The organism is Kitasatospora sp. NPDC015121 (assembly GCF_055562955.1).
In genome coordinates this window covers 220,611-326,124 of sequence record NZ_JBVHEH010000009.1, presented here as the reverse complement: position 1 = coordinate 326,124, position 105,514 = coordinate 220,611, and the positions used below count along the sequence as shown (strand labels likewise).

The following is a 105,514-nucleotide window of genomic DNA, read 5'->3' as shown; positions in this document are numbered from 1 at the left end:
ACTCTTCGGCGAGGACCACCCGTCGGTCGTCGCGGCCCGCGGCTGGCAGCGCACCAACCGGGACCTGGAGCCGCAGCCGCTCTGACCCGGGGGCGGGGGGCGGGGGGGGGGGGGGGCGGCCCCCCCCCCCCCCCCCCCCCCCCCCCCCCCCCGGGGGGGGCCCCCCCCCCCCGGGGGGGGGGGGGCCCCCCCCCCCCCCCGGGGGGGGCCCCCCGGCCCCCGCGTCTCCGGCGGGCGCCTCAGGCCACGGTCACCGTCACCTGGGTGAAGCCCAACGAGCCCAGCAGGCCGGTCAGCATCGCCTTGGTGTTGTTCTCCGCGGTCGTCGTCAGCCCGCTGTCCTTCGCCGCCTTGTCGATCTTCTCGACGGCCAGCAGCTCCACCTTGTGCTGGTCCTCCGAGGTGCTCGACGAGAACAGGTCGCCGAGCCGGTCGAACAGGCCGCGCTCCTGCGAGTACATGTAGGAGCGCTTGACGTCGAGCGCCGCCCCGGCGAGCTGCGCGTGCGGCAGGGTGATGGACGCCGTGCGCCGGTCCTCGGAGACCTTCACCGCGTCCGCCCCGAGCTTCCCGAGGTCCACGTACGCCTCGACGCTGCCCGCGCCCACGTACAGGCTGCGGGTGCCCAGGATCGCCGACGGCAAGAACTTCGCCTCGTTCGCGAGGTCCACGATCACCTGGAAGTCACCGGTGGCCGCGTTGTAACGGCTCATGTCCCGCACCGACTTGAGGACCGCGGGCTGGCTGCGGTCGACGGTCTTCTCGGCGAACGGGTTCGGCAGGCCCGGCAGCCAGCCCAGATTCCCCATCGCCAGGAACAGCGCCACGATCACGGCCAGCGTGACCGGCAGCGACACGTACCAGGGCACCGCCCGGCGCGGCCGGGCCGCCCGCCCGTCCCGGGTCCGCTCGTCCGCCCGCCGTTCGTCCGCCGTCCGCTCGTCCGTCCGGCGCGGCGCGGGGACGTCCGCCGGCCGCTCGTCCTCGTCTCTCGGTCCCGACCCGTCCTCCGGCCGCTCCGGCCGGGCTTTGCGCGGGCCGTTCACCGGTGACCGTCGATCAGCTCGCCGTACGCCTGCAGCAGGTCCGGCAGCCGCAGCGTGGCCAGGTCCTCCCGGGAGGGCGTGCCGCGCTGGCCGGAGAGCCGCAGGTCCCGGTAGGCGCAGGACTTCTCGTACAGGGTGCGGACGAAGCGGCCGTTGCCGAGCCGGTCGATCCAGCCCTCGGCGACCACGTGCCCGCAGATCGAGGACAGCTCCTCGGTCGCGTCCACGTCCCAGTCGTCACCGTCGGCCCGCGCCAGCTGGAGGCCGATGTCGGCCAGCTCGGCGGGGCGGTAGGAAGGGAAGTCGACCCGGGTGGTGAATCGGGAGTTCAGACCCGGGTTCGTTGCCAGCAGTCGATTCATGCCGTCCGGGTACCCCGCGAGGATGACGACCAATCGGTCCCGGTTGTCCTCGGCCCGCTTCAGCAGCACCTGCAGCGCCTCGTCGCCGTACGCGTCGCCCTTGCTGTAGCCCGAGTTGGCCAGCGAGTACGCCTCGTCTATGAACAGCACGCCGTCCAGCGCCGAGTCGATCAGCTCGTTCGCCTTCACCGCCGTCTGCCCCAGGAACTCGCCCACCAGGTCCGCCCGCTGGGCCTCCACCAGGTGGTCGCCGGAGAGCAGCCCGAGCGCGTGGAAGACCCGGCCGAGGATCCGCGCCACCGTGGTCTTGCCGGTGCCGGACGGGCCGGAGAACACGAAGTGCCGCTTCGGCGGCTGCACCGGCAGGCCGCGGTCCGCCCGCAGCCGGGCCATCCGCAGCTGCGCCGACAGCGCCCGCACCTGCCGCTTGACCGGGTCCAGGCCGACCATCGCCTCCAGCTCGGCCAGCGCCAGGTCCAGCTCCAGCCGGGCGGCCGGCGCCGGGTTCGGACCCGCCGCCGGAATCGCCTGCGCGGCCGGCCAGTTACCCAGCCGGGGCGGCAACGGCGAAGCCCCGGAGGCCCGTTCGGCCAGCTGCGCCCGCCCGGGCCCGGCCGGCGCCTCGTCCTCCTCCGCGCAGGCCTCCGCGCTGACCCCGCCCGAGCCGCCCCGGAACTCCACCGGCCCGCCCGACTCCTCCAGCGGCCCCGGCCCGGCCGGCCCGCCCCACTCCTCCAGCGCCTCCAACGGCACGGCCGCGCCCCGGTACCCGCCGAACTCCCGGCCGTCCAGCAGCCCGTCCTCGGCCGCGATCGCCGCCAGCCGCTGCTCGGTGTCCATGAACGCCGGGTCCGCCCGGTGCACCGCCCGGTACAGCGGCAGCGCCGCCGCGCTGCGCCCGGCGCCCTCGTACGCCCGGGCCAGCCAGTAGCGCAGCTCCTTGCGCTGCGGCTGCTCGGAGCGACAGCGCGCCAGCGAGGCGGCCAGCGGGCGCTGGGCCTGCGCGCACATGTCGAGCCGGACCCGGGCCATGCCGGCGAACAGGCCCGCCTCGATGCCCAGCAGCGGGTCGTCCAGCAGCCGGTCGGTGTCCCGGACCAGCTGCTCCCAGTCCTTCAACAGGTAGGAGCGGCAGGCGTGCAGGAAACGCACCGCGGGCTCCCGCTCCGGCGGCGGACACAGCGTCAGGGCCTGCTCCAGCTCGGGCAGGTGGCGGCCGTCCAGCCAGTGCGAGGCGTGCGCCAGCGTCAGGTCCTGCGGGGTCTCCAGCACCGGCTGCACCCACCAGCCCAGCCAGTACCAGGAACTGAGCGGACGGCGGTGGCGCTCGCGCTGCTCGCCGAAGCGGTCCCGGTGCCGGTGCATCGCCAGCAGCGCGCCCGCGGTGTCGCTGCGCAGCGCGTGCAGGCCCAGCCAGGCGTCCGCCATGCCCGGGTCGGCGTAGACCGCGGCGCGGAACTCCTCCTCCGCGCGGGCGTACGAACCGGCCGTGTAGGCGTCCATGGCGCGCGACCAGGCGCGGTCGGCGTCCGGATCCGGACCCGCCGCGGCGGAACCGTTGCCGCCGGAACTCTCCACCGTCACTGACGCCCCCCGCCAGAACCTCGGGGCGCTCCTCTGCGCGCCTGCGTGGCATGGTACCGGCGCGGCGCTGATCCGTAAGGGTGCCGCGCGCGCGAATGGCGCGAGACGATCGCATCCCGGCGCGCGCGGGAGGAGGCAGGACGGCGCCTCCGGCTCACGGGGGAACAAACCGGAGACGCCGTGTCTGTGGTTGCGGATTCAACTGATTTCCGCGACAGGCAGAACTTAAATCCTGGAGATGTCGCAGGTCAAGAGGGGTGTGTGCGGTTCACTCAGGGTGCTCCGAAGGATTCGCCCGGTGACCCCGTCGATCCGGACGTCGGCATGCGGGCGGCTCGGGTCGGCCGCGAAGTGCGCCTGCTCCGCACACGCCCAACCCGCCCAGAACTCGGCCAGTTCCGGTCCGTCCCGCCGCTCCCCGCGGGCCCGCGCGGCCGCCTGCTCCAGCTCCATCCACAGCAGCGCCGCCAGGTGCGGCCGCACCGCCCGCCGGCCCGCGCCGACCCCCTCCAGCAGCACCACCGGCGCCACCGGCACCTCCCGCGCGCCGCCGAAGGCCCGCGCCGTCCAGTCGTACACCGGGTGCCGCCCCGCCGTGCCGCGCGCCAGCGGCTCCAGCACCCCCGCGCGCAGCCGCTCCGTCCAGCCGAACGGCTCCCGGTGCGTCGCCAGGTCGTCCAGGTGCACCACCGGCGCACCGCCGAGCGCGGCCGACAGCCGCCCCGCGAAGGTCGTCTTGCCGGAGCCCGCGTGCCCGTCCACCGCGACCAGCCGCACCGGCCCCAGCGAGGGCGGCAGCGCGAGCAGGGCGGCGGCCAGCGCGGGCGGCGCGGGCGGTTCGGGGACGACGGGATCCATCCGGCCAGGGTACGGGCCGGGACGTGCGGGGCGGCTCCCGGAGGGCACCGCGGACGGCGCCCCCGCCAGGACGTCGGACCGGCTGGGACGGTCCGGCCCTCCGCCGGCCGCGGTTCAGCGCGCGCTCAGGCCGCGCGGCGGTCGCGCTGCGCGGGCACGGACGCGCGCACCGCGCGGTGGGCCCCGGCGTGCGAGAACGGCTGGGTCCGCCAGTCCAGCGCGGTCGGCAGCACCACCAGGTTGTCCGCCCCCTCCGGCGCCGGGAACTCCCCGCACTCCGGCAGCTCGGCGGTCGGCGCGCCGGTGCCCCGGCAGACGGCCGGCTGGAAGGGGTTCCAGGCGGAGGTCAGCACCGCGTGCTGCGGCAGGCGCTCCTCGTCTCCGATCAGGGCGATCGGGCGGTCGCAGACCGGGCAGTGCACCCGCACGGTCTCCCAGGTGTCGGCCGCGCCCGAGTCCGCCCCGAAGGGCGCCTCGGACGCGCCGGGTTCGTCCTCGACGTCGGAACGCTGGTCGATGGAAGGCATGGTGATCCCCCTCGGATCGGGCCGGAATCCTCGTCGTCCGGGCCACCAGCAGCACTTCCCAGTGACGGGGTGTCATAACCCTGCACTGCGGCGCACGGTGATGCACCGGTTGTGTTCCTCGCCACATTCCCTTGGCATGTGCCCCCCGGATGCGCCCCCCGCGAGCTGTCTGCACAGCCCCCGCGCGATCGAGTAGGTTGACGCCTTGTGGAGGAACTAGACCAGCGCATCGTCCAGCTGCTGCTCCAGGACGGACGGATGAGCTACACCGACCTGGGCAAGGCCACCGGCCTGTCCACCTCGGCCGTGCACCAGCGGGTGCGCCGCCTCGAACAGCGCGGCGTCATCCGCGGCTACACCGCCATCGTCGACCCCGAGGCCGTCGACCTGGCGCTCACCGCGTTCATCTCGGTCAAGCCCTTCGACCCCAGCGCCCCCGACGACACCCCCGAACGCCTGGTCGCCCTCCCCGAGATCGAGGCCTGCCACAGCGTCGCCGGCGACGAGAACTACATCCTCAAGGTCCGCGTCCCCGGCCCCGGCGACCTGGAGGACCTGCTCGCCCGGATCCGCTCCGCCGCCGGCGTCTCCACCCGCACCACCGTCGTCCTCTCCACCCCGTACGAGGCCCGCCCGCCCAGGCTCTGACCGGCGCTCCGGGCCCGGTCGGGCCCCCGGTGTCCGCAGTGCGAGACTGGACGCCATGACCGAACGCACCGACCGGACCGTGCTGCTGCGCGGCGGCAACGTCTACAGCCCCGCCGACCCCTTCGCCACCGCCATGCTGGTCGAGGGCCGGCACGTCGCCTGGGTCGGCAGCGACGGAGCCGCCGAAGCGTACGCCGACGCCGCCGACGAGATCGTCGAACTGGCCGGCGCCCTGGTCACCCCCGCCTTCGTCGACGCCCACGTGCACGCCACCTCCACCGGCCTCGCCCTCACCGGCCTCGACCTCACCGGCAGCACCTCGCTCGCCGAAACCCTCGACCGGATCCGGGCGTTCGCCGCCGACCACACCGGCGGCGCCCTGCTCGGCCACGGCTGGGACGAGACCCGCTGGCCCGAGCACCGCGCCCCCACCCTCGCCGAACTCGACGCCGCCGCCGGGAGCGCCCCGCTCTACCTCTCCCGCACCGACGTCCACTCCGCCCTCGCCACCAGCGCGCTGCGCGCCCTCGTCCCCGGCCTCGACGCGCTCCCCGGCCACGACGCCGCCGGCCCGCTCACCCGAGACGCCCACCACGCCGTCCGGCAGGCCGCCCTCGCCCACCTCACCGCCGAACAGCGCCGCGCCGCCCAGCACGCCACCCTGCGCCGCGCCGCCGAACTCGGCATCGGCACCCTGCACGAGTGCGCCGGACCGCAGATCTCCTCCGCCGAGGACCTCGCCGCGCTGCTCGCCCTCGCCGCCGAGACCGACGGGCCCGAGGTCCACGGCTACTGGGGCGAACTCGGCCCCGAGGGCGTCGCCACCGCCAAGCGGCTCGGCGCGGTCGGCGCCGGCGGCGACCTCTTCGTCGACGGCGCCCTCGGCTCGCACACCGCCTGCCTGCACGACCCGTACCACGACGCCCCGCACACCGGCGTTGCCTACCTCACCGCCGCCGAGATCGCCGACCACGTCACCGCCTGCACCGAGGCCGGCCTGCAGGCCGGCTTCCACGCCATCGGCGACGCCGCGCTCACCGCCGTCGTCGAGGGCGTCCGGGCCGCCGCCGACAAGCTCGGCCTCGACCGGGTCAAGGCCGCCCGGCACCGGGTCGAGCACGCCGAGGCGCTGACCCCCGAGACGCTCGCCGCGTTCGCCGAACTCGGCCTCACCGCCTCCGTCCAGCCCGCCTTCGACGCCGCCTGGGGCGGCCCCGACGGCATGTACGCCGCCCGGCTCGGCACCGAGCGCGCCGCCGCCCTCAACCCCTTCGCCGCGCTGCTGCGCGCCGGCGTCCCGCTGGCCTTCGGCTCCGACGCGCCGGTCACCCCGCTCGACCCCTGGGGCACCGTCCGCGCCGCCGCCTTCCACCGCACCCCCGAGCACCGGATCTCGGTCCGCGCCGCCTTCACCGCCCACACCCGGGGCGGCCACCGCGCCCTCGGCCACGACACCGACGGCGTCCTCGTCCCCGGCGCCCTCGCCTCCTACGCGATCTGGGCCACCGGCGACCTGGTCGTCCAGGCCCCCGACAGCCGCGTCGCCGGCTGGTCCACCGACCCCCGCTCCGGCACCCCGGGCCTGCCCGACCTCACCCCCGGCACCCCCCTCCCCACCTGCCTGCGCACCGTCGTCCGCGGCCGCACCGTCCACCAGGCACCCTGAGCCGAGGCCCCGCACGGGGCGCTCCTCACCCGTTCGGCCCACCCCCGCTCGGGGCGGCGGCGGCTGGGCCGTTCGGATGACCCCGTGGCCACTACCGACGAGGGTGCGAGACCGGGCACGGGCACGGGCCGGGATCCGGGGCCGCTGCCGGGCACGGGCGGCGCGGGGCCGGTCCGGAGGAGGACGGAGGGCGGGCTCCCGGGCGGGCCGATCGCCAAGCGCCCCTGGGAGACGCCCCCGGTGCGGGCGTTCGCCGCCGTGGTGCTCGCCACGTCGGTGACCGTCCCGGTGTACGGTCCGCCGGAGCTGACCGCCGTCGCCGGCCTGGTCCTGGCCGCGGTCCTCGCCGTCCTCCTGAGCCGGGACGCGCTCTACGCCCGGCAGCGCCTGTCCGGGGTCCGGATCACCCCCGAGCGGTTCCCCGAGGCGCACGCGATGCTCGTCGAGGCCGCCCGGGCGTACGGGCTGCGCCGGGTGCCGGAGGGCTTCGTCGTGCTGAACGCCTTCGCCTCCGGCCACGGCTGGCGCCGCTTCGTGGTGTTCGACTCCGAACTGTTCGAGGTCGGCGGCCGCCTGCGCGACCCGGAGGGCTTCCGCTTCGTCCTCGGCCACGAGGTCGGGCACATCGCCGCCGGCGCCACCCTCTCCCGCGCCCAGGAGTACACCGCCGACGACCACGGCTACAGCCTCACCCCGGACGGCTCCCGCGGCATGACGGTGCTCGCCGCCGGCCGCTACCTCTACCCGCGGGTCGACTTCGACGCGACGGCCGACCGGGGCGCCACCGAACGCGGCTTCTTCGCCTTCGTCGCCGACGCCCTCTCCGCCCACCCGGTGCTGGTCAAGCGCTTCGCCGCCCTGCGCGACCGCTCCAGGCCGGGCCGCCTGTTCCGCTGACCCCGCCCGCCGCCGACCCGTCCGCCCGCTGACGGGCCGTCGGCCCGGCGGCCGCCGCAGGGGAGTGAGGTACCTTTCCTGGGACGTCGAACGAGGTGGGACACGCGTGCCCCTTCGCGCGCGGAGACGATCCCGAGGTAGAGAGGTGGTGCGCAGGTGGCACTGCCCGTTTCGCACGAGCAGGGCAGGCAGGACGGACGGCACGAGGGGGAGCGGGCCGCCGGGGCCGCCCCGCGGCCGTCCGCCCCCGCGCGCGGCGGCCGGAAGGGCTGGTGGGCCCGGACCGGCCTGGCCGCGCTCTCCGGCCTCGCCCTGGCCCTCGCCTTCCCGCCGTACGACGTGTGGCCGCTGTCGGTCCTCGCGGTGGCCGGTCTGGCCCTGCTGACCCGGGGCCGCCGGGCCCGGCACGGCGCCTGGCTGGGCTTCGCGTTCGGCGTGCCGTTCTTCGTGGTGCTGCTGTCCTGGCTGCGCCCGGTCGGCTGGGACGCCACCGTCGGCCTGTCGCTGATCGAGGCGCTGTTCCTGGCGCTGATGGGCGCGGGCCTGGCACTGACCTCGAAGCTGCCCGGCTGGCCGCTGTGGGGCGCGATGCTCTGGGTCACCCAGGAGTGGATGCGCGACCGGCTGCCGTTCGGCGGCTTCCCCTGGGGCCGGCTGGCGTTCGCCAACACCGCGAGCCCGTTCACGCCGCTGGCCGCGCTCGGCGGCGCCCCGCTGGTGACCTTCGCGGTCGCGGCCGCCGGTACCCTGCTGGCCTGGGCGGCGCTCGGCGCGGCCCGCGCCCGGCGCACCGACACCGAACTGCCGTGGCGCACCGCGGTGGGCGCGGTGGGCGCCGTCGCGCTGGTGCTGGTCGGCTACGCGGTGCCGGTGCCGACCTCGGCGGACGACACCGTGAAGGTCGCCCTCGTCCAGGGCAACGTGGACCGCCCCGGCATGGACTTCCTGGGCCGTCCGATGGAGGTGCTGGACAACCACGCCACGGCCACCGAGCGGCTCGCCGCCGACGTCGCGGCCGGCCGGGTCGCCAAGCCCGACGTGGTGATCTGGCCGGAGAACGCCTCCGACCTCGACCCGTTCGCCGACCCGGCGGCGCGCGCCCGGATCGACGAGGCGGTCAAGGCGATCGGCGTGCCGACCCTGGTCGGCGCCCTGGTCGACGGCCCCGACGCGCAGCACGTGCAGAACGAGGGCATCGTCTGGGACCCGGCCACCGGACCCGGCGCCTCCTACACCAAGCAGCACCCGGTGCCGTTCGGCGAGTACGTGCCGTTCCGGGAGGAGCTGTCCAAGGTGATCAGCCGCCTGCAGCGGGTCGCCCGGGACTTCTACCCCGGCGACCACAACGGCGTCATGCAGCTCGGCCCGGCCCGGATCGGCGACGTGATCTGCTTCGAGGTGGCGTACGACGGCATCGTCCGCGACACCGTCAACCAGGGCGGCCGGATCCTGGTCGTGCAGACCAACAACGCCACGTACAACAACACCGGCCAGACCGAGCAGCAACTCGCGATGTCCCGGCTGCGGGCCGTCGAGCACGGGCGGGCGGTGCTGATCGCGGCGACCAGCGGCGTCTCCGCGGTGATCGCCCCCGACGGCACGGTGCAGCAGCGCACCGGCGAGATGGAGCAGGCCGTGCTCAGCGCGCTGGTGCCGCTGCGCGACGGGAAGACCCTCGCGGACCGGGTCGGCGCCGGGCCCGAATGGGTGCTGGCCCTCGGCGGCGTGCTGGCCTGCGCGTTCGTGGTGGCCGGCGGGGTGCGCCGGCGGAGGGCCGGGCGGAGGGCCCCGGGCGCGGACGCGGACGGGGCCGCGCACACGGTCTGAGCAGCGGCGGGGCGAGACGGCCCCGGGCGCGCCGAGGAACACGGCGGGCCCCGGGGCCGTTGTGCTGGTTGGTGCCGTGGACGCGGCCGGGGAGGCCGGCCGCCGCGGAGAGCACCGCGATGGAGTGGATCCGTACCGTGTCCCAGCAAGCAACCCCGGCCCGCCCGGCCCGCCGAGGCCGGCTCGCCCGAACCGTGCCGCTGCTGATCGTGGCCTGGCTGGTGCTGGAGATCTGGCTGCTCACGCTGGTGGCCGGCTGGATCGGCTGGTTCCCGACCCTGCTGCTACTGGTCGGCGGCGTCTTCCTGGGCGGCACGCTGATCAAGCGTGCCGGGGCGCGGGCGTTCAAGGCCGCCGTCGAGCTGTCCAGGGACCCGCAGTCCGCGCAGCCGCAGACCGGCACCTCGATGACGGTGCTGGCCGGCGTGCTGCTGATGGTCCCGGGCTTCCTGTCCGACCTGCTGGCCGCGACCCTCCTGCTGCCGCCGACCCGCGCCCTGTGGCGCGTCGTCGGCCGCCGGATCACCGGCTCGGCGCTGCGCTCGACCTCCCCGGTCGGCGCGGACCGGTTCGCCGACGCGATGCGGCTGCAGGAGCAGCTGCGGATCCACCGCCCGGACGGCAAGGTCGTCCAGGGCGAGGTCGTCGACCCGCCGGCCGGCCCGCGCGGCGGCCCCGCCGACCCGTCCGGCCCGGGCGCCGACCACCGCCCGCCGATCGCGCCCTGACGCCCCCTCGGCGGGCGGGCACGCCGAAGGGCCCCGGTGGGAACCGGGGCCCTTCGGCGTCGATGCGGCGGTCGCGGCTCGGTGTCAGGCCGACTTGCGCGAGTCGCGGGGGTGGATCGCCAGGTTCATCCCGCCGGAGCGCAGGACGGCCAGCCGCTCGGCCAGCACCTCCTCCAGCTCCTCACGGGTGCGGCGCTCCATCAGCATGTCCCAGTGGGTGCGGGTGGGCTTGGTCTTCTTCTCCTCCGGCTCCTCGCCGTCGAGGAGGGCGGCCTCCTGGCCGCAGAAACGGCACTCCCACACCACGGGGATCTCCGCCTCGACCGAGAACGGGACCTCGAAGCGGTGTCCGTTCTGACATGCGTACTCGACGGTCTGGCGCGGTGCCAGGTCAATGCCGCGGTCGGTCTCGTAGCTGGTCGCCCCGAGTCGCGTGCCGCGGAGAGCTCGCTCGCTCATGAATCGTGCCTCCCGGGCTTCTTGCCCACAGGACTAGTGGTCGCTGTCTTCGTCGATGGGTCCAACGCCCGACCTTTGACGAAGATTCCCGATCGGGACATACGTCGCCTGTCGTGCCGCCCCTGTTTGTACCCATGGTCGCCCGTTTTGTCACATCTGAGCGGTGTTATCACCCGGCGTGTCACATTTTGTGCACTTATGGTCCGCCGAAGTTCACCGGCCCGACCGGCGCCACCGGACCGGGACCGCCACCGGAATTCCTACCAGACCGGACGGGAGGGGGCCGGCGCGGCCTCCGGTGCCGCTCCCTTGGTCAGGTCCGCCGGAACGGCCTCGGGAACGGTTTCGGGCGGCAGGGGCGGGACGGGCGGGACGGGCGGCGCGTCGCCGATCCGGGTCGCCCCGGCGGGCTCGGCCGGAGCCGGGGCCGCGGGCGCCGCCGCGCGCGGCCCGCGGTGCGGCAGCAGCGCGGCCACCGCGTCCCGCAACTGCTCCGGGGCGTCCTCGTCCAGCGGGTCGACGGTCACCGGGACCTGGAGCCGGACCGGCCCGGCGGTGCCGATCCGGGCGTAGCCGCGGCCGGGCGGGGTGTGCGCGGCGGGCGCGATGTCCAGCGGGCCGCCCAGCGCCGCCGGGCCGGATTCGGCGTTCACCGGACCGAGCACCACCCGGGCCCGGGTGCAGGCGCGGACGGTCGGGGAGATCCGGCCCAGCGCGTCCAGCGCGTCCGCGAACACCACCGTCACGCGCGCCGCCCGGCCGTGCCGCAGCGGCACCTCCAGCAGCTCCTGCGGGTCGGTGCGGCCCTCGGCGTGCGCCAGCTCGGACAGCTCGGTGACCCGGTCCAGCAGGATCCACAGCGGCCGGGTCACGTCGGCGGGCGCCGCCAGCCCGTGGTGCCGGGCCGCGTTCAGCGCGACCAGCCGGCGCTCGGTCTCCTGCGCGCACCACTCCAGCGCGGCCAGCGCCCCGTGCAGGCTGGTCTCCACCGTGTGCACGCCCGGCCGGTTCACCAGGCAGGCGTGCTCGCCGGTGCTCGCCCCGTCCACCACCACCAGGTCGCCGTGCGGCAGCGCCTGCAGCGCGATCGAGCGCAGCAGCGTCGAGGTGCCGTGGCCCGGCGCGCCCAGCGCCAGCAGGTGCGGCTCGGCCGAGCGCGGCCCGACCCGCCAGACGACCGGCGGCTGCTGCTCGGTGACGCCGCCCTGCTCGACCGGGATGGTGCGCCGGCTGCCCGCGCCGTCGGTGAAGCCCAGCACGATCTCGCCCGGCGCCGTCACGAAGCGCTGCGCCGCGATGTCGGCCGGCAGCGGCGTCAGCGCCGTCACCCGCAGCCGGTTCGACTCCTCGTCCCAGTCGAAGCGGTACTCCCGGGAGCGCCCCGCCTTGCCCTGCACCACCTGCTCGATCCGGGCCCGGGCGGCCGGCTCGGTGTCGGTGAAGTACGCCGGGTAGCCGATCTCCAGCACCGCCAGCCGCCCGTCCGGGTCGAACTCCCAGTCGCCGAACGCCGCCTTCCAGTCGCCCTCGGGCCGGTACAGCGCGCCCGGGTCGTCGAAGCCGCCGAAGTACGGGGTGAGCGCCGCGTACAGCGCGGGCAGCTTGGTGTCGGCCGGGTCCGGCGCGGGCTCGGCCGCGGCCCCGGGCCGGCGGCCGACCCAGGCGGCCGAGGCGAGCAGCGCGACGATCGCCAGCAGCGGGCCGTGCGGCAGCAGGAGGACGCCGAGCACCACGGCCGCGCCGACCAGCAGCGTCGGGCCGCGCCGCTCCTTCGGGGTGGCCGCCCAGCGGGCCTTCGCCCAGTCGGCGTGGCGGCGCAGGCCGCGGCCGATCAGGGTCAGCGGCGCGAACACGTCGGCGGCGTGGTCGCCGACGCTGCGGGCCATCTCGCGGCCGCGGGAGAAGTGGCGGGTGAGGGACATGCGGGCTCCGGGGGCAGGGGACGGCGGTGGTGGGGACGGCGGTGGTGGGGGTGGCAGAAGGCCCGGGGCGGTGGGATCTCCGCGCCCGGGCCGTAAGGAGCAGGGACCGCTCAGAACTTCAGGCCGCCGATCAGGCTGGCCAGGCTCGCACCGCCCGCCTGGATGCTCGGGGCGATCGAGGAACCCGCGACGTAGAAACCGAACAGCGCGCACACCAGGGCATGCGAGATCTTCAACCCGTCCCGGCGGAAGAACAGGAAGGCGATCACGCCGAACAGGACGATGCCGGAGATGGAGAGAATCACGGGATTGCTCCTCACGAGGGGCGGGACGGTGTAACAGAAAGTGCCTCAATGGTGACAAAAAGTAATAGATGATGGGGGACGGCAAACGGGTGGATCTCACCCGGCGCCCGGATCGGCGGTATACGTCCCGCGGTTCGGGCCCGTACGGGGCCAGTGGATCGCACCGGCGCACCCAGGCGTCCCCGCGCCGGGCGCGGCCGCGCCCCGTCCACCCGGAATTCGCCCGTACGGCGGTACCGCGCCGCGGCCGGACGGCGTCCGCTAGCGTTCGCGGTGGCACGACCAGACGCGCGGCGGCCCCGACGGCCGGACGCGTGACGGTCCGTACGGCGCGTACGGCCGCTGACCCGGAAGGCGGAACACCCCCGATGACCGACCCCACCGCGCAGGCCGGCCCCACCGCCGACACCGGTCCCGACGAGGAGGTGATCGAACTCGCCGGACGGCTCTTCGACGCCGCCCGCACCGGCGACGCCGCGCTGCTCGCCGCCTACCTCGACGCCGGCACCCCCGTCGAACTCACCAACGACCGCGGCGACACCCTGCTGATGCTCGCTGCCTACCACGGCCACGCCGCCGCCGTCACCGCCCTGCTGGAGCGCGGCGCCCGGGCCGACCGGGCCAACGACCGGGGCCAGACCCCGCTGGCCGGCGCCGTCTTCAAGGGCGCCACCGAGGTCGTCGACGCCCTGCTCGCGCACGGCGCCGACCCGAACGCCGGCGTCCCCTCCGCGCTCGACGCGGCCCGGATGTTCGGCAAGGACGACCTGGTCGCCCGCCTCACCCGCGGCTGACCCGGCACCGGCCCGGGCCCGCCACCGCGCACCGGGGGCGGGCCCGTACCCTTGGCCGTCATGGAGATCCGCACCACCGGCTTCGGCCACCCCGACGCCCAGCAGCTCGCCGCCGACGTCCAGCAGGAGTACGTCCGCCGGTACGGCGACGGCGACCAGACCGTCATCCACGCCGACCACTTCGACCCGCCCGCCGGGCTGTTCGTGATCGGCTACCGGGCGGACGGCCGACCGGTGGCCTGCGGCGGATGGCGCGCCAAGGAGCGCGACGCGGACGGGCTGCGCGACGGCGACGCCGAACTCAAGCGGATGTACGTCGTCCCCGAGGCCCGCGGTCGGGGCCACGCCCGTGCCGTGCTGCGCCACCTGGAGGCCGCCGCCGTCGCAGCCGGCCGGACCAGGCTGGTGCTGGAGACCGGCACCCTGCAGCCCGAGGCGATCGCGCTCTACCGCTCCGAGGGCTACGCCGAGATCGCCAAGTTCGGCTACTACAAGGACCACGAGCAGAGCGTCTGCATGGGCAAGGAGCTGGTCGTCGCGGCCCTGGCGCCGGGCGCCGGCCCGCGGGAGCTGTAACTTTCTCGCCCGCCGGGGAAGCCGGGCGGCCGCGGACCCGGAACGCCGGGCCGGCGGCCGCTCCGTTGTTTCGGGACTGCGCCGCAGGTCGGAGCGCCGGGCGTCGAACGACTGTCGAACGTCCGTCGAAAATTTCGGAACCCGGGTGGCGGCCGGGGGAGTTCGGGCCCTCCGGGCCGTCGTTGCCGGGCCCGCGCGGCCCGCCGTACGGTCCGTGCACCCCACCCACCCCCCGGAAGGACGAACCATGGCTGCACAGTCGCACGCAGCACGCCGGCCCGGGCGCGCCCTCGCCGCGCTCGCCCTCGCCGCCACCGGCGGACTGCTGGCCGCCGCCACCCTCGGCAGCGGGCCGGCCGGCGCCGCCGGCACCACCCTGCGCGACCTCGCCGAGGCCAAGGGCAGCTACTTCGGCACCGCGCTGACCCAGTCCAACCTGAACAGCTCCACCATCACCGCCATCGCCGGCACCCAGTTCGACGTGGTCACCCCCGGCAACGAGATGAAGTGGGACACCACCGAACCCTCCGCCGGCACCTTCAACTTCGGCCCCGGCGACCAGATCGTCTCCTTCGCCAAGGCCCACAGCATGCGGGTGCGCGGCCACACCCTGGTCTGGCACAGCCAACTGCCCAACTGGGTCAGCAGCCTGCCCACCAACCAGGTGCAGGCCGCGATGGAGAAGCACATCACCACCGAGGCCACCCACTACAAGGGCCAGGTCTACTCCTGGGACGTCGTCAACGAGCCCTTCAACGAGGACGGCACGCTGCGCAGCGACGCCTTCACCAACGCGATGGGCCCCGGCTACATCGCCGACGCGCTGCGCACCGCGCACGCCGCCGACCCGAACGCCAAGCTCTACCTGAACGACTACAACATCGAGGGCCTGGGCGCGAAGAGCGACGCCATGTACCAGCTGGTGTCCTCGCTCAAGCAGCAGGGCGTGCCGATCGACGGCGTCGGCTTCGAGAGCCACTTCATCGTCGGCCAGGTGCCCGGCTCCCTGAAGGCCAACATGCAGCGCTTCACCGCGCTCGGCGTGGACGTCGCCATCACCGAGCTGGACGACCGGATGCCCGTCCCGGCCAGCGCCGCCAACCTCGCCCAGCAGGCCACCGACTACGCCTACGTGGTCAACACCTGCCTCGCGGTGGCCGGTTGCGTGGGCGTCTCGCAGTGGGGCGTCGGCGACCCGGACTCGTGGATCCCGGACTTCTTCTCCGGCTACGGCGCGGCCACCATGTACGACGCCAACTACCAGCCGAAGGCCGCGTACAACGCGACGGTGACGGCGCTCGGCGGGAGTACCTCCTCCTCGCCGTCCCCGTCCGCCTCCGCGTCGGTCTCGCCCTCGCCGTCCGCGTCCCCGTCCACCTCGCCGTCGGTGCCGCCGACCGGGACCGGGTGCAAGGTCAGCACCCAGGTCAGCGCCTGGAACACCGGGCTGACCGAGAACGTGACCGTCACCAACACCGGCGGCGGCGCCGTGAACGGCTGGAAGCTGACCTTCACGCTGCCCGGCGGGCAGACCGTCACCAACGCCTGGAACGCGACCGTCAGCCCCGCCACCGGCCAGGTCGGGGCGAGCAACCTGTCGTACAACGCGGCGATCCCGGCCGGGGGCTCCACCAGCTTCGGCTTCCAGGCCAACCACACCGGCAACGCGGCCGCCGCGACCGGATTCGCCCTCAACGGGGTGGCCTGCTCGGCGGGTTGATCCCGCTCCGGCACCCGGGCGGGCGGCCCGGGTGCCGACCGGACCAGGGCCGGACGGGAAGCTGACCGCGCGCGAGACGCGCGAGACCGGGGGCGGTCCGCTTCCCGTCCGGTTCCGGACCGGCCGCCTCGCGGGTGGCGGCCGGCAGCGCGGTGGGGGCGGTGCGGCGCCTCCACCGCGCGCCCCCGTGCTCCGGGATTCCGGGATTCCGGGGCTTCCTGTGTTCCGGGTGCTCCGGGCGCTCCGGGCGCTCCGGGTGCTCCGGGTGCTCCGGGTGCTTTGGGTGCTCGCCGGGGCGACACGCCCGGGCGGAAAACGCCTGGCGGTGGGCGGTGCGGTGCGGCAGGGTGGCGGGCGATGAGTGACGACAGTGGTGGTGGCGTGCTGGAGCCGGGAGCCGGGGAGTCGGCCTCCGGAGAGTTGGCGCCCGGCGAGGTGGAGCGGATCGCGGGGCGGCTGGCGCGGGTCGGCGGGATCGTCGGGGTCTGCCTCGGCGGGAGCCGGGCGCGCGGGGCGCACGGGCCCGGTTCCGACTACGACCTCGGCCTGTACTACCGGCCCGGGGAGCTCGACACCGCCGCACTGCGCGCGCTGGCCGCCGAACTGTGCGGCAAGCCCGTCGAGGTCTCCGAACCCGGCGGCTGGGGCCCCTGGGTGGACGGCGGCGCCTGGCTGGACATCGGACCGGCCCGGGTGGACTGGCTGTACCGGGACGTGCGGCGGGTGCGCCACTACGCCGCCGAGGCCCGCCACGGCCGCTACGTGAGCGGCCAGCAGGCCGGGCACCCGTACGGCGTGCCCTCCTACGCCTACCCCGGCGAGCTGGCGCTCGCCCGGGTACTGGCCGACCCCGAAGGGGAGTTGGCCGCGCTGAAGGGCGAAGTGGAGCGGTTCCCGGCCGAGTTGGCGCGCACCCTGGAGGCGGACGCCGGCTGGGAGGTCCCGTTCGCGCTGGCCAACGCCCGCAAGGGCGCCGAGCGCGGCGACGCCGGGTACGTCGCCGGCTGCCTGTTCCGGGCTGTCGGACTGCTGACGCACGTCCTGCACGCGCGGGCCGGACAGTGGCTGGTCAACGAGAAGGGCGCGATCGCCTCGACCGGCCGACTGCCCACCGCGCCGCCGGACTTCGCGCACCGGGCGCAGCGGCTCTTCGCGCCCGCCGGCACCGATCCGGCGAGCCTGGCGGCCGTCCTGGACGCCGCGGACGGGCTGGCCGCCGAAGCACTGGCCGCCGAGGCACCGCCGGCCGAAGCACCGGGCGGAGGACGCTGAGATGGGCATCGAGATCGAGCTGTACGCCGAACGGCCGAACCGCCGCTCCCGGCCGCTGCGCGGCTCCTACGCGAACGGCGGGGCGCTCGCTCTGGTGCTGTCCCGACTTCCCTACGGACAGGGCCGGTTGGGCCGGATCGACCCCTACCGGGACACCGCGCTGAACGAGCAGGACGCGGGCGCGGCGCTCGCCGAGCTCGCCGCCCTGGCGGCGCTGGCCGAGACGCCGGAGCAGCGGGAGGCGGTCGACGACCTGGGCCGCATGCTCGCCGACTGCGCCGCCACGCCCGGCAGTTGGGTGCTGTTCGTCGGTGACTGAGTGGTACGGGCGGGAACGGAGAGGAGTGCTTCGGCATGGCGAGCGTTGAACTGACCACGCCCCGGCTGCTGTTGCGGCAGTGGCGGGACGAGGACCTGGACCGGTGGGCGGAACTCAACGCCGACCCCGAGGTGCGGCGCCACCTCGGGCCGGTGCTCGACCGGGCACGGGCCGCCGCCGCGCTGGAGCACTTCCGGGCCGATCTGGCGCAGCGCGGCTGGGGCTGGTGGGCGGTCGAACTCCGCGCCGAGCGGCGCTTCCTGGGCTTCGCCGGGCTCGACCCGGTCGACGAGGGGATGCCCTTCGACGGCGTCGAGGCCGGCTGGCGGCTGCACCGGGACGCCTGGGGCCACGGCTACGCCACCGAGGCCGGGCGGGCCGTACTCCGTTACGGCTTCGAGGAGTTGGGGCTGTCGGAGATCCTGGCGCTGATCGCCGCGGACAACGCGCCCTCGCGGGCGGTCGCCGAGCGGCTCGGCATGGCGCACGACCCGGCGGCGGACTTCCTGGACCCGGACCTCCCGCCGGGGCCCGGGCAGCGTGCGGTGGTGTACCGGCTGCGGGCGTGAGCGGCCGTCGGGTCCCCGGCGCCGTGGACCGGTCGGGCCGGTTCCGCCGGGCCGGTTCCGCCGGGCCGGTTCGGCCGGGTCAGTTCGGCCGGGCCGGTTCGGTCAGTTCGGCTGGGGGAGCAGGCGGCGGTGGGTGCGGCGGAGCAGGGTGGTGAAGCGGTCCGGGTCGGTGAGGCTGAGCAGGTGGCCGCCCTGGGTGTGGAAGAGCCGGGCGGGGGTGCCGGCGGCGCGGACGGCGGCCAGGAACCGGCGCTCGTCGGCCCGGAACGGCAGGTCGGAGCGGCCGTTCAGGAACAGGGTGGGCGTGCTCAGCCGGGCGGCCAGCGCGAGGAAGTCGTGGCGGCGCAGCTCGGCGACGCCCGCGGTCAGCGCGGGCAGGTGGAAGCCCCCGGCGAGGGCCGCCTCGGCCGACTCCGGCGGCAGCATCCGGCGCAGCGCCCGGTCCTGCAGACGGGCCGAACGCTCGTGTCCGAGGCGGTCGTTGAGCCGCCCGGCAGCCGCGTACAGGGCGATCCGGCGGCCGGTGGTGCGGGCCGTGCAGGCGTGCAGGAGCAGGCCGCCGGCGCCCTCGGGGTGGCGGGCGGCGTGGGCCAGCGCGACGTAGCCGCCGAGTGACATCCCGGCCAGCAGCGGGCGCCGCCCGGTCGACTCGTACGCCTCCCGGACGGCCGCGTCGACGGCGGCGACGGCCGCGTCCAGGGTGAACGGGCGGTCGGCGAGGGCGCCGTGGCAGGGCAGGTCGGGGGTGCTGACCCGGAAGTCGGGGGCGAGGCGGTGGACGTGCGGGCGCCACATCGTGGCGGACAGCCGGATGCCGTGCACCAGGACCAGCGGGGGAGCGCTGTCCGGCCCGAACACCGTGAGCCCGGGGGCGGGTTGGCGCGGGGTCACGCGGACTCCTCGGTGCGGGCCGGGCCGGCCGCCGCCGACATGTGCTCCTGGACCAGGCCCAACACGTCGGCGGCCCGGCCGAGTCGATCGGGTGGGGTGGCGCCGAACACCTCGGCGAGCAGGCCCTGGCGGGCGGCCCGGACCCGGGCCAGCACCCGGCGGCCCTCCTCGGTGATCGCGACCACGCCGGAACGGCCGTCGGCCGGGTCGGCGCGCCGGACGACCAGCGCGTCGGCGCGCAGCCGGCGCAACTGCAACGAGACCGTCGAGACGTCGACGCGCAGGCACTCGGCGATGTCGGAGACCCGCATCGGGCCCGCCGCCGCGAAGTGCTCCAGCAGCCGCAGCGCACTGGCCGGCATGTCGCACCCGGCCAGCCGGGCCACCTCGGCGCGCACGTGCCTGCTCTCGCTCCACCGGACCAGCGCGGACAGCGCCGCCTCCAGCCGCACCAACTCCGGGGCGGCGGTGGACGCTGGGGTCGGGGTCACGGTCACCCGCCCAGCGTACCCGGCCGCGCTCCCCCTTCCCTCCGTGGCGGCAACTCGCATCCCCACATGGCCAGTTGCCCCTCCGTAGCCCGAGATGCTTTGATGCATCAAACCATTTCGGGCCGCGGAGGGGAACCATGGCCACAGCAGTGATCACGGGCGGGACGGACGGCATCGGCCGCGCACTCGCCACCACCTACCTGCACCGCGGATACCACGTCCTGGTGGTCGGGACGAACCCGGCCAAGGGCGAGGCCTTCCGCGCCGAAGCCGACCGGGCCGGTGCCGGCGAACGCGCCCACCACCTGACCGCCGACCTCGGCCTGGTCGCCGAGAACCGCCGCCTGATCGACCACGTCGCCACCCACCACCCGGTGGTGGACGTCCTCGTCCTCGGCGCCCGCTACCACCGCTCCACCCGGGCCGAGACCGCCGACGGCCTGGAGAGCAACTTCGCCCTCTACTACCTCAGCCGCCACCTGCTCTCGCACGGCCTGCTCCCCCAACTCCGGCGCGCGCCGAACCCCGTGGTCCTCAACTTCGGCGGCGCCGGCCGGACCGGCCCGGTCCGCTGGGACGACCTCCAACTACGCCGCGACTACCCCGGCACCGGCGCCCTGGGCCACGGCGGGGCCCTCTGCGACCTGCTCGCCACCCACCTCGCCCGCCTGCACCCCGACGTCCCCCAGGTGATCAACCACCCCGGCGTCACTGCCACCAGCTTCGCCGGCGAGTACGACCCCGCCACCGCCGCCCACGTGCGGCACCTGCGCACCCACGGCCGCCCCGCCACCGAAGCCGCCGCCCAGATCCTCCCCTACCTCGACGCCCCCGCCCCCGGCCTCACCGCCGTCCTGGAAGGCCGCCGCGTCCGCACCGACACCCCCGCCTTCGACCCCGCCGCGGCCCTCCGCCTGCACACCGCCACCGAGCACCTGCTCGCCACCCTGTAGCGGCCCCGCAGCCGCTCGCGTCCAGCCCGGCCGACCGGCCCCGTACGCGACGGTGCCCCGCCACCGTGAAGTGGCGGGGCACCGTCCGTCAGCGGTCGGGCGAGGCCGGCGACCGGCCGGTCACCGCTCGCCGAACCTCAGCGTGGCGCCGTACCGTCCGGCGTCCTCGTGGACGAGCGGAGTCACCGCCCTCGGCACGCCGAGCCATTCCCGTTCCTCCGGCAGGCCCCGCGGCAGGAGGGGGGCCACCGCCCGGAACATCGCCCGGACGGCCTGGTCGCGGTAGTCCGCGAAGGATTCCGTCGCGGACAGCCAGAGCGCACCGGACGGGAGCTCCACGACGCTGTGCAGGCCGGGCGAGGCCGCGAAGGACCCCGGCCCACCGTGCTCGCCCGCCAACTGGGTCGGCACGATGGTCACCCAGTCGTACCCGCGCAGGATCCGACGGGCCTCCTCGTAGGTCTCGGCCGCCCCGCGGGGGCCCAGCGCGTTCTCCAACTCGGTGCACAGGAGGTCTCCGCCGTAGCCGACGGCCCCGAACACCGGGTCGGCGACTTCGCGCTCAAGCGCCGACACCGGTACGCCACCGTCCTCATCAACGCCGAGACCGGCGAACGGATCGACGTCCTGCCCGACCGCACCACCAAGACGCTTGTCGCGTGGCTGCGCGAGCCGTCCCGGCGCCCAGTACGTGTGCCGGGACGGCTCCGGCTCCTACGGCGAGACGATCCGGCAGGCACTTCCGGAAGCGGTGCAGGTAAGCAACTGATAGCACCTGTGTCGAACCCATGCGACAAGGTTCTGGGCGAGGTCCGCTCCCACGCCGCCTACTGGGCCACCGCGGTGTATCCGGCTCGGCCCGCGGGTGTGCACGAGCAGAGTGTCCGCGAGCGCTGGCAGCAGATCCACGACCTGCTCGACGGGGGCGTCGACCTGCTGGAGTGCGCCCGCCGCCTCGACCTCGCCCTGAACACCGTCAAGCGCCACGCACGCCGCAAAGAGCCCCTAGCCGAGCGCCGGGCACCGCGCTACCGGCCCACCCTGGTCGACCCCTACCGCGACCACCTGCGCCGACGCCGGGCCGATGACCCGGCGGTCCCCGTCACCCACCTCCTGCGCGAAATCAAGGAACTGGGCTATACCGGCAGCGCGAACCTCCTGGTCCGCTACATCAACCAGAGCCGAGCGGAGGGCGAACGGCCCGTCACCACTCCGAAGCACTTCGCCACCTGTTCCTGACCCGCCCCGACCACCTGCGCGAGAAAACGCCGCGCTCCTGGCCGAGCTCACCAAGGCCTGCCCCGAGATGGTCGACCTCGCTCGCCCGGTCGACGAGTTCGCCCAGTTGCTCGCCCCGGCCGCGGGCAACGGCGCCAAGCTCACCGACTGGCTCGCGGCCGTCCGCGCTGCCGCTCTGCCCCACCTGCGCTCCTTCGTGAACGGCCTCGAGCTCGACCGCGCTGCTGTAAACGCTGGCCTGACCCTGCCGTTCCACAACGGCCGCCCCGAAGGCGTCAGCACCCGCACTAAACGGATCATGAGGCAGATACACGGACGCGCAGGTTTCCCCCTCCTCGCCAGCGGCTCCTCCTTTCATGATCATCACGCAATGCTGCCACCGATTACGGGCCAGAGCCGTTCAACGGACAGACCTGCCCGTGGCCGCCTTCGGCCACGCCGTCGCCTTCGGCACGAAGGAACGCTGCGCGTCCCCCGACACCTCGATCCTCTTCGCGCCGAAGGACTTCACCCCCTTCACCGCCGCCGCACCCGCCACCCCCGGCTTCGCTGAGGACGCCGTAGCCGCGAACGCCGGAGCCACCGCCAACGACACCACCATGGCCGTGGCACACAACGCCCCCAAACCCCGCACCTTCGGTGGTCCGGAGGACCACCACGATCTGGTCCTCCGGGGGAGCATCGATTCGGAACCGGGCATGCGAAAGCCACTCTTCCCAGCTCAGCCGCAACACGAGGCGGCAGCAGCGCCCGGCGCACCGGGCCGGCTCGGCAGTGGCTATGGCAGTGCACGACCCGCCTGGTCACTGGGAATCCGGACGCGAACCAGTGGACTTTGCGGAGCCGTTACCAACGGCGACCGGGCGGAACGCGACATCCGGTGGCATAACCGCCCAGGTCGACGCGCGAGGCCCCCGGCCGCCGGAGGGCGGGCGGGGGCCGTCGGGGCGTGGTGGGTCAGAGGAGGGTGGACCAGTAGAACCAGAAGCGGTTCAGGATGAGGAGGAGGATCACCAGGTAGGCGGCGGTCGGGACGAGCCACTGGTGGGGGAGGGCGGCGAGGCGGCGGAGGGGGGCGGGGGCGGGGAGGGTGCCGGTGCGGAGGTTGTGGACGGTGGTGGACCAGAAGGCGGTGAGGACGACGGCCCAGACGACCATGCAGTAGGGGCAGAGGGCGCCGATCTCGTACAGGGCCTGGTCGATCAGCCAGGCGACGAAGCCCAGGCCGAGGAGGGTGCCCGCCTGGAGGGAGAGCCAGAACCAGCGGCGGTGGGCGGCGCCGGCCAGCAGGCCGGCGCCGATGGCGGAGAGGGCGCCGAAGGCGGCCAGGCCGATCAGCGGGTTGGGGAAGCCGAAGGCCTCGGCCTGGGCGGTGCGCATGATCGAGCCGCAGCTGATGATCGGGTTGATGTTGCAGCTGGGCTGGTAGGCCGGGTTCTCGAGGAGCTTGAGCTTGTCGAGGGTGAGGACGGCGGAAGCGGCCAGGCCGATCAGGCCGGTCAGCAGGAGCGTCCAGGCGTGGCCGCGGGAGGCGGGGACCGGGGTGCGGGCATCGGTGGTCATCGGGTCACCCGCCGGTGGTCTGCCGGACCAGGGCGGTGAACTGCTCGCCGGTGACCGGCTTGCCGTCCTGGCCGATGACGGCGAGGGTCCGGCCGTCCAGCTTGACGGTCGGGGTGCCGGAGACGCCGCTCTTGTTGAACGCGGTGGAGACCTTCGCCGCCCAGCCCTTGTACGTGCCGTCGGTGACGGCCTTGGTGAACGCCTCGGTCTTCAGGCCGGGGACCTGGCCGGCCAGGTCGAGCAGGTGGTTGACGTCGCCGAAGCCGTCCTCGGTCTCGGCGGGCTGGTTGGCGTACAGCACGTCGTGGAACGCCTTGAACTTGTCGACGCCCTCGTTCAGCGCCGCGCCCGCCGCGGCCAGCGCCGCCTTCGAGCCCTTGCCGCCCAGGTTGTTGTCCAGGAACGTGGCCAGGTGGTACTCGATCTTGTACTCGCCCTGGTCGGCGAGCTGCTGGACGCTCTGGCCGGCCGAGGTCTCGAAGGCCTGGCAGACCGGGCAGCGGAAGTCCTCGTACACGGCCAGCGTGTGCGGGGCGTTGGCCTTGCCGTACACGACGACGGTGTCGTCGGCGGCGGAGGTGTGGGCGGGCGCGACGGCGGCGGCGGTCGCGGAGCCGTCGTCCTTCGAGGCGCCGGAGATCGCCAGGGCGGTGCCGCCCGCGACCACGGCCACGGCGGCGGCCACCGACACGGCGACGGTCAGGCCGCGCCGGCGCCTGGCGGACCGGGCCTCGGCCTGCCGGGCCTGCTGGAGGCGCTCGCGGGCGGTGGTGTGCTGCTTCGGGTGCTGGTTCTTCGGGGTGCTGGTCATGGGATCCGTCGTCTCCTCGGCCCCCGGCCGCCCGGCCGCCCGACGGGACGGGGCGTGGCACGGTACGGCGGGGCACGGGTCAAAGGGGTGGGCGAGCCTAGGCAGGGGCGCCCGGACGGAACGGCGTCCGGCGTTGCGGGAGCGGTCCGTCAGCGGGCGAGAGCCGGCTGCGGGGGGCCGCGACGCGGAGCGGGGGAGAGCAGCAGGACCTGCGGACGGCGCCGGGCCGGCTCGGTGCCCGAAGCGGGCAGCAGCGCGGCCGGGCAGCCCGGGCGGGCGGCCAGCAGCAGGGCGCGCCAGGGCGCGGGCAGCAGGCGGGCCAGCGCGTCCAGCGCCTCGGCGACGCCGCTGAGCGTGGCGTCCGCCAGCCGCAGCCAGGCCGCGGCGGCCAGCGCCAGCGCCAGGTGCACGGCCAGGACCAGCACGCGCAGCAGGCCCGCCGAGCCGTGCGTCCACTGGGCGAACAGCTCGGAGGCGCCGACCGAGTCGCCGCCGCAGACCAGCAGGTCCACGCCCCGGGCCGGGCGCGCACAGGCGTCCTGGCCGAGGTTGAACGCGGTGTTCAGCAGCAGCTCCACCGGCACCAGCACGGAGGACAGCAGCAGGAAACGGCGGCGCGCCCCGTCGAGGACCACCGCCAGCAGGAAGACCGCGACGCTCGCCGCCGCGACCAGGGTGAGCGGCAGGGCGCGCCCGGTGATCGCCACCTGGCCGAACGCGGCCAGCGGCACGGCGAGCGCGGTGAACACCGCGCCCCGCAGGGCCTTGGTCGCGTGAATGCCGGTCATGGTGAAGGAGTATGGCACGCCGAACGTCCCCGGCACGAGGGCCGGACGGCCCCCGCCACGACCGCCCCGGCGGTGAATAAGCCCTGCATAAAGGGGGTGCGGGGTGGGTGGGACACGGGCGGGGCGGGGGCCGGACGGGGGTGGCGGGGGCACGGGAGGGGGCGCCCGGGGTGGGGAGGGTCACGCGGCCCGGGTGGCGCTCACCACAGTTCCGGCGCGTGTGCCCGGACCCGCGCCACGACCCCGGACAGCACTTCGCCGGCCGGCCGCGGACCGAGCCGCCGACCGTCCCGCAACCGCAGCGCGAGGGTGCCGTCGGCCGCCTCGCGCGGACCCAGCACCACCTGGTACGGCACCAGGCGCGCCGCCCGCACCCGGGCCCCGAGCGAACCGCGCTCCGGCCAGGACACCTCCGCCCGCAGCTCCAGCTCCAGGCAGCGCCCCGCCAGCGCGCGCGCCGCGTCCGCCTGCCCCGCGCCGAGCGGCAGCACCGCCAGCTGCACCGGCGCCAGCCAGGCCGGGAACGCGCCGCCGTGCCGCTCCACCAGGTGCGCCACCGCCCGCTCCACACTGCCCACCACCGACCGGTGCACCATCACCGGCCGGTGCCGCGCCCCGTCCGCCCCGACGTAGTGCAGGTCGAACCGCTCCGGCTGGTGGAAGTCGACCTGCACGGTGGAGAGGGTCGACTCCCGCCCCGCCGGGTCCAGCACCTGCACGTCGATCTTCGGCCCGTAGAACGCCGCCTCGCCGACCCCCTCCTCGTACGGCACGCCCAGCTCCGCCAGCACCCGCACCAGGATCGCGGTCGCCCGCTCCCACAGCTCCGGCCGCGCCGCGTACGTGCCGCCCGGACCCGGCAGCGACAGCCGGTAGCGGGACGGCACCACCCCCATCGCCCGGTGCGCCGCCGCGATCAGCTCCAGCGCGCCGCGCACCTCCGCCGCCGTCTGCTCCAGGGTGCAGAACACGTGCGCGTCGTTCAGCCGGATCGCCCGCACCCGGCTCAGCCCGCCCAGCACGCCCGACCGCTCGGAACGGTACATTTCGCCCAACTCGGCCATCCGAAAAGGCAGTTCGCGGTAACTGCGGGAACGCGAACGGAACAGCAGCGCGTGGTGCGGACACAGGCTCGGCCGCAGCACCAACTGCTCGTCCGCGCCCATCTCCAGCGGCGGGAACATGTCCTGCCGGTAGTGCGCCCAGTGCCCCGAGCGCTCGTACAGCTCGCGCCTGCCCAGCACCGGCGAGTGCACGTGCCGGTAGCCCGCCCGCCGTTCCAGGGCGCGGACGAAGTCCTCCAGGCTCTGCCGCACCGCCGCGCCGTCCGGCAGCCAGTACGGCAGACCGGCGCCGATCAGCGGATCGGTGCCGAACAGGCCCAGCTCGCGGCCCAGCCTGCGGTGGTCGACGCGGTCGACGCGGTCGATGGGGGCCATGGAGTCGATGGGGTCGGACACGGTGGTCTCCTCGGGGATCGGGACGATCGGGGGAGGGGACGAGCGCCGTCGGGGGCGGATGCGCACGCGAAAGCCCCGGAGCACTCGGCCCCGGGGCTCGCACACGCACAGCGGTCAGCGCGCCGGGACACTCTCCGGCGTCGTCGTCGACTTCGCGGCACGCTGCATGCCCGCCACGGTAGCCGCCCCGGCGGCGGGCGGCACCCCGATATCGGTCGGGACCGCGAGGCCGGGCGCGGCCGGGCCATCGGACGGGACCGCGTAGCGGCGGGCCAGCGCGGCGACCGCGTCGGCGACGGCGCGGCGCAGCTCCGGCGGGGCCAGCACCTCGGCGTGCGGGCCCAGCCGGAGCAGGTCGCCGACCGCCACCTCCGTCGACTCGACGGCGAGCTCGACCGTGGTCCAACCGTCCGGGTCGGGCTCCCCCGCGCCGCGGGCCGCGCGGGCCCCGGCCGGGCCGAACTGGACCGGCAGCAGGGCCAGCGCCCGCGGGGAGAGCCGGACGGTGGCCGTGCCCTGGTGCAGCAGGCCGGTCAACTCCCGCGTGGCGTCCGCCCAGTGGGCGGCCAGGTCGAAGCCGGGCGGGCGCTCGAAGCGCTCGTCCGTGAGATCGGCGGCCAGGATCCGGGAGATCCGGTAGGTGCGGACGGCGGACGGGCCCGGCGGGCCCTGGGCGGTAGGCGGGGCCGGTGGATCCGGAGGGCGCGGGACGGCTTCGGGGAGGGCGATCAGGTACCAGATGCCGCTCTTCGACACCAGGCCCAGCGGCCGCAGTTCACGGTGCACGTCGCCGCGCCAACGCCGGTAGTGCACGCGCAGCACCCGCTGCTCCCAGACCGCCTCGGCGACCCGGCCCAGCCACGGAACGGGGTCGGCCTCGCGGAACCAGGACGCCGGGTCCAGGTGGAAGCGGTCCTGCAGGCGGCGGGTGCGGTCGGCGAGTTCGGCGGGCAGCGCGGCCTGCACCTTCAACTGGGCGGTGGCCAGTACCGCGCCCAGCCCCAACTCCTCGGCCGCGCCCGGCGCTCCGGCCAGGAACAGCGCACCCGCCTCGGCCCCGGTCAGGCCGGTCAGCCGCGTCCGGTAGCCGTCCACCAGCCGGTACCCGCCGGTCCGGCCGCGCTCGGCGAGCACCGGCACCCCGGCCGCGCCCAGCGCCTCCACGTCGCGGTGGACGGTGCGGACCGAGACCTCCAACTGCCCGGCGAGTTCGGCGGCCGTGCACCGCCCCCGGTTCTGGAGCAGCAGGAGCAGGGCGAGGAGACGGTCGGCGCGCCCCCCGCCATTGTCGCGCGAACCCGCCGGAATAGTTGACAGGAGGTGTCGGGTATCGCCGCCAGGCTGGTCGAGCGGCGCACGCGTGAACCCGCGGGCGCCCACCGCCCCACCACCGCACCCGCATCGTGCGCGGATCCGCCGCGCACCGGACGAAAGGACAGCGCCATGACCGCGCAGCAGACCGCCACCGGAAGCGCCGACGGCACCACCAGCATCAGCACCAGCGGCAGCATCGGTTTCGCCGACTGGGAGGAGCACGAGACCGGCACGAGCGAGGCGGGCCCGCGGATTGCCCGCGCCACGGTCGCCAACACCTTCACCGGCGGCATCGAGGCCGCGCGCACCGCCTGCGGCTACAGCATCGCCTACACCGCCGGGAACGTCGGCGCGTTCACCGGGATGGAACTGGTCACCGGCAGCCTCGACGGCCGGGAGGGGACGTTCGTCCTGGAGGAGCGCGGCACCTTCGCCGAGGACGGCACCATCCGCTGCGCCTTCACGGTCGTCCCCGGCAGCGGGACGGGGAGCCTGGCCGGCCTGACCGGAGCCGGCGAGTACACCTGCCGGACCGGCGAGGCGTCGTTCCCGTACTCCTTCACCTACCGGCTGCCCGAATAGCCCTGCCGGGAAGGGGCGTTGCGGGTTCCCGGCGATGCCCGGTGGTGCCCGGCGGTTTCCGGTCGTCTGCTAACGGGTTCTCCGCTCGGGGGCGGGCCGTGCTGGTTAGGGTGGTGGGCGTCCGGACGGCGCAGATCAGCACGGCAGGAGACCGCCTTGGCCACGGCAGCCACCAGTGTTCCCCCCGAACTCGACGCGGAGGCGCTGGCCCGCTGGCGGGCCGGCGGTGGGAAGTTGCTCGAACTGTTCCAGGCTGCGCGGGAGTTGGGTCCGGTCGCCGGGTTCCGGCTGGGGGAGCGGCGGATCGTGCTGGTCACCGGCGCCGAGCAGGTGCAGCACGTGCTGGCGAAGAACCCCGACACGTACGTGAAGCACGGGCACCGGGCCAAGGTGCTGCTCGGGGACGGCCTGCTGTGCGCCTCCGGGGAGCCCTGGCGGCGCCAACGGAAGGTGCTGCACCCGCAGTTCACCGGTCGCGGGATCCGGGCGTACGAGCCGCAGATCCGGGCGGCGGTCGCCGGGACCGCCGAGCGGTGGCGGGCGGCGGCCGCGGCCGGGGAGGTCCGGGAGATCGACGCCGACCTGCGGCACTTCTCGCTGGAGGTGATCTGGCGCTCGCTCACCGCCCACCCCCTCGACCCGGAGACCCACCAGCGGCTGATCTCCGCCGGGGACAGCCTCGCCGCGATCCCCGCGTTCGCCCCCGCGACCGGCGAGGCCGGCGCCGACTTCCGGACGGCGAACGAGCGGGCCGACATCGCGGCCGCACACGCCATCGCGCTCGCGGGCCAGGCGGAGGAACCGCACCTGCTGGCGGTGCTGCTCAAGGCGGCGGCCGAACTCCCGGACTACACCGAGCGGTTGGTGCGCGACGAGCTGCTGACACTGGTGGTCGCCGGGTACGAGACCACCGCGACCACGCTCAGCTGGCTGTTCCTGCTGCTCGACGCGCACCCCGAACAGCGGGACTGGGCCCTGGCCGCCGGCCCGGCCGGCTCCGCCGAACGGGCCGGCGCGATCCGGGCGCTGGTCGACGAGACGCTGCGGCTGTACCCCGTCGCCTGGCTGATGCCCCGGCACGCCGCCGCGGCGGACACCCTGGACGGCCTGGCCGTCGAGGCCGGGACGACGGTGCTGCTCTGCCCCTACCTGACCCACCGGGACGCGGAACTCTGGCCCGACCCGGAGGAGTTCCGGCCGCAGCGCTTCCTGGACACCGAGCGGCGCCCGGCGCCCGGCGCGTACTTCCCGTTCGGGCTCGGCCCGCGCGCCTGCCTGGGCGCGCAGTTCGCCGTGCGCGAGATGGTGCTGCTGCTGGAGGAACTGCTGCCCGCCTACCGGGCCGAGATCCGCGAGGCGCCCGAGGAGACCGGCTACGCCATCACCGTGCACCCCGCGGGCCCGGTCCGGGCGGTGCTGCACGCGCAGGGGGAGTAGGGGAGGGCCGGGGCATCAGGGCGCCGGGGCGGGAAATGGTTTGTCAGGCCGGCTGACGGACTGTCAGGCTCGGAACCCGTGAGCACAGAAGTGAACCGGGCGCCCACCCGTCCCGTCGCGCTGGTGACCGGAGTCGGCCGGACGGCCGGCATCGGCGCCGCCATCGCCGAACGCCTCGCCGCCTCCGGCTGGGACGTCGCCCACAGCCACTGGACGCCGTACGACGCCCGGATGTCCTGGGGCGCCGAGGAGGGCGCGGTGGCGGCCGTCGGCGCCGCGATCGGCGCGCACGGGGCGCGGCACCTCGCGGTGCCGGCCGACCTGGCCGATCCCGAGGCGCCCGCCCGGCTGTTCGACCGGGTGGAGGCCGGGCTCGGTCCGGTCGGCGCGTTGGTGCTCAGCCATGCCGAGTCCGTCGACTCGGGCCTGCTGGACACCACGGTGGAGAGCTTCGACCGGCACTTCGCGGTCAACGCCCGGGCGAGCTGGCTGCTGGTCCGCGAGTTCGGGCTGCGCTTCACCGGCGCGTTCGGCACCGGCCGGATCGTCGCGCTGACCAGCGACCACACCGCCGGGAACCTCCCGTACGGGGCCAGCAAGGGCGCGCTGGACCGGATCGTCCGCGCCGCCGCCCGCGAGCTCGCCCACCTCGGGGTGACCGCCAACGCGGTCGACCCCGGCCCGACCGACACCGGCTGGATGAGCGAGCAGCACAAGGCGGAGACGATCGAGCGCACCCCGTTGGCCCGGCTCGGCACCCCGCGGGACGCCGCGCACCTGGTCGAGTTCCTCTGCTCGCCGCAGGGCCAGTGGGTCAACGGCCAACTGCTGCAGAGCAGCGGCGGGTTGAAGTAGGAAGTAGCGCGGGAGCGGCGGCGTGGCGTCGGGCCGGCGGGGCGGTCAGGCGGGCTGTTCGGTGCGGGCGCGCAGGTCGCGGGTGCGTACGGCCATCTCGTCGAGATCCAGTTCGCCGGTGCGGTCGACCAGGTAGCCCAGGGTGCTGCCGTCCGCCCAGGAGCAGGCCGCGACCCGCTCGTCCGCCGTGCCGAGCATCGCGCAGGCGAGCGTGCCGCCCAGCGGGCCCGGGTCGAAGGTCCGCATGTCCCTGACCGGGGTGCCGTCGGAGAGCGAGCCGCCCTGCGGCGAGTAGCCGCCGAGCATCTCGGTCGCGGCCCGGGCGGCGTCCGGCACCGTGCCCTCCAGGGCCACCGCCAGCAGCTCGCTCTCCCGCAGGCCGGTCGCGCCCGGCTCCCCGTACCCCCGCACGTCGACGGCGTGCCGGCCGTGGCGCCTGGCGTTCTTCCGCTCATAGGCGAGCCGGAGGTCGGTCAGCTCCTGGTCCTCGGCGACCCGGGGCAGCCCGGCGGTGTTGGTCGGCAGCACCACCCGGTACTGCCGCACGCCGGAGTCGACCGACGTGACCGCCAGGTATCCGGTCAGCACCGCCGTCAGGCAGAGCGCCGCGACGACGACCTGCTTGCGGCCGATCCGCCGGTGCCAGGGCGGCACCGGCTGCGGCTCGTCGCCCGCCGCCCAGATCGACCGCAGGCTGTCGATCGACTCCGACCGGTGCCGCGGTTCCGGCACGGTGGTCCGTCCGGCGTCCGGCGCGGCGCCCGGCACGGCGTCCTGTCTGGTGTCCTGTCCGGTGTCCGGCACGGCTCCCCCACGGCTGACGAGTAGCGGAAGCCAATCTTCCGCTTGGTCCGGGCGGGCACATTACCGCAGGCCGAAGGGCGGACGGGCACCAGCCCCGGGGCGGCCGTCGGTCCGCGCGGACCCCGGCGGCGCCGACCGTCAGCGGGCGACCGCGAGTTCGCCGCTGAGGCGGTCGTGCAGGGCGGCGCTCGGGACGTTCAGGCCGGTGACCTCGACCCGCTTGCCGCGCTGGGCGTACCTGGCCCGGACGGTGTCCAGGGCGGCCACCGAGGAGGCGTCCCAGACGTGGGCGGCGGACAGGTCGACGACGACCAGGTCCGGGTCGCCGGCGTAGTCGAAGCGGGCGGCCAGCTCATTGGCGGAGGCGAAGAACAGCTCGCCGGTGACCGCGTACACCACCCGGCCGCCGTCCGGGTCGGGGGTGACCGTGACGCCCGAGTGGTGGGCGACCCGCTTGGCGAAGACGGCCATCGCCAGCAGCGAGCCGACCACGACACCGATCGCCAGGTTGTGGGTGGCCACCACCACGGCCACCGTCACCGCCGTGACGGCCAACTCGCCGGCCGGGAGCCGACGCAGGGTGGAGGGGCGGACGGAGTGCCAGTCGAAGGTCGCGAACGACACCATCACCATCACCGCGACCAGCGCCGCCATCGGGATCCGCGACACGGCCGACCCGAAGACCAGGCAGAGCAGCAGCAGGAACGTTCCGGCCAGGAAGGTCGACACCCGGGTACGGGCACCCGACACCTTCACGTTGATCATCGTCTGGCCGATCATCGCGCAGCCGCCCATCCCGCCGAACAGTCCGGTCACGATGTTCGCCACGCCCTGCCCGACCGCCTCCCGCCGCTTGTCGGAACGGGTGTCGGTGATCTCGTCCACCAGCTTCGCCGTCATCAGCGACTCCATCAGCCCCACCAGCGCCATCGCCAGCGCGTACGGGGCCACGGTGGTCAGGGTCTCCAGCGTGAACGGCACGTCCGGCAGCCCCGGGACCGGCAGCGAGGACGGCAGCGCGCCCTTGTCGCCGACCGTCGGCACCGCGATGCCCGCGCCGACCGTCACCAGCGTCAGCACCACGATCGACACCAGCGGCGCCGGCACCGTCCGGGTCAGCCTCGGGAACCCCACCAGCAGTGCCAACCCGCCCACCAGCAGCGGGTACACCGCCCACGGGACGTGCGACAGCTCCGGCAGCTGGGCCAGGAAGACCAGGATCGCCAGCGAATTGACGAACCCGACCATCACCGAGCGCGGCACGAACCGCATCAGCCGCGCCACGCCCAGCGCACCCAGCGCGATCTGGAACACCCCCGCCAGGATCACCGCCGCCACCAGGTGGCCGAGACCGTGCTCCCGGTTCAGCGGCCCGATCACCAGCGCCACCGCGCCGGTCGCCGCCGAGATCATCGCCCGCCGGCCGCCCACCACCGAGATGGCCACGGCCATCGTCACCGACGCGAACAGGCCGATCTTCGGATCGACCCCGGCGATCACCGAGAACGAGATCGCCTCGGGGATCAGCGCCAGCGCGACCACCAGGCCGGCCAGCACCTCGGTGCGCCACGCCTTCGGATCGGAACACCAGGCGGGCAGCCGGACGGCACGGAACGCGGTGGAGGAGGACAAAGAGGCGCAACCCGTCATGGAGTGGGGCGGAGCGGAGAGGGGAGAATGGAGGGAGGCGGCGAACTCTACCCTAACGTGAGAGTAGGGTTCGCCCGGCGAGCGGAGGAAGGCACAGCGTGGACGAGGACCGGGGCAGCCGCGACGGGGTCGGGGGCGGCGACGGCGCGGGCGGGACCGGCGCGGGGCTGATGCAGATCGGCGAGGTCGCCGCCCGCACCGAGCTCTCGCTGCGCACCATCCGGCACTACGAGGAGGCCGGCCTGGTCATCCCCTCCGCCCGCTCCCAAGGCGGCTTCCGCCTCTACACCGAGCGCGACGTGGCCCGGCTGATGGTGATCCGCCGGATGAAACCGCTCGGGTTCACCCTCGACCAGATGCGCGAACTCCTCGACGCCACCGACCGCCTGGACGCCGACGGCCCCTACGACCCGACCGCCGGCGGCCGCCCCGCGCTGCTCGCCCTCGTCCGCGGCTACGAACGCGCCGCCGCCGAACAGGTCGACCGCCTGCGCGTCCAACTCGCCCGCGCCGAGGACTTCGCGCGGACCCTGCGCGGCCGCTTGGCGGACGAGACGGATGAGACGCACGGGACGGACGGGGCGGACGGGGCGGACGGGGACTGAGCGGGCGGGGAGGGCGGGGTCAGGAGTGGGTGCTGCGCCACTCGGCGACGGCCGACTCGACGTCCACCGGGGCCAGGCCCAGCGGCGGGCCCTCGATCGGGCGGCGCAGGGCGGCCTCGATCCGGGCGTTGGCCTCGGCGAGGCGGCTGCGCAGCAGGGGCTCGGTCGGGGCCAGGCGGGCGGTGTCGAGCGCGTCCCGCAGTTCGGCACGCAGGGCCAGCGACGGCGGCAGGTAGGAGAGGCCCTCGCGTTCCATCTTCCGCCGGATCCACCACATCTCGTGGTACGGCCGGCCCTCGTCGGCCAGCGGCTCGCCCGTGCCGGGCAGGTCGTCGAACGCGCCGCGCTCGGTGGCCTCGCGGATCTGCCGGTCGACCCAGCTCTCGAAGGTCACACCAGGGGGCTTGCGTTCCGTCATGCGAGGGTCCTCCCGTGCAGCAGCAGAAGGGGCGTCCCTCCCGATCCTACGGGAGCCACCGCTCCCGGGGAGGCCGGGGACGGGGAGCGCGGAAGGGCGGGGGCGCATCCGCGGAGGGAGCGGGGCGCGCCCCGGCCCGCGCGCCCGGACCAGCGGTGCCGCTGCCGGATTCCGTTGCGGGGACGCGGTGTTGGGGCGCAGGGTCGGGGCGCAGGAGCAGGACGCGGTGTCGGGGTGCGGGGTCAGGGCGCGGCGGAGGTGCCGGCGGGCGGATCCGCGGTGAGGGCGGCGACGGCACCGGCGCCGTCGCGTTCGACCGAGTCGGCGAGGGCGGCCGCGGCGAGGGCGGTCGGGCGCTCGTCCCGGGCGCGCAGGACGGCGGCGGGCCGGGCGTCCCGACCGGCGGCGGCGACCAGGGCCCAGCGCGGGCGGCCGGGCAGGGCGCGCAGCAGTCGGCGGACGCCGAGGTGCAGGCCGAGCAGCAGGAGGTACGGGAGGACGAACAGGACGCCCTCCCCGCTGCCGGCGAAGTTCGGCGAGCCGCCCGGCCGGAAGGCCCTGGCGACGGCGCGGTGGCGCTCCAGTCGGACCACCGCGATCCGCACCGGGACGCCGTCCGGCCCGGTGACCTCGGCGGAGCGGCCGGCCTCGCCCCTGCGGCCGTCCGCCCAGGACGCCCGCTCGGCCCGCACGGCCTCGTTCCCGGCCCGGACGCGGGCGGCCTCGTCCCGCTCCCGGGCGCGCCGTTGCAGCGCCTCGCTCCACTCCCGTTCCCGCCGCAGCCGCTCCGCGCGGGCGGCGGGTTCCTCTCCGGTCCCCAGCACGGCGCCAGGGTAGCGGGGGAGGGGGTCAAGCGGCCGTGGCGGCCGGGCGGGTGAGGGCGGCGGCGCCGATCAGGCCGGCGTCGGTGCCCAGGTGGGCGGGGTGCAGGGTGAGGTGCCGGGTGAAGGGGAGGGTCGCGTAGTCGGCGAGGTGGCGGGCGAGCGGTTCGAAGAGGACCGACCCGGCCTGGGCGACTCCGCCGCCGATGACGGCGGCGTCGAGTTCGACCAGGGTCGCGGTGGCGGCGATGCCGGCGGCGAGGGCGCGGGCGGCCCGGTCGAAGGCAGCCAGCGCGAGCGGGTCGCCGGCGTGGGCGGCGCGGGCGACGGCCCCGGCGGTGGGGTCGCCGTCGGGGCCGGGGCGCCAGCCCAGTTCGGTGGCGGTGCGGGCGATCGCGGTGCCGGAGGCGAGCCCTTCGAGGCAGCCGCGCGAGCCGCAGGGGCAGCGGCGGCCGGTGAAGTCGACGGTGATGTGGCCGAGGTGCCCGGCGTTGCCGGTGGTCCCGGTGTGCAGGACGCCGTCGAGGACGATCCCGGCGCCGATGCCGGTGGAGACCACCAGGCACAGGGCGTTGCGGTACGGGCGGGCCGCGCCGCGCCAGTGCTCGGCGGCGGTCATCGCGATGGCGTCGCCGCCGAGGGTGATCGGCAGCCGGGCGGCGGCCGGGTGGCGGGCGGTCTCCGCGCGCAGCGGGAACGCGCGCCAGCCGGGGATGTTGACCGGGCTGACGGTGCCGTGCGCGGTGTCCACGGGCCCGGCGCTGCCGATGCCGAGCGCGCGGACGCGGTGCCAGTCGGGGTGGCGGGAGAGGTCGTCGAGGACGCGGTCGACGGCGGCCATGAGGGCGTCGCGGTCGCCGGTGGCGGGGGTGGGGACCCGTAGCCGGTGGCGCAGGGTGCCGTGCTCGTCGACCAGCCCGCCCGCGATCTTGGTGCCGCCGATGTCGAGGGCCGCGATCAGCGCCCCGGGGGTACCGGCGCCGTCCGGCGTGGGCCCGGGGGGCCCGGTGGTGACGGCGGTACCGGCCATGTCGTAACTCATCGTGACGTCTCCGCAGGTGTGGCAGGGGAGCGCCGTGGTGCTGGGCAGGGCGCTGCCGGGTTGCTCCGGCTGATTCTGGCCCGCTCTGACAACGTTGTCCAGTCGTCCCCGGTCGCGGTCCGGTAACAAACACGATCGACTGAATGGTTAAGCAAAGTTTTAGTAAATAGAGCCTTCGCTGGCAACAAAACTCGTGAATATCAATGTTGACCGGTCTATGGACATGGCCAGGATGTGACGTCTACGTTAAGCAGCCAAGCGGCCGGGAAGGTCGGTCACGCCCGGTCGGCAGCCGCTTCTCCCGGCTCACCCGGACGATCAGTGCGAAGGATGGACGAGATGCGCAGAGGATGGCCGGCCGTCGCGGTCGCTTCCCTGGTGGTGCTCACTGCCTGTAGTGGCGGTGGGGGTGGCGGGGTGACCGCCGCGCCGTCGGTGAACGCGGACCCGGCGAAGGTCTCGGGGTCGATCACGGTGCTGACCAACCGGACCGACCAGCTCGGCGACGGGACGCTGGACGCGTACGCGGCCGAGTTCAACAAGGTCTACCCGAACGTCAGGGTGAAGTTCGAGGGGATGAAGGACTACGAGGGCGAAGTCAAGATCCGCATGAACACCGAGAACTACGGTGACGTGCTGCCGATCCCCTCCGACCTGTCGATCGCGCGGCTGCCCGACTTCTTCTCCTCGCTGGGCAGTGCGGAGGAGCTGTCGAAGACCTACCAGTGGACCGACTACGGCACGGTGGCCGGCCGGGTCTACGGCATCGCCGACTTCGGGACCGTCACCGGCTTCGTCTACAACAAGAGGGTCTGGGCGGACGCGGGGGTGACGGCCTGGCCGAGGACCCCGGAGGAGTTCCTGGCGGACCTGGAGGCCATCAAGGCCAAGGGCGCGGCGACGCCGTACTACACCAACTACCACGACGGCTGGCCGCTGCGGCAGTGGACCGACGCGGTCGGCTCGCCGTCGTGCGACGAGGGCGCCAAGGACGCGCTGGCCACCACCGCGCAGCCGTGGACGGCGGGCGGCGACCTGTACACCGTCGACGGCCTGCTGTACTCGATCGTCGAGCGGAAGCTGTCCGAGGACGACCCGGCCACCACCAACTGGGACCAGTCGAAGGTGCTGCTGGGCACGGGGAGGATCGGCACGATGTACCTGGGCTCGTGGTCGGTGTCGCAGATGCGCGACGCGGCGTCCAAGGCCGGGGCGAACCCGGACGACATCGGCTACCTGCCCTTCCCGTCCAGCTCCGGCAAGCTCTGCACCGTCCTGCAGCCGGACTACAAGTACGGGATCAACAAGCACTCCAAGAACCAGGAGGCCGCCCGCGCCTGGATCGACTGGTACGTGACCAGGTCCGGTGCGGCGCAGGCCGAGCAGGGCATCTCCTCGGTCAGGGGCACCGAACTGCCCGCCGTGCTCAAGCCGTTCACCGACAACGGGGTGAAGCTGATCGGGCAGAGCCAGGAGAAGTCCGCCACCGTCAAGAAGATCGACAAGGGCGCGGAGATCAACCTGGACGCCCCCGACTACCGGCAGAAGCTCGTCGACATCGCCCGGGGCGCCGCCCCCGGCGACCGGGACGGCTACTTCGCCGAGCTGAACAAGAAGTGGTCCGCCTCCCAGAAGACCGTCACCGGCTGACCGGGACGAAGCCGACCGTACGGCACGGCCGTTGACCCACCGTCCTGCCGACTGCCGTGCCCTGCCGCCCTGCCCCTGCCATGCACGGGATGGCAGGGCACGGGCCGGACCGGACCGGGCCGTTCGCCGGGTGCCAGGACCTACGAAGGAACGAAGATGACTGCACTGCAGAAGGGACGGGGAGCGGCGGAGCTCCCCGCCCGGGCCGCGGCGGGCGGCGCGAGCGCCGTCCCGGCCGGCGAGCGCCGTCGGCCCCGGCGCAAGGCGATGCGCCGGCACCGGTGGTTCACGCCGTGGCTGTACCTGGTGGTGCCGCTGGCGCTGCTGGCCACGTTCACCTACCTGCCGATCGGGGAGATGATCGGCTACAGCTTCACCGACTGGGACGGGATCAGCCCCGAGCGCGCCAACGTCGGCTTCGACAACTACACCGACCTGTTCACCCGGCCCGAGCTGTTCAAGGTGTTCCTGGTCTCCGGCGTGTACCTGGTCGCCGCGGTGCTGCAGATCGCGCTGGCGCTGTACTTCGCCACCGTGCTGAGCTTCGACACCCGCTTCCGGAACCTGTTCAAGGGCATCCTGTTCTTCCCGTACCTGATCAACGGCGTGGCGATCGGGTTCGTGTTCCTGTTCTTCTTCCAGCCGCACGGCACCCTCGACTCACTGCTGTCGATGGTCGGCGTGCACGGCAGGCACCAGTGGCTGGGCGACCCGGACCTCGTCAACAAGTCGCTGGCGGGCGTGTCGGTGTGGCGCTACACCGGGCTGAACCTGGTGCTGTTCCTGGGCGCGATCCAGTCGATCCCGCCGCACCTGTACGAGGCCGCCGCACTGGACGGCGCCAACCGCTGGCAGCAGTTCCGGCACATCATCGCGCCCGGCATCAAGCCGGTGATCAGCCTCAGCGCGATCCTGGCGGTCTCCGGCTCGCTGGCGGTGTTCGAGATCCCGTACATCATGACCGGCGGCGCGAACGGCTCGCAGACCTTCGTGATCCAGAGCGTCAACCTGGCCTTCAAGTTCGACAAGTTCGGCCTCGCCTCGGCCAGCGCCGTCGTCCTGCTCGCCCTGATCCTGCTCGTCACCTGGATCCAGCGCCGCCTGGTGCCGGAGGAGAGGGTGGAACTGTCGTGACCACCAACGCCGTCGCGGACAAGCCCCGACGCTTCCACGCCCGCAGTGCCGCCGCGTCCGGTGCCACGTACCTGTCGCTGGTGCTGGCCAGCGCCGTGGTGCTGGTGCCGCTGCTGGTGATCCTGTTCACCTCGCTGAAGACCCGGAAGGAGGCGCTGACCACCGGCCCGCTCGACCTGCCTTCCGACTGGTTCAACCTGGAGAACTTCCGGATCGCCTTCACCCAGGGCGACATGCTGCCGGCCTTCCTCAACACCGCCGTCATCCTGCTGGTCTCGGTGACCGGCACGGTGGTGATCGGCTCGATGACCGCGTACGCCATCGACCGCTTCGAGTTCCGGCTCAAGAGACTGGTGATGGCCGCGTTCCTGCTGGCCAGCCTGGTGCCGTCGGTGACCACCCAGGTCGCCACCTTCCAGATCGTCAACGAACTCGGCGCGTTCAACACCCGCTGGGCGCCGATCCTGCTCTACCTCGGCACCGACATCATCTCGATCTACGTCTTCCTGCAGTTCATCCGCTCCATCCCGGTCTCGCTCGACGAGGCCGCCCGACTGGACGGCGCCAACTCCTTCACCATCTACTGGCGGATCATCCTGCCGATGCTCAAGCCGGCCATCGCCACCGTGGTGATCGTCAAGGGCGTCACCGTCTACAACGACTTCTTCATCCCCTTCCTCTACATGCCCTCCAGCGACCTGGGCACCATCTCCACCTCGCTGTTCCGCTTCCAGGGCCCCTTCGGCGTCAACTGGGAGATCATCTCGGCCGGCGCGATCCTGGTCATCCTCCCCACCCTGATCGTCTTCCTCGCCCTGCAGCGGCTCATCTACGCCGGCTTCGCCGCCGGATCCAGCAAGTGAACCGCCCCGCCCCCGCCCCCTCCCGGTCCCGGTCCCGGTTCCGGTTCCGGTCCCGGCCGGAGGCGGCGCGATGAGCGGACGCGTCACCATCCGGGAGGTCGCCGCGCTCGCCGGGGTCTCCGCCGGGGCCGTCTCGCTCGCGCTGAACGACCGGCCCGGGGTCTCCGGCGCCACCCGGGAGCGGATCCGGGCCGCCGCCGAACAGCTCGGCTGGGTCCCCAGCCAGGCCGCCCGCAGCCTGGCCCGGCTCGACCCCGGCAGCGACACCGTCGGACTGGTCATCACCCGACCGGCCCGCCAACTCGGCCTGGAACCCTTCTACATGGAGTTCATCTCCGGCATCGAGAGCGTGCTGGAGGAACGCTCCGCGACCCTGCTGCTGCGGCTGGTCCGCGACCGCGAGCAGGAGATCGCGGTGCACCGCACCTGGTGGCGCACCCGACGGGTCAGCGGCTCCGTCCTGGTCGACCTCACCGAGGCCGACCCGCGGATCCCGGCACTCGCCGCTCTCGGCATGCCGACCGTCGCCGCCGGCCACCCCGGCCTGGCCGGCGGCGGGTCGGCGGCCGTCTGGACCGACGACTCGGCCGCCGTCGAGGACGCCGTCCGCTACCTCGCGATGCTCGGCCACCGCCGGATCGCCCGGGTCGGCGGCGACCCCGACCTCGGCCACACCGCGATCCGCACCCGCGCCCTGGCCGCCGCCGCCGCACAGCTCGGCCTCGAACCGCCCCGCAGCCTCCCCACCGACTTCTCCGGCCAGGCCGGCGCCCGGGCCACCCGGATGCTGCTGGCCTCCGCCCACCGCCCCACCGCGATCATCTACGACAACGACATCATGGCCGTCGCGGGCATCTCGGTCGCCGCCGAGTTCGGCCTGCACGTGCCCGCCGACCTGTCGCTGATCGCCTGGGACGACTCGCAGCTGTGCCGACTCACCCACCCCGCGCTGTCCGCGATGAGCCACGACGTGCACGGGTACGGGGCCCTGGTCGCCCGCACCCTGTTCGACGTCATCGAGCACCGCGGCACCCCCGCCGGGCCGGCCCCCACCCCCGTCCTGGTGCCGCGCGGCAGCAGCGCCCCGCCCGCCGCCGCCCGCTGACCGCCGCTGACCGCCGGCCGCCGTCGCCGGGCGGTTCCTCCCGTCGACTCCCGGGCCGTCCCCGACTCCTTCCGAGGGCAAGGAAGCCGGCGGACGGGCCGAGCCACCCTCCCGCACCTCCCGGAGCGCACCCGATGACCGCCGACCTGCTCGCCACCACCGTCCGCCGCTACGCCTGGGGCTCGACCACCGCGCTCGCCCGGCTCACCGGCCGCCCGCCCGGCGACGAACCCGAGGCCGAACTCTGGATGGGCGCCCACCCCGGCGCGCCCTCCCGGATCGACCGGGGCGGCGGCCCCGAACCGCTCGACGCCGTCATCGCCCGCGACCCCGCCACCGAACTCGGCCCCCGCACCGCCGACCGGTTCGGAGCTCAACTGCCCTTCCTGCTCAAGGTGTTGGCCGCCGACAAGGCGCTGTCCGTCCAGGTCCACCCGACCCGCGCGCAGGCCGAAGCCGGATACGCCGCCGAGGACGCCGCCGCCGTCCCGCTCGACGCCCCGCACCGGATCTACCGCGACCGCAACCACAAGCCCGAACTGATCTGCGCACTCGACGAGTTCGACGCCCTGTGCGGCTTCCGCGACCCGCGCGCCAGCGCCGAGCTCTGGCAGCGCCTCGACCTGCCCGTCCTCGCCCCCTGGATCGACACCCTGCGCACCGCCCCCGCCGCAACCGCCCTGCGCACCGTCCTCACCGGCGCGCTCGCCACGGACCGGGCCAGGGGCGAACGGGCCGCCGCCGAACTACCGGCCGCACTCCGTAAATCGGCCGAGCGGGACGGGCCGGACGCGGCGAGCTGGGCCGCGTACCTGGCCGCCGCCCGCGACTACCCCGGCGACCCCGGGATCCTGGCCGCGATGCTGCTCAACCACGTCCGGCTGCGCCCCGGACAGGCCCTCTACCTGGACGCCGGCGTCCCGCACGCCTACCTGCGCGGACTCGGCGTCGAGATCATGGCCAACTCCGACAACGTGCTGCGCTGCGGGCTCACCCCCAAGCACGTCGACACCGCCGCACTCGCCGAGGTGGTCGACTTCCGCCCCACCGCCCCGCACCGCGCCCCCGCCGTCCCGGTCGGCCCCGGTGAACTCGAATTCCTCACCCCCGCCGAGGAGTTCGCCCTCTCCCGGATCGAACTCGGCGCCCCCGCGCTGCTCGACGACGACGGCCCGCAGCTCCTGCTCTGCGTCCGCGGCACCGCCCGGCTGCACGACGGACCGACCCTCGGCCCCGGCGGATCCGCGTACGTCCCCGCCGCGAGCGGGCCGCTGCGGCTGACCGGCGACGCGACGCTGTTCCGGGCGAAGGTGCCCCGGCAGCGCTGAGCCCTCCCCGCCCCCGAGCGCCCGCGTGTCCGCGTGTCCGCGTGTCCGCATGATCGTGGAACGCGGGGGAACGACTCCGGACGGACGCACGCGCGCCAGGACCCCCTCTGTCCGCCCGCCGCCCGGTGACCGTCGACCCCGGCGGCGGGCCCCGCACCAGGAGCCCCGCCATGAACCCCACCGCCGTCCTGTTCCAGGGCGACAGCATCACCGACGCCGCCCGCGACCGCGCCCACCCCGACGACCTCGGCCACGGCTACGCCGCGATGGTCGCCGCCGCCCTCCCCGGCACCCCCACCGTCCGCAACCGGGGCGTCGGCGGCGACCGGATCACCGACCTGCGCGCCCGCTGGGACGAGGACACCCTCGCCCACCGCCCGGCCCTGCTCTCCGTGCTGATCGGCATCAACGACACCTGGCGCCGCTACGACAGCGACCTGCCCAGCCCCGCCACCACCTGGGAGGACGAGTACCGCACCCTGCTGCGCCGCGTCCACGCGCACTGCGCGCCCCGACTCGTCCTGATCGAACCCTTCCTCGTCCCCGTCACCCCCGAACAGTGGACCTGGCGCGAGGACCTCGACCCGCGCATCCACGCCGTCCGCCGCCTCGCCGCCGAACACGACGCCCTGCTGCTCGCCGCCGACGGCCTGCTCAACCAGGCCGCCCGCACCGCCGGCGACCCCGCCCTGATCGCCGCCGACGGCGTCCACCCCACCGAACGCGGCCACCGCCTGCTCGCCGACGCCTGGCTGCGGCTGGCCGCCGACGCGGTCTGAACCCGGCCCCCACCCCGCATCGGCCCTCGTCCGGCCCTCGTGCGGCCCGCGTCCGGCCCTCGTCCCGCCCGCGTCGGCCCGGGCTCGGCCGGAAGCGGACGGGCGGCGGGACGGGGCTGCCGGGCGCAGGGGTACGCGCACTATCCTCCCTGACATGACCAGCAGCCCTGCCAGCAGCACCCGCGGCGCCCGCCCCACCATGAAGGACGTCGCGGCCGCCGCCGGGGTCGGGCTGAAGACGGTCTCCCGGGTCGTCAACGGGGAGAGCGGCGTCACGCCCGAGATGGCCGCTCGGGTGCGGGCCGCGATCGAAGCCCTCGGCTTCCGGCGCAACGACAGCGCGCGGCTGCTGCGCACCGGCCGGACCGCGAGCGTCGCCCTGCTGCTGGAGGACATCAGCGACCCGTTCTCCTCCGCGCTCTCCCGCGCCGTCGAACAGGTCGCCGCCGACGAGGGCTGCCTGCTGTTCACCGGTTCCAGCGCCGAGGACCCGGACCGCGAACGGGAACTGGCCCTGGCGTTCTGCGCCCGCCGGGTGGACGGGCTGATCGTCGTCCCGGCCGGGGACGACCACCGCTACCTGCTGCCCGAGATCGAGTCCGGCACGCCCGTCGTCTTCCTGGACCGCCCCGGCGCCGGCATCGACGCCGACGCCGTGCTCAGCGACAACGCGGGCGGCGCGCAGGCCGGCACCGCCCACCTGATCGCCCACGGCCACCGCCGGATCGGCTTCGTCGGCGACCTCCCGTCCATCCACACCGCCGCCGAACGCGCCCGCGGCTACCGTGCGGCGATGGCCGCGGCCGGACTGCCCGTCGACGAACGCTGGGTCGACTGCGGCCCCACCGACCGGACCCGGGTCGCCGCCGCCGTCCACCGCCTCACCACCGGCCCCGACGCCGTCACCGCCCTGTTCACCGCCAACAACCGCGTCACCCTGGCCGCCCTCCACCACCTCCCCGCCGAACGCCGCCCCGCCCTCGTCGGCTTCGACGACCTCGAACTCGCCGACCTGCTCACCCCCGCCCTCACCGTCGTCGCCCAGGACCCCGTCGCCCTCGGCTCCCTCGCCGCCCGCCGCCTCTTCGACCGCCTGGCCGGCGACACCACCACCCCCGCCCGCCTGGAGATCCCCACCCTGCTCGTCCCGCGCGGCTCCGGCGAGACCCCACCACGCGACTGACCACCCCGCCGCGGGCCGAACGACCACCGGGACCACCCGGCGCCGAGGACAGGACCCGGTGGCCCCCCGGCGGACGGCCGCGGCTAGATTGCACGGCATGTCCGTCCACCTCGGCCCCGGCGCCTCGGGGGCCATCCGACGCTTCGCCGGCTGGGTCGCCCGCGGCTCGGTGGGCCACCCGATGCTGGAAGGCATCGACTACTGGGAGGAACTCCGCGACTCCCCCTCCCAGGCGGAGATCTGCTTCGCGATCTTCGCCAACGTCCTCGAACTGGATGAGGACGGCGAGCCCGTCAACGAGAAGTACGCCGAACGCCGGGCCGCGACCTGGCTCCACAAGTACTGCACGGGCGAACTGCCGCCGGGCGAACCGGACCTGGAAGCCTGGGAGTGCGAACTCCACTGAGCCCGCCGACGGTCCCGGGCGGCACGCGGACGTGGTCGCGGCCCTGGCCGTGACCCTGGTCGTGACCGCTGCCGTGGGCACGGGCACGGGCACGGGCGCGCCGGGCGGCCGCCGGGGGTCAGGCGTCGCGGCCGGCCCTCGCCGTCGGACGGCCCCGCCGCAGGATCCGGCCCGCGAGCACCGCCCCGAGCAGGAAGGCGCCCGCCGCGACCAGCGCCGAGGCGTGCAGCCCGCGCACCGGGCCCAGGACACCCGTCAGGGTGCCGAAGAGTGCCACGCCGAGCGAACTGCCCACCTGGCGCGAGACGTTGAATACCGCCGAAGCCGTTCCCGCCACCGCCGGCGGGGCCGCCTCCAGCACCGCCACGGTGGCCGCCACCACCGTCACCGGCGTCGCCAGACCGGTGGCCGCCAGCGCGAACAGCAGCACCGGGTAGGGCGTCTCCGGCCCCGCCGTCAGCCAGCCCAGGAAGCCCACCGCCCCCAGCAGCAGCCCTCCCGCCATCGGCGGGTACGGGCCGTACCGGGCCGCCAGCCGGCTCGACAGCGGTGCCGCGAGCAAGCCCATCCCCACCGAGGGCAGCAGCGCCAGGCCGGTGCCCAACGCGCCGTACCCGCGCACCAGTTGGAAGTGCAGCGTCAGTACGTACAGCAGCCCGTAGTAGCCCAGGCTGAGCAGCAGGCCGACGGCGTCCACGGTGGCGAGCCGCCCGTCCCGCAGCAGCGCGGGTGGCAGCAGCGGCGCCCGCCGAGCCAGCTGCTCCCGCTGCTCCCGTTGGCCCCGCTGCTCCGAGCGTCGCTCCAGGCGCCACTCCACCCGGACGAACCCGGCCAGCGCCACCGCGCCCGTACCGAAAGCGCCCAGCACCCACGGCGAGCCCCAGCCCCGCGCCCCCGCCTCGTTCACTCCGCCGACCAGACCCACCAGGCCGACCACACCCAGTAGTTGGCCCAGCGGATCGCCCCGCCGCCCCGAGCGGCCCGCCCGCTCCGGCTTCGACGGCTGGAGGTGGCGGAGGGCCAGCGCCGCCGCCAGCGCCGCGACCGGCAGGTTCACCCAGAACACCCACCGCCAGCCCAACCCCGCCACCAGCAGCCCACCCACCGCCGGCCCCGCCCCGAACGCCACCGCCGACACCAACCCCCACACCCCCACCGCCCGGGCTCGCAGCGCCCCGTCCGGGTACGCCGCCCGCAGCAGCGCGAACGAAGTGGGCACCAGCAGCGCCGCCCCCGCCCCCTGCCCGAACCGGGCCCCGACCAGCACCGCCCCCGACGGAGCCGCCGCGCAGCCCGCCGAAGCCGCCGCGAACAGCCCCAGCCCCGCGAGGTACAGCCGCCGGTGCCCGAACCGGTCACCCAGCCCGCCGCCCAGCAGCAACAACCCCGCGAACACCGTGCTGTAGCCGTCCACCACCCACTGCAGCCCCGCCGCCCCCATCCCGAGCGAGGCCCGCACACCCGGCAGCGCCACGTTGACCACCGTCACGTCGAGCATCACCAGGAAGTAGCCCAGGCTCAACGCGACCAGCGGCGGCAGGACGAGCCGCGCCACCGGCGGCCGGACGGGAGCGGCGGAGGTGAGCACGGATACGGGTGCGGGCGCGGGTCCGGATGCGGGTGCGGGCGCGGGTGCGGGCGCGGGTGCGGGTGCGGGTGGCTGCGGTACGGGAGTCATGACGGCAGTCTCGGGGCGGAACACTTCGCTGCCGGGCGAACTGTGCCCGTCCAGGGGCGCAACCCCCCTCCGGCCAGGACACTTCGTCAGCCGACGAACCTTGCCCGCCCTATGCTGACCCCGTGCCAACCTCCCACGACCCCACCCCCGCCGGCCCCGCCTCCCCCCGCTTCGCCCCGCCCCTCCGTCCGCTCCCGGACCCGGCGGCCGGTCAGCCGGACGTCGCCCGGGCCGCCGCGCTGCTCGCGGACCCGTCCCGGGCCCGGATGCTGAAGGCGCTCAGTGACGGCCGCGCCCTGACCGGCGCGGTCCTCGCGACCGAGGCGGGCGTCGGCGCGCCCACCGCCAGTGCCCACCTGGCCCGGCTGCTGGACGCCGGGCTGGTCAACGTCCGCAGGAGCGGCCGCAACCGCTTCTACCGGCTGTCCGGCCCCGAGGTCGGCCACGCGCTGGAGGCGCTCGCCCTGATCGCGCCCCCGCTGCCGGTCACCTCGCTGCGCGAGAGCGGCACCAACAACGCGCTGCGCCGGTCCCGCACCTGCTACGACCACCTGGCGGGCCGGCTCGGCGTCGCCCTGATGGGCACCCTGCTCGACCGCGGCATGCTCACCGGCCACGACGGCACCCACCGTCCCGCCGTCGCCGTCCGCGACCGGTCCTCCGGCTACGGCCACGACCACCACTACCGGCTCACCCCGTCCGGCCGGGCCGCCCTGGAGCAGCTCGGCATCGACCTCGGCGCCCTCCCGCCGCGCCGCCCGCTGGTCCGTTACTGCGTCGACTGGAGCGAGCAGCAGCACCACCTGGCCGGGGCCGTCGGGGCCGCCCTCACCGCCCGTCTGATCGCCCTGCGCTGGCTCCGGCACGGTGCCAGCCCCCGCGTGGTCCACCTGACCCCGTCCGGTACCACCGGCCTCGCCGACTGGATCGGTCTCCACCCGCCGGAGTGAGCACCCGTGGCGGACCCGGGCGCGGGGCGTCACTCCTTCAGGGCTAGTTCCAGCCAGTAGCGCCGCTCCTGGTCGATCCGGCCCTCGGGCTGGGCGAGCAGCCAGGCCACCGTCTCGGGGCCGACCGGGAGTTCGCGGTGGAAGCCGAGGCGGAGGTCGGGGAGGCGGGCGTCGTGCAGCCACTCGTCGAGGGTGCGGGTGAGGTGCCGGTCGGCGGTGGGGGTGCGGGTCGCGGTCCAGGTGCGCAGCCAGGGGGTCACGGTGCCGGTGGCGACGGCGACGGTGGCGAGGACCTCCGAGGCGTTGGCGGAGGTGTCGGCGAGGGTGGCGGGCCACCAGGCGTCGAGGACCTCGCGGACGAGGTCGGCGCGGTGCCAGTCCGTCCAGTCGGCGGCGACCAGGCGGGCGGCGATCAGCGGGCCGTCGATCGCGAGGGTGCGGGTGGTCAACTGGCGGAGCAGGCGCGGGGCGAGGCGCCGGTAGAGGGTGGGGAAGTCCGTCCAGTGGGTGGGGGACTTCGCGGCCGCGGAGTGCAGCAGCCGGTCCGGGACCAGGTCGGGCGGGCCGGACAGGGCGGCCAGCTGTTCGGGGGTGTAGCAGTGGCCGCAGCCGTCGACCGCCGGCCCGGGGCGGGCGGTGCGGCCGAGGGCGTCCAGGGCGTGGTGCAGGCGCTGCTGTGCGGTGGTCGCGGTCGTCATGCCGTCGGATCCCCGTTCGGGGTACTCCAACCGGGGCGCCCGGCGGAGGGTGCGACGTTACCAGGGCCCGAACTGCCGCCCGGCGGCGGGGGCGGACGGGGCGAACGGGGCTGCGGACGGGGCAGTGGACGGGACTGCGGACGGGGTGGGCGGGGCCGCTTAAGGCGCGGGTGGTCGCGGCGGCCGCCGGTGTGCCGTGGCGCGGCGGTGACCTGACAGGATGGGTCGGCAGGACGCGGGCGAGGAGGGTGGACGGGGTGAGCGGCAGGATGCAGCGCCGGGTGACGATCCGGGACGTGGCGGCGCGGGCCGGGGTGTCGGCCGGAGCGGTGTCGCTCGCCCTCAACGACCGGCCGGGGGTCTCCGAGGCGACCCGGCAGCGCATCGTCGAGGCGGCCCGCGAGCTCGGTTGGTCGCCGAACCTCGCCGCCCGTTCGCTGGCCCGGAGCGACCGGGTGCACACCGTCGGCATGGCGCTGACCCGGGGCGGCGCGGGCCTCGACCAGGTGCAGATGGCGCTGATCGGCGGCATCGAGCAGGTCCTCGCCGAACGCCCGTGCGCGCTGCTGCTGCACACCGTCCCCGACCGGGACGCGGAGACCGCGCTGTACCGGCAGTGGTGGCAGTCCGGGCGGGTGAACGGCTCGGTGCTGGTCGGCGTGGTCGCCGACGACCCCCGGCTGGAGGCCGTCCACCGGCTCGGCATGCCGGCCGTCGCGGTCAGCCAGCCGGCGCTGTCCGGCCCGTTCCCCGCCGTGTGGACGGACGACGCGGCGGCGATCGCCGAGGCCGTCCGCTACCTGGCCCTGCTCGGCCACCGCCGGATCGCGCACGTCACCGGCCCCGAGGCGCTCGGCCGCACCCTGCTGCGCGGGGACGCGTTCGCCGCCACGGCGGCCGAACTGCCCGCCGTCACCGCCCGCAGCCTCCCCACCGACCTGTCCGCGCACGCCGGCGCCCGGGCCACCCGCACCCTGCTGACCGCCGCCGAACGGCCGACCGCGATCGTCTACGACAACGACCTGATGGCCGTCGCCGCGATCGCCGTCGCCGAGGAACTCGGCCTGCGCGTCCCGCAGGACGTCTCGCTGGTCGCCTGGGACGACTCCGACCTGTGCCGGATCACCCGGCCGCAGCTCTCCGCCCTCAGCCACGACCCGTTCGCGGTCGGCGAGGAGGTCGCCCGCTGCCTGCTGGAACTCATCGACGAGGGCCGCGCCGCCTCCCGCCCCGCCGGCACCCCGGTGCTGGTGCCGCGTGGCAGCACCGGCCCGGCTCCCGGCCGCTGAAACCCTTTTCCCTTCAGCGAACTGTCGGTGCGTCAGCGGTGCGTCGGCGGGCGGTGGCCGGTGCCGCCAGGGCGCGCCGGCCGGCCGGGGCGGTCAGGGTCTCGGTGGGGTGGACCGGCCGCCGCTCACCGGGCAGCGGCGCGTGCCGGGCCGCGTGCGCCAGGTACGGGACGGTGGCGGCGGACGCCGAGTAGACGGTGCCCTGGTGGCAGACGGCGCCGAACAGCCCGTCCTCGGCCTCGTCGACGGCCGTCGGGTCCGCCCCGTACAGCGCCGCCAGCAGGTCCGGCAGGTCCTCCGCCGAGCCGTACGCGTGCTCCAGGGACGCCCAGTCGACCCGGTCCAGCTCGTCGGGTGACCTCATGCGGTGCGGCTCCTCGGACGGGTGCGAACGGATACGGGCGGGACTCTACCGGTGGCCGGGCGGCTCGGACGGGGCGGGCCTGGCGGGCCGGGTGGTACGGGCGGGGCGGAAAAGGGGGCGGGACGCTCGGCGGGCGGTCAACTTCCTTGGCCGGTAGGCGGGGTGGCGCGGGCCGGGCTGGGTTATCGTCGACGGCGGGGCGACCGGGCAGTGCCGGTCGGACGCCGGGCCGGGCGGCTCGGAGCGGAGGAGGACCCGATGAAGCGCGGCACCGGACTCGGCCCGGCCGTGGCGGCGACCGTCCTGGCCGTACTCGCCACCGCCTGCTCGGCGGGTTCGACCGGTTCGACCGGTACGGGCGGCGCGGCCGGCTCGACCGGCGCGAGCAGCGCGACCGGTACGCGCACCGCGGAGACGCCCGCGCCGACCACGCGGGCGCTGCGGGTGATGCCGCTCGGGGACTCGATCACGGCCGGGTACGGGAGCAGCGACGGCGCCGGCTACCGCGGGCAGTTCGCCGAACTGGCGGCCGTGTTGCAGCGCTACACCATCGACCTGGTGGGCTCCCGGCACGACGGCGCGGTACCCGACCCGGACAACGAGGGCCACAACGGGTACATGGTCCACGAGATCGCGGCCGGGATCGACGGGTGGCTGTCCAGCGCGAAGCCGGACGTCGTGCTGCTGCACATCGGCATCAACGACCTGAACCGGGGCACCGACCGCGAGCACGCCGCGGACCGGACGTCGGCGCTGATCGACCGGATCCTGGAGGACCGGCCCGGCGTGACCGTCCTGGTGATGGGCCTGATCCCGACGACGCCGACCGTGCTCACCGAAGTCGCCCACTACAACACCACGTTGAGCCTGGCGATCGAGGCGAAGCAGGCGGGCTACGCCAAGGTCCGCTACATCGCCGCGCCCGCGCTGACGCCGGAGGAGCTGCCGGACCAACTGCACCCGAGCGACCAGGGCTACCGGTTGATCGCGCGGGCCTTCGACCGGGCCCTGTTCCGTGCCATCGAGGATGGCCTGGTCAGACCGATCCCGGACTGAGGACGGGCTGCCGGAGCGCGGGCGGGGCGCGGGCCGTCAGGGCGCGGGCGGGGCGGCCGTGGAGCCGCGGGGGGTGAGCTGCGGGGCGAGGTCCTCGTAGCCGGTGGCGGGGCGGCCCGTGATCAGGTCGAGCAGGGTGCGGGCGGCGTGGGCGCCGTAGGCGTGGATGTCGCGGGTGAGGGCGGTGAGCGGGGGGCGGACGACCTGCGCCAGCGGGGAGTCGTCCCAGGCGACCAGGGAGAGGTCGCGGGGCACGGAGAGGCCGAGCTCCTGGGCGACCGAGAGGCCCGCGACGGCGGTGATGTCGTTGTCGTAGAGGATCGCGGTCGGGCGGGAGGGGGAGAGCAGCAGGCGGCGGGTGGCGCGGGCGCCCTGTTCGCCGGTGTAGTCGGTGTGGACGGTGGGCGGGGCCTCCAGGCCGAGGTCGGCGCAGGCGGCGGTGAAGGCCTCGTCGCGGATCGCGGTGTGGACCAGGCCGGTGAGGCCGGCGACCCGGCCGACCCGGCGGTGGCCGAGGGCGGCGAGGTACTCGAGGGTCTCGCGGACGGCGGCCGCGTCGTCGGACCAGACCGGGGTGAGGGCGCCGGAGCCGGAGGGGTGGCCGATCACGACGGTGGGCAGGCCCATCTCCTCCAGGGCGGGCACCCGGGCGTCGTCGCGGCGCAGGTCGACCAGGATCGCGCCGTCGATGTGCCGCTCGCCCCACCAGCGGCGGTACGCCTCCAGGCCGCGTTCGTGGTCGGAGACGACCTGCAGGGCGAGCGAGTAGGAGGCGTCGGAGAGGACCTTCTCGATGCCGCCGATCAGCTCCATGAAGAACGGTTCGGTGCCGAGCATCCGGGCCGGCCGGCAGAGCGCCAGCCCGACGGCGGCGGCCTTCGCGCCGCTCAGCGCGCGGGCGGCGCTGTTGCGGACGAAGCCCAGCTCCTCGGCGACGGCGGTGATCTTCGCGCGGGTGGCGTCCGAGACGCCCGGTTGACCGTTCAAGGCGTTGGAGACGGAGACCTTGGACACGCCCACGATCTTGGCGATGTCGGCGATGGTCGGCCGCTTCGCCGGCGGGCTCTGCTGCTGGGACACCTGCTCCACGGAACCTTTCCGGACTGCTCGTCGACCGCCCGCCGACCCTTCGGCGGCCGGACGCGGACCTGCTGCGCCCTCTCAAGCTACTACGCGCGCCCCCGTCCGCTGTAGCCCGGAGCCCCGGTCGGCGGCCGGTTTGCAACAAACGGTTAACCAGGCGTTGACAACGATGTCGGGCCGCTCGTACGGTCTTCACGCCTTAATCGGTTAATCGACCGGTCGACGGCCGGGCGGGCAGCTGGACGCCCGCCCCGCGCCGGGGGCTCCCGTCCATCCCCTCCCACCCCCACATGCACCCGCATGGGACGAAAGGGATTCGCGTGCACCAGAGAACTCGGCACCGGCACACCCCCACCTCCGCCGGGCACACCCGCGCCCCCGCCCGCCGCGCCCGCGCCTCCGCCCGGCGGCTCGCGCCGACGGCGGTGCTGCTCGCCGCCTCCGTCGCGGCGGCCGGCCTGACGCTGGGCCGGGCCGACACCGCCCGGGCCGCCGGGGCGGACTCGTTCGCCACCCGCTGCGGCGTGCACTTCTGCCTGGACGGCAAGGAGTACTACTTCGCCGGCGCCAACACGTACGACCTGTTCACCTACGGCGGCAGCTACGGCGACACCGAGACGCAGTTCATGGACAAGGCGCGGATCGACGCGCAGTTCGCCGGCCTGCGGGCCGACAAGGTCGACGTGGTGCGGCTGTGGATGTTCAACCACGAGAACTGGCACGGCTTCGAGAAGACGAAGGGCGTCTACGACGAGCAGGAGTTCGCCCAGTTCGACTACATCATCCAGTCCGCCAAGGCGCACGGCATCCGGCTGGTCCCGGTGTTCGAGAACTACTGGGAGGCGTACGGCGGCATCGACACCCGCCTGCAGTGGGAGGGCCTCTCCGGCGGCCAGCCCGGCCGGGCCGCGTTCTTCGACCGGACCCGCTGCCCGGGCTGCTTCACCTCGTACAAGAACTACGTCTCGTACGCGTTGAACCGGGTCAACCACTACAGCGGCGTCGCCTACAAGGACGATCCGACCATCTTCGCCTGGGACTTGATGAACGAGCCCCGCTACGAGGCGCAGTCCGCCGCCGAGAGCGTGAACGGCACGACGCTGCGGGCCTGGGTGGACGAGATGGGCGCGTTCGTGAAGTCCATCGACTCCAAGCACCTGTTGGGCGTCGGCCTGGAGGGCCACGGCACGAACTACGGCTTCGGCGGGGACGAGGGCAACCCCTTCGTCCACGTGCAGCAGTCGCCGTACGTCGACTACACCTCCGCGCACCCGTACCCGACCGAGTCCTGGGCGAACCTGGGCGTCGAGCAGACCAAGGCGCTGATCCGCTCCTGGATCTCCGACTCGCACGGCAAGGTCGGAAAGCCGTTCTTCATGGGCGAGTTCAACGTCCACGACGTCGACCGCTCGGCCTGGTGGGGGCAGATCTACCCGGACTTCGAGGCGGCTGGCGGCGACGGCAGCGCGTTCTGGTGGTACCAGGACCGCAGCGTGGACGGCAAGTTCGGGGTGCAGGCGGGTGCGCCCGAACTGTCGGTGTTCCGCGCCCACTCGGACCGGATGCGCGCCAAGTCTGGCCTTCCCGGCGGCACGTCGAGCCCGACGCCGAGCGGGAGCACGTCCGCTTCTCCGTCCCCGAGCGCCAGCGCCAGCGCCAGTGCCAGCGCCTCGCCGCCGGCCGGGAGTTGTGCGGTGCACTACGGGCTGTCGGACTGGGGGAGCACCTTCAACGGTGACGTGACGGTCAGGAACCTGGGCGGCGCGCCGGTGAACGGCTGGCGGCTGGTGTTCTCGTTCCCGGGCGGGCAGCAGGTCACCACCATGTGGAACGCGGTGCCCGTGCAGAGCGGGAAGCAGGTCACCGCGAGCAACCCGGCCTCGTACAACACCGTGATCGCGGCCGGCGGGAGCGTCAACTTCGGCTTCAGCGGCAGCTCGACGGCCGGCACCAACGGCGTGCCGACCGCCTTCACGCTCAACGGCCAGGCGTGCAGCACCTACTGAGCCGACGCGCGGGCCGGGCGGCAGCCCCGTCCGACCCCGCCCGGCCTGTAGTGAACCGGTAAAGCCATCGCCCCGTCCGACCCGTGCGCGGTCGGACGGGGCGATGGCGCGTTCCGGCGCTTTCCGGCAGCTCACCGAGGAGTTGGCGCGATCGGCCGAGAACTGAAAGGCATCAAGGGATTCACATAACCGGTTTATGGACAGGGCCGTGTCGGCGGGTTACGGTTCTGCTCGCGCCGCACACCCGACCCACCGGTCCGGCCGATCGACCAAGGAGCCGCACGCATGAAGGACACCACCCCGCTCGACCAGGGCTGGAGCCTGCACCACGAGGGGGACCGGCTGCCCGCCACCGTCCCGGGCTGCGTCCACACCGACCTGCTGGACGCCGGGCTGATCCCCGACCCGTACCTGGACGCGAACGAGCGAGAGGTGGCCTGGGTCGGCCGCCGCGACTGGACGTACACCCTGGAACTGCCCGCCCACGGCAGCCGGCACGAGCGCACCGACCTGGTCTTCGACGGCCTCGACACCGCCGCCGCCGTCACCCTCGGCGGCACCCTCCTCGGCACCACCCGCAACATGCACCGCCGCTACCGCTTCGACGCCACCGGCCTGGCCGGCGAGCTGAAGGTCGAGTTCACCAGCGCCTACACCGAGGCCGAGCGGGTCCGCGCGCTGGTCGGCGACCGGCCCAACGTCTACCCCGAGCCGTTCCAGTACATCCGCAAGATGGCCAGCAGCTTCGGCTGGGACTGGGGCCCGACCCTGCCCGGCGCCGGCATCTGGAAGCCCGCCCGGCTGGAGCACTGGTCCACCGCCCGGATCGCCGAGGTCCGCCCGCTGGTCACCGTCGACGGCACCACCGGCCGCGTCGAGGTGCACATCACCGTCGAGCGCACCGCGAGCGGCGCCGGCCGCCCGCTCACCCTCCGCGCCTCGGCGGCCGGCGCCCGGGCCGAGGCCGTCCTGGACGGCGACAGCGCCGTCCTCGTCCTGGAGGCCGCCGACGTCGCCCGCTGGTGGCCGCGCGGCTACGGCGAACAGCCCCGCTACGACCTCGTCCTCACCCTCACCGACGGCGGCGGCGAGACGGACGGTGGCCCGGACGGCGGCGGCCCGGCCGGCGGCGGCCCGGCCGGCGGGGAGCCGCTCGACACCTGGCAGCGCCGGATCGGCTTCCGCACCGTCGAACTGCACCGCACCCCCGACGCCACCGGCACCCCCTTCACCCTCGCCGTCAACGGCGAGCCGCTGTTCGTCCGCGGCGCCAACTGGATCCCCGACGACACCCTGGTCACCCGGGTCACCCCCGCCCGCTACCGCCACCGCCTCCGGCAGGCCGCCGACGCCAACATCGACCTGATCCGGGTCTGGGGCGGCGGCATCTACGAGCAGGAGGCCTTCTACGAGGCCTGCGACGAACTCGGGCTGCTGGTCTGGCAGGACTTCCCGTTCGCCTGCTCGGCCTACCCCGAGGAGCAGCCGCTGCGCGGCGAGATCGAGGCCGAGGCTCGCGACAACGTGGTCCGCCTGATGCCGCACCCCTCGCTGGTGCTGTGGAACGGCAACAACGAGAACCTCTGGGGCTTCCGCGACTGGGGCTGGGAGGAGGAGCTCAAGGGCGACGCGGCCGGCGCCGACTCCTGGGGCGAGGGCTACTACCTCGGCGTGCTGCCCCGGATCGTCGCCGAACTCGACCCCACCCGCCCGTACGCGGCCGGCAGTCCCTGGTCCGGCAGCTGGGACCACCACCCCAACGACACCGACCACGGCACCCACCACTCCTGGGAGGTCTGGAACCGACAGGACTACGCCGAGTACCGGGCCAGCGTGCCGCGCTTCGTCGCCGAGTTCGGCTGGCAGGCCCCGCCCGCGTACGCCACCCTGCGCCGCGCCCTGCCGCACGAGGAACTCGCCGCCGACTCGCCCGGCATGCTCCACCACCAGAAGGCCGAGGACGGCAACGGCAAACTGAACCGCGGCGTCGCCCGGCACTTCGAACTCCCCACCGGAGCGGCGGGCTTCGACCGCTGGCACTACCTCACCCAGCTGGTCCAGGCCCGCGCGGTCGCCACCGGCATCGAGCACTGGCGCGCCCACTGGCCGCACTGCGCCGGCACCGTCGTCTGGCAGCTCAACGACTGCTGGCCGGTCTCCTCCTGGGCCGCGGTCGACGGCGACGGCCGGCTCAAGCCGCTGCACCACGAACTGCGCCGCCTGTACGCCGACCGGCTGCTCACCCTGCAGCCCGCCGACCGCGACGGCGCCCCCCGGATCGCCCTGGTCAACCAGTCCGCCGAGCCCTGGACCACCGCGCTGCGCCTGCGCCGCCTGGACGCCGACGGCAACGTGCTCGCCGAGACCACCGCCGAACTCACCGCCGCCGCCCGGGCCGTGCACCGGCTGCCCGTCCCGGAGGGCCTGCTGCCCGCCGCGGGCTCCGGCAAGGAGTACCTGGTCGCGGACGCCGACGGCCTGCGCGCCGTGCACTTCCCCGTCCCGGACCGGGCGTTCGCCTACCCGGCGCCGGAGTTCGAACTCGCCGTGGAGGAAGTGGAGGAAGTGGAGGAGGTGGAGGAGGCGGGAGAGGAGACGGAGGGCGGCGCGGTCGACGTGGTCGTCACCGCCCGCACCCTGGTCCGCGACCTGCTGCTGCAGGCCGACCGGATCGACCCGGCCGCGACCGCCGACCGCGGCCTGACCACCCTGCTGCCCGGCGAACGCGCCGTCATCCGGATCCGCGGCCTGGCCGCCACCCCGGACGCCGCCCGGGTCCGGGCGGCCGTCTTCTGCGTCGAACCGTCCTGAACCACCAGGACCGGCCGGTGGGGCGGGCTCCGGTGCCACGGGCCGGAGCTCACCCCACCGGGCCGTCCAGCAGGGCGAGTTGGGCGTCGGTGAGGCGCAGCGCCCCGGCGTCGAGGTTCTCGGCGAGGTGCGCCGGGTCGCGGGTGCCGGGGATGGCCAGGACGTGCGGGCCCCGGTGCAGCGTCCAGGCGAGGCGGACCTGGGCGGGGGTGGCGCCGTGCGCGGCGGCGACGGCGCGGACCCGGGCGTCGCGTTCGGCGGCGGGGGCGGCCTCCCGGGCGAGGCCGGAGATGGCGAAGAACGGCACGAAGGCGATGTCGAGGTCCCGGCACAGTTCCAGCAGGCCGTTCTCGTCGGCGAGCCGGCGGTCGAGGCCGTACGAGTTCTGCACGCACACCACGGGTGCGATCGCCCGGGCCTGGTGGACGTGCTCGGGGCGGGCGTTGGACAGCCCCAGCTCCCGGATCAGCCCGGCCTGCCGGAGTTCGGCGAGCACGCCGAAGTGCTCGCCGACGGACTCCACGTCGGGCCCGTTGCGGCGCAGGTTGACCAGGTCGAGGTGGTCGGTGCCGAGCTGGCGCAGGTTCTCCTCGACCTGGGCGCGCAGCTGGTCGGGCCGGGCCATGGTGTACCACGCGCCGTCGGGGGTGCGGCCGGGGCCGACCTTGGTGGCGACGGTGATCCGGTCGGCGCCCGGCCAGCCGGCCAGCGCCCGGCCGATCAGTCCGTTCGCGGAGCGCAGCGGCGAGAAGTAGAACGCGGCGGTGTCGACGTGGTCGACGCCGTGCTCGAACGCGGTGTGCAGCAGCCGGACGGCGGCGGCCCGGTCGATCGGCGGGCCGTCGGAGTTGCCGTGCATGCCGTTGCCGGTCAGGCGCAGCGCGCCGTAGCCGAGCCGGTTGACGGTCAGGTCGCCGAGGCGCCGGGTGCCTGCGGCCGAGGCGTGCGCGGTCATGGTTCCTCCCCCTGGGGCCGGGCGGTCGTGCGCCGCCGGGTGACGGAGTATCGGCCGGTCGGGGGCGGTGGCGCCAGGGGTGCGGGCGTTGAGCGATCTCACACCGCGGCCGGGAACGGACGGGTGGGCGCGGCGCGTTGGATCGGGTGCACGGGGCGCGGCGGCGAGGGGGCCGGGAACCGCGCGGGGGCGGCGGCCGTTGGCTGCGGGGAGGCGCTCGGCGGGGTGAGTGGGAGCGGCTAGGCTGACCCGGCTGGTTCCTTTGCCTAAATTTTCCTGTGTGCCGTACGACGTGTCGACGGCCTTGTCCTGCCCAGACGGAGGTACTCCGCCTTGCACGTCGACCAATGGTTCAACGACGTCCCACCGGCCCTGGTGTACACACTGATCGGCCTGATCATCGGACTGGAGAGCCTGGGCATTCCGCTGCCCGGCGAGATCGCCCTGGTCACCGCCTCGCTGCTGGCGGCCAACGGCACGGTCAGCCCGTGGGGCGTGGCGATCTGCGCGATCGCGGGCGCGATCATCGGTGACTCGATCGGCTACGCGATCGGGCACAAGGGCGGCAGGCCGCTGTTCGAGAAGCTCGGCCGCAAGTTCCCCAAGCACTTCGGACCCGAGCACCTGGCCAGCGCCGAGGCCCAGTTCCAGCGCTGGGGCATGTGGGCGGTGTTCTTCGGCCGCTTCATCGCCCTGCTGCGGATCTTCGCGGGCCCGCTGGCCGGCACCCTGCGGATGCCGTACTGGAAGTTCCTGACCGCCAACGTGCTCGGCGGCGTGGTCTGGGCCGGCGGTACCACGCTGCTGGTCTACCAGGTCGGCAAGGTCGCCGAGAAGTACCTGCAGGGCGCCTCGTACATCGGCCTCGGCGCGGCCGTGCTGTTCGGCGCCGGATCGGCGCTGCTGCTCAAGCGGAAGGCGAAGAAGTCCCGCGCCGAGCACCCCGAGCAGTCCGGCGGCAAGAGCGGCGAGCCGCTCGCCGAGACCTTCGCCGAGAGCACCGACTGACCCCGGGACCCCCGGTCCGAGGCCGCCGCACCCCCGCCGGGTGCGGCGGCCTCGGCGCGTTCCGGCGCCGGCGCGTTGCGGTGTCGACGTGTTGCGGCGCCGGCGCGTTCCGGACCGGTCCGGAACGGGTAGGGGTCGGCGGATTCGGAGTGATCACGGAATCCGGAGTGGTCACGGAAGTGGGGAGAACGACTGTGCAGGAGAACGACCCGCAGGTGTGGACCGACGTGGACGAGTACGCCGAGGCGCTGCTGATCGGGCCGGACGCGGCGCTGGACGCGGCGGGCGCGGCCGCCGAGGAGGCCGGGCTGCCGCCGATCGCGGTGGCCGCCAACCAGGGCAAGCTGCTGCACCTGCTGGCCCGGATCCAGGGCGCCCGGCGGATCCTGGAGATCGGCACGCTGGCCGGCTACAGCGCGATCTGGCTGGCCCGCGCGCTGCCCGCCGACGGCACCCTGACCACGCTGGAGATCGACCCGGCGCACGCCGCCGTCGCCACCGCCAACCTGGAGCGGGCCGGTCTCGCCGACCGCGCCGAGGTCCGGCTCGGCCCGGCGAGCGACACCCTGGCCGAGCTGGTCGCGCAGGGCGTCGAACCGTACGACTTCTTCTTCGTCGACGCCGACAAGGCCAACATCCCGCACTACGTCGAGTCCGCGCTGGCCCTCGCCCGGCCCGGATCGGTGATCGTGGTCGACAACGTGGTGCGCGAGGGCCGGCTCGCCGACGCCGACAGCACGGACCCGGCGGTGCTCGGCGTGCGGCGGATGCACGAGCTGATCGCGGGCGAGAAGCGGCTGGACGCCACCACCGTGCAGACCGTCGGCAGCCGGGGCCACGACGGCTTCACCCTGATCAGGGTCGTGGAGGGGTAAACCCCCGGAGTCCCGCGGGCCGGTGCCGGGGTGGAAGACTGGGTGCCATGCGCATCGGACTCCTCGGCACCGGCCCCTGGGCGGGCTTCGTGCACGCCCCCGCCCTGGCCGCCCACCCCGACGTCACCTTCGCCGGCCTCTGGGGCCGCCGCCCCGAGGCCGCCGCCGAACTCGCGGCCGTGCACGGCGTCCCCGTCCACCCGACGGTCGACGCCCTGCTCGCCGACGTCGACGCGGTCGCCATCGCCCTCCCGCCGGACGTGCAGGCCGAGTACGCGGCCCGGGCCGCCCAGGCCGGCAAGCACCTGCTGCTGGACAAGCCGATCGCCGCGACCGTCGACGCCGCCCGCGCCGTCGAGGACGCGGCCGCCGCCTCCGGCGTCGCCTCCACCGTCTTCTTCACCACCCGGTTCGGCCCCACCCAGCAGGCCTGGATCGCCGAACAGGCCGCGCGGGAGGGCTGGTTCACCGCCCACTGCCACTGGATCGGCTCGGTCTTCACCACCGACAGCCCGTTCGCCGCGTCCCCCTGGCGCCAGCAGAAGGGCGCGCTCTGGGACGTCGGCCCGCACGCCCTCTCCGTGCTGCTGCCCGTCCTCGGCGAGGTCGAGCGGGTCACCGCCGCGCCCGGCCCCGCCGACACCGTCCACCTGGTGCTGCGCCACCGCGGCGGCGCCTCCAGCACCGTCACACTCAGCCTGACCGCCCCGCCCGCCGCCTCCGCCGGCGGCGCCGCCCTCGAACTGCGCGGCGCGGCGGGCGTCACCACCCTGCCCGAGCGCGACACCGAGGCCGTCGTCGCCTTCGGCCTGATGGTCGACGCCCTGCTGGAGTCGGTCCGCACCGGCGTGCCGCACGCCTGCGACGTCCGCTTCGGCCGGCAGGTGGTCGAGGTGCTGGCCGCCGCCGAGGAGCAGCTGCTGCGCGGCGGAAAGTAGCCCCACCACCGCGGGCTCCGGGCCCGGCCGGGTGGTTCAGGGCCCGGCCGCCGGGCGGCGGTCGGCCGGGCGGCGCGGCGGGATCGGGGTCGCCGGGAAGTCGCGCGGACCCGTCCACAGCGCCGGGACGGCGTCCGCGCGGCGGGCCAGCTCGTAGGCGACCGTCTCGTAGTTGACCCGCCAGCCGCGGAAGTGCGGCCAGGCCTCGGCGACCGTCCGCTCCAGGCCCATCCCGGCCGAGGTGACCAGCTCCGCCGCCGCGTCGAACTCCTCGTAGCTCAGCCGGATCGGCCCGTCCGGGTCCGGATCCGGGTCGAACGGGATCCGCAGCGCCGTCGCGATGTCGCGCAGCGCGGTGAACGCGGCGCGCAGCATCAGCCGGGCCTCCGGCGGGGCCGAGCGCGGGTTCAGCGCGAGCTGCATCGCGGCGGCGTCCATCACCGCGATCAGGCCCACCACCCAGCTGCGGTACGGCTGCGGGGAGCGGAACGAGATCAGCACCGGGTAGTTGGAGTGCCCCTCGCCGAGGTCCGCCGCCAGCCGCTCCCAGGCCCGGTACAGATCCGGCAGCTCGCTCTCGGTGCGCACCAGCGCCTGCCGGGCCAGCAGTTCCGGCCCCCAGGCCGGCTCGCCCGCCCGGGACTGCAGCAGCGTCACCTCCAGCTCCCGCCGGTTGTACGCCCCGTACAGCGTCGGCAGGTAGGCGATCAGCAGCGCGATGATCAGCGGGCCGTTGGCCGCCGCCAGGAAGTCGATCACCGACAGGTGCAGCCGGTCGCCGCTGGCGAAACCCAGCGTGAACAGGCTCGACCCGGCCTCCCGGAACGCCACCCGCCAGCCCAGGTCGGACGTCCCGCGCAGCAGCAGGGTGTACGCGAACAGCGTCGACAGCAGCCAGCAGCCCAGCATGCCGAGCAGGATCAGCGGCGCCAGCCAGGTCTGCGCCCGGTCGATCGCCCGGTAGCCGCCGAACGGCGCCGCGACCGTCCGCACCACCCGGCGCAGCACCGACCACAGCCGGATCACCAGCGCCGAGTACAGGCCGCGCGGCACCACCAGGGTCCGCAGGATGCTCGCGGCCGTGGCCAGCAGCAGGGCGGCCCCGGCCAGCGTGCAGATCATTCTCATGCGGTCATTCTGACGTCCGGGCCGCCGGGCCCCAGCCCGCCGGTCGGGTCCCGGTCGCTCCCGGCTCCTCACCGGGCGGCCCGGCTTGTAGGCTCGCAGGTGACAGCTCCGAACGTCGAAGGGGGACCGGTGCGCGCCCGTCGGTTGATAACTGTGCTCTCCGGAGTCGTCGCCCTGAGCGGCCCGACGCTGGCGTACGCCCGTGGCGGCGGCGGCAGCCACGGGTTCGGCGGCGGCGGCTCCCACGGCGGCGGCTCCCACCACTCGGGCGGCGGCGGCTTCGTCTTCTTCGGCGGTGGAGGTGGCGGTGGCGGCGGCGGTCTGATCCCGCTGCTGGTGGTGCTGGCCGTCCTGCTGCTGGTCCTGTGGGTCGTGTACCGCCGGCGGAAGGCCAAGCGGGCGGCCGGTCTGAACACGGTGTCGGACCGCACCGCGCACCGCGCGGACGAGCAGGCGCGCGAGCGCGCCGCCCAGGTCGGGGCCCGGGTCGACGCGATCGCCGACACGGACGCCACCTTCGACCGCGCCGCGCTCGAACAGCGGGCCGGCTGGCTCTACACCACCGCGCAGCAGGCCTGGACCCGGCAGGACCACGACACGCTGCGGCGGATCCTCTCCCCGGTGCTCTACGGCAAGTGGGCCGACGAGCTGCGCGACTACGCCTCGCGCGGCGAGGTCAACGTGGTGGAGATCGTCTCCGGCCCGGCGGTCGAACTGGTCGGCGTGGCGAACCGCGCGGGCGAGGTGAACGACACCGTCACCTTCCGGATCACCGCCACGCTCAACGACTACGTCCGCCGCGACCACGCCCCGGACGTGGCGCGCAAGGACGGCTCGACCCGCCCGGTCGAGTACTGGACGCTGCGCAAGGACCAGGCCGGGGAGTGGATCGTCTCCTCGGTGGAGCAGGCGGCGGAGGGTGCGCACCACCTGACCGACGCCCTGGAGACCGACACCTGGGACCAGAAGGAGATCGCCCGCGAGGCCGTGCTGGAGGTGGCCGGGAAGACCGCGGTCCAGGGCGCGGGCGACATCCTGGCGCTCACCAACGTCTCCTGGAGCGAGGACGCCGACGCCGCCGCCGGCGACCTGAGCGTGCTCGACGGCCGGTTCGACCGGGCGGTCCTGGAGGTCGCCGTCGAACGCTTCGTCGAAGAGTGGATCATGAACGACGGCAGCCTCGACTTCACGTCCGTGCGCACCCCCGACCGGACCGTCCTGCGCCAGGCCGTCGTCAAGTCCGTCACGGTGCGCTCGCTGCTCGCCCGCGACCCGATCGCCTTCCGGGTCGCGACCGACGTGGAGGGCGTCTACTACGAGGTCGACCGGCACACCGAACAGGTGCTGCGCGGCGACGCCCACCGGCGCCGGCCGGTCACCCTGGTGTTCGACCTCCGGCTGGACGACGCGTCGACCGGCACCTGGACCGTGATCGCCACCGACGTGCAGCAGGCGGCGCCCGCCCCGGGGCGGACCTCCTGAGACCCGGGGCGGGACGCCTCGGACCCGGGGCGGGCCTCCTGGAGCCCGGCAAGCGGCTCAGTCGATGTGCAGCGTCGTGACGGTGCCGTAGTTCCTGGTGAGGGCCTCGTTCTTGCCGAAGGAGTGGCGGTAGAGCGAGCCGTCGCCGGGCTCGTACTCGAAGTAGCCGGCGTTGTTGCCGCTGCTGAAGCTCGTCACCGACGACTGGTCGATCCAGATGTCGCCGGCGTTCGCGAAGCAGCGCCGGAAGCCGGTGCCGTTGTCGTTGGTGACGCCGAGGGTGAAGTAGTCGCCGACGAACAGGCATTCGGCGAAGTTGACCTCGTTGGTGGCGTGGGCGGGCACGGCGCCGGCGGTCAGGGCCAGCGCGGCGGCTCCCGCGGCCACCGCGATCCGTCGTTTCAGCATGACGCAGACTCCCTGGGGCGTGGGGTGGGACGCGCATCGAACGGTACGGATGCTAACAAGACGTGCTCGCGCGGGCACGGGGAGTGACGGGGGCCGGGGCGGGTCCTAGTCCGCCGGGCGGGTGCGCAGGCGGCCGCGGGCGGCCAGCCGGTCGAGGCGGTGCTGTTCGGCGGCGGCCCAGCGGCCGGCCCGTTCGGGGGTGAGCGAGGTGCCGTGGCCGACGTGCAGCCGGGTCGGGGCGAGGGCCAGCATCGCGCGCAGGCTGGCCAGGTTGGCCCGGCGGTCGTCGTGGAACGGCGGGTTGGCGGGGCGGCCGGGCAGCAGGCCCAGGAAGGAGTTGGCGATCAGGTCGCCCGCGACCAGCTCGCCGTCGCCGGTCAGCACCGACACCGCGCCCGCCGTGTGCCCGGGCGTCGGCACGATCCGCGCGTCCACGCCGAACTCGGCCAGCTCGGTCGCCCCCGTCACCAGCACGTCCGGCGTGAACGGGTCGACCGGCACGTGCAGGGCCCGGGTGCGCGCCATCAGCCGCCCCATCGGCCCGGTCGGCAGGTACGGCTGCCGCACCCGGCCGGTGCGGTACGGCAGCAGGTCGGCGGCGTGCGCGGCGATCGGCGCGCCGGTCAGGCGGCGCAGCTCGGCGGCGGCGCCGAAGTGGTCGAGGTGCCCGTGGGTGACCACGATCAGCGCCAGCTCGGCCGGGTCGACGCCGTGCGCGGCCAGCAGCCCGGCGACCCGCGGGGCGCTGCCGGGCGTCCCGGTGTCCACCAGGACGGGGCGGCGGCCCTTCAGCAGGTAGGTGTTGACGGCGCGCCGGCCCAGCACGGGCATCCGGACGACTGCGGTACGGGACATGCGTGCACTCCTGAGCGGTGTGGTGGATTCCGGTTATCGGACGAAGCGGGGCGCGGGGACGCGCGGCGGACGGACGTGACGGACGTGACGGACGTGACGGGCGTGACGGGTCAGCGGGCGGACGGGTGCGGGCGGAAGCGGCGGCGGTACTCGGCCGGCGTACTGCCGGTGCGGCGGCGGAACGCCCGGTGCAGGGTCTCCACCGTGCCCAGGCCGCAGGCGGCCGCCACCTCCGGCAGCGGGCGGGAGCCGTCCTCCAGCAGCCGGCGGGCCGCCTCCACCCGCAGCTCTTCCAGGAACCCGGCCGGGGTGCGCCCCGTGCAGGTCCGGAACACCCGGCCGAAGTGGCGCACGCTCAGGTGCATCCGCTCGGCCATCGCCTCCAGCGGGATCGGCCGGTGCAGGTTCTCCGCGAGCCAGCGGCACAACTCGTCGACCCGGTCGTCCTCGGTGCCCTCCTGCATGGCCAGCGGGACGCTGAACTGCCGCTGCCCGCCCGGCCGTTTGACGTACATCACCATCGCCCGGGCGGTCTCCAGCGCGGCCCGCGGGCCCAGGTCCTCGGCGACCAGGGCGAGCGCCAGGTCCAGCGCGGCGGTCACTCCCGCGCAGGTCCAGACCCGGCCCGCGCGGATGAAGATCGGATCCGGGTCGACCGCGACCTCCGGGTGCTCGGCCGCCAGCTGACCGGCCGTCAGCCAGTGCGTGGTGGCCGGCAGGCCGGCCAGCAGCCCCGCCGCCGCCAGCACGTGCACCCCCGCGCAGACCCCGCCCAGCCGCCGCGCGGACGGCGCCGCCCCCGCCAGCCAGCCCACCAGCTCCGGCGGGACGACGGCGCGCACCCGCCCGTCCCCGTCCCCCTCGCCGTCCGCCATCGCCCCCGCGACCAGCAGCGTGTCGACGCCCGGACCGACCTCGTCCAGCGCCAGGTCCGCGACCAGCCGCACCCCCGCCGCCGTCACCAGCGGCCCGGCCTCGGGCGCCGCGACCAGCACCCGGTAGCCGGGCGCGCCCGGGCCGGCCAGCCGGGACGCGACCGAGAACACCTCGGCCGGGCCGGTGACCTCCAGCAGCTCGACCCCGGGGAAGGCGGCGATGACGACGGTGCGGGTACGCGGTTCGGACACGGCAGTGATCCTCCCGGCGGCGCCCCCGCGACCACAAGGACGGGTCTCTGACGGATCGGGACACCCCCGCGTGCCACCATCGACACCGACCGCCGCCGACCGACCGCCGCCCGCCCGCCGACCGTCTCGCCGTCCCCCGCCGTCCGCCGAACAGAGGACCGAACCCGCCCGTGCCGTCCGCGCCCGAGATCCGCATCGACACCCCCGGCTCCTTCGCCCGGGCCGTCTTCCACGAACGCCACCCCGTCCTGATCGACCGCCTCCTGGACGCCCTCCCGTACGGCCCGGCGCAGCGCGCGGCCCTGCGGCGGCTGCTCGCCGACAGCACCGGCGGCGCCCTGCTGGAGCCGCCCGGCCCCGACGCCCCCGACGCGGCGCGGTGGCGGGAGTGGGGCGCGCCCTGGTGGGGGCGCAGCTGGGACGAGGCGCCGTTCCTGTGGGCGGAGAGCCACTTCTACCGCCGACTCCTGGACGCCACCGGCTACTTCCGCGACGGCGACGCCTGGCAGGGCGTCGACCCGTTCGCCCCGTTCAAGGCCGCCGAACTCGCCGGACCGGCCGTCGACGGCGAACTCGCCGCCCTCGACACCCACCCGCCCACGCGGGACGCGCTGCTCGCCGCCGCGCTCTGGGGCAACCGCGCCGACCTGAGCTTCCAACTCACCGCCGAGGAGGCCGACGGCGCCCCGGGCCTGGTCGCCGACGACGGCCCCGCCCTGTGGGACCACCTCGACCGCGCCCCGGGCGGCCGGGTCGCCGTCATCGCCGACAACGCCGGCCGCGAACTCCTGCCCGACCTCGTCCTGATCGATCACCTGCTCGGCACCGGCCTCGCCGGACACGCCGCGCTGTACGTCAAACCCCAGCCGTACTTCGTCTCCGACGCCACCACCGCCGACACCCTCGCCGCCCTCACCCGCCTGCGCACCGCCCCCGGCCCCGCCGCCGCGGCCACCGGCGAGCGCCTGTGGCGGGCGCTCGGCGACGGCACCCTGACCGTGCGCACCCACCCGTTCTTCTGCGCCCCGCTGCCCTACCGGGAGATGCCCGCCGACCTGTGCCGGGAACTCGCCGGTGCCACCCTGACCGTCCTCAAGGGCGACCTCAACTACCGCCGCCTGGTCGGCGACCGCCACTGGCCCGCCACCACCCCGTTCGCCCCGCTCACCGCGCACTTCCCCACTCCCGTGGCTGCCCTGCGCACCCTCAAGTCGGACGTGGTCACCGGCCTCGCCCCGGCCGCCCTCGCCCGCCTCGACGCCACCGGAACACCCTGGCGGACCAGCGGCCGGCACGCCCTCGTCCAACTGGCCGTCCCGCCGGACGCGGCGCCGTAGCCCGGCGGCCCGGTGAGCGGGGTGCTCCAACGCCGCGCCGGGCGACAGCCGGATGCGGATGCGAGGAACGCGGTCGTGGGGGGGGGGGGGGGGGGGCGCGGGGGGGGGGCCGGGGGGGGGGCCCGGGCCACGACGGTTCCGTCCGAGGGGTCAGACGCCGGTGCGGCCGTCCAGGAGTTCGCGCAGGATGTCGAGGTGGCCGTTGTGGCGGGCGGTCTCCTCGACCAGGTGCAGCAGGATCCACCGCAGGTCGACGTGGCGGCCGTCGCGGATGGGCCGCTGCGCCGTGTCGTCCAGGCCGTGGGCGGCGACCAGTTCGCGGTAACGGGCGCTCTGCTCCTCGTACTCGGCGAGGAGTCGCGGCAGCGGCACGTCGACCGCCGTGCGCATCTCCGGGTCCGGGTCGTCGTCGGTGGCGTCCACCAGCGGGCCCTCCGGCTCCCCGCCGAGGAAGACCACCTGCAGCCAGTGGTGCTCCACCCAGCGCAGGTGGCTGATCAGCCCGCAGGCCGTCATCAGCGGGGAGCCGGGCAGCGGCGAGCGGCGGGCGTCCTCGGCGGACAGACCCTCGCACTTGGCGACCGCGGTGGCCCGGGCGTAGTCGAGGAAGGTGGTCAGTTGGGTGCGCTCGTCCCAGGAGGGCGGCGTGTCGGTTCGCTCAGTCATCGGGCGCCAGTCTGCCGGAGGGCCGACCGGGCGTCGACCGGATTACCGCCCCGCGCGGCGCAGCAGCGCGGCCGTCTCGGCGCGGCGGGCCCAGGCGACCACCGCCAGCGGCACCATGAACAGGAACGGGGTGCCCGCGTTCTCACCGTGCATCGCGGTCAGCTGGACGGCGAACGCGCACAGCAGGAACGCGATCAGCGCCGTCGCGGCGGGACCGGCTAGCCGGGGCAGCAACAGGCCGACCGCACCGGCGAGTTCGACCGCACCGGTCAGGTACATGAACCAGTCGCCCGCGCCGATCGCGTCGAAGACCACGGTCGCGTCGGGCAGCGCGAGCAGCTTGGGCAGCGCGCTGGCCAGCGCGAAGAACAGCGCCATCACCACCCGCAGCGTCCAGACCGTCCGGAGGAGGGCCTTGCCGGACTTCGCGGTGGTGGCGGCGGGAGTGGTGGGGGTGGTGGCGGTGGTCATTTCGGTGGTCTCCCTGGGGGTCGTGGTCGCTCTCACCGGGTTCGACGGGGGCCGCCGCGCGAACTCATCGGTCCGCGCCGGAAAACTTCCGCGGGCCGCCCGGACGGGCCGGCCGCACGCCTTCGCAGCGGGTTCCGACCCGGGCCGGCCGGAGAGGTGGAAAAATGCCCGGGGAGATCCGGCCGGACGAGTGGGAAGAGCGGATTCGCCGGGATACCGGACGAGTTGACGACGGAGGAGGGGGAGCGGCGATGGCACTTCCGGAGGGCATGACGGTACGGCCCGCGGGACCGGCGGACGCGGCGGCGGTCTGTGCGCTGCTGAACCAGGTGGACGAGATCGAGATCGGCCGGGCCGAGACCGAACTCGACGAGGTGAGCGAGGAGTTGGCCCGTCCCGGGGTGGACCTCGACCGGGACTCCTGGCTGCTGCACGACGCGGACGGGCGACTGGTCGGCTACGGGCTGGTCCGGGACCGCTCCGGCGGCGAGCGGATCGACCTCGACCAGTACCTGCTGCCCGGCCAACTCGCCGGCGGCCTGCACCTGTTCGACCTGATGGAGGCCCGCGCCGCCGAACTCGCCCGCCACAACGGCGCCGAGCAGGCCGTGCTGCACCTGCTGCTCAACACCGAACCCACCACCGACACCGACGCGATACGCGCCCGGGGCTGGCGGCTGGCCCGCCGCCACCACGTGCTGACCCGCCCGGTCGACCCGACGACCGACCCGCTGCCCGAGCCGCCCGCGGGCGTCCGACTGCGCGACTGCACCGAGGAGCCCGACCGGCGGATCGCGCACGGGCTGCTGCAGCGGACCTTCGCCGACCACTACGACTTCAAGCCCCGCGGGTACGAGCAGTGGCTCGCCGACATCAACGCCGACGCGGTCGACTGGTCCCGGGTCTGGGTCGCCGAACTCGACGGCCAGGGCGACGTCGCCGTACTACGCACCAGCGCCCGGCTCCCCAGCCAGGCCTGGGCGTTCAACATCGGCGTGCTCCCCGCGGCCCGCGGCCGCGGCCTCGGCGGCTACCTGCTGCGGCACTTCTTCGCGGTCTACGCCGCCGACGGCGTCCCCACCGTCGGCCTCGGCGTCGACACCGGCAACCCGACCGGCGCGCCCGAGCTGTACCGCAAGCACGGCATGACGGTCGACTTCGCCGTCGACACCTGGCAGCTGACGCTGCCCACCACCGCCTGACCCCGCTCCGACGAGTCTGCGCAGGTCGGACGGTCTGCGCAGATCGTGGAGTTCCGACAGCTCTTGTCGGGGCCTCCCCCCGCTGCTCCTCGGCCGGCTCCGCCCGGCCCTGCGGGCGCTGCTCGGCCGCGACCACGCGCGGGTGCTGCCCGGGTCGGGGATCGCCCTCGGGTGGCCGGGATCCGAGGAGCCCCGGGAGTTCCGGAGCGTGCTGGTGGGGGCCCGGCCGAGGTCGCCCTCGGCTTCGCGTTCTTCGGCGCCCGGCACCGGGCCCGGCGGAGTACCGGCTGCTGCCGGGGGAGGGGTTCGGCGAGGTCCGGTCGGGCGCGGCGCGGGTCGCTCGGCGAGGGCGTCAGCGCGCTGACCGTTCGGGACGGCGAGGCGCTGCCGCCCCCGCTTCCCCGCCCCCGGGTCCGCCGTCGGGGGTCAGGCGTACACCCGGGCCTGTAGGCGGTAGAGCTCCGCGTACGTGCCGCCCGCCGCGAGCAGGTCCCGGTGGGTGCCCGCTTGAGCGACGCGGCCGTGCTCCAGGACGAGGATCAGGTCGGCCATCCGCACGGTGGAGAAGCGGTGCGAGACCAGCACGCTGACCGCGCCGGTGCGGGCGCGGGAGTCGGCGACCAGGCGGGCGAACCGTTCGAACAGGGCCTGTTCGGCGGCGGCGTCCAGGGCCGAGGCCGGCTCGTCCAGGACCAGCAGCAGCGGGTCGCGGCGCAGCAGGGCGCGGGCCAGGCCGAGCTTCTGCCACTGGCCGCCGGAGAGGTCGACGCCGTCGCCGTAGCCGCGTCCGATCAGGCCGTCCAGGCCACCGGGGACGGCGGCGGCCACCGGGGCGGCTTCGGCGGCGGTCAGGGCGGCGGTCAGGGCGGCGTCGTCGTCGAGCCGTTCGAGGTCGCCGATGCCGGTGTTGTCGCGCAGGCGCAGTTCGAGGCGGGCGAAGTCCTGGAACAGGGTGGCGACCCGGTGCTGCCAGTCCGCGGGGTCGGTGGCGGCCAGGTCGACGCCGTCGACCAGGATCCGTCCGCTGGTGGGCCGGTAGAGGCCGCAGAGCAGCTTGATCAGGGTGCTCTTGCCGGCGCCGTTCTCGCCGACCACGGCGAGCGCGGTGCCGGCCGGGATGTCGAGCGTGACCTCGTCGAGGACGCGCCGGTCGCTGCCCGGGTACTGGAAGCCGACGCCTTCGAGCCGGATCCCGCGGGCCAGCACGAGCGGAGCCGACGCGCCGTCAGACTGCTTGTTCGGTACGGGAGTCGACGGCTCCAGGGTGTTCAGCCGGTGCGCGGTGCGGCCGGCGTCCTGCAGGACGGTGAGCAGCTGGATCGCGGTGCCCACCTGGAGCGAGAGCTGCGCGGCGAGGGTGATCACCAGGATGACGTCGCCGAGCGGCGAGACGCCGTGCTGAGTCTGCCGGACCACCTGCCAGATCGCGGCCGCGTAGCCGAGCGCGAAGCAGAGCTGGCCGCCCGCGCGCAGGGCGGCGGCGCGGGCCTGCGCGCGGCCGAGCAGCCGACCGGCGGCGCGCCACTCGTGGTGGTGGCGGGCCAGCAGGAACGGCGCGGCGCCGGAGAGCCGGGCCTCCTTGGCGGTGGCGTGGCCGGTGGCGACGTCCAGCAGGTGGCGGCCGAGGCGCTGGTGCGGGGCGCCGGCCTCCTTCGCGGCGTCCAGCAGGCGCTGGGCCCGGTTGCCCGCCAGGACGGGGACGGTACCGAGCAGCGGGAGCAGCAGCAGCCACGGGTCGAGGAGGCCGAGCAGGGCTGCCGTCAGGCCCAACTGGATTGCCAGACCGCCGAGTTGAAGGGCCGCTTCGAGGGCGGCCCTGGTCCGCGGCAGGTCGTCGCGGACGAGCGCGAGGGTGTCGGCGAACCGGGGGGTGTCCAGTTCCTCCAGGCCGGGCGCGCCGTGGGCGAGCGCGACCAGCCGGTTCTGCAGCTCGACCTCGCCGAGGTCGCCGAGCTCGAAGTAGGCGAGGTGCGCGAAGTGGCCCATCAGCAGTTCGAGCACCAGCAGCACGGCGGCGGCCAGCCCGAGCAGCACCGCGTCCCCGGCGTGCCCGGCCAGGGTCTCGGTGGTCAGCCCCTTGAGGCACAGCGCGATCAGCGGCGTGGCGAGGCAGCCGGCCGCCACCATCGCGGCGGCCCGCAGCAGCCGGCGCGGGTCGCACCGCCAGGCGAGGACCAGCAGGTGGCGCAGGGCCGGGACGAGGTCGGTCACCGCAGGGCTCCCTCGGCGGACGGGACGTGGCCGGAGTCGGCTTCGGTGTCGGGTGGGACTTGGGCGTCGGCGTCGGCGTCGGCGTCGGCGGTGAAGCGTTCGGCCTGGGCGCGGAACAGGCGGGCGTACTCGCCGTCCAGGGCGAGCAGTTCACGGTGGGTGCCGGACTCGGCGACCCGGCCGTCGGCGAGGACGACGATGTGGTCGGCGCGCCGGATGCTGGAGAAGCGGTGCGCAATGATGACGCTGGTGACGCCCCGGGTGATGTCGAGGAAGCGGTCGAAGAACGCGGCCTCGGCGCGGACGTCGAGCTGCGCGGTGGGCTCGTCCAGGACGAGCAGCGAGGCGCCGTCGGCGAGCGCCAGCATGGCCCGGGCCAGGGCGACCCGCTGCCACTGGCCGCCGGACAGGTCGCTGCCGCCCCGGTAGTGCGAGCTGAGCACGGTGTCCAGGCCGTCCGGCAGCGCGTCGAGCACGTCCAGCACGCCGGCCCGGTCGGCGGCGGCCCGCAGGGCCTTGCGGTCGGCCAGCAGGGCGGGGCGGCCGAGCGCGATGTTCTCGGCGGCGCTGAGTTCGTAGCGGGCGAAGTCCTGGAAGATGACGGCGATCTCGCGGTGCCAGTCGGTCACCGGACGGTCGGCCAGGTCGGCGCCGTCGACGGTGATCCGGCCGGCGGTGGGTTCGCGCAGCCGGGCGAGCAGCCGCACCACGGTGGTCTTGCCCGCGCCGTTGAGGCCGACCACGGCGGTGGAGCGGCCGGGCGGCAGCTCCAGGTCGAGGTGGTGCAGCACGTCGGGGCCGTCGGGGCGGTAGCGGAAGGAGACGTCCTCCAACCGGATCGTCCCCGCGGTCGGCTTCCCGGCGGTCGGCTTCCCGGCGGTTGGCGTCTCGACGGACGGCGGTGCGGTGGCGGGTGCGGCGGTCGGGCGCCGTTCGAGGGTGCGCAGGGCGTCCTCGGCGGTGAGGCCGTACAGGGTCTGCATGTCGCTCTCGGGGAAGAACACGCCGAACCGCATCGGCACCAGCACGGCCTGCAGGGCGGCGGAGAGCTGGAGCAGCGTCAGGGTGTGCGCGGCACCGCCGCGGGCGAGCAGGGCGAGGGCCGCGCCGCCGCCGAGCAGGCCGACCGCGGCCAGGCCGAGGAAGGGGCGGAACAGCAGGCGCCGGCGGGTGGCCCAGAGCGGTTCGAGGTAGCGGCGGGCCTCCGTGCCGTGCCGTTCGCGCAGCCAGGGGACCAGGCCGAGCATCCGGGCCTCCTTGGCGATGCCGGTGCCGGTGGCGGCCTTGCGCAGGTACGCCAGGCGTCGGCGGCGACCGGTCATGGCGGCGCGGGCCGCGCCGAAGCGGCTCAGCGCGCCGCGCTGCCCGGCCCGGATGACCAGGGCGGCGGCGGTCACCAGCAGGGCCGGGAGCCAGCCCAGGGCGACACCCACCACGGCTGCCGCGCCCAGCAGTTGGGCGTAGCGGGCGAGCAGCGCCAGGGTGCCGGCAGCGGCCTCGCCCGGGGTGGGCGAGAGCCGGTCGAAGCCGCCCCGGGCCTCCGCGAACAGGTCGAGGACGTCCTGCTCCTCCAGCTCGGCGGCGTCCAGGCGTTGCAGCGCGCAGGCCATCAGGTCGGCGATCCGGGTGCCGTCGACCCGGCGGGCCACCGCCTCGCCGACCAGGGCCTGGAACGGGGCGAGCGCCTGCTGCAGGACGAACGCGGCGGCGGCGACCAGCAGCGCGGCGGTGGGCGCCGCACCGCCGGTGCGGGCGGCGGGCAGCGCGGCGATCAGCCGGCTGGTGGCGGCGATGAAGCCGATCGGCAGCAGGCCGACCGCCAGGTGCAGCGCGGCCGCCCCGACGAGCAGGGGCAGGGGCAGCAGGCGCAGCAGCCGGACGGCGGCCAGCCGGTGCCGGACTCGGCGCAGCAGCCTTTCCCGCCAGGGGAGTTCGGGTGGGGGAGCGGAAGAGGGCACGGGCGGGTGCCTCCGGGTTTCGGTGGGCCGCGTCGGGCGGCGCGGGCAGGCCCGGCGGGCCGCGGGACGGGCGGCACGGGGGAGCGGAAGGGTGCCGGCGGTCGGGACGTCGATGTCACCGGGAGGCACGAGCCCCAGAGTCTGCTGCAGTCCGTCAAGTCCAGTCAAGAATTCACCTGATGGACATTCAGTGTTGGTTGCGGGGAAGGTCAAGCGCGGGACAAAAGCCCGCGTCTGGTCTAGACATTTGATCGACTTCGGGGCTAGCGTCCTGTCCCGATCGAGACCGGCAGGACATTGCCCGGCCTCGTCCTCCATGCGCTCGACGGGGGTTGGCGCGTGTTCCCGGGCTGCGGCAGGCCCGCTGCCGGGAGAGACGTTCCGACGTGCCGCCGCGCCCATCAGGCCGGCCGGGCCGGAACACGTCCCCCGGTCGCACGCCCCGTTTCCGCCCGGCCGTCGCCCGCTTCCCCGCCGACGGCCCTCGTCCGCGCGCCGCCCCAACCCGGCGCGTACCGGAGAGGAACCCGCTGCTGTGGAGAACCCCGACACCCGTACGGTGACCTACCGGGCGGCCAGGACCGGCACCGCACCCATGACCTGGGGGCAGCGCGCGATCTGGAAGTCGATCCGCTGGCTGGACGACGCCGCCCACTACTTCAACATCCGCCGGACCGCCGAACTGCCCCCGGGCACCGACCTGCCGGGGGTCGACGCCGCCCTCACCGCCCTGCTGGAACGGCACGAGGCGCTGCGCACCACCTTCCACGAGGGCGCCGACGGCTGGCGCCAGCACCTCGACGCCGCCGGCACCCTGCACTACCCCGTGGTCGACGCCGCCCCCGGCACCGCCGCGGACACCGCCGACGCCCTCGCCGCCGAACTCGTCGCCCGGACGTTCCGGCACACCGAGGAGATCCCGTTCCGCTGCGCCCTGGTGCTCGACGACGGCCGCCCCGCCCGCCTGGTGCTGGTCTTCTCCCACCTCGGCGTCGACTTCTGGGCGGTACGCGAACTGGAGCGCGACCTGCGGGAGTTGCTGGCCGGAACGGCCGGACCCGCCCCCGACTGGCAGCCGTTCGACCAGGCCCGCCACGAGCAGGAGGGCGAGGGCGCCCGGCGCGGCGCCGCCGCCGTCGAACACTGGCGGCGCACCCTGGAGCGGATCCCGCCCGCCCTGTTCCCCCCGGTCGACGACCAGGGACGCCCCGAGCGCTTCGTCCGCCTCGGCATGGACTCCCCGGCCGCCGCGATCGCCGCCACCGCGATCGCCGAACGCTGCCAGGTCTCCACCGGCACCGTGCTGCTCGCCGCCACCGCCGCCGTGCTCGGCGCCTGGACCGGCCACCCCACCGTCCCGCTCCAGCTGATCGCCGTGAACCGGCACGACGACCGCGCCCGCCGACTGGTCGCCGCGATGGCCGAGAACGCCCTGTTCTCCCTCGACGTCGGCACCGGCACCTTCGACCAGGCCGTCAAGCGCGCGTTCCTGGCGGGCATGAACGCCTACCGGCACGCCCACTACGACCCGATCGCCGTCGACGAGGTACTCGACGCGGCCAGGGAACGCAACGGCGGCGTGCTGCAGCTCGGACACTTCTTCAACGACAAGCGGATGCACGACCGCTGGGAGGACCTGCCGGACGTCCCCGCCACGCCCGAGGCACTGGCGCCGCTCACCGAGAAGACCCGGACCTTCCACGTCGGCTCCTGGGACCGGCAGGACGCGCTGTTCTTCGTCCACACCACCTACGCCCCCGACACCGCCCTGCTCTACCTGATGGCCGACACCGAACTGATCCCCCGCCCGGACGTCGAACGGGTGCTGCGGGCCTTCGAGACCCTGCTGGTGGCCGGCGCCGCCGAGCCCGTCGAGCTCGCCGCCCTCACCTTCGACCGCTGAACCCGCCGAGCCCGGCCCCGCGCCGCCGAGCCCCGTACCGCCCCGCGCCGCCGAGCCCCGTACCGCCGAGCCCCGTACCGCTGAGGAGAACCACCGCCATGACCACCGCCGCCCCCGTCTGGGACGACGAAGTCGCCGCCGCCGTCACCCGGTTGACCGCCGCCGCCGAGGACGAGTACTACAACCCCTACCAGACCTTCGACTGGCCCGAGCGCATCCCCGAGGGCGCGTTGTGGCTGAGCGAGGACCTGATCAGCGTCCACGGCACCGCCGCCGCCGCCGAGTTGAGCCGCGAGCAGTACCTGGCGCTGTCCAAGTGGGAGAGCATCAACTTCTACAGCCTCAACGTGCACGGCATCCGCGAGCTGATGCAGGAGGTCGTCCGGCGGATCCACGCCCCCGGCTACGAGATCCCCACCCCGTTCTTCCACCACTTCCTCGGCGAGGAGAACGAACACATGTGGTTCTTCGCCGAGTTCTGCCTGCGCTACGGCGGACGGCTGTTCCCCGACCGGTCGATGGCCTTCCCCGCCGAGAAGCACTCCGCGCGGCTCGACAACTTCGTGGTGTTCAGCCGGATCCTGATCTTCGAGCAGATCGTCGACCACTTCAACAGCAAGATGGCCGCCGACCCCGCGCTGCCCGAGACCATCCGCGCCATCAACCGCGTCCACCACCAGGACGAGTCCCGGCACATCGCCTTCGGCGCCCAACTGGTGCGGGCCCTCTGGCAGCGCCTGGTCGAGGCCGGCGACGAGCGGGAGACCGCGCACGGCCGGCAGTACGTCGAGAAGTACGTCCAGTCCTCGATCCAGCAGCTGTACAGCGTCGACGCCTACCGCGAGGCCGGCATCCCCGACCCGCTGGCCTTCCGCGCCCGGGTCGTCGCCGACCCCGCCCGGCAGGCCGTGCACGCCGCCATCACCGCCCGCACCACCGCGTTCTACCGCCGCATCGGCGTGCTCGGCACCTCCGCCTGACCACCCGACCACGCCCCGAACCGCGCCACCACCAAGGGACCCGCATGAGCGAGCACACCGTATCCCTCCCCCCGCTGCGCGAACCCGGGCCCGGCCTGGTCGTCCTCGACCCGGCCCGCGCCGCGCTGCTGACCGAACTCGACGCCCTGTTCACCGGCCTCGCCGACCGGCTGCACGCCCCCGCCGTGATCGGGCCGCCGCTGCTGCCCGCCGAAGGGCTCGCCAAGCTCGACTACTTCCGCAACTTCCCGCACCTCGGCGTCGCCGCCGCCCGCTACCAGGGCGACAGCCTGGACGCCCTCGCCACCGGCCAGGACCCCGCCGAGCAGCCCGTCCACCCCACCGGCTACCTGCTGCCCTCCGCCACCTGCTACGGCCTGCTGCTCTCGCTGGCCGGCGCCGAGGTCGGCGACGGCCAGCGCGTCACCGCCATCGGCCGCTGCTTCCGCAACGAGGACCACTACGACGGGCTGCGCCGCCTGTGGGGCTTCCACATGCGCGAGGTCCTCTACCTGGGCACCGCCGACGGCGTGCGCGAACACCTCTCCCGCTCCAAGGAGTTCATCCTCGAACTGGCCGCCGCCCTCGGCGTCGCGCTCGACTATCAGCCGGCCAACGACCCGTTCTACGACCGCACCGGCTCGCGCGCCAAACTGATGGCCCTCGACCCGGTCAAGTACGAGTTCCTCGCCGTCGACGGCACCGCCATCGCCTCCGTCAACCGGCACCGCAACTTCTTCGGCGACCGCCTCGGCATCACCTCCGCCGGCCAGGCCGCGCACAGCGGCTGCACCGCGTTCGGCGCCGAACGCTGGGTGCACGCCGCGATCCTCACCCACGGCAGCGCCGACGCCGCGCTCGCCCGCGTCCGCGAGGTGCGCGATGCCCGCCGCTGACGCCGTGGCCGGGGGCGTGGTTGCTGACGCCGCCGCGCTCGGGGCCCGCGGGGCCGCCGCGCTCGGCGTCGAGTTCCCGCTCGTCCAGGCCGGGATGGGCGGCATCGCCGGGCCCGAACTGGCCGCCGCCGTCAGCGAGGCCGGCGCCCTGGGCACCGTCGCCCTCTACAAGAGCGACCGCGCGCTGGCCGCCGAACTGGTCGCCCGCACCGCCGCCCGCACCGGACGCACCTTCGGCGTCAACGTCATCCCCGAGGTCGCGGACCGGCTGCTCGACGAACAGCTCGCCGCCGTCCTCGACCGCGCCGACCGGCAGCTCACCGTCAACAGCTACGGCCTGCCGCCGCGCCCCTTCGCCGAACGGGTGCGCGCCGCCGGACACCGCCTGCTCGTGCAGACCGGCAGCCACCGCGACGCCCGCACCGCCGCCGACCTCGGCGCCCACGCCGTCGCCCTCCAGGGCACCGAGGCCGGCGGCCACCACCTCGGCGACCGGGAACTCGCCGACCTGCTCACCGGCCACGGCCTCGACCTGCCGGTGTTCGCCGCCGGCGCCGTCGGCACCGGCGCCGACCTGCTGCGCGTGCTGACCGCCGGGGCGCACGGGGCGATGTGCGGCACGCTGTTCGTCGCCACCGCCGAGTCCGCCGCGCACCCCGACTACCGGCGCGACCTGGTCGCCGCCGGGCCCGGGGACACCGTCGTCACCGACCGGTTCGCGATCGGCTGGCCCGGCCGCCCCCACCGGGTGCTGCGCGGCCCCGTCACCGACGCGCCCGCGCCGCCGCCCTCCGCCCTGATCGCCTGGACCACCGTGATGGGCACCCGGCGCCCCGTCCCGCGCGGCTCCGCCGCCGCCCCCACCGTCGAGGCCGAGGGCCGGGTCGGCGAGATGGCCCGCTACGCCGGACTCGGCTGCGGCGCGGTCACCGCCGTCGAACCCGCGGCCACCGTGGTCGGCCGACTGCGCGAGCAGTACGCGCGGGCGCTCGCCGCGGTCCGGTGAGCGGCGTTCCGACGGTGGAGACTGCGGGAGCGGGAGCGGGGGCGGAGGAGGGCGTGCTGCGGGCGGCCCTGCGGCGGATGCTCGGCGACACCCCCGCCGGGGCCGACCCCGGGCTGCGGATCGGCGTCGACCTGGTGCACGTCCCGCGCGCCGCCGCGCTCGCCCGCCGGCACGGCGAACGCTGGCTCGCCGACCAGTTCACCCCGCGCGAGCGCGACCAGCTCGCCGCCGCCACCGGCACCCCCGACGCCACCCTCGCCGGACGGCTCGCCGCCAAGGAGGCCTTCCTCAAACTGCTCGCTCCCGCCGGAGAGTTGATCAGCTGGCGGGACATCGAAGTGCTCCGCGGCCCCGGCGGTGCGCCCGCCGTCCACCCGCACGGCACCGCCCTGCGCCGCCTGCACGCCGAACGGCTCGACCGGTGGACGCTCAGCATCACCCACGAGGGCGACTGGGCGATCGCCGTCGCCGCCGCCCTCACCCGCCCCTGAACACCCCGTCCCGTCCCGTCCTCCCGAACACCCCGTCCTCCCCGCCACCACGCCACCACGCAAGGAGTCACCCGTGCAGCAGATCGCCGACTGGATCCAGGGCAAGAACCCGACGCTCGGCCGGGAGGTCGAACCCGCCGAGGACCTCATCGAGGGGCGGCTGATCGACTCGCTCGACTTCCTGGAGTTCATCTACCTGCTGGAGAGCGTCTCCGGCCGCCCGATCGACCTCGCCGAGGTCACCGTCGACGACTTCCGGACGCTGGAGCGCATCGAGGAGCGCTTCCTCGCCCCCGCCCAGGGCGCCGCGTGACCGCGACCGGCGAACCCGGCACCGTCACCGGTGGAACGGCCGCCGCCACCGTCCGGTTCGGCAGCTGCGACGCCGAGGCGCACTGGCGCCCCGCCGAGCTGGCCACCCTCCCCGCGCTGCGCGACCCGCGCGGCGAGCGCCTCGTCCGGGAGATGGACCAGCTCCAGGCGGTGCTCTGCGGGCCCGGCGACGTCCTGCTGACCCACAGCGCGCCGCCGGCCGCCTTCACCGAGTCGATGCGCGCCGCCGGCTTCGGCGGCCGCCACCTCGCCGTCCCCGGCGACCCGGAACGGAGCGTCGAGCAGCGGCTCGCCGAGCACCCCGTCCCCGGCCTGGCCGGGGCGGTCGCCGCCCCGTACGCGGTGCTGCCCGACACCGCCCGGGTGCTGGAACGGCAGGGGCTGCGCGGGGAGTTGCCCGAGGCGGAGGCCGTCCGGCTGGTCAACTCCAAGAGCTGGACGACCGGGCTGGGCCACCCCGGCTCGGGCACCGTGGTCACCGGCCTCGCCGAGCTGCGCGCCGCCGTGGCCGCCACCGGGCCGTGCGTGGTCAAGGACCCGTACGGCGTCTCCGGGCAGGGCAACCTGGTGGTCGAGACGCCCGACCGACTCGCCCTGCTGGAACGGCACCTGGCGCGCGAGATCGACCGGCGGGCGGCCCGGATCGAGCTGATCGTCCAGCCGCTGCACCGGCGGGCCGCGGACTTCTCCGCGCACTTCACCGTCGACGAGGCCGGGCGGCCGCACTGGCACGGCATCCGCCAGGTCCTCAACGACGGCCACGCGTACCGGGGTTCGGACCGGCCGGACCCCGAGCTGCTGGCCCGGCTGGACCGGGCGGGCTACCGGGAGACCGCCGAATCGATCGCCGAGGCCGCCGCCGAGGCCGGCCACCGGGGCCCGCTGTCGGTCGACTCGATGACCACGGCGGACGGCGGCCTCGTCCCGCTGCTGGAGGTCAACGCCCGGCTCTCGCCCGGCATGATCGCCCAACGGCTGGACGCCCGGCTGGAGTTGCGCATCGTCCCGGTCGACGGCCCGGGCTGGTACGAACGCCTGGTCAACGCCCTCGACCAGGACCGCCTGCTGGCCACCGCCGACCGCCCCGGCATCCTCCCGCTGGCCGCCGGCCCGCTCGCCGCCCCGCGCGGCCTGCTGTTCCTGGCCTTCCTCGGCGACGCCGACCCCGCCCCGCTCGACCCGCTGCTCGCCCGGCTCGCCTGAGCCGCCCCCGCCCCGCTCCGCCCCGCCCGATCCCGTTCCACCCCACCCGAGGAGACCGCCGGCCGTGGCCGACACCGTGTACGACGCCAGCACCGCCGCCGACTACCGTGCGGCCCGGGAGATCCCCCGCGAGGGCCTGACCGCCTGGCGGGAGGCGATCGCCGAGCACGCCGGGCTGCGTCCCGGCGCGACCGTCCTGGACGTCGGCGCGGGGACCGGCGCCTTCGCCACCGCGTTCCGCGACTGGTACGGCGTGCAGGTGGTCGCCGTCGAACCCGCGCCCGCCATGCGGGAGTTGATCCCGGCGGGCGAGGGCGTCACGGTGCTCGACGGGCGCGCCGAACAGCTGCCCGTCGCGGACGCGAGCGCGGACGCCGCCTGGCTCGGCTCGGTGGTCCACCACATCGGTGATCTCGCCGCCGCCGCAAGGGAGTTGCACCGCGCGCTGCGCCCGGGCGCGCCGGTGCTGATCCGCAACGCCTTCCCCGGCCGGTGCGAACGCGACCTGCGGGTGCGGTACTTCCCGGAGACCGCCGCCGGGATCGACGACTACCCGACGGTGGAGGCGGTCACGGCGGCGTTCGCCGGGGCCGGGTTCGGACCGGTCGCCCTGCGGTCGCTGCCGCAGCGCTCCGCGCCGACGCTGGCCGCGTTCGCCGCCGGGCTGCGCCGCGACGCCGACAGCAAGCTGCGCGCGCTGCCGGACGCCGCCTGGCAGGCCGGGCTGGAGCGGCTGCGCCGGGCGGCCGCCGAGCAGCCGGCCGAGCCGGCCGTCAGCTGGATGGACCTGCTGGTGTTCCGCCGGGAGTGAACCCGCGCCCCGACGGGGGGAGTTGGAGGCCGCCGCGGCGCGGGTGGACTATCCCGTGCCGCGGCGGCAGGCCACACCCTACGATTGATGTGTGACATTGCACAAGGGTGGTCCGGCCGGACGACTGCGCGTCGCGGCGGTCCCGGTCCCGCGCGGCGGCTCCGACCTCCGTGTCCCGCCCGCGGCCGGTGCGGGGCGTGTTCCGGCCGTGGGCGGGTCTCCGTCACGAGGCGCCGGGGCTGCCGGGCGCGCCGTCAGCCGTTGGCGAGCGCCTGGACGCGGTCGAGCGCGCCGTTGAAGTAGTCCTGGTCGCCGGGCAGCGTGCCGGAGTCGGCGTACTGCCAGATGGTCTGGTACGACCAGCCGGCCGGCAGGGTGCCGACCGAGGTGGAGTAGCGGGCTATCCAGAGCGGGTTGGTGCTGCCGAAGGAGCTGTTGTTGCCGGTGCAGGTGCTCCACCAGTTGGTGGTGGTGTAGATGGTCGGGTAGCGGCCGGTCTTGGTGTGCACGGTGTTGGAGAAGTCGCGGATCCAGCTGACCATCCCGGCCTGGCTCAGGCCGTAGCAGGTCGCGCCGTACGGGTTGTACTCGATGTCCAGGGCGGGCGGCAGGGTCTTGCCGTCTTTGGACCAGCCGCCGCCGTGCGAGACGAAGTACGCGGCCTGGGTGGCGCCGCTGGAGACGTTCGGCAGCGCGAAGTGGTAGGCGCCGCGGATCATGCCGACGCTGTAGGAGCCGTTGTACTGCTGGGCGAAGTACGGGTTGGTGTAGCTGGTGCCCTCGGTCGCCTTGACGTAGGCGAACCGGCCGCCGTTGGCGTAGGCGGTGCTCCAGGCGACGTTGCCCTGGTAGCCGGACACGTCCATGCCCTTGGTCTGGGTGGCGGCCAGTGCGGCGAAGGTGCTCGCGGTGTCGGCTGTCGGCGCCTGGCCGCGGCCCTCGTGGGCGGGGACGGTGGAGCCGGCGAAGTCCAGTTCGGGGTGGAACCCGGCGGGGGCGCCGGGCTTGGCGGCCTGTGCGGGGACGGCGGCGACGACGCCGACCAGCAGGGTGGCGCAGGCGGCCGCGGTGGCGGCGCGGCGCAGCGCGCGGGTGGTGCCGGAAGCGGGCATGACGACTCCTCAATCCGGTTGCGGCGGCCGGGGTCGGCCGCATGCGGAGAAGATATAGTCATGGCCCCGTCAGTCAACAGAGTGTTGAAACCACACATCGAATGACCGTATGTAGAGTGAACAGCCATAGATGTGACAATCGAACACCCGTGGTTCCGCCGGAGGTTGGCGCCACGACGGGAAAACCGGTTTCCTGGCGCGCCGCCCGCCCCCGGAGGTAGCGTGTCAACGCGCGTCCCGCTGCCGGGACGAACGGGCCCGAGCGACGTCAGGATGGGGGAGCGGTGCCGGACGGACGCCTGCTCGCGGTGAGCGACCTGCACCTCGGCATCGCCGAGAACCACACCTTCCTCGAACAGCTCCGCCCCACCGGGCCGGACGACTGGCTGATCGTCGCCGGCGACGTCGCCGAGCGCGTCGAGACGGTCGAGCGGACCCTCGCCTTCCTCGCCGGACGCTTCGCCAAGGTCTTCTGGACCCCCGGCAACCACGAACTGTGGACCACCGACGACGAGCACGCCGCCCTCACCGCCCCCGAGCGCTACCGGCTGCTGGTCGACCGCTGCCGCGCCCACGGCGTCCTCACCCCCGAGGACCCGTACGCCGTCCGCACCGACGGCCCCGCCGGACCGTACGCCGTCGCCCCGGTCTTCACCCTCTACGACTACACCTGGCGGGTCCCCGGCGTCACCGACAAGCGGCAGTCGCTCGCCCGCGCCCACGAGAACGGCGTCGTCTGCACCGACGAGTACCGGATCGACCACGCGCCCTACCCCGGCCTGGAGGACTGGTGCCGGGAGCGCGTCGAGGCCACCGAGAAGACGCTCGCCGCGCACGACCCCGAGGTGCCGCTCGTCCTGGCCAGCCACTGGCCGCTCGACCGCCGGCCCACCGACATCCTGCACTACCCCGACTTCGCCCAGTGGTGCGGCACCGACCTCACCGCCGACTGGCACCGCCGCTTCAACGTCACCGCCGCCGTCTACGGCCACCTGCACATCCCCCGCACCACCTGGTACGAGGGCGTCCGCTTCGAGGAGGTCTCGCTCGGCTACCCCCGCGAGTGGCGCCGCCGAGGCCACCCGCGCGGCCTGCTCCGCCAGATCCTCCCGCTCCCGGCCCCGCCCGAACAGCCCGTCCCCGCCCCGACGGAGGGCACCTGACCGGCCCGGCCCGACGGACCCCGCCCGGTCGGAGGCCGCCTGACGGACCCGGCCGCTAGGGTCGGAACCTCCGGGACGGACACGGGAGGGGACCACGATGGGCGGCATCGAACTGACGGCCGGCCAGGTGCGCGGCTGGCGGCTGCGCCGGCAGTACCTGGACGGCGGGCGGCGCGCGGACGGGCCGGTCGCCGCCGTCCGGCGGCTGGCCGGCGTGCAGGCGCAGGTCCCGGCCGCCGCCGAACTCGCCGTCGCCCTGCGCACCGCCCCCGGCGGCGAACCGGTCCCGGCCGCGCTCGCCGACGGCCGCCTGCTGCGCACCTGGGCCCAGCGCGGCACCCTGCACCTGCTCGACCCGCGCACCGCCGCCGACGCGCTCGCCCTGATCGGCTCCGCCCGGACGTGGGAACGCCCGGCCTGGACCAGGGAGTTCGGCGCCACGCCCGCCCAGGTCGCCCAGCTGGTCGAAGCCGTCGCCGAACTGCTCGACGGCACGGTGCTGACCAGGGAGGAGCTGACCGCCGCGCTGGCCGCCGACACCCGCTTCGCCCCGCTCGCCGAGCAGCTCGCCTCCGGCTGGGGAACGCTGTTGAAACCGCTGGCCTGGCAGGGCGTGCTCTGCCACGCGCCCGCCCCCGGCGGCCGGGCCGCCTTCACCCACCCGGCGAGCCACTGCCCCGACTGGCCCGGCCTGCCACCCGTCGAGGAGGCCGGCCCGCGCCTGTTCGCCGCCTACCTCGGCGCCTACGGACCGGCCGACCTGGCCCGGTTCGACGCCTGGCTGTCCCGCAACAGCCTGCGCAAGACCGTCCTGAAGGGCTTCGCCGCCGCGCTCGGCGACCAGCTGACCGAGGTCACCGTCGACGGCGCGCCCGGCTACGCGCTCACCGCGCTGCTCGACGAACTGACCGCCGCCCCGCCCGCCGACTCGGTGCACCTGCTCGGCGCGTTCGACCAGTACGTGCTCGGGCCCGGCACCAAGGCCGCCGAGGTGCTGCCCGCCGCCCACCGCGCCAGGGTCAGCCGGGCCGCCGGGTGGATCGCCCCGCTGCTGGTGGTGGACGGCGAGATCACCGGCACCTGGGAGCGGGACGGCGACCTGCTCACCGTCACCCCCTTCGGTCCGGCCCCCGCCCCCGCCGCGGACCGGCTGGCCGCCGCGGCCGAACGGCTGGCGGGGCCCGGGGAGGCCGCGCCGACCGTCCGGATCGCGGGCTGACGGCGCCGGGGGAGGGGAGGGGCTGGCGCGGCCGGCCCCCGGCCCGGGGCCGACCACGCCGGTCATTGGGGGACGCCCGGACGCTGTGCGACCATGGCGGTTGCGCCGCGTACCGCCGAAGCACCGTCCCCAGGAGAACGCCGATGACCGCCGCCGAGCCGACGTCCGCCGCCGCTCCCGACCGCTCCGCCCCCGACCGCTCCGCCCCCGACCTCTCCGCCTCCGTCGCCGGGCCGGCCCCCGTCGCCGGGCCGGTCTTCCGGGCGGCCGGGCTCCGGGACGTGCCGGCCCTGGTGGCGCTGGTCGAGTCGGCCTACCGGGGCGAGTCCAGCCGGGCCGGCTGGACCACCGAGGCGCACCTGCTGGAGGGGCAGCGCACCGACGAGGCCGCCGTCACCGACCTGCTGACCCGCCCCGACTCGGTGGTGCTGCTGGTCGAGCGGGACGGCGCCCCGATCGCCTGCTGCCACGTCGAACGGCGCGGCGGCGCGGCGTACTTCGGCATGTTCTCGGTCTCCCCGACGGTCCAGGGCGGCGGCCTGGGCCGCCGGGTGCTGGCCCGGGCCGAGGAGTGGGCCCGGGCCGCGTGGGGCGTGACCGCGATGGAGATGACGGTCATCGAGCAGCGCACCGAGCTGATCGCCTGGTACGAGCGCCGGGGCTTCGCCCGTACCGGCGAGTTCGAGCCCTTCCCCTACGGCGACCAGCGCTTCGGTGTGCCGCTCCGCTCCGACCTGCGCTTCGCCAAGCTGGCCAAGTCGCTGGTGGCGCAGGACGACTGACGGACCGTCACCAGGCGGACGGGGCCGGCGGGGCGACCACCGGCGGGCGGTCGTCGCAGGTGAGGGTGTTGGGCAGCTCCCAGGGCGCCAGCCAGGCGCCGGTGGTGCCACCGCCGGAGTTGCCGCCCAGGTCGGTGACCGTGAACTCGGAGCCGGCCGGGGTGAAGTGGAAGGTGCCGCAGTTGTTGACGCCGACGGCGCCGACGTTGCGGGCGGTGACGTTGCGGAAGCTCGCCGAGCCGGCCGTGCGGGCGCTGAGCACCGAGGTGCCGGTGCCGTCGATCCTCACGTCCTCGAAGGCCAGGTGCGCCAGCTTGTACCGGTCCTTCACGCCCCACTCGGCGACCGCCATGATCGCGTTGTAGGTGGAGTCGAGGTAGTGGTCGCCGCTGACCTTGACGTCGGCGTCGACGTCCCGGTCCAGCACCTCGAACCAGATCGCGCCGAGGCCGATGTTCCAGTTCAGCTCGTAGGTGCCGGCCCGCACGGTGGTGTTGTCGGTGAAGTGCAGGTAGCCGGCGAACGGCTCGGCGCCGAAGCGCGAGCCGGCGTGCAGGCCGGAGCCCTCGCGGACCGGGTCGGCGACCAGGTTGGCGGAGACGGTGGTGTCGGTGCCGCCGTACACGGCGATGGCGTTGGCCAGGGTCGGCGACTGCACGGTGTTGTGGTCGACGGTGACCCGGGCGTCCGCGGTCTTCTCCGACCAGAGCGCGATGCCGTCGTCGCCGGTGTTGCGCAGGAAGTTGTCGCGGATCACCGAGTCGGTCACGCCGGTGTGGAAGTTGATGCCGTCGGCGATCTGGTCGGCGATCTGGTTGCCGGTGATCCGCAGGTTCCGCATCGGGCCGTCCAGCCAGATGCCGACCTTGGTGTGGTGGACGTACAGGCCCTCGATGCTGGAGTCGCTGAACGCGCCGCCGACGCCGTTGACCTGGTCGGTGTCGATCCGCTCCCGGACGTCGCCCTCGATCGCGAAGCCGGAGAGGTGGACGTTGCGGCTGCCGCCCTGCGCCGCGTCCTTGCCGTAGAGGCCGACGCCGGTGTGCACGCTGCCGTCCGGAGCGGGCGTGGCCAGGGTCTGCTGGGTGCCCTTGAGCACGGTGTACCAGCTGCCCGCGCCGATCAGCGTCACGTCGTCGACCACCAGGTGGCGGTTGACCTGGAACACGCCCGGCGGCAGGTAGACCGGCAGGCGCAGGGCCCTGGCCAGCCCGATCGCCCGCTCGACGGCGTCCGCCGAGTCGCGCCGCCCGGTCGGGTCCGCGCCCAGCGCCAGCACGTTGACGGCCTTCGGCTCGACGTGCGGGGCGGCCACCAGCTGCGAGTCCAGCAGGTCGATCACCGCCCACGGCGCCTTCGACCCGGCGGGCAGCGCGATCCGGACCTTGTCGCCCGCCCGGTAGGTGCGGCCGAGCAGCAGCCGCTGCTCGTCGTACAGGTGGCCGGGCCGGAACGGGGTGGCCACCGTCGGGGCGGGGGTGGTCGCGGCGGGCACGCAGCCGCACTCGGTGATCCACCAGTCCGGGTGCAGCAGCCCGGCCCCCGGGTCGTTGCTGAACGGGTACTGGTTGTACAGCCAGGAGTACTGGCTGGTCGCCGCCAGCTGCCGACGGTCCCTGCCGTTGACCGTGACGTCCAGCGGCGCGCTGATCCCGCCGCCGCCCGCCGCGTCCGGCAGGCTGTAGCGGACGGTGACCGCGTTGGCGGCCGCCGGCAGGGTGAACTCCACGTACTGGCCGGGGGCCAGCTTCACCGCGCTGCGGCCCGAGGCCTCCGCGGCCAGGGTGTACGCGGTGCGGTCGGCGGCGAGCACGCTGCCGGTGGTGGCCGCGTGCTCCGCCTCCTGCTCCAGGAAGTCCACCCGGGCGCCGCGCCCCGAGGTCAGCGCCGGATCGATCCCGGCCCGGGTCACCACCGCGCCGCCCGACGAGCCCGCCGAGCCCGCCGAGGCGGACGCGGCCCGGGCGGTCGGCGCGCACAGCGCCACCCCGAGGCCGAGCACGGAGGCGACCACCACCGCCCCGGCGCGGGCCGAACGGGACGGCGCGGAACGGGGGGAGGGGAGGGCGGGGGCAGCAGTCATCGGGGACCGGCTCTCTGGAAGGCGTGGTGGGGTGAGCCGACAGTAGGGGCGTCCCCGGCCCTGCCACAAGAGAGCTGCGCGGAAATTTCTCCCCGATGTCAGATTCTTGCGAACTGTGAGTCAGTCGTTGCGGTGCGATCAGCCCTCGACGGCCGACGCCCCCGGCTCCCGCCCGCGCTCCGCCGCCCACTCCACGTACCGCCCCGACTCCCGGGTCAACCCCATCAGGAACCACAGCAGCAGCGCCGTGTCGTCACCCCAGCCCAGCACCGGCAGGAAGTCCGGCACCGCGTCGACCGGGCTCAGCAGGTACACCCCGACCGCCACCGTCAGCGCCGCCAGCTTCCCCGGCCCCACCCCCGGGTAGCGCCCCGCCAGCACGTCCCGCAGCAGCCCCGGCAGCGCCCGCAGCCGCGCCCCCAGCCCGGGCGCGCCCGGCCGCCGGGTCTCCCGGTACAGCCCCCACGCCGACCGGGTCACCGCCGCCCTGTCCAGCCCGCGCACCCGGCCCGCCCTGCCCCGGCCCTTGTCGCCGCCCTTGCCCTTGCCACTGCCGCTACCACTGCCACTGCCCACCGCGGTCCTCCCGGGACGAAGCCTCCGACTCGTACCACCTCCCCCACGGTACGGGACCGCCCCCGCGCCCCCCAGGGCCCGCACCGGACCGTGACACGCCGGGGACACGCCGGGGACGCGCCGTGCGGACGTGCGCGCCGCGCGGGTCCGGTCGATGCTGGCCGCATGACGAGCACGAGCCGCAGCGCCGCCGAGGAGCCCCTGGTCCGGGTCGCCGAGTTCCGCACCGACAGCCGCTACCGCCTGGTCCACTTCCGGGGCGTCGGCTGGAAGCCGCTCGCCCCCGAGGAGTTCGAACCCGAGCTGCACCGCCACTTCCCCGACCTCGACCCGCGCGACCCCGTCCGGGTCCACTGGGACGACCGCCCCTGGGAGTGGCCCGCCTGGCGCCCCGGCGAAGCCTGATCCGACCGCCCGACCGCCCGACCGCCCGACCGCCCGACCGCCCGACCGCCCGACCGCTCGCCTGCCCGCCTGCCCGGCCGCCGCGCCGGGCTCAGCGGGTCGCGGCCAGCAGCGCCAGCACCTCCGAGGTGGTGCCGGTCTCGCCCAGCCGGGGGAAGACCCAGCGCACGCTGTGGCGGTGCGCCTCCGCGTCCAGGTCGGTCATCGCGTCCACCGCCAGCGTCACGTGGTAGCCGTGCTCGTGCGCGGCCCGCGCCGTCGACTCCACCCCGATGCTGGTCGCGATGCCCGCCAGCACCACCTGGGTGACGCCCCGGCGGCGCAGCTGCACGTCCAGGTCGGTGCCGTGGAACGCGCCCCAGTTGTGCTTGGTCACCACCAGGTCGGACGGCTCCGCCAGCTCCGCCGCGAGCCGGTCCCAGCCCGCCGGCCGGGCCGGGCCGCCCCCGCCCCGGTTCTGCTCGGTCCGGCCGGGCGGCACGTCCCCGCCGTCGGCCGCGAAGGACACCCGCACCAGCACCACCGGCAGCTTCGCGGCCCGGAACGCCCCGGCCAGCTCGACGGCGCGCCCCAGCACCTCGGCGGCGGGGTGCGGCGCGGTGGGGGCGGCCAGGATGCCCTGCTGCAGGTCGACGACGACCAGGGCGGTGTTCGGGTCGAGCGCGGTGACGGACACGGCGGAGCCTTTCGTCGGGGCGTGCGGACGACCCGGGGCCCGGATCGTCCAGTTCCACTGCGCAGGTTACCTGCACAGTTCGGACGCTCCGGGCCCCGGGGCCGAACCCTCCGGGCTCAGCCCGCCAGCTGCGCCTCGATCGCGGCCACCAGCTCCGCCGACTCCGGCTCGGTCCGCGGCCGGAACCGCCCGACCACCTCGCCGTCCGCCGACACCAGGAACTTCTCGAAGTTCCACTGCACGTCCCCGGCCTCACCGCCGGCGTCCGCGGTCTCCGTCAGCCGGGCGTACAGCGGGTGCCGCTCCGCGCCGTTCACGTCGATCTTCTCGAACAGCGGGAAGGACACCCCGTACGTGGTCGAGCAGAACTCCTGGATCTCCTCCGCCGTGCCCGGCTCCTGCCCCATGAACTGGTTGCACGGGAACCCGAGCACCGTGAACCCGCGCTCGCCGTACTTCTCCTGCAACCGCTCCAGGCCCGCGTACTGCGGGGTCAGCCCGCACTTCGACGCCACGTTCACCAGCAGCAGCACCTTCCCCCGGTACGCCTCCAGCGAGGACGGCTCGCCCGCCAGCGTCCGGATCGGGAGCTCGAACAGCGAATCCGCCATGACCCGCACCTGCCTTCGTCTTGAGTCGACATGCCAACGCCCCGAACCTACCCCGCCACCCCGCCCCGGCGGAGCCTTCCGGGCCACGGACCGCCCGCGTGGTGCGATGGACCGGCGGAACACGCACAGTCACCAGGCGAACGGACGGACGGCGATGACCCAGTACACCGACCTGCGGGCGGTCTTCCTCAACTGCACCCTCAAGCGCAGCCCCGAACGCAGCCACACCCAGGGCCTGATCGACCTCAGCGCCGGCATCCTGCGCCGCCAGGGCGTCCAGGTCGAGGAGGTCCGCCCGGTCGACCACGACATCGCCACCGGCGTCTGGCCCGACATGACCGAGCACGGCTGGGACACCGACGAGTGGCCCGTCCTCTACTCGCAGCTGATGAACGCCGACATCCTCACCCTGGCCGGCCCGGTCTGGCTGGGGGACAACTCCTCCGTCATGAAGAAGGTGATCGAGCGGTTGTACGCCTGCTCGTCCGTCCTCAACCAGCACGGCCAGTACGCCTACTACGGCCGGGTCGGCGGCTGCCTGATCACCGGGAACGAGGACGGTGCCAAGCACTGCGCGATGAACGTGCTCTACAGCCTGCAGCACCTCGGCTTCACCATCCCCCCGCAGGCCGACGCGGGCTGGGTGGGCCCGGCCGGGCCCGGCCCGTCCTACCTGGACGAGGGCTCGGGGGGTCCGGAGAACGACTTCACCAACCGCAACGTCACCTTCATGACCTGGAACCAGCTGCACCTGGCGCGGATGCTGAAGGACGCGGGCGGCATCCCGGCGCACGGCAACCAGCGCTCCGAGTGGGACGCCGGCTGCCGCTTCGACTTCGAGAACCCCGAGCACCGGTAGGGCCCTCGGCGGTGCCACGGCACCGCGGTACCGTGGCACCGCGCGGTCAGGGTGTGGTGAGGTCGAACCGGTTGACCGTCACCGAGCCGCCGAGCGCCTGCGTCGCGTAGTCGAAGACGGCGAAGCGGTAACCGGGGTAGAACTGCCAGGCGTTGCCCATGGTGAAGCCGGGGCCGAGCCGGGTGAAGTTCACGCCGTCGGTGCTGTAGGAGAACAGTGCCTGCCGGCCCGTGCCGGGTCTGATGTCCGCGTTGACGCGCAGCCAGATCCGGCTGCCGGTGACGGCCGCGCTCGCCGCTTCGGTCCCGGTGCTCGTGGTGTTCCAGTTGCCGTCCATGGCCAGGCCGTTGGTCATGACCAGCCGGGTCGCGCCGTTGTCCCGTCTGAGCCCGATCCAGGCCGACGAGTCGCGCAGCATCGCCAGCCCGGCCCGGTCGCCGTCGCGCATCCCGGAGGCGTCGAGCTGGACGGTGGCGGTGGACGACGGCCCGAGGATGCGGTGGGTGAGCGTGTTGCGGGCCGCGTAGAGGTCTCCGGTGACGGTCGCGGTCTGCAGCCGCAGCCCGTTGCCCGCGGACCACTTCGTGTTGTCCGGATTGTGGTTCCACTCCCACTCGGGGCCGAGCACGGCCGTCGTGAAGGTGTCGCTGCCGGTGGGCGGCTTGACGGTGCGCGAGGAGGCGGGGACGTTCGGGCGCGGGTAGGACGCCCCCCAGGCGCCGTTGACGGTCTGCAGGACGGGCCAGCCGTCCGCCGTCCACGTCACGGGTGCCAGCACCGGGACCCGTCCGCCCGGGTAGGCGTCGACGAAGGCCATGTAGTACCAGTCGCCGTTCTGGGTCTGCACCAGTCCGCCCTGGTGCGGCACCCCGCCGCCGGCGACCGGCCCGGGGAGGTTGAGCAGGACCTGGTGCATCTCGTACGGCCCGAAGGGGCTGCTCGACTTGAGGACGTACTGGCCGTTGGCCGGGTGCGTGACGAAGATGTAGTAGCTGCCGTTGCGCTTGTAGAAGCGCGAGCCCTCGATGGTTCCGACGTTCGACGGAGAGGTGAACACCGGCTGGGCCCTCACCTGGCTCAGGCCGTCGGCGGACAGCTGCGCGACGCTGATCGTGGTGTTGCCGTACGCGACGTACATGGTGTCGTCGTCGTCGACGAGCAGGCCCGCGTCGTAGTAGCAGGTGTTGATCTGTGAGCGCTTCTGCCAGGTGCCGTCGACCGCCGTCGCGGTGTACACGTAGGTCCGGTTGTACTCGACGCAGCCGATCCAGTAGAAGTTCCGGTTGCTGGGGCGGTAGTTGAGGGCCGACGCGTAGACCCCCTTGACGTACGCCTGCCCCCCGCCGAGGTCGTACTTGGCGGAACCGAAGTCGAGGCTCGGCACCGAGTGGCCGGCGAACTCCCAGTTCACCAGGTCGTAGGAGCGCAGGACGGGGGCTCCGGGGGAGTAGTGCATCGTCGAGGCCGAGTAGTAGTAGGCGTCGCCCACCCGGATGACGTCGCCGTCCGCCAGGTCCTCCCAGAGGACCGGGTTCGTGAACGTCCCGGTTCCGCCGCCGGTGACGGGGACGAGTTGCCACTGCTGGTTGGCGCCGCCCCAGTCCTGGTACTGCACCACCTTTCCGCCGTCCGCCGTGGAGGCGTTCTGGACCTCGACCGCCTTGCCGCTGTTCCGGTTGAGCAGCCGGACGTACCCGTCGGCCGAATCGGCGAGCCGGAACTGCTGGTTGGTGCCGTTCAGGTCCGTCCACTGCACGACCGGCGCGCCGTCGGCCGTCGACCGGCCCTGGACGTCCAGCACCTTCCCCGAGTGCCGGTTCTGCAGCCGGAAGTAGCCGCCGCCCGAGTCGAGGAAGCGCCACTGCTGGTTGTCGGCGTTCGACCGCGCCCACTGCACCACCGACGAGCCGTCGGAGGTGGCGAAGTCGTAGTCGTCCATCGCCTTGCCGCTGCCGCGGTTGACCAGCACGTACCAGGTGCCGGTGTCCACCGAGGCCGCCGCCGCGGGCGGGGGCGCCACCGCGGCCAGCAGACCGGCGAGCAGTGTTCCCACCAGGGTCGCCACCCAGGCCGCCCGTCGGCGCGGGCCGTTTCGTCGGGTTCTCATCCCGTCTCCGATCGGATGAATTGTTAGCGCTAACAATCTTGCTCGGAGGGCACGGCGCACACACCGGGGAAACGAGCCCGCGCCCCCGCCCGGGGCTGCCCGCTGAAGTGAACACCTGCGCCTGACGCACCGTCAAGGCATCCGGCGCGGGAACCCCGCCGTCCGAGGGCTTCGCGGGGTGCCCACCCGCCGGTCGCCCGTCGGTCGGAGTGCCGCCGGTCGGAGCGCCGTCAGTCGGAGCGTGGGCGGTCGGCGGGGGGCGGCCAGGGGCCCTCGGCCTCGCCCGGGGCGAGGCGGTTCACCACTTCGGCGAGGGCGGTGCACGCCTGCTCGATGGTGACGAGGGTGTTCTCGCGTTCGGTGGTGACGGCGGCGAGCAGCAGTCCGGTCAGGGCGGTGACGCCGTTGAGGGCCTGCAACTGGACCATCACGGCGAGCAGGCCGTGGTCGGCGAACGGGCCGACGTGGTCGACGGCGGCGGGAACGGCGAAGACGGACACCACCAGGACGCACGGCGCGGCGCCGGGCAACCGGAAGCGCAGCGCCGCCCACATCACCACCGGCAGGACCAGGAAGAGCAGCGAGAGCGGGCTGCGGGTCGCCGTGAGCACGGTGACGACGGTGGCCGCCAGCAGGCCGAGGGCCTCCGCCCAGCGGCGCGGCGGTACGTCGCGGGGCATCCGGACGGCGCGCACCGCCAGCAGCAGCGGGGTGACCACCAGCACGCCCATCGCGTCGCCCGTCCACCACGCCGTCCAGGCGGGCCAGAACTGGTGCGGGGCCAGCGCGCCCTCGGACACCAGCAGCAGGCAGGCGGCGGTCGCACTGATCAGCGTGGAGGCGAGCGCCCCCAGGAAGACCAGCGCCACACCGTCCCGCAGCCGGTCGAGCTCGACCCGGAAGCCCACCCGGGCCAGCAGCACGACGGCCACCACCGGGGCGAGCGTGTTGCCCGCCGCGATGGCGAAGGAGGCGGGGGTGATCGCCCCGAAGCCCGCGATGACCAGCAGGGCGCCGAGCGCGATCCCGGGCCACACGCGCAGGCCGAGCAGCAGCAGGCCGGCCACGGCGACGCCGGTCGGCGGCCACAGCGGGGTGACGTGGACGCCGCCCACGACGACCTGCGTCAGCAGGCCGAGCCGGCCCCCCGCCCAGTAGACGAGCGCGACGCCGAGGATCGACAAGCCGGTCACCGCGGTCTCTCCGGCCTTCGCGTTGCGCAGCACAGCAGCCATCTCATCGCACGCCGCCGCCCGCCCCGGCCGTGACACGCCCGGAGGGCCGGCCGGGACGCGCGGATCCGCTCCGGCCACCCGCCGCCGCCGGGCGCCGTCACGGCCCGCCGTGGCAGAGCACCAGGACGGCGGCGTCGTCCTGGTGCCCGGTGAGGTCGGCGACCTCCATCACCCGGCCGGCCAGCTCCCCGGGCTCGGCGCCCACCCCCGTGCGCACCCGCCGCAGGACGTGCTCCAGCCCGGTGTCGAGCGGGAACGCGGGCCCCTCCACCACGCCGTCGGTGACCAGGACGACCGCTTCCGTTCCGGACAGGCGCCGCCGCGTCACCGGGTACACCTCGCCGGGTTCGATGCCGAGCGGCAGCCCCGCCCCGTCGGCGTTCTCGGTGTCCTCGATCCCGGACCGGCCGTCGGCGGTGGCCCAGATCGCCGGGACGTGGCCGGCCCGGGCGACGGACAGTTCGCGGGTGGCGGGGTCGAAGCGCAGGAAGCAGCAGGTGGCGAAGAGGCCGTCGGGCAGGGACAGCAGCAGTTCGTTGGTCCGGGCCAGCACCTCGCCGGGGTCGCTCGCCGCGGTGGCCAGCGCCCGCAGGCCGATCCGGACCTGGCCCATGAACACGGCCGCCTCGACGTCGTGGCCCTGCACGTCGCCGATGGTCAGCCCGAGCGTCCCGTCCGGCAGCCGGAAGCCGTCGTACCAGTCGCCGCCGATGTCCAGGCCGTGGCGCGCGGGCGCGTACCGGGCGGCGGTCCGCAGCCCGGGCAGGCTCGGCAGCGCGGCCGGGAGCAGCTCGCGCTGCAGCGCCATGGCGAGTTCGACCCGGGCCCGCTGCCGCTCGGCGTGCTCCAGCGCCCGGGCGGTGAGCTCGCCGAGCTTGCCCAGCAGTTCGTGCGCGTCGGCGGGGTGCGACGGGGGACGGCGACGGCTCACGGGCGGCTCCAGCACGGCCTCGGCTGACGGACGGCGGGCGGCTGTCCCGCCCCCGCCCGCATCCATTGTCCCTTCACCCGATCGGACCCGCCCGCGCGGCCGCCGGCGGGCCGCCGACGCCTCCGGGCGCGGGACTTCGGCGAGCGCCCCGCGGAGGAGTTCGCCCAGGTCGGGGGCCCGGAGACCGAGCGCGGTGAGCCAGCGGACGACCTGGGGGACGGGTGCGCGCATCTCCCGGGCCCGGGAGATCAGCCCGTCGGGCACCTCCCGGCAGGAGGCCGGAACGCCGTGGGCGTCGAAGCCGTGGGCGTCGAAAGGGCCCACCAGGAGGACGGACCGTCCGGGTCCAGCATCGGCTCGTCCAGCTCGTCGGGGTGCGACGGGGCACGCAGCGGCACCTGGTCCGACGGCATCGCGGCCAGCACCGTTGTGTCGTCCACCAGTTCGCGACAGAAGCGGGCGAGGTCGTCCGAGGGGGGTCGGGGGGCGCCGAGGGAACCGGGAGGAGCCCGTCGCCCGGGCCCCCCGGGGCGGCGGGTCGGGGCGGGGGGTCCCCGCGGGGGCGGTGCGTGGCCTAGGCTCGGGGGCATGTCGAACCCTGACGGGCTGCTCGTCGACATCGCCGCGATGGTCGAGTCCGAGCACAGCAACCAGATGTCCGTGACGGTGGTGGTACCGGGTGCGGTGATCACCGGACGGCTCGCCCCGGTGGCCCTGTGGTGGGAACGGGTGGCGGACGTCCTCCAAGCCTCGGACCACCTCAAACCGTTCGCCGCCCTGTTCACCCCGCCCCCGCCCGGCGGCGAACCCGAACCGCCCACCCACCTGCACCTGCACCGGGCCCGGATCCTGCAGGGCGACTTCGGGCTGCCGCACACCGGCGGCATGTACCGGATCGCCATCGCCGACATCAGCGCCTGGTCGGTCGGCGACCTCAGCTACTCCGACGCCTGACCCGCCCGCCCCCGCCACGGAAGAACGCCCGGGCCCCGCGTCGAAGGACGCGGGGCCCGGGCGGTTCCGTGCCGCCCGCCCCGGGGCGGGCGGCGGTTCAGGCGCGGGGCGGGCGGGTCGCGGTGTCGAGGTAGAAGGCGTCGATGCTCTGGACGGCCTGCTCGAACTCCGCCAGGTTCACCGGCTTGGTGACGTAGGCGTTCGCGTGGCTGCTGTACGCGCCGGTGACGTCGTCGGGCGCGGCGGAGGTGGTGAGGACGACGACGGGGATCGTCCGCAGGTCCTCGTCGGACTTGAGCACCCGCAGCAGGTCGCGCCCGTTCATCCGGGGCATGTTGAGGTCGAGGACGATCAGGTCGGGGCGGGGCGAGCCCGGGGCGCGCAGGTGCTCCAGGGCGGCGACACCGTCGGTGACCTGGACGAGGTTGCGGGGGCCGCGCTCGGCCAGGGCCTCCTCGATGAGCATGGCGTCGGCCACGTCGTCCTCCACCAGCAGCACGTCGAAGGCGTAGGTGGGGCTGGTCATGATCGGGGTCTCCGTAGGTGCTTCGTCGGAATGGTCGTAGAGGCCCGGCCAGCGGTGCCGGGCCCCTTGGCGGGTCAGCCCGCAGGCGGAGCCGAGCTGGGGGTAGCCGGCTCCGGCCAGGGCCGCTTCCCTGGCCGCTCCCGCCCGGAGGCGTTCCGCGGCCCGCTGCAACTGGTCCGCGATGTGCAGCATGCCCAGGGCCCGCCCCATCCGGCCTCCCCCGGTTCCGGACGGGGCGGCCTCCTCCAGGAGCAGGTCCGCGAGGTGCCGTGCCGTACGGGCCAGCGCGGCGTCCATGATCGCGGACGTCTCCCGCGCTGCGGACCGCATGGCGAAGTCGTTCCCGGGCATGAGTGGAACGATAGGCCCTCGCCCCACCCCCGACAACAACGCTTGTCCCGCTATCCCTACAGTGGGCGCTGCGCCGCCTCTCCGGGTCGGCCGTCACCGGAGAGGTACAGACCATGCAGGACGATCCGAGGGCCCCGCGCCCGCGCCCGCTGTCCCCGTGGACGACCCGGCGCTGGCTGAGGGCGGGCGCCGCGCTCTCCCTGGCGGTCCTCGCCGTGCTCGGCGTCCTCGGCTACTGGGTGCTGGACCGGTCCCAGACCATCAGCACCCAACTCGTGGACGTCCGCTCGCCCGCGATGTCCACCGCGTTCCGGCTGGAGTCGGTCCTGCTCAACCAGGAGACCGGGATCCGCGGCTACGGCCTCACCGGGAACCCGGAGTTCCTGCGCCCCTACCAGCAGGGCCTGGTCGACGAGAAGACCCACGTCGCCACTCTGACCCGGCTCCTGCACGGCGACGACGACGCGCTCGCGGACCTCGCCGCCGTCGAGGCCGCCGCCGCCGAGTGGCAGCGGGAGATCGCCGAACCGATCGCCGCCTCTCCCCCCGGAGTGCCCTCCCCGCAGGCCGCGGCGTCGGCCACCGCGGGCAAGGACGCCTTCGACCGCCTCCGGGGCGCCCTGACCCGCGAACAGGACCACCTGCGGGCCGCCCGCGCCGCCGCCCGGGCCGACCTCCTCGCCACCACCCGGACGCGCAACTGGGTGTTCGCCGCGATCGCGGCCGTCATCGCCGTGCTCACCGCACTGGCCTTCGAGGGGCTGCGCCGGGGCATCAACCGGCCGCTGGAGCGGCTGAGCGCGGACGCCCGCCGGATCGCCGAGGGTGACTTCGAGCACCCCATCGTCCCCACCGGCCCCGCCGACCTGCGCCGCCTCAGCGCCGAGATCGACCTCATGCGCCAGCGGCTGACCCGGGAGCTGGCGTTCACCGAACAGGCCCGCCTGCGCCTGGACGCCCAGGCCGCCGAGCTCCAGCGCTCCAACACCGAGCTGGAACAGTTCGCCTACGTGGCCTCGCACGACCTCCAGGAGCCGCTGCGCAAGGTCTCCAGCTTCACGCAGCTGCTCCGGCGCCGCTACGGCGGCCGGCTCGACGCCAAGGCCGACCAGTACATCGACTTCGCGGTCGACGGCGCCAACCGGATGCAGGTCATGATCAACGACCTGCTCGACTTCTCCCGGGTCGGCCGGGTCCACCACACCCACCAGGAGGTCGACCTGGAGGAGGTGCTGGCGCGCACCCTGGAGACGCTGAGCGTCGGCATCGAGGAGGCGCAGGGGGAGATCACCCACGACCCGCTGCCGACCCTGGTCGCCGACCCCACCCAGATGGGCATGCTCTGGCAGAACCTGATCGGCAACGCCGTCAAGTTCCGCCGCCCCGGGACCCCCCCGCGCATCCACGTCGGCGCCGAGCGGGACGGCGAACTGTGGCGCTTCGCCGTCACCGACAACGGCATCGGCATCCCCGCCGAGTTCGCCGTCAAGGTCTTCGTCATCTTCCAGCGCCTGCACACCAAGGACGTCTACGCCGGCAGCGGCATCGGCCTCGCCATGTGCAAGAAGATCGTCGAGTTCCACGGCGGCACCATCGAGGTCGACCCGACCCGCACCGAAGGCGCCCGCATCACCTTCACCCTCGCCCCCGAACCCCCGGAGACCCCCGAACCCCCGGAGTTCCCCGGTGCCCCGGCCGTCGAGGCGGCCGCCCCCGCCGAGCCGGAGCGACAGCCGCGATGACCGCCCCCCTCACCGTCACCCCCGGGCCCCAGGCGGAGGAACCCACCTACCGCATCCTGCTCATCGAGGACGACGACGCGGACGCCCTGCTGGTCGAGGAGCTCCTGCACGACACCGGGCTGGGCTTCGAACTCACCGTCGAGCCCACCCTCGCCGGGGCCAAGGCCCTCCTGGCCGAGCGGAGGATCGACTGCATCCTGCTCGACCTGCACCTGCCCGACGCGGCCGGCACCGCCGCCGTCACCGCGGTCCGCGACCTCGCACCGCACAACGCCGTCATCGTCCTCACCGGCCTCGCCGAGAACCGGGCCGGCGCCGAGGCGATGGCCGCCGGCGCCCAGGACTACCTGGTCAAGGGCAAGGTCGAGGCCGAACTGCTGCGCCGCACCCTGCGCTACGCCGTCTACCGCAGCCGGACCGAGCGCGCCGCCATCGAGGCCCAGGCCAGCCGCCTGCGCGCCGAGGAGAACGCCCGCCTGGAGCGCGGCCTGCTCCCGCCCCCCATGCTCGGCACCTCGACGGTCACGGTGACCAGCCGCTACATACCCGGCGCCCCGATGGCGCTGCTCGGCGGCGACTTCCTCGACGTCGTCGAGGGCGACGACGGCTTCCTGCACGCCGTCGTCGGCGACGTCAGCGGCCACGGCCCCGACGCCGCCGCCCTCGGCGTCCTACTGCGGATCGCCTGGCGCTCGCTCGTCCTCGGCGGCCACCGGGGCGAGGACCTGCTGAACCTGATGGAACGCGTCCTGGTCGCCGAACGCGGCCACGCCTCGCTCTTCGCCACCTGCACCCTGCTCACCCTCGACCAGGAGAACCGCACCGCCACGCTCCACCTCGCCGGCCACCACGAACCCCTGCTGACCACCGACCGGGGGACCCGGCCGGTGAGCGCCGCCCACGGCGTCGCGCTGGGCATCATGCCGGGCCTGTGCGACTGGCCCCGCACGGTCCTCCCGCTCCCCGAGCGCGGCTCCCTGACCCTCTACACCGACGGCCTCGTCGAGGGGTACGACGGCGACACCGGCCGACGGCTCGGCACCGACGGGCTGCTCTCCCTGATCGGCGCCCCCGACACCGCGGACCCGGCCGGATCCGCCGCCCGGATCGACCGGATCATCGAGCGGGCCCAGGCCCTCAACGCCGGCCGCCACACCGACGACCTCGCCGTCCTGCGCCTCGACTGGGGGCGCGGGCAGCGGACCGCCGACCCCGGACGCGCCGCCGGCACGACGGGTGGATGACCCGCGGGTTCAGGGGTAGGCGGGTGCGGACGGGGGAGACCCCAAACCCGCCGGGCACGGCAGGGAGCGGGCCGCCGAGGCCGCCACCCGCCCCTGCCCGGGCGGAGCACCCACAGCGTCAAGGCCGACAGGGCCGGGATCAACGAGAGGGCACAGCGATGAGCCACCCGTTCCAGAGCGACGAACCCGCGCGGACCGACCAGCTCCGCGAGCAGGCCGAGCACGACCGTGAGGACCTCGGCCGCCCGGCCGAGAAGGCGGCGGCCGAGGGGTCGACGGCGGAGGCCGAGGCGTCGACGACCGGGGCCGAGGCGGAGGAGCCGGCCGGGGCCGAGGTGGAGGAGCAGGCCGGGGAGCACGCGGCGCGGGCGGAGGAGCAGGCCGCCGGAACGGCCGCGCAGCTGGCCGACCGGCTCCGCGAGAAGGCCGGACGGGCCGCCGAGCTGGTCAGGGAGAAGACCCCGGACCCGGTGCTCGACAAGGCGGTCCAGGCCGCGGCGCAGGTCCGCGAGTCCGCGGCCCGGGCCGGGCAGTTGGCGGCCGAGAAGACGCCGGACGAGCTCGGCGAGAAGGCGGCGAGCGCCGCCGCGCTGGTCCGGGCCAACCGCACCCCGCTGCTGGCCGGGGCCGCGGTGCTGACGGCGGTCCTCCTCCTGCTGCGCGGCCGGAGGCGCAAGTGAAGGCGGTCGCGGTCCTCTACAAGCCGGTCGGGCTGACGCTCGGCGTCGCGGGCGGCATGCTCGCGGGCGTCGCCTTCCGGCAGGTGTGGAAGGCGATCGGCCACACCGACGACGCACCGGACGCCACCGACGAGGACCGCACGTGGCGGGAGGTGCTGTTCGCCGCCTCCCTCCAGGGCGCGGTCTTCGGACTGGTCAAAGCGACCGTCGACCGTGGCGGGGCCACCGCCGTGCGGCGCCTGACGGGGACGTGGCCGGACTGACCCCGCGCCGGACCCCGCGCACCGACGCTCCACTCCGCCCCCGGCCGTCAGGCCGGGGGCGGAGTGTTGCACGGGGCCCGCGGACGGGCGGTGGGGGATCAGACCCGGACGCCGGGCTCCTCGGGGAGCGGCTGCGGTTCGGGCGCGGTGGCGGAGCGGGTGAGGCGGGCGGCGATCGGCTCGGTCCAGCGGGCGGCGAGCGGGCCGATGACGACCAGCAGCAGGACGTACGCGGTGGCGAGCGGGCCCAGCGAGGGCTCGATGCCGGCGGCGACGGCGAGGCCGGCGATCACGATGGAGAACTCGCCCCGGGCGACCAGCGCGCCGCCCGCCCGCCAGCGGCCCTTGGCGGCGATGCCGGCCCGGCGGGCGGCCCAGTAGCCGGTGGCGACCTTGGTGACGGCGGTGGTGACGGCCAGTGCCAGGGCGGGCAGCAGGACCGGCGGGATGCTGGCCGGGTTGGTGTTCAGGCCGAAGAAGACGAAGAACACGGCGGCGAACAGGTCGCGCAGCGGGCTGAGCAGGGTGTGCGCGCCCTCCGCGGCCTCGCCGGACAGCGCGATGCCGACCAGGAACGCGCCGACCGCCGCCGAGACCTGCAACTGCTGCGCGACGCCCGCGACCAGCAGGGTCAGGCCGAGCACCACCAGCAGCAGCTTCTCCGGGTCGTCGTGCGAGACGAACCGCGAGATCAGCCGCCCGTACCGGAGCGCGACGAAGAGGACCAGGCCCGCGGTCGCCAGCGCGATGGCGAGGGTGACGCTGCCGACCAGCAGGCCGGCCCCGGCCAGCAGGGCGGTCAGGATCGGCAGGTAGACCGCCATCGCCAGGTCCTCCAGCACCAGGATGCTCAGGATCACCGGCGTCTCCCGGTTGCCCAGCCGCCCCAGGTCGCCCAGCACCTTCGCGATCACGCCGGACGAGGAGATCCAGGTGACGCCGGCCAGCACGACGGCGGCGACCGGCCCCCAGCCCAGCAGCAGGGCCATCGTCGCGCCGGGCAGCGCGTTGAGGACGAAGTCGACGATCCCGGCCGGGTACTGGCTCTTCAGATTGGTGACCAGGTCGGCGGCCGTGTACTCCAGGCCGAGCATCAGCAGCAGCAGGACCACGCCGATCTCGGCGCCGGTGGCGACGAACTCCCCGCTGGCGCTCAGCGGCAGCAGCCCGCCCCGGCCGAAGGCGAGGCCGCCGAGCAGGTACAGCGGGATGGGGGAGAGGCCGTAGCGGGAACCGATGCGTCCGAGCAGCCCGAGGGCGAGGATGATCGCACCGAGTTCGATGAAGACCGTGGCGGTGTGCAAGCGTTCACTCCCTTCCGAGGATCACGGCGGCGGCGTCCACGCCTTCGCGGGTGCCGATCAGGATCAGGGTGTCCCCGCCCGCCAGCCGGAAGTCCGGCGCAGGGGAGGGCACGGCACCGGTCCGGCGCAGCACCGCGACGATCGACACGCCCGTGTCGGTCCGCATTCGGGTCTCGCCCAGGGCCCGGCCGTTCCAGAACGAGGAACCGGACAGCTCGACCCGCTCGGCGACCAGCCCCAGGCCGGAGGTGTGCAGCACGTTCGGACTGTGGTGCGACGGCGTCAGCGCGTCCACCAGCGCCGCCGACTCACCCTCCGTCAGGTGCAGCGAGTGCGCGCAGGCGTCCGGGTCCTCGCGGCGGTAGGTGTTCAGGGTGCGGGTGCCGTCCCGGTGGGCGACCACCGAGACGTGCTGCCGTTCCCGGGTGGTCAGGTCGTACCGCACGCCGATGCCGGGCAGCGGGGTCGATTGGAGACGTGAGACGGGCACGGGGATCCCTCCGGGCGCGGGGCGTGGTTGGCTCGTACCACCTTTTCAGAGCGGGGCCCCGGGCCGGAAGGTCAATCGAAGGTAAAGGGATCGTCAAAAGCGTGACATTTCCCACGTCCTGCCCTCGGAGGGGCCGGCCGGGGGCGGGGGAGCGGGGTGGCGGAGGGTGGTTACGGTGGGCGGATGACGAACGAACCGCGGCTTGAGCCGATCACCCCCGCCAACCTCGACGCCGCGATCGGGATCAGGGTCCGGCCGGAGCAGGAGCACCTGGTGTCGCCGGTGGTGAACTCGCTCGCGGAGGCGTACGTCTACCCCGGGGTGGCGTGGCCGCGGCTGATCGTCGACGGGGAGCGGGTGGTGGGGTTCCTGATGGCGTTCTTCGACATCGACTTCAGGGGCGACGGCGGCACCGACATCCGCTCCGGGCTGTGGCGGCTCAACATCGCGGCCGGCGAACAGGGGCGCGGGTACGGCCGGTTCGCGGTGGAGGCGGTGGCCGCCGAGATCCGCCGCCGGGGCGGCGGCCGGATGACCGTCACCTGGCACCCGGGCGCGGACGGCCCCGAGGGCTTCTACCTGGGACTGGGCTTCCGCCGGACGGGCGAGACCAGCGGGACCGACCTGGTGGGGGAGTTGGAGCTGACGCGGGACCGAGTCCGGGACCGCTGAGGGATGTCCCGGCCCCGGCCTCGGCCCCGGACGGCGGCGGGGCGGGTGGGCGCGCCGGCAGGGGCCTCCTGCCCGGGGCGCCGGTGGGGGCGTCGTTCCGGGGTCCGGGCGAGGTCGGGGACCCACGGCGCCGCCGACTCCTTCGAGTCCGGCGCGGCGTGCCGGTGACCGCCGCCGGGAGGGGAGTCGGCGCCACCACGGCGCCCGGCTGCCGGCCGTCCAGGCCGAAGGGGACGGCCGGCCGCATCCTGGGCGGAGTCCCCGGGTGCTCCGACGGCCGTGAGGGCGGCGTTCGCCCGGTCCGGTGCTTCCGGCGGCAACTCGGCGCCGCCGAGCAGCAGTAGTAGCAGCAGCGTTGTCGTGGACGCCGGGCGCGGGCGGGACGTCCGCAAACGGCGCGGCGTCGTCGTGTGCTGCGCTAGCCTCGGAGCGCGAGCCGGCGGGCGTCGAGGCGGACCTCGACCGAGGGCGAAGAGCGGGGGAGCGGCGGCGTGGGCGGGTGGCGGATCTGGCTGCAGGAGCAACCGGCCCTCGCCATGGTCGAGATCTCCGAGGCCGACGCCGACCTGTTCGCGCTCGTCAACGCCGCGCTGATCCTCCTCGACGGCCGCGCCGGCGCGCCCGTCGACGAGTGGGGCGACCTGCGCAGCGTCGTCCTGGCCCCCACCGTCACCGCCGAGCTGTTCGTCGACCCCGACGAGCGCACCATCGACGTGCTCCGGCTGGTCTGGCTGCCGCTCTGAAGCGGCGGGGCGCCGCCCTTCCTTCGGTGACCCCTTTCGTCCCGCCGCCCCCTCCTCTCCCGGGCCCGGGTGGATGCCCGCGCTGACCCTCCATTGGGAGAGCGCTCTCCCGCGATGATCCGACGAGAGCGAGATGTTTGCCGTCAGGGTCTCTACTTTTCTCTCGCCATGAACTAACCTGATGCGGCGGCGTTTCCCCCAGGTAAAGCCGAGGTTTCAAGTCGTCCCCACAGAAGACTTGACGCCCGGTGCGGCCTGCCGCGAGACTCCGAGCGGAGAGCGCTCTCCAAGGCTTTCCCACCCCCACCCCACCCACCGCTCACAGCAGGAGGAGCCAATGCGGCTCGCCCCTCCCCCCTCCGGTGCCCCCATGCGCCGGACGCCTGCCGTACTCGCCGCCGCGGCCCTGGTCGCGGGTGCCGTCACGATGATCCCGGGAACCGCGCAGGCCGCGGACTCGGTGATCTCCCAGGGCAAGGCCGTCACCGCCTCGTCCAGCGAGAACGGCGGCACCCCGGCCACCGCCGCCGTCGACGGCAGCCTCGGGACCCGCTGGTCCTCGGCCGCCTCGGACCAGCAGTGGCTGCAGGTCGACCTCGGCGCCGTCGCGAGCATCAGCAAGGTGCAGCTCAACTGGGAGGCCGCGTACGGCAAGGCCTACCAGATCCAGACGTCCAACGACGGCACCACCTGGACGACGGTCTACTCCACCACCACCGGCGCCGGCGGCACCGAGGTGCTGAACGTGTCCGGCTCCGGCCGGTACGTCCGGATGAACGGCATCACCCGCGGCACCGGCTACGGCTACTCCCTCTGGGAGTTCCAGGTGTACGGCTCGTTCGGGGGCACCACCCCGACCCCGACCTGTTCCGCGGACAACGCCGCGCAGGGCAAGGCCGCGACCGCCTCGTCCACCGAGAACGGCGGCACCCCGGCGTCCGCCGCCGTGGACGGCAGCACCGGGACCCGCTGGTCCTCGGCCGCCGCCGACCCGCAGTGGCTGCAGGTCGACCTCGGCAGCGTCCAGCAGCTGTGCCAGGTCGACCTCAGGTGGGAGGCCGCGTACGGCAAGGCGTACCAGATCCAGACGTCCAACGACGGCACCAGCTGGGCGACGGTCTACTCCACCACCACCGGCGCCGGCGGCACCGAGACGCTCACCGTCTCCGGCTCCGGCCGCTACGTGCGGATGTACGGCACCCAGCGCGCCACCGCCTACGGCTACTCGCTGTGGGAGCTGGGCGTGCACACCGGTGGCGGCGGCTCGACCACCCCGCCGGTGCAGGGCGGCGGCGACCTCGGCCCGAACGTGCTGGTCTTCGACCCGTCCACGCCGAACATCCAGGCCACGGTCGACGACGTCTTCAAGAAGCAGGAGTCGAACCAGTTCGGCACCGAGCGCTACGCGCTGCTGTTCAAGCCGGGCACGTACAACAACATCAACGCCCAGATCGGCTTCTACACCTCGATCGCCGGCCTCGGCCTGAACCCGGACGACACCACCTTCAACGGCGACGTCACCGTCGACGCGGGCTGGTTCAACGGCAACGCCACCCAGAACTTCTGGCGCTCCGCCGAGAACCTGCACCTCAAGCCGGTCAGCGGCACCGACCGCTGGGCCGTCTCGCAGGCCGCGCCGTTCCGCCGGATGCACGTCGAGGGCGGCCTCAACCTCGCCCCGAACGGGTACGGTTGGGCCTCGGGCGGCTACATCGCCGACTCGAAGATCGACGGCCAGGTCGGCAACTACTCGCAGCAGCAGTGGTACACCCGCGACAGCTCGATCGGCGGCTTCTCCAACGGCGTCTGGAACCAGACCTTCTCCGGCGTCCAGGGCGCGCCCGCCCAGGGCTTCCCGAACCCGCCGTACACCACGCTCGACACCACGCCCGTCTCGCAGGAGAAGCCGTTCCTCTACCTGGACGGCAACGCCTACAAGGTGTTCGTGCCCGCCAAGCGCACCAACGCCCGCGGCACCTCCTGGGGCGCCGGCACCCCGCAGGGCAGCTCGCTGCCGCTCGACCAGTTCTACGTGGTGAAGTCCGGCGCGACCGCCGCGAGCATCAACCAGGCGCTCGCCCAGGGCCTCAACCTGCTCTTCACCCCCGGCGTCTACCACGTCGACCAGACCATCAACGTCACCCGCCCGGACACCGTGGTGCTCGGCCTCGGCCTCGCCACCGTCATCCCGGACAACGGCGTCACCGCGATCAAGGTCGCCGACGTCGACGGCGTCAAGGTCTCCGGCCTGCTGCTGGACGCCGGCACCGTCAACTCCCCGGCCCTGCTCCAGGTCGGCAACGCCACCCCCGGAGCCAACCACGCGGCCGACCCGACCGTCATCCAGGACGTCTTC

General features: G+C 74.7%; 100 protein-coding genes and 1 pseudogene (1 of these 101 running past the window's edge). 57 read left to right on the top strand and 44 right to left on the bottom strand.

The genetic code is table 11. From position 1 onward, the window contains the following. Positions 1-239: 239 nt before the first annotated feature. The 4 genes from ACZ3J7_RS16180 to ACZ3J7_RS16165 form a co-directional block, all read right to left on the bottom strand. Positions 240-1,046, bottom strand: coding sequence for a DUF4230 domain-containing protein (locus ACZ3J7_RS16180; RefSeq protein WP_465621096.1), 807 nt, complete (start codon positions 1,044-1,046; stop codon positions 240-242). Beyond that, positions 1,043-2,911: an AAA family ATPase gene (locus ACZ3J7_RS16175; RefSeq protein WP_465621117.1), complete on the bottom strand. Its 1,869-nt coding sequence runs from the start codon at positions 2,909-2,911 to the stop codon at positions 1,043-1,045. Before ACZ3J7_RS16175 ends, ACZ3J7_RS16180 begins: the two co-directional genes overlap by 4 nt. A 306-nt stretch (positions 2,912-3,217) precedes the next feature. Next, positions 3,218-3,850 carry a uridine kinase family protein gene (locus ACZ3J7_RS16170; RefSeq protein ID WP_465621094.1) on the bottom strand — a complete coding sequence of 211 codons (633 nt, stop codon included), beginning with the start codon at positions 3,848-3,850 and terminating at the stop codon, positions 3,218-3,220. Positions 3,851-3,975: 125 nt separating this feature from the next. Next, complete coding sequence (locus ACZ3J7_RS16165; RefSeq protein WP_465621093.1) at positions 3,976-4,377, bottom strand: hypothetical protein; 402 nt, start codon at positions 4,375-4,377, stop codon at positions 3,976-3,978. A 207-nt stretch (positions 4,378-4,584) separates the two neighbouring features. Here ACZ3J7_RS16165 and ACZ3J7_RS16160 point away from each other — a divergent pair, with 207 nt between their 5' ends. The 5 genes from ACZ3J7_RS16160 (at position 4,585) to fxsA (ending at position 10,143) form a co-directional block, all read left to right on the top strand. Then, positions 4,585-5,025 (top strand): Lrp/AsnC family transcriptional regulator, encoded by a 441-nt coding sequence (locus ACZ3J7_RS16160; protein ID WP_465621091.1) that lies wholly within the window; start codon positions 4,585-4,587, stop codon positions 5,023-5,025. Between the two features lie 55 nt (positions 5,026-5,080). Beyond that, the gene (locus tag ACZ3J7_RS16155) at positions 5,081-6,691 is read left to right on the top strand and encodes an amidohydrolase (RefSeq protein ID WP_465621090.1); all 1,611 of its coding nucleotides are present in this window, start codon (positions 5,081-5,083) and stop codon (positions 6,689-6,691) included. 84 nt (positions 6,692-6,775) lie between these two features. Continuing rightward, a complete protein-coding gene (locus tag ACZ3J7_RS16150; RefSeq protein WP_465621088.1) occupies positions 6,776-7,588 on the top strand; it encodes a M48 family metallopeptidase in 813 nt (270 codons plus the stop codon). Between the two features lie 156 nt (positions 7,589-7,744). After that, on the top strand, positions 7,745-9,415 hold the full coding sequence (gene lnt, locus ACZ3J7_RS16145; protein WP_465621086.1) for an apolipoprotein N-acyltransferase: 1,671 nt from the start codon (positions 7,745-7,747) through the stop codon (positions 9,413-9,415). Between the two features lie 137 nt (positions 9,416-9,552). Continuing rightward, complete coding sequence (gene fxsA, locus ACZ3J7_RS16140; RefSeq protein ID WP_465621084.1) at positions 9,553-10,143, top strand: FxsA family membrane protein; 591 nt, start codon at positions 9,553-9,555, stop codon at positions 10,141-10,143. Positions 10,144-10,227: 84 nt separating this feature from the next. Here fxsA and ACZ3J7_RS16135 read toward each other — a convergent pair whose 3' ends face one another. The 3 genes from ACZ3J7_RS16135 to ACZ3J7_RS16125 form a co-directional block, all read right to left on the bottom strand. Then, positions 10,228-10,602, bottom strand: a complete 375-nt coding sequence (locus ACZ3J7_RS16135) for an RNA polymerase-binding protein RbpA (RefSeq protein WP_014134296.1) — start codon at positions 10,600-10,602, stop codon at positions 10,228-10,230. A 260-nt stretch (positions 10,603-10,862) separates the two neighbouring features. Next, positions 10,863-12,524 carry an FtsK/SpoIIIE domain-containing protein gene (locus tag ACZ3J7_RS16130; protein WP_465621081.1) on the bottom strand — a complete coding sequence of 554 codons (1,662 nt, stop codon included), beginning with the start codon at positions 12,522-12,524 and terminating at the stop codon, positions 10,863-10,865. Between the two features lie 110 nt (positions 12,525-12,634). Further along, entirely contained in the window at positions 12,635-12,829 is a 195-nt protein-coding gene (locus ACZ3J7_RS16125) for a hypothetical protein (protein WP_014134294.1), read from the bottom strand. A 368-nt stretch (positions 12,830-13,197) separates the two neighbouring features. Here ACZ3J7_RS16125 and ACZ3J7_RS16120 point away from each other — a divergent pair, with 368 nt between their 5' ends. The 6 genes from ACZ3J7_RS16120 (at position 13,198) to ACZ3J7_RS16095 (ending at position 18,079) form a co-directional block, all read left to right on the top strand. Beyond that, on the top strand, positions 13,198-13,623 hold the full coding sequence (locus ACZ3J7_RS16120; protein ID WP_465621079.1) for an ankyrin repeat domain-containing protein: 426 nt from the start codon (positions 13,198-13,200) through the stop codon (positions 13,621-13,623). Positions 13,624-13,683: 60 nt separating this feature from the next. Further along, positions 13,684-14,199 (top strand): GNAT family N-acetyltransferase, encoded by a 516-nt coding sequence (locus tag ACZ3J7_RS16115; RefSeq protein WP_465621076.1) that lies wholly within the window; start codon positions 13,684-13,686, stop codon positions 14,197-14,199. Positions 14,200-14,446: 247 nt separating this feature from the next. Further along, a complete protein-coding gene (locus tag ACZ3J7_RS16110) occupies positions 14,447-15,919 on the top strand; it encodes a glycoside hydrolase family 10 protein (protein ID WP_465621074.1) in 1,473 nt (490 codons plus the stop codon). A 357-nt stretch (positions 15,920-16,276) separates the two neighbouring features. After that, a complete protein-coding gene (locus tag ACZ3J7_RS16105; protein WP_465621072.1) occupies positions 16,277-17,191 on the top strand; it encodes a nucleotidyltransferase domain-containing protein in 915 nt (304 codons plus the stop codon). 1 nt (position 17,192) lies between these two features. Then, the gene (locus ACZ3J7_RS16100; RefSeq protein ID WP_465621070.1) at positions 17,193-17,510 is read left to right on the top strand and encodes a hypothetical protein; all 318 of its coding nucleotides are present in this window, start codon (positions 17,193-17,195) and stop codon (positions 17,508-17,510) included. Positions 17,511-17,545: 35 nt separating this feature from the next. After that, complete coding sequence (locus ACZ3J7_RS16095) at positions 17,546-18,079, top strand: GNAT family N-acetyltransferase (protein ID WP_465621068.1); 534 nt, start codon at positions 17,546-17,548, stop codon at positions 18,077-18,079. A gap of 102 nt (positions 18,080-18,181) precedes the next feature. Here ACZ3J7_RS16095 and ACZ3J7_RS16090 read toward each other — a convergent pair whose 3' ends face one another. Both ACZ3J7_RS16090 and ACZ3J7_RS16085 read right to left on the bottom strand, forming a co-directional pair. After that, positions 18,182-18,970 (bottom strand): alpha/beta fold hydrolase, encoded by a 789-nt coding sequence (locus tag ACZ3J7_RS16090; RefSeq protein WP_465621067.1) that lies wholly within the window; start codon positions 18,968-18,970, stop codon positions 18,182-18,184. Beyond that, the gene (locus ACZ3J7_RS16085; protein ID WP_465621062.1) at positions 18,967-19,467 is read right to left on the bottom strand and encodes a MarR family winged helix-turn-helix transcriptional regulator; all 501 of its coding nucleotides are present in this window, start codon (positions 19,465-19,467) and stop codon (positions 18,967-18,969) included. Before ACZ3J7_RS16085 ends, ACZ3J7_RS16090 begins: the two co-directional genes overlap by 4 nt. Positions 19,468-19,598: 131 nt before the next feature. Between ACZ3J7_RS16085 and ACZ3J7_RS16080 the strand changes: the two genes are divergently transcribed. Further along, complete coding sequence (locus tag ACZ3J7_RS16080; RefSeq protein WP_465621060.1) at positions 19,599-20,414, top strand: SDR family NAD(P)-dependent oxidoreductase; 816 nt, start codon at positions 19,599-19,601, stop codon at positions 20,412-20,414. A 120-nt stretch (positions 20,415-20,534) separates the two neighbouring features. Here ACZ3J7_RS16080 and ACZ3J7_RS16075 read toward each other — a convergent pair whose 3' ends face one another. Further along, positions 20,535-20,990 (bottom strand): hypothetical protein, encoded by a 456-nt coding sequence (locus tag ACZ3J7_RS16075; RefSeq protein WP_465621119.1) that lies wholly within the window; start codon positions 20,988-20,990, stop codon positions 20,535-20,537. Between ACZ3J7_RS16075 and ACZ3J7_RS16070 the strand changes: the two are divergent. Then, positions 20,961-22,013, top strand: a pseudogene (locus ACZ3J7_RS16070) (transposase); the annotation flags it as partial. The gene ACZ3J7_RS16075 and the pseudogene ACZ3J7_RS16070 overlap by 30 nt on opposite strands. A gap of 597 nt (positions 22,014-22,610) precedes the next feature. On the opposite strand, the gene ACZ3J7_RS16065 reads toward ACZ3J7_RS16070, so the two are convergent. The 5 genes from ACZ3J7_RS16065 to ACZ3J7_RS16045 all read right to left on the bottom strand — a co-directional run bounded on the left by ACZ3J7_RS16065 (position 22,611) and on the right by ACZ3J7_RS16045 (position 27,583). Continuing rightward, positions 22,611-23,216: a vitamin K epoxide reductase family protein gene (locus ACZ3J7_RS16065; RefSeq protein ID WP_465621058.1), complete on the bottom strand. Its 606-nt coding sequence runs from the start codon at positions 23,214-23,216 to the stop codon at positions 22,611-22,613. 4 nt (positions 23,217-23,220) lie between these two features. Further along, complete coding sequence (locus ACZ3J7_RS16060; protein ID WP_465621056.1) at positions 23,221-24,027, bottom strand: DsbA family protein; 807 nt, start codon at positions 24,025-24,027, stop codon at positions 23,221-23,223. 149 nt (positions 24,028-24,176) lie between these two features. After that, complete coding sequence (locus ACZ3J7_RS16055; RefSeq protein WP_465621055.1) at positions 24,177-24,815, bottom strand: hypothetical protein; 639 nt, start codon at positions 24,813-24,815, stop codon at positions 24,177-24,179. Between the two features lie 200 nt (positions 24,816-25,015). Further along, entirely contained in the window at positions 25,016-26,254 is a 1,239-nt protein-coding gene (gene thrS / locus ACZ3J7_RS16050) for a threonine--tRNA ligase (protein ID WP_465621115.1), read from the bottom strand. A 135-nt stretch (positions 26,255-26,389) separates the two neighbouring features. After that, entirely contained in the window at positions 26,390-27,583 is a 1,194-nt protein-coding gene (locus ACZ3J7_RS16045; RefSeq protein WP_465621113.1) for a helix-turn-helix transcriptional regulator, read from the bottom strand. 135 nt (positions 27,584-27,718) lie between these two features. Here ACZ3J7_RS16045 and ACZ3J7_RS16040 point away from each other — a divergent pair, with 135 nt between their 5' ends. The 3 genes from ACZ3J7_RS16040 to ACZ3J7_RS16030 all read left to right on the top strand — a co-directional run bounded on the left by ACZ3J7_RS16040 (position 27,719) and on the right by ACZ3J7_RS16030 (position 30,463). Continuing rightward, on the top strand, positions 27,719-28,171 hold the full coding sequence (locus ACZ3J7_RS16040; protein ID WP_465621054.1) for a DUF3224 domain-containing protein: 453 nt from the start codon (positions 27,719-27,721) through the stop codon (positions 28,169-28,171). 156 nt (positions 28,172-28,327) lie between these two features. Then, complete coding sequence (locus ACZ3J7_RS16035) at positions 28,328-29,608, top strand: cytochrome P450 (RefSeq protein WP_465621053.1); 1,281 nt, start codon at positions 28,328-28,330, stop codon at positions 29,606-29,608. 78 nt (positions 29,609-29,686) lie between these two features. After that, positions 29,687-30,463, top strand: coding sequence for an SDR family oxidoreductase (locus ACZ3J7_RS16030; protein ID WP_465621052.1), 777 nt, complete (start codon positions 29,687-29,689; stop codon positions 30,461-30,463). 45 nt (positions 30,464-30,508) lie between these two features. On the opposite strand, the gene ACZ3J7_RS16025 is transcribed toward ACZ3J7_RS16030, so the two are convergent. After that, positions 30,509-31,267, bottom strand: coding sequence for a hypothetical protein (locus ACZ3J7_RS16025; RefSeq protein WP_465621051.1), 759 nt, complete (start codon positions 31,265-31,267; stop codon positions 30,509-30,511). 138 nt (positions 31,268-31,405) lie between these two features. Beyond that, a complete protein-coding gene (locus ACZ3J7_RS16020; protein ID WP_465621050.1) occupies positions 31,406-32,917 on the bottom strand; it encodes a SulP family inorganic anion transporter in 1,512 nt (503 codons plus the stop codon). A 170-nt stretch (positions 32,918-33,087) separates the two neighbouring features. On the opposite strand from ACZ3J7_RS16020, the gene ACZ3J7_RS16015 reads away from it, so the two are divergent. Further along, positions 33,088-33,522 (top strand): MerR family transcriptional regulator, encoded by a 435-nt coding sequence (locus ACZ3J7_RS16015; protein ID WP_465621111.1) that lies wholly within the window; start codon positions 33,088-33,090, stop codon positions 33,520-33,522. A gap of 19 nt (positions 33,523-33,541) precedes the next feature. Here the strand turns inward: ACZ3J7_RS16015 and ACZ3J7_RS16010 are convergent, their stop codons facing one another. The 3 genes from ACZ3J7_RS16010 to ACZ3J7_RS16000 form a co-directional block, all read right to left on the bottom strand. Continuing rightward, positions 33,542-33,940 carry a DnaJ family domain-containing protein gene (locus tag ACZ3J7_RS16010; RefSeq protein WP_465621049.1) on the bottom strand — a complete coding sequence of 133 codons (399 nt, stop codon included), beginning with the start codon at positions 33,938-33,940 and terminating at the stop codon, positions 33,542-33,544. Positions 33,941-34,182: 242 nt separating this feature from the next. Beyond that, a complete protein-coding gene (locus ACZ3J7_RS16005) occupies positions 34,183-34,764 on the bottom strand; it encodes a hypothetical protein (RefSeq protein WP_465621048.1) in 582 nt (193 codons plus the stop codon). Between the two features lie 25 nt (positions 34,765-34,789). Continuing rightward, positions 34,790-35,803 (bottom strand): ROK family protein, encoded by a 1,014-nt coding sequence (locus ACZ3J7_RS16000; protein WP_465621047.1) that lies wholly within the window; start codon positions 35,801-35,803, stop codon positions 34,790-34,792. 339 nt (positions 35,804-36,142) lie between these two features. Here ACZ3J7_RS16000 and ACZ3J7_RS15995 point away from each other — a divergent pair, with 339 nt between their 5' ends. The 8 genes from ACZ3J7_RS15995 (at position 36,143) to ACZ3J7_RS15960 (ending at position 44,251) form a co-directional block, all read left to right on the top strand. Continuing rightward, the gene (locus tag ACZ3J7_RS15995; RefSeq protein WP_465621046.1) at positions 36,143-37,453 is read left to right on the top strand and encodes an ABC transporter substrate-binding protein; all 1,311 of its coding nucleotides are present in this window, start codon (positions 36,143-36,145) and stop codon (positions 37,451-37,453) included. Between the two features lie 156 nt (positions 37,454-37,609). After that, entirely contained in the window at positions 37,610-38,587 is a 978-nt protein-coding gene (locus ACZ3J7_RS15990) for a carbohydrate ABC transporter permease (RefSeq protein ID WP_465621044.1), read from the top strand. Further along, positions 38,584-39,450: a carbohydrate ABC transporter permease gene (locus ACZ3J7_RS15985; RefSeq protein ID WP_465621042.1), complete on the top strand. Its 867-nt coding sequence runs from the start codon at positions 38,584-38,586 to the stop codon at positions 39,448-39,450. The genes ACZ3J7_RS15990 and ACZ3J7_RS15985 overlap by 4 nt, the downstream gene beginning before the upstream one ends. 70 nt (positions 39,451-39,520) lie before the next feature. Further along, positions 39,521-40,555 carry a LacI family DNA-binding transcriptional regulator gene (locus tag ACZ3J7_RS15980; RefSeq protein ID WP_465621040.1) on the top strand — a complete coding sequence of 345 codons (1,035 nt, stop codon included), beginning with the start codon at positions 39,521-39,523 and terminating at the stop codon, positions 40,553-40,555. 134 nt (positions 40,556-40,689) lie between these two features. Continuing rightward, on the top strand, positions 40,690-41,883 hold the full coding sequence (manA, locus tag ACZ3J7_RS15975; protein ID WP_465621038.1) for a mannose-6-phosphate isomerase, class I: 1,194 nt from the start codon (positions 40,690-40,692) through the stop codon (positions 41,881-41,883). Between the two features lie 170 nt (positions 41,884-42,053). Further along, the gene (locus ACZ3J7_RS15970) at positions 42,054-42,662 is read left to right on the top strand and encodes an SGNH/GDSL hydrolase family protein (RefSeq protein ID WP_465621036.1); all 609 of its coding nucleotides are present in this window, start codon (positions 42,054-42,056) and stop codon (positions 42,660-42,662) included. 154 nt (positions 42,663-42,816) lie between these two features. Continuing rightward, the gene (locus tag ACZ3J7_RS15965; RefSeq protein WP_465621034.1) at positions 42,817-43,845 is read left to right on the top strand and encodes a LacI family DNA-binding transcriptional regulator; all 1,029 of its coding nucleotides are present in this window, start codon (positions 42,817-42,819) and stop codon (positions 43,843-43,845) included. A gap of 97 nt (positions 43,846-43,942) precedes the next feature. Then, the gene (locus ACZ3J7_RS15960) at positions 43,943-44,251 is read left to right on the top strand and encodes a DUF7677 family protein (RefSeq protein WP_465621032.1); all 309 of its coding nucleotides are present in this window, start codon (positions 43,943-43,945) and stop codon (positions 44,249-44,251) included. A 118-nt stretch (positions 44,252-44,369) separates the two neighbouring features. Here the strand turns inward: ACZ3J7_RS15960 and ACZ3J7_RS15955 are convergent, their stop codons facing one another. Continuing rightward, the gene (locus ACZ3J7_RS15955) at positions 44,370-45,929 is read right to left on the bottom strand and encodes an MFS transporter (RefSeq protein WP_465621030.1); all 1,560 of its coding nucleotides are present in this window, start codon (positions 45,927-45,929) and stop codon (positions 44,370-44,372) included. Positions 45,930-46,051: 122 nt separating this feature from the next. On the opposite strand from ACZ3J7_RS15955, the gene ACZ3J7_RS15950 reads away from it, so the two are divergent. Then, positions 46,052-46,879, top strand: a complete 828-nt coding sequence (locus tag ACZ3J7_RS15950; RefSeq protein WP_465621027.1) for an ArsR/SmtB family transcription factor — start codon at positions 46,052-46,054, stop codon at positions 46,877-46,879. 29 nt (positions 46,880-46,908) lie between these two features. Here the strand turns inward: ACZ3J7_RS15950 and ACZ3J7_RS15945 are convergent, their stop codons facing one another. Beyond that, positions 46,909-47,577 (bottom strand): hypothetical protein, encoded by a 669-nt coding sequence (locus tag ACZ3J7_RS15945; protein WP_465621025.1) that lies wholly within the window; start codon positions 47,575-47,577, stop codon positions 46,909-46,911. A 269-nt stretch (positions 47,578-47,846) separates the two neighbouring features. Here ACZ3J7_RS15945 and ACZ3J7_RS15940 point away from each other — a divergent pair, with 269 nt between their 5' ends. Further along, positions 47,847-48,866 carry a LacI family DNA-binding transcriptional regulator gene (locus ACZ3J7_RS15940; RefSeq protein ID WP_465621109.1) on the top strand — a complete coding sequence of 340 codons (1,020 nt, stop codon included), beginning with the start codon at positions 47,847-47,849 and terminating at the stop codon, positions 48,864-48,866. Positions 48,867-48,879: 13 nt separating this feature from the next. Here the strand turns inward: ACZ3J7_RS15940 and ACZ3J7_RS15935 are convergent, their stop codons facing one another. Next, positions 48,880-49,230, bottom strand: a complete 351-nt coding sequence (locus ACZ3J7_RS15935; RefSeq protein WP_465621023.1) for a hypothetical protein — start codon at positions 49,228-49,230, stop codon at positions 48,880-48,882. A 258-nt stretch (positions 49,231-49,488) separates the two neighbouring features. Here ACZ3J7_RS15935 and ACZ3J7_RS15930 point away from each other — a divergent pair, with 258 nt between their 5' ends. Continuing rightward, on the top strand, positions 49,489-50,286 hold the full coding sequence (locus tag ACZ3J7_RS15930; protein ID WP_465621021.1) for an SGNH/GDSL hydrolase family protein: 798 nt from the start codon (positions 49,489-49,491) through the stop codon (positions 50,284-50,286). Between the two features lie 36 nt (positions 50,287-50,322). Here ACZ3J7_RS15930 and ACZ3J7_RS15925 read toward each other — a convergent pair whose 3' ends face one another. Beyond that, positions 50,323-51,375: a LacI family DNA-binding transcriptional regulator gene (locus tag ACZ3J7_RS15925; protein WP_465621019.1), complete on the bottom strand. Its 1,053-nt coding sequence runs from the start codon at positions 51,373-51,375 to the stop codon at positions 50,323-50,325. Positions 51,376-51,689: 314 nt separating this feature from the next. On the opposite strand from ACZ3J7_RS15925, the gene ACZ3J7_RS15920 reads away from it, so the two are divergent. Continuing rightward, the gene (locus ACZ3J7_RS15920) at positions 51,690-53,375 is read left to right on the top strand and encodes a cellulose binding domain-containing protein (protein WP_465621017.1); all 1,686 of its coding nucleotides are present in this window, start codon (positions 51,690-51,692) and stop codon (positions 53,373-53,375) included. A 285-nt stretch (positions 53,376-53,660) separates the two neighbouring features. After that, a complete protein-coding gene (locus ACZ3J7_RS15915) occupies positions 53,661-56,186 on the top strand; it encodes a glycoside hydrolase family 2 protein (protein WP_465621015.1) in 2,526 nt (841 codons plus the stop codon). 49 nt (positions 56,187-56,235) lie between these two features. On the opposite strand, the gene ACZ3J7_RS15910 is transcribed toward ACZ3J7_RS15915, so the two are convergent. Then, positions 56,236-57,141, bottom strand: a complete 906-nt coding sequence (locus ACZ3J7_RS15910) for an aldo/keto reductase (protein ID WP_465621013.1) — start codon at positions 57,139-57,141, stop codon at positions 56,236-56,238. Between the two features lie 333 nt (positions 57,142-57,474). On the opposite strand from ACZ3J7_RS15910, the gene ACZ3J7_RS15905 reads away from it, so the two are divergent. From ACZ3J7_RS15905 to ACZ3J7_RS15895, 3 genes are all read left to right on the top strand, one after another. Continuing rightward, positions 57,475-58,149, top strand: coding sequence for a DedA family protein (locus tag ACZ3J7_RS15905; protein ID WP_465621011.1), 675 nt, complete (start codon positions 57,475-57,477; stop codon positions 58,147-58,149). Positions 58,150-58,343: 194 nt separating this feature from the next. Next, complete coding sequence (locus tag ACZ3J7_RS15900) at positions 58,344-59,024, top strand: O-methyltransferase (RefSeq protein WP_465621009.1); 681 nt, start codon at positions 58,344-58,346, stop codon at positions 59,022-59,024. Positions 59,025-59,071: 47 nt separating this feature from the next. Then, positions 59,072-59,962 (top strand): Gfo/Idh/MocA family protein, encoded by an 891-nt coding sequence (locus tag ACZ3J7_RS15895; protein WP_465621007.1) that lies wholly within the window; start codon positions 59,072-59,074, stop codon positions 59,960-59,962. A gap of 36 nt (positions 59,963-59,998) precedes the next feature. On the opposite strand, the gene ACZ3J7_RS15890 is transcribed toward ACZ3J7_RS15895, so the two are convergent. Continuing rightward, positions 59,999-61,090 carry a hypothetical protein gene (locus ACZ3J7_RS15890; RefSeq protein ID WP_465621005.1) on the bottom strand — a complete coding sequence of 364 codons (1,092 nt, stop codon included), beginning with the start codon at positions 61,088-61,090 and terminating at the stop codon, positions 59,999-60,001. A gap of 129 nt (positions 61,091-61,219) precedes the next feature. Here ACZ3J7_RS15890 and ACZ3J7_RS15885 point away from each other — a divergent pair, with 129 nt between their 5' ends. Continuing rightward, positions 61,220-62,572 (top strand): TIM44-like domain-containing protein, encoded by a 1,353-nt coding sequence (locus tag ACZ3J7_RS15885; protein WP_465621003.1) that lies wholly within the window; start codon positions 61,220-61,222, stop codon positions 62,570-62,572. A gap of 57 nt (positions 62,573-62,629) precedes the next feature. On the opposite strand, the gene ACZ3J7_RS15880 is transcribed toward ACZ3J7_RS15885, so the two are convergent. The 3 genes from ACZ3J7_RS15880 to ACZ3J7_RS15870 all read right to left on the bottom strand — a co-directional run bounded on the left by ACZ3J7_RS15880 (position 62,630) and on the right by ACZ3J7_RS15870 (position 64,962). Continuing rightward, positions 62,630-62,980 (bottom strand): beta/gamma crystallin domain-containing protein, encoded by a 351-nt coding sequence (locus ACZ3J7_RS15880; protein ID WP_465621001.1) that lies wholly within the window; start codon positions 62,978-62,980, stop codon positions 62,630-62,632. A 105-nt stretch (positions 62,981-63,085) separates the two neighbouring features. Continuing rightward, the gene (locus ACZ3J7_RS15875) at positions 63,086-63,835 is read right to left on the bottom strand and encodes an MBL fold metallo-hydrolase (RefSeq protein WP_465620998.1); all 750 of its coding nucleotides are present in this window, start codon (positions 63,833-63,835) and stop codon (positions 63,086-63,088) included. 110 nt (positions 63,836-63,945) lie between these two features. Further along, positions 63,946-64,962, bottom strand: coding sequence for a GlxA family transcriptional regulator (locus ACZ3J7_RS15870; RefSeq protein WP_465620996.1), 1,017 nt, complete (start codon positions 64,960-64,962; stop codon positions 63,946-63,948). A 170-nt stretch (positions 64,963-65,132) separates the two neighbouring features. Between ACZ3J7_RS15870 and ACZ3J7_RS15865 the strand changes: the two genes are divergently transcribed. Next, complete coding sequence (locus ACZ3J7_RS15865) at positions 65,133-66,299, top strand: damage-control phosphatase ARMT1 family protein (RefSeq protein ID WP_465620995.1); 1,167 nt, start codon at positions 65,133-65,135, stop codon at positions 66,297-66,299. A gap of 150 nt (positions 66,300-66,449) precedes the next feature. Here ACZ3J7_RS15865 and ACZ3J7_RS15860 read toward each other — a convergent pair whose 3' ends face one another. Together ACZ3J7_RS15860 and ACZ3J7_RS15855 are read right to left on the bottom strand one after the other, a co-directional pair. Further along, positions 66,450-66,965, bottom strand: a complete 516-nt coding sequence (locus ACZ3J7_RS15860; protein WP_465620993.1) for a DinB family protein — start codon at positions 66,963-66,965, stop codon at positions 66,450-66,452. Between the two features lie 42 nt (positions 66,966-67,007). Then, positions 67,008-67,436 (bottom strand): DoxX family protein, encoded by a 429-nt coding sequence (locus ACZ3J7_RS15855; RefSeq protein WP_465620990.1) that lies wholly within the window; start codon positions 67,434-67,436, stop codon positions 67,008-67,010. A 251-nt stretch (positions 67,437-67,687) separates the two neighbouring features. On the opposite strand from ACZ3J7_RS15855, the gene ACZ3J7_RS15850 reads away from it, so the two are divergent. Continuing rightward, positions 67,688-68,638, top strand: coding sequence for a GNAT family N-acetyltransferase (locus tag ACZ3J7_RS15850; RefSeq protein ID WP_465620988.1), 951 nt, complete (start codon positions 67,688-67,690; stop codon positions 68,636-68,638). Between the two features lie 426 nt (positions 68,639-69,064). Here the strand turns inward: ACZ3J7_RS15850 and ACZ3J7_RS15845 are convergent, their stop codons facing one another. Together ACZ3J7_RS15845 and ACZ3J7_RS15840 are read right to left on the bottom strand one after the other, a co-directional pair. Further along, a complete protein-coding gene (locus tag ACZ3J7_RS15845; RefSeq protein ID WP_465620986.1) occupies positions 69,065-70,849 on the bottom strand; it encodes an ATP-binding cassette domain-containing protein in 1,785 nt (594 codons plus the stop codon). After that, entirely contained in the window at positions 70,846-72,807 is a 1,962-nt protein-coding gene (locus tag ACZ3J7_RS15840; protein ID WP_465620984.1) for an ATP-binding cassette domain-containing protein, read from the bottom strand. Before ACZ3J7_RS15840 ends, ACZ3J7_RS15845 begins: the two co-directional genes overlap by 4 nt. A gap of 535 nt (positions 72,808-73,342) precedes the next feature. Between ACZ3J7_RS15840 and ACZ3J7_RS15835 the strand changes: the two genes are divergently transcribed. The 8 genes from ACZ3J7_RS15835 (at position 73,343) to ACZ3J7_RS15800 (ending at position 80,430) form a co-directional block, all read left to right on the top strand. Then, positions 73,343-74,710, top strand: a complete 1,368-nt coding sequence (locus tag ACZ3J7_RS15835) for a condensation domain-containing protein (protein WP_465620981.1) — start codon at positions 73,343-73,345, stop codon at positions 74,708-74,710. Positions 74,711-74,808: 98 nt separating this feature from the next. Then, positions 74,809-75,690, top strand: coding sequence for a diiron oxygenase (locus ACZ3J7_RS15830; RefSeq protein ID WP_465620979.1), 882 nt, complete (start codon positions 74,809-74,811; stop codon positions 75,688-75,690). Between the two features lie 44 nt (positions 75,691-75,734). Then, on the top strand, positions 75,735-76,586 hold the full coding sequence (locus ACZ3J7_RS15825; protein WP_465620976.1) for a class-II aminoacyl-tRNA synthetase family protein: 852 nt from the start codon (positions 75,735-75,737) through the stop codon (positions 76,584-76,586). Next, the gene (locus tag ACZ3J7_RS15820; RefSeq protein WP_465620974.1) at positions 76,573-77,592 is read left to right on the top strand and encodes an NAD(P)H-dependent flavin oxidoreductase; all 1,020 of its coding nucleotides are present in this window, start codon (positions 76,573-76,575) and stop codon (positions 77,590-77,592) included. Before ACZ3J7_RS15825 ends, ACZ3J7_RS15820 begins: the two co-directional genes overlap by 14 nt. Positions 77,593-77,606: 14 nt before the next feature. After that, complete coding sequence (locus tag ACZ3J7_RS15815) at positions 77,607-78,083, top strand: holo-ACP synthase (RefSeq protein ID WP_465620972.1); 477 nt, start codon at positions 77,607-77,609, stop codon at positions 78,081-78,083. Positions 78,084-78,156: 73 nt separating this feature from the next. Further along, on the top strand, positions 78,157-78,396 hold the full coding sequence (locus ACZ3J7_RS15810; RefSeq protein ID WP_465620971.1) for an acyl carrier protein: 240 nt from the start codon (positions 78,157-78,159) through the stop codon (positions 78,394-78,396). Continuing rightward, positions 78,393-79,619, top strand: coding sequence for an ATP-grasp domain-containing protein (locus ACZ3J7_RS15805; RefSeq protein WP_465620969.1), 1,227 nt, complete (start codon positions 78,393-78,395; stop codon positions 79,617-79,619). Before ACZ3J7_RS15810 ends, ACZ3J7_RS15805 begins: the two co-directional genes overlap by 4 nt. A 64-nt stretch (positions 79,620-79,683) precedes the next feature. Next, a complete protein-coding gene (locus tag ACZ3J7_RS15800) occupies positions 79,684-80,430 on the top strand; it encodes a class I SAM-dependent methyltransferase (protein WP_465620967.1) in 747 nt (248 codons plus the stop codon). A gap of 254 nt (positions 80,431-80,684) precedes the next feature. Here ACZ3J7_RS15800 and ACZ3J7_RS15795 read toward each other — a convergent pair whose 3' ends face one another. Next, positions 80,685-81,542, bottom strand: coding sequence for a lysozyme (locus ACZ3J7_RS15795; RefSeq protein WP_465620965.1), 858 nt, complete (start codon positions 81,540-81,542; stop codon positions 80,685-80,687). A gap of 284 nt (positions 81,543-81,826) precedes the next feature. Here ACZ3J7_RS15795 and ACZ3J7_RS15790 point away from each other — a divergent pair, with 284 nt between their 5' ends. The 3 genes from ACZ3J7_RS15790 (at position 81,827) to ACZ3J7_RS15780 (ending at position 84,706) form a co-directional block, all read left to right on the top strand. After that, positions 81,827-82,705 (top strand): metallophosphoesterase family protein, encoded by an 879-nt coding sequence (locus ACZ3J7_RS15790; RefSeq protein WP_465620963.1) that lies wholly within the window; start codon positions 81,827-81,829, stop codon positions 82,703-82,705. A gap of 97 nt (positions 82,706-82,802) precedes the next feature. Further along, positions 82,803-83,924 (top strand): DNA glycosylase AlkZ-like family protein, encoded by a 1,122-nt coding sequence (locus ACZ3J7_RS15785; protein WP_465620961.1) that lies wholly within the window; start codon positions 82,803-82,805, stop codon positions 83,922-83,924. A 143-nt stretch (positions 83,925-84,067) separates the two neighbouring features. Then, the gene (locus ACZ3J7_RS15780; protein WP_465620959.1) at positions 84,068-84,706 is read left to right on the top strand and encodes a GNAT family N-acetyltransferase; all 639 of its coding nucleotides are present in this window, start codon (positions 84,068-84,070) and stop codon (positions 84,704-84,706) included. Between the two features lie 7 nt (positions 84,707-84,713). Here ACZ3J7_RS15780 and ACZ3J7_RS15775 read toward each other — a convergent pair whose 3' ends face one another. Next, the gene (locus tag ACZ3J7_RS15775) at positions 84,714-86,789 is read right to left on the bottom strand and encodes a glycosyl hydrolase family 28-related protein (RefSeq protein ID WP_465620958.1); all 2,076 of its coding nucleotides are present in this window, start codon (positions 86,787-86,789) and stop codon (positions 84,714-84,716) included. Between the two features lie 138 nt (positions 86,790-86,927). Continuing rightward, positions 86,928-87,365 carry a YkvA family protein gene (locus ACZ3J7_RS15770; protein ID WP_465620956.1) on the bottom strand — a complete coding sequence of 146 codons (438 nt, stop codon included), beginning with the start codon at positions 87,363-87,365 and terminating at the stop codon, positions 86,928-86,930. A gap of 165 nt (positions 87,366-87,530) precedes the next feature. Here ACZ3J7_RS15770 and ACZ3J7_RS15765 point away from each other — a divergent pair, with 165 nt between their 5' ends. Beyond that, positions 87,531-87,770, top strand: a complete 240-nt coding sequence (locus tag ACZ3J7_RS15765; RefSeq protein ID WP_465620953.1) for a hypothetical protein — start codon at positions 87,531-87,533, stop codon at positions 87,768-87,770. A 91-nt stretch (positions 87,771-87,861) separates the two neighbouring features. Here the strand turns inward: ACZ3J7_RS15765 and ACZ3J7_RS15760 are convergent, their stop codons facing one another. Together ACZ3J7_RS15760 and ACZ3J7_RS15755 are read right to left on the bottom strand one after the other, a co-directional pair. Further along, entirely contained in the window at positions 87,862-88,446 is a 585-nt protein-coding gene (locus ACZ3J7_RS15760) for an isochorismatase family protein (RefSeq protein ID WP_465620951.1), read from the bottom strand. Between the two features lie 116 nt (positions 88,447-88,562). Beyond that, positions 88,563-89,057 carry a glutathione peroxidase gene (locus tag ACZ3J7_RS15755; protein WP_465620948.1) on the bottom strand — a complete coding sequence of 165 codons (495 nt, stop codon included), beginning with the start codon at positions 89,055-89,057 and terminating at the stop codon, positions 88,563-88,565. A gap of 154 nt (positions 89,058-89,211) precedes the next feature. Here ACZ3J7_RS15755 and ACZ3J7_RS15750 point away from each other — a divergent pair, with 154 nt between their 5' ends. Continuing rightward, positions 89,212-89,916, top strand: a complete 705-nt coding sequence (locus tag ACZ3J7_RS15750) for a flavodoxin family protein (protein WP_465620946.1) — start codon at positions 89,212-89,214, stop codon at positions 89,914-89,916. A 46-nt stretch (positions 89,917-89,962) separates the two neighbouring features. On the opposite strand, the gene ACZ3J7_RS15745 is transcribed toward ACZ3J7_RS15750, so the two are convergent. The 3 genes from ACZ3J7_RS15745 to ACZ3J7_RS15735 all read right to left on the bottom strand — a co-directional run bounded on the left by ACZ3J7_RS15745 (position 89,963) and on the right by ACZ3J7_RS15735 (position 94,189). Further along, positions 89,963-92,023, bottom strand: coding sequence for a family 43 glycosylhydrolase (locus tag ACZ3J7_RS15745; protein WP_465620944.1), 2,061 nt, complete (start codon positions 92,021-92,023; stop codon positions 89,963-89,965). A 230-nt stretch (positions 92,024-92,253) separates the two neighbouring features. Beyond that, complete coding sequence (locus ACZ3J7_RS15740) at positions 92,254-93,258, bottom strand: MASE1 domain-containing protein (RefSeq protein ID WP_465620942.1); 1,005 nt, start codon at positions 93,256-93,258, stop codon at positions 92,254-92,256. A gap of 97 nt (positions 93,259-93,355) precedes the next feature. Continuing rightward, on the bottom strand, positions 93,356-94,189 hold the full coding sequence (locus tag ACZ3J7_RS15735) for a PP2C family protein-serine/threonine phosphatase (protein ID WP_465621107.1): 834 nt from the start codon (positions 94,187-94,189) through the stop codon (positions 93,356-93,358). A 588-nt stretch (positions 94,190-94,777) separates the two neighbouring features. Here ACZ3J7_RS15735 and ACZ3J7_RS15730 point away from each other — a divergent pair. Further along, positions 94,778-95,143, top strand: a complete 366-nt coding sequence (locus ACZ3J7_RS15730; RefSeq protein ID WP_465620940.1) for a hypothetical protein — start codon at positions 94,778-94,780, stop codon at positions 95,141-95,143. 97 nt (positions 95,144-95,240) lie between these two features. On the opposite strand, the gene ACZ3J7_RS15725 is transcribed toward ACZ3J7_RS15730, so the two are convergent. After that, positions 95,241-96,020, bottom strand: a complete 780-nt coding sequence (locus tag ACZ3J7_RS15725) for a response regulator (RefSeq protein ID WP_465620938.1) — start codon at positions 96,018-96,020, stop codon at positions 95,241-95,243. Positions 96,021-96,133: 113 nt separating this feature from the next. On the opposite strand from ACZ3J7_RS15725, the gene ACZ3J7_RS15720 reads away from it, so the two are divergent. From ACZ3J7_RS15720 to ACZ3J7_RS15705, 4 genes are all read left to right on the top strand, one after another. Beyond that, a complete protein-coding gene (locus tag ACZ3J7_RS15720; protein ID WP_465620937.1) occupies positions 96,134-97,762 on the top strand; it encodes a CHASE3 domain-containing protein in 1,629 nt (542 codons plus the stop codon). Continuing rightward, positions 97,759-99,006 (top strand): PP2C family protein-serine/threonine phosphatase, encoded by a 1,248-nt coding sequence (locus ACZ3J7_RS15715; protein ID WP_465620934.1) that lies wholly within the window; start codon positions 97,759-97,761, stop codon positions 99,004-99,006. The genes ACZ3J7_RS15720 and ACZ3J7_RS15715 overlap by 4 nt, the downstream gene beginning before the upstream one ends. A 158-nt stretch (positions 99,007-99,164) precedes the next feature. Then, the gene (locus ACZ3J7_RS15710) at positions 99,165-99,686 is read left to right on the top strand and encodes a hypothetical protein (protein WP_465620932.1); all 522 of its coding nucleotides are present in this window, start codon (positions 99,165-99,167) and stop codon (positions 99,684-99,686) included. Continuing rightward, positions 99,683-99,949, top strand: a complete 267-nt coding sequence (locus ACZ3J7_RS15705; RefSeq protein WP_465620929.1) for a DUF4235 domain-containing protein — start codon at positions 99,683-99,685, stop codon at positions 99,947-99,949. Before ACZ3J7_RS15710 ends, ACZ3J7_RS15705 begins: the two co-directional genes overlap by 4 nt. A 98-nt stretch (positions 99,950-100,047) precedes the next feature. Here the strand turns inward: ACZ3J7_RS15705 and ACZ3J7_RS15700 are convergent, their stop codons facing one another. Both ACZ3J7_RS15700 and ACZ3J7_RS15695 read right to left on the bottom strand, forming a co-directional pair. Beyond that, on the bottom strand, positions 100,048-101,253 hold the full coding sequence (locus ACZ3J7_RS15700; protein ID WP_465620927.1) for a cation:proton antiporter: 1,206 nt from the start codon (positions 101,251-101,253) through the stop codon (positions 100,048-100,050). A gap of 4 nt (positions 101,254-101,257) precedes the next feature. Continuing rightward, complete coding sequence (locus ACZ3J7_RS15695) at positions 101,258-101,743, bottom strand: cation:proton antiporter regulatory subunit (protein WP_465620926.1); 486 nt, start codon at positions 101,741-101,743, stop codon at positions 101,258-101,260. Positions 101,744-101,926: 183 nt separating this feature from the next. Between ACZ3J7_RS15695 and ACZ3J7_RS15690 the strand changes: the two genes are divergently transcribed. The 3 genes from ACZ3J7_RS15690 to ACZ3J7_RS15680 all read left to right on the top strand — a co-directional run. Beyond that, positions 101,927-102,415, top strand: coding sequence for a GNAT family N-acetyltransferase (locus ACZ3J7_RS15690; RefSeq protein WP_465620924.1), 489 nt, complete (start codon positions 101,927-101,929; stop codon positions 102,413-102,415). A gap of 491 nt (positions 102,416-102,906) precedes the next feature. Continuing rightward, on the top strand, positions 102,907-103,158 hold the full coding sequence (locus ACZ3J7_RS15685; RefSeq protein ID WP_465620922.1) for a hypothetical protein: 252 nt from the start codon (positions 102,907-102,909) through the stop codon (positions 103,156-103,158). Between the two features lie 370 nt (positions 103,159-103,528). Continuing rightward, positions 103,529-105,514 carry the 5' portion of a discoidin domain-containing protein gene (locus tag ACZ3J7_RS15680; RefSeq protein ID WP_465620921.1) on the top strand. Its footprint extends 570 nt past the window's final position, so the window shows 1,986 of its 2,556 coding nt (coding positions 1-1,986); it begins with the start codon at positions 103,529-103,531; its stop codon lies beyond the right edge, outside the window.

Coding starts and splice junctions, on each gene's coding strand:
- ACZ3J7_RS16135 (WP_014134296.1), bottom strand. CDS start 10,602: ATGAGCGAGCGAGCTCTCCGCGGCACGCGACTCGGGGCGACCAGCTAC.
- ACZ3J7_RS15995 (WP_465621046.1), top strand. CDS start 36,143: ATGCGCAGAGGATGGCCGGCCGTCGCGGTCGCTTCCCTGGTGGTGCTC.
- ACZ3J7_RS15935 (WP_465621023.1), bottom strand. CDS start 49,230: ATGAGGTCACCCGACGAGCTGGACCGGGTCGACTGGGCGTCCCTGGAG.
- ACZ3J7_RS15880 (WP_465621001.1), bottom strand. CDS start 62,980: ATGCTGAAACGACGGATCGCGGTGGCCGCGGGAGCCGCCGCGCTGGCC.
- ACZ3J7_RS15970 (WP_465621036.1), top strand. CDS start 42,054: ATGAACCCCACCGCCGTCCTGTTCCAGGGCGACAGCATCACCGACGCC.
- ACZ3J7_RS15930 (WP_465621021.1), top strand. CDS start 49,489: ATGAAGCGCGGCACCGGACTCGGCCCGGCCGTGGCGGCGACCGTCCTG.
- ACZ3J7_RS15740 (WP_465620942.1), bottom strand. CDS start 93,258: ATGGCTGCTGTGCTGCGCAACGCGAAGGCCGGAGAGACCGCGGTGACC.
- ACZ3J7_RS16065 (WP_465621058.1), bottom strand. CDS start 23,216: ATGACCACCGATGCCCGCACCCCGGTCCCCGCCTCCCGCGGCCACGCC.
- ACZ3J7_RS16095 (WP_465621068.1), top strand. CDS start 17,546: ATGGCGAGCGTTGAACTGACCACGCCCCGGCTGCTGTTGCGGCAGTGG.
- ACZ3J7_RS16100 (WP_465621070.1), top strand. CDS start 17,193: ATGGGCATCGAGATCGAGCTGTACGCCGAACGGCCGAACCGCCGCTCC.
- ACZ3J7_RS15940 (WP_465621109.1), top strand. CDS start 47,847: ATGCAGCGCCGGGTGACGATCCGGGACGTGGCGGCGCGGGCCGGGGTG.
- ACZ3J7_RS15980 (WP_465621040.1), top strand. CDS start 39,521: ATGAGCGGACGCGTCACCATCCGGGAGGTCGCCGCGCTCGCCGGGGTC.
- ACZ3J7_RS15750 (WP_465620946.1), top strand. CDS start 89,212: ATGACCCAGTACACCGACCTGCGGGCGGTCTTCCTCAACTGCACCCTC.
- ACZ3J7_RS15730 (WP_465620940.1), top strand. CDS start 94,778: ATGTCGAACCCTGACGGGCTGCTCGTCGACATCGCCGCGATGGTCGAG.
- ACZ3J7_RS16105 (WP_465621072.1), top strand. CDS start 16,277: ATGAGTGACGACAGTGGTGGTGGCGTGCTGGAGCCGGGAGCCGGGGAG.
- ACZ3J7_RS16020 (WP_465621050.1), bottom strand. CDS start 32,917: ATGACGGGTTGCGCCTCTTTGTCCTCCTCCACCGCGTTCCGTGCCGTC.
- ACZ3J7_RS15710 (WP_465620932.1), top strand. CDS start 99,165: ATGAGCCACCCGTTCCAGAGCGACGAACCCGCGCGGACCGACCAGCTC.
- ACZ3J7_RS16165 (WP_465621093.1), bottom strand. CDS start 4,377: ATGCCTTCCATCGACCAGCGTTCCGACGTCGAGGACGAACCCGGCGCG.
- ACZ3J7_RS15910 (WP_465621013.1), bottom strand. CDS start 57,141: ATGACCGCGCACGCCTCGGCCGCAGGCACCCGGCGCCTCGGCGACCTG.
- manA (WP_465621038.1), top strand. CDS start 40,690: ATGACCGCCGACCTGCTCGCCACCACCGTCCGCCGCTACGCCTGGGGC.
- ACZ3J7_RS15720 (WP_465620937.1), top strand. CDS start 96,134: ATGCAGGACGATCCGAGGGCCCCGCGCCCGCGCCCGCTGTCCCCGTGG.
- ACZ3J7_RS15895 (WP_465621007.1), top strand. CDS start 59,072: ATGCGCATCGGACTCCTCGGCACCGGCCCCTGGGCGGGCTTCGTGCAC.
- ACZ3J7_RS16010 (WP_465621049.1), bottom strand. CDS start 33,940: ATGACGGAACGCAAGCCCCCTGGTGTGACCTTCGAGAGCTGGGTCGAC.
- ACZ3J7_RS15960 (WP_465621032.1), top strand. CDS start 43,943: ATGTCCGTCCACCTCGGCCCCGGCGCCTCGGGGGCCATCCGACGCTTC.
- ACZ3J7_RS15860 (WP_465620993.1), bottom strand. CDS start 66,965: ATGACTGAGCGAACCGACACGCCGCCCTCCTGGGACGAGCGCACCCAA.
- ACZ3J7_RS16110 (WP_465621074.1), top strand. CDS start 14,447: ATGGCTGCACAGTCGCACGCAGCACGCCGGCCCGGGCGCGCCCTCGCC.
- ACZ3J7_RS15780 (WP_465620959.1), top strand. CDS start 84,068: ATGACCGCCGCCGAGCCGACGTCCGCCGCCGCTCCCGACCGCTCCGCC.
- ACZ3J7_RS15955 (WP_465621030.1), bottom strand. CDS start 45,929: ATGACTCCCGTACCGCAGCCACCCGCACCCGCACCCGCGCCCGCACCC.
- ACZ3J7_RS15990 (WP_465621044.1), top strand. CDS start 37,610: ATGACTGCACTGCAGAAGGGACGGGGAGCGGCGGAGCTCCCCGCCCGG.
- ACZ3J7_RS15765 (WP_465620953.1), top strand. CDS start 87,531: ATGACGAGCACGAGCCGCAGCGCCGCCGAGGAGCCCCTGGTCCGGGTC.
- ACZ3J7_RS15715 (WP_465620934.1), top strand. CDS start 97,759: ATGACCGCCCCCCTCACCGTCACCCCCGGGCCCCAGGCGGAGGAACCC.
- ACZ3J7_RS15745 (WP_465620944.1), bottom strand. CDS start 92,023: ATGAGAACCCGACGAAACGGCCCGCGCCGACGGGCGGCCTGGGTGGCG.
- ACZ3J7_RS15965 (WP_465621034.1), top strand. CDS start 42,817: ATGACCAGCAGCCCTGCCAGCAGCACCCGCGGCGCCCGCCCCACCATG.
- ACZ3J7_RS15785 (WP_465620961.1), top strand. CDS start 82,803: ATGGGCGGCATCGAACTGACGGCCGGCCAGGTGCGCGGCTGGCGGCTG.
- ACZ3J7_RS15850 (WP_465620988.1), top strand. CDS start 67,688: ATGGCACTTCCGGAGGGCATGACGGTACGGCCCGCGGGACCGGCGGAC.
- ACZ3J7_RS16060 (WP_465621056.1), bottom strand. CDS start 24,027: ATGACCAGCACCCCGAAGAACCAGCACCCGAAGCAGCACACCACCGCC.
- ACZ3J7_RS16175 (WP_465621117.1), bottom strand. CDS start 2,911: ATGGACGCCTACACGGCCGGTTCGTACGCCCGCGCGGAGGAGGAGTTC.
- ACZ3J7_RS16120 (WP_465621079.1), top strand. CDS start 13,198: ATGACCGACCCCACCGCGCAGGCCGGCCCCACCGCCGACACCGGTCCC.
- ACZ3J7_RS16080 (WP_465621060.1), top strand. CDS start 19,599: ATGGCCACAGCAGTGATCACGGGCGGGACGGACGGCATCGGCCGCGCA.
- ACZ3J7_RS15825 (WP_465620976.1), top strand. CDS start 75,735: ATGAGCGAGCACACCGTATCCCTCCCCCCGCTGCGCGAACCCGGGCCC.
- ACZ3J7_RS16000 (WP_465621047.1), bottom strand. CDS start 35,803: ATGAGTTACGACATGGCCGGTACCGCCGTCACCACCGGGCCCCCCGGG.
- ACZ3J7_RS15755 (WP_465620948.1), bottom strand. CDS start 89,057: ATGGCGGATTCGCTGTTCGAGCTCCCGATCCGGACGCTGGCGGGCGAG.
- ACZ3J7_RS15690 (WP_465620924.1), top strand. CDS start 101,927: ATGACGAACGAACCGCGGCTTGAGCCGATCACCCCCGCCAACCTCGAC.
- ACZ3J7_RS16130 (WP_465621081.1), bottom strand. CDS start 12,524: ATGTCCCTCACCCGCCACTTCTCCCGCGGCCGCGAGATGGCCCGCAGC.
- ACZ3J7_RS16155 (WP_465621090.1), top strand. CDS start 5,081: ATGACCGAACGCACCGACCGGACCGTGCTGCTGCGCGGCGGCAACGTC.
- ACZ3J7_RS15795 (WP_465620965.1), bottom strand. CDS start 81,542: ATGCCCGCTTCCGGCACCACCCGCGCGCTGCGCCGCGCCGCCACCGCG.
- ACZ3J7_RS15830 (WP_465620979.1), top strand. CDS start 74,809: ATGACCACCGCCGCCCCCGTCTGGGACGACGAAGTCGCCGCCGCCGTC.
- ACZ3J7_RS16115 (WP_465621076.1), top strand. CDS start 13,684: ATGGAGATCCGCACCACCGGCTTCGGCCACCCCGACGCCCAGCAGCTC.
- ACZ3J7_RS16055 (WP_465621055.1), bottom strand. CDS start 24,815: ATGACCGGCATTCACGCGACCAAGGCCCTGCGGGGCGCGGTGTTCACC.
- ACZ3J7_RS15945 (WP_465621025.1), bottom strand. CDS start 47,577: ATGACGACCGCGACCACCGCACAGCAGCGCCTGCACCACGCCCTGGAC.
- ACZ3J7_RS15775 (WP_465620958.1), bottom strand. CDS start 86,789: ATGACTGCTGCCCCCGCCCTCCCCTCCCCCCGTTCCGCGCCGTCCCGT.
- ACZ3J7_RS15875 (WP_465620998.1), bottom strand. CDS start 63,835: ATGTCCCGTACCGCAGTCGTCCGGATGCCCGTGCTGGGCCGGCGCGCC.
- ACZ3J7_RS15915 (WP_465621015.1), top strand. CDS start 53,661: ATGAAGGACACCACCCCGCTCGACCAGGGCTGGAGCCTGCACCACGAG.
- ACZ3J7_RS15890 (WP_465621005.1), bottom strand. CDS start 61,090: ATGAGAATGATCTGCACGCTGGCCGGGGCCGCCCTGCTGCTGGCCACG.
- ACZ3J7_RS16170 (WP_465621094.1), bottom strand. CDS start 3,850: ATGGATCCCGTCGTCCCCGAACCGCCCGCGCCGCCCGCGCTGGCCGCC.
- ACZ3J7_RS16015 (WP_465621111.1), top strand. CDS start 33,088: ATGCAGATCGGCGAGGTCGCCGCCCGCACCGAGCTCTCGCTGCGCACC.
- thrS (WP_465621115.1), bottom strand. CDS start 26,254: ATGGCCCCCATCGACCGCGTCGACCGCGTCGACCACCGCAGGCTGGGC.
- ACZ3J7_RS15820 (WP_465620974.1), top strand. CDS start 76,573: ATGCCCGCCGCTGACGCCGTGGCCGGGGGCGTGGTTGCTGACGCCGCC.
- ACZ3J7_RS16040 (WP_465621054.1), top strand. CDS start 27,719: ATGACCGCGCAGCAGACCGCCACCGGAAGCGCCGACGGCACCACCAGC.
- ACZ3J7_RS15855 (WP_465620990.1), bottom strand. CDS start 67,436: ATGACCACCGCCACCACCCCCACCACTCCCGCCGCCACCACCGCGAAG.
- ACZ3J7_RS15725 (WP_465620938.1), bottom strand. CDS start 96,020: ATGCCCGGGAACGACTTCGCCATGCGGTCCGCAGCGCGGGAGACGTCC.